The organism is Rhizobium sp. 0TCS1.26 (assembly GCF_050455525.1).
Taxonomy (GTDB): Bacteria; Pseudomonadota; Alphaproteobacteria; order Rhizobiales; family Rhizobiaceae; genus Neorhizobium.
On record NZ_JBCIYV010000004.1, the window covers coordinates 1 to 108,311 of the forward strand.

Genomic DNA, 108,311 nt, shown 5'->3' on the forward strand with positions numbered 1-108,311 from the left:
TCAGTGATCGGGGTTATAGATCCACACTTCCCACACGTCAACAACCACCGTCGCAAAAACTTCAGAAAATTCGTAAGGTGCTGGTGTTGCTAGCAATTTTTGGAAATCCGACATTCGGCATCCCTAAAGCGCCCTTCAGGGCGACGGGAATGCCGGGCACAAATCCTCTCTCCACAGGCTCGCACCCGATGAGGACCGGTCGCCGCGAGTTCTCCACAATCGGCGACTAGTCCCGGAGTTAAAGAAGCGTGCGTGCGGCAAGGGTCGAGAGGTCTTGCCGATACACCGTCTGATTTGACTTCGGCCCGCGTATTGGGCACATCTTCAGACAAGCCGCCACAAGACCGGCGATCAAAAACAGGGATGGCACGACAGGAATGACGACGCCTCAGGCCATGGTGTCATCGCTGGGTAACGACGCACCGATCCTGGCGGACGGGCGACGCGCGCCGGATCGCCGCGAGATCTCCCTGCGCTGGCTGTCCGGCACCTTCCTCACCGGCATCACCTCGTCGATCCTGATGGGCGTCGCCCTGTTTGCAGCACTCGACGGGCGACAGCAGCTTGCCATTCCCGCCGAAGCCTTCGCCGCCCTCCCCTCGCACAGCAGCGATGGCGTCAGCCGCGGCAAACGCATCTTGGGCGGCAAGGTCGTGGCCAAGCCGACCGGCCGCAAGGTGATGGAAGTCGCGACCTTGGTGAAGGAAGGCAACAAGGAGATCGTCCGCCGCCAGCCCTTCTCCCACGTGCTGATGACGCTTGCCGCCTATCATCAGGCGCCGAAGGACGACTACCCGGCCTTCGATCCCTTGACGATCTTCTCCACCGGCGAGCGTGATGCCGACGAGGCAGCTCCAAACCCCGGCGTCATCTACGGTTCGCAGGTGGAATCCGAGGTCAGCCTGCAGAGCCAGGCGTTTCCCACCAAATCCGTCGACCTTGCCTATGCGCCGGGCATGTCGCTTGACGAAGTGGAGGAGAATGTCCGCACCAACGGTTCGGTGCTGACCGACGGAACGACACAGGTCGCCTCGCTCTATTATGTCGATCCACAGCGCTTCGAAGGCGACGACAACGATCTGTCGGTCGGCATTCCGCTGTCGGCGCGTATCGTCGAAGAGAACATGTCGGTATCGTCCCCGGAACCGGTGACGCCAAAAACCCGCGACTATGCCGACGACGTTATTCCTGTGCGTCGGGCGCAGTCAATTGCCGAGGCGATGACGGCGGTCGGCTATCCGAGCGAGCAGGCGGGAGAGATCAGCAGCGATCTGGGTGCCGAGATTGGCAGTGAAACGCTGGAGACCGGAGACGTCCTGCGGATCGGCCTCATTCAGGAGTCCGATCTCGTCTCGATCGTTCGCGCCTCCCTCTACCGGAAAGGCCTGCATCAGGCGACCGTTGCGCTCGACGACGACCGGCATTACGTGCGGGGCGCCGAACCGGCGCATCTCGATGCGATCAACAGCGCCTTTTCCGATGACAGCCCGGTCGTGCAGCCGGGACGCGACCTGCCGAGCATCTATGACGGGATCTATCGGGCGGCTCTTTCCTATGGAATGACCACCGACATGACCGGCCTGATCGTCAAGCTCCTGGCGAGCACGGTGGATCTCCAGGCGCAGCTCAAGCCGACGGATTCCATCGAAGCCTTCTTCTCGGCTGCCGACGAGAACGGCGCCGCCGGGCCGAATTCCGAACTTCTCTACGTGAATGCCAGGTTCGGCGACACGGTGACCCGCTTCTATCGCTACCAGAACCTCGACGAAAACACGGTCGATTACTTCGACCAGGACGGCAAGAGCATCCGCCAGTTCCTGCTGCGCAACCCGGTTCCGAACGGCCGGATGACCTCCGGCTTCGGCATGCGTCGCCACCCGATCCTCGGTTACTCGCGCATGCATACCGGTACCGACTGGGCCGCCTCGCGCGGCACGCCGATCATCGCCACCGGCAACGGGGTTGTCGAGCGCTCAGGCTGGGCCTCCGGCTATGGCAACCAGACGATCGTCAAGCACCCCAACGGTTACGAGACCTCCTACAATCACCAGAGCGCCATCGCCAAGGGCGTGCGCGAAGGTGCCCGCATCACTCAGGGTCAGGTGATCGGCTATGTCGGCTCGACCGGCGCCTCCACCGGCGCCCATCTGCACTACGAATTGATCGTCAACGGCACGAAGGTCGACGCGATGAAGGTCCGCCTGCCGGGCGGCAAGTCGCTCACCGGCACCGCGCTTGCCCGTTTCGAAGAGGAGCGCAAGCGGATCGATGCCCTGCTTGCGCCTGACAACCAGTCGAACCAGGTTGCAGCGAAGTAAGCCTGCTCAGGACGACACGAAAGCGTCCGGCAATCCGCATCAAGCTGCTCCTCGTCGGTTCCGGCAAACCAGCCGTGCTCAGCCAAGGCATGCGGCGCGAACTCAACCTTCAATCCGATGTCCTGCAGCGGGCGGACCCGCCGGAAGAGGACGTCGCGATTGGGCGTACTCGCGGCGAGACGAAGCAGACCCCGTCGCTTGGCCGCAGCTTTCGATAGTTGAGCACTGGTCCAGCGCTGTTCATAGACCGGTCAGTCAGCGCGGAAACGAAAAAGGGCCACCCCGGAGGATGGCCCTTTTTGGTTGATCATGCCGCTTCGGCGACGTCCTTCTTGACGTAGAACAGCAGGCGATCCGATCCCGCCGACACCTTGACGGTCGAGCCGTCGGGCGCCTTGCCACCGAGGATCTGCTCCGCCAGCGGATCCTGCAGGAACTTCTGGATCACCCGCTTCAGCGGCCGCGCGCCGTAGACCGGATCATAACCCTTGTCCGCCAGCCATTCGCGTGCATCGTCGCTCAGTTCGAGGGCGATCTTGCGATCCGACAGCAGCGAGAGCAGCCGCTTCATCTGGATGTCGACGATTGCGCCCATCTCGTTGCGCTTCAGCCTGTGGAACAGGATGATCTCGTCGACGCGGTTGAGGAATTCCGGACGGAACGAGGCTTTCACCACGCCCATCACCTGCTCGCGCACGCTTTCCGAATCCTCGTCCTCGCGAAGCCCGGTCAGATATTCCGCCCCGAGATTCGAGGTCATGATGATCATCGTGTTCTTGAAGTCGACCGTGCGGCCCTGCCCGTCCGTCAGCCGCCCGTCGTCGAGCACCTGCAGGAGAACATTGAAGACATCCGGATGCGCCTTCTCGATTTCGTCGAACAGCACGACCTGGTAGGGCTTGCGGCGGATGGCTTCCGTCAGCGCACCGCCCTCATCATATCCGACATAGCCCGGAGGTGCACCGATCAGCCGCGCGACCGAATGCTTCTCCATGTATTCCGACATGTCGAGCCGCACCATCGAGGTCTCGTCGTCGAACAGGAAGCGGGCAAGCGACTTGGTCAGCTCCGTTTTGCCGACGCCGGTCGGGCCGAGGAAGATGAACGAGCCGATCGGCCGGTTCGGATCCTGCAGCCCGGCGCGCGAACGACGCACGGCCCGCGACACGGCCTGCACCGCATCGCCCTGGCCGACGACGGACTTCGCCAACTCGTCTTCCATCCGCAGCAGCTTGTCGCGTTCGCCTTCCAGCATCTTGTCGACTGGGATACCGGTCCAGCGGGAAACGACGTGGGCAATGGCATCGGGCGTCACGACTTCCTGCACCATGGCATTGGTCGAGCCGTCCTGCGCTTCGGCCTCCGTCAACTGCTTCTCCAGCTCCGGGATGACCCCGTAGGTCAGTTCGCCGGCACGCTGGAATTCGCCCCTGCGCTGGGCAGTCGCCAGTTCATTACGCGCCTCGTCGAGCTGGCGCTTCAGATCGGCGGCGAGGCCGAGCTTCTGCTTTTCCGCCTGCCAGCGCGCCGTCAGCGCGTCCGCCTGCTCTTCCAGCGACGTCACCTCGCCGTCGAGCCGGGCGAGACGATCGGCGGAAGCACTGTCGGTTTCCTTCTTCAAGGCTTCGCGCTCGATCTTCAGCTGCATGATGCGGCGATCGAGCTCGTCGAGTTCCTCGGGCTTGCTGTCCACCTGCATCCGCAGCCGCGAGGCGGCCTCGTCCATCAGGTCGATTGCCTTGTCGGGCAGGAAACGGTCGGTGATGTAGCGGTTCGACAGGGTCGCAGCCGAGACCAGTGCCGAATCGGAGATCCGCACCTTGTGATGCTGCTCGTATTTCTCCTTGAGGCCGCGCAGGATGGAGATCGTATCCTCGACCGTCGGCTCATCAACCATCACCGGCTGGAAACGACGGGCAAGTGCGGGATCCTTTTCCACATGCTTGCGATACTCGTCGAGCGTCGTTGCACCAACGCAGTGCAACTCGCCGCGTGCCAGTGCCGGCTTCAGGAGGTTGGAGGCGTCCATCGCCCCATCCGCCTTGCCGGCACCGACCAGCGTGTGCATCTCGTCGATGAACAAAATGATCTCGCCGTTTTCCGACTGCACTTCGTTCAAGACGCTCTTCAGGCGCTCCTCGAACTCTCCGCGATACTTCGCACCGGCAATCAGCGCGCCCATGTCGAGCGCCATCAGCTTCTTGTCCTTCAGGCTTTCCGGAACGTCGCCCTCGATGATGCGCAGCGCCAGCCCTTCGGCGATCGCCGTCTTGCCAACGCCGGGTTCGCCGATCAGCACCGGATTGTTCTTGGTACGCCGGGACAGCACCTGCATCGTGCGGCGGATCTCGTCATCGCGGCCGATGACCGGATCGAGCCTGCCGTCACGGGCTTCCGCCGTCAGATCGCGGGCAAACTTCTTCAGCGCGTCGAAGCCTTGTTCGGCATTGGCGCTGTCGGCGGTGCGTCCCTTGCGGATATCGTTGATCACCTGGTTGAGCGCCTGGGCGGTGACGCCGGCCTTCTTCAAGCTCGCCGATGTGGAAGCGGATGTCTCGATGGCAAGTGCCAGCAGCAGGCGCTCGACGGTGACGAAACTGTCGCCGGCCTTCTTCGCCGCATCCTCGGCCGTCGTGAAGACCTTGGCGAGCGGCTGCGACAGGTAGACCTGGCCACTGCCGCCGGACACCTTCGGCAGCTTGGCAAGTGCGGCATCATTGGCGATCCGCGCTTCCTTGGCATTGCCGCCGGCGCGCTCGATCAGCGACGAGGCCATGCCCTGGTCATCGTCCAGAAGCACTTTCAGCACGTGCTCGGGCGTGAATTGCTGGTGCCCTTCCGAGAGGGCGTGGGTCTGCGCGGACTGCAAGAAGCCGCGGACCCGTTCGGAGTATTTCTCGATGTTCATTCCCTGACCTCCATGGATCGACCTGCCCTTATAAGGCACAGGCCGATGATTGAGATTGAGCTCCCTCAAAGGCGAGCCCGGCTTCACCGTTCACGTGAGCGGTAAAGCACCTGCAGCGCAATATGGTGGGCGCTTTTTGCCGTTTAAAGATCGGCCAAAGAAAAACCCCGGCGGAAGGTCCACCGGGGTCTCAAATGTCGATCTGCCGTGAAGCTTACTCGGACGAGGCTTCGGCCATTGCTGGCGCATCGTCCGATGCCGCCTCGCCTTCGCCGCCTTCAGCGGTGCGGCGCGGACGGCGCGGGCGATTGCTGGCGTTGCGGCGGCGCGGCTGGCGCTCGCGGGCCGGAGCACCTTCCTCTTCCATCGCCACTTCGGCCGGCGTTCCCTCGATCACCGGCTGCGGACCGCTGCCGTCATCGGCGCTGTTGTCTGCAGCAACCGGAGCGGCAGGAGCGCGAACAGGCGCCGGCTGATGCTGCGGTGCATGGCTGACCGGCTGCGACATGCTGTTGTTGTCGTCACCGTCATTGCCGTCGAAGTCGTCACCATCGCCGTCGCGGTCGTTGTAATCCTGGCGATCGTCGCGCTGGAAGCGTTCCTGCATCTGCGCCTGGGCGGCAGCAATGATGCGGTTGTAGTGTTCGGCGTGCTGAAGGTAATTTTCTGCCATCACGCGGTCGCCGGCGCTCTGCGCATCCCGGGCAAGCGTGCTGTACTTTTCGGCAATGTGCTGGGCAGTACCGCGGATCTTTACATCGGGGCCGGAGCTATCATACGTCCGCGTCAGCGGATTTGAGCCCTTGCGGTTGAAGTTGTTACCGCCACCGCCGCCGCTGTTGCTATTATTGTTGTTATTGCCACGCCCCCGACCACGCTTATTTTGCTGTCCTGGCCTCATCGATTTCTCACCTGAATTCTCTATATTTGCTGATTAGGGGGCCACGTAGCCAGGCGGCATCACGCCGCAACGAAGCTTCACGTGCCGCGGACAGGCTCGATCCATCCGTCCTGCCGCTGGTGGAAGTCAGTTTAACTGATGCACGCATTAGGTAATGTTCAACCTAGAAGCCTTCCAAGGAAAGCTGCTGACCGGTTGAGCGTAACCCGAACGAATCTCCGTTCATTCCCAGCCGCCTAGTGCGTGACCGCAACCTATCGCGCTTCCCGCGGAAATCCAAGCCTTTTCTTTCGCGCCTGCAAAAGCCTGTCAAGACTAGGAAATCTATGGCTTTTCTCGAAAAAATACGAGCCCGCGATCGTTGCCGCCGTAGTCCGTTACTGCCGTCAGAAAATGGTATTCTTTTTCCGCGAAGATGTCCGTGACGGCTTGTTTCTGGTCGTATCCGATCTCCAGGGCGACCACGCCGTGATCGTTCAGAAAGGCTTCGGCACCGAGTGCTATGGCGCGGTAGGCATCGAGCCCGTCAGCGCCCCCGTCCAAGGCCAGCATTGGATCGAAATCCCTGACATCCGGATCAAGTCCGGGGATGACAGCACTGCGAATATAGGGGGGATTCGACACGATGATGTCAAATCGACCCTCCACCGCATCGAACCACCGGCTCTCGACGCAGGCGAAGCGATCGCCCAGACCATTCAGATCGGCATTCCTCAGAGCCGTTTCAAGTGCCCCCGGGGCGATATCCGTGCCTGTCGCCATCAGCCCTTCGACTTCGGAGAGCAGAGCAAGCGCGATGGCACCAGTGCCGGTACCGAGGTCGAGAAGGCGCGCGGCGCCATTTCTTGCGACCAACTCGCGTGCGATCGGGATCAGTGCATCGACCAGAACTTCGGTATCCGGCCGCGGCTCCAGTGTATCCGGAGACAGAGACAGCGTCAGGCCGAAGAAATCGCGGCGCCCGAGGATCCGGTGCACCGGTTCGTGACGCAGCCGCCGTTGCAGCGCCTCGCGCACCCTCTGCACCTGTTCCGGCGGCACCACGCGGTCGCCGTGCAGAACAAAATCGGCAACGCTCAGATCCAGCAGACCGGCGATCAAGACCCGCGCGTCGGTGGCGGCATCGATCGATCCGCCCTCCTCGAGAACACGCCGGGCATCCGATAGCAGAGCAGCCAGGTTCTCGCTCACCGCGGCTCGCCCAGTTGCGCCAACTGTCCTGCCTGGTAGTCCGAGATCAGCGCGTCGACCACTTCGTCGATCTCGCCGATCATCATCCGGTCGAGCTTGTAGAGCGTCAGGTTGATGCGGTGGTCCGTCACCCGGCCTTGCGGAAAATTGTAGGTACGGATGCGTTCCGACCGGTCTCCGGAACCGACCTGGCTCTTGCGGTCGGCGGAGCGTTCGCTGTCGGCCTTCTGGCGCTCCATGTCATAGAGCCGCGAACGCAGCACCTGCATGGCCTTGGCGCGGTTCTGGTGCTGCGATTTCTCCGAGCTGGTGACGACGAGGCCCGTCGGCAGGTGGGTGATGCGAACCGCGGAGTCGGTCGTGTTGACGTGCTGGCCGCCAGCTCCCGACGATCGCATCGTATCGATGCGGATATCCTCGGCGCGAACTTCGATGTCGATTTCTTCCGCCTCCGGCAGAACCGCGACGGTCGCTGCGGACGTGTGGATGCGACCCTGCGTCTCCGTATCCGGAACGCGCTGCACGCGATGCACCCCGGATTCGAACTTGAGCTTGGAGAACACGCCGCGACCGGTCACGGTTGCGATGATTTCGCGGTATCCGCCCGCCTCCCCTTCACTGGCGGAAAGCACCTCGACCTTCCAGCCCTTGGTGGATGCAAAGCGCTCGTACATGCGAAACAGGTCGCCTGCGAACAAAGCAGCCTCGTTGCCGCCGGTTCCGGCGCGAATTTCGAGGATCGCACTCTTCTCGTCGGCTGCGTCCTTCGGCAGGAGAAGGACCTGCATGTCCTTTTCCAGTGCCTCGATCCGCTCTTGCGCGCCCGGCAGCTCCGCCTCCGCCAGATCGCGCATGTCGCGGTCAGTGGAGCGATCGTCCAGCAGCGTGCGCAGATCCGTCTCCTCGGCCACCGCCTTCTCGTATTCGCGGATCTTGCCGACGACAGGCTGCAGTTCGGAATATTCGGATGCCAGCTTCACATAGGCGTCAGCCGACGGTCCTTCGGACATGCGCGCCTCGATCTCGCCGAAGCGGCGTTCCAGTTCACGCATTTTTTCGACAGGAAGCTTCGCCACCCTGCTGCACTCCAGATGTTTGTTGTTGTTCTAGACGGGAATGTGGTGCTGGTCGGCGAAGCTTACCAGAAGTTCGCGAACCGATGCCGTAGAGACGTGATCGTCGAGTACCCGGTTCAGCTCGTCCTGCAGCCTGCCAGCGTCCAGCCCGAGCAGCATCGCCTTCACCGGGCCGATCGACGTCGGCGTCATGGAAACCGAACGGAAGCCGATGCCGATCAGCGCCATGGCTGACAACGGTCTCCCTGCCATTTCACCGCACAGCGTCAGAGACGTCTTGTTGCGCTCCGCAGCCCGGACGATATCGCGCAGGATCCGCAGGAACGGCTTGCCGAGGATGTCGAACCGGTCGGAGACCCGCGCATTGCCACGATCGACGGCCATCGAGAACTGGAACAGATCGTTAGAGCCGACCGACACGAAGTCGACTTCGGCCATCAACTCATCCAGCTGCCACATCAGTGCCGGCACTTCCAGCATCGCGCCGAACTGCAGCTTGCGCGGCAGCGGGTGGCCGAACTTCGACAGGTGCTGGACTTCCTTCTGCACCAGGTCCCGAACGGCGCGGATCTCGAACACCTCCGTCACCATCGGCAGCATCATCTTCAGCTCGGCTCCAGCGGACGCTCGCAGCAGGGCTCGCAGCTGAATGCGAAGCAGTCCGGGCCGGTCGAGCGACAGGCGGATTGCCCGCCAGCCGAGCGCCGGGTTCTCCTCTTCCTGGCTGCGGAAATAGGAGACGACCTTGTCGCCGCCAATGTCGAGCGTGCGGAACGTTACCGGCCGCCCGGCCGCCTGGCGCAGGACGTTGCGATAGAAGGCCTCTTGCTCCTCGAGCTTCGGCATCGTCGAGGCGATCATGAACTGCAGCTCGGTGCGGAAAAGGCCGATGCCGTCGGCGCCCGATTCGGCAAGCTGCGGCACGTCCACCATCAGCCCGGCATTGATCATCAGGCTGATCCGCTGACCGTCCTTGGTCACCGAATCAACGTCGCGCAATGCGCGAAACTGTTCCTGGCGGCGGGCACGCAGGCGTACCTTTTCCTCATAGGCCTTGACCAGATCGGCCACCGGCCGCAGGTGCACCTGCCCGTCGTCGCCATCGATAATCGCCGTGTCGCCGTTTTCGACAAGCGCCACCACGCCGGCCGCCTGGCCGATCACCGGGATCCCCATCGCCCGCGCCACGATCACCACATGGCTAGTGACGGCACCGTCTTCGAGAACCAGACCGCGCAGGTTCTCGCGCGGATAGTCAAGCAGTTCGGCAGCCCCCATGGCACGCGCAAATATGATCGCATCGGTCGGGAAGCCATCATCGAAGGCGCGGCCGGAATAGCCGGTCAGTTGCCGCAGCAGGCGGTTCGCAAGATCATCGAAATCGTGCATCCGCTCGCGCAGGTAAGGATCGGTGAGGCGCATCATTCGCGCCTTGGTGTCGCTCTGCACCTTCTCGACCGCCGCTTCGGCCGTCAGGCCGTTGCGGATCGCCTCTTCCATGCGGCGGACCCAGCCCTGATCATGGGCAAACATTCGATAGGTCTCGAGCACTTCGCGATGCTCGCCCTCCTGCGACACCTCGCGCCGCGACAGCATGTCGTCGATAGACAGCCGCAGGCTGCCGATCGCCTCGACGAGACGCTCGATTTCCCGGTCGGTATCCTCGTTCAGCAGGTTGGTCACCACGACGCGCGGCTCGTGCAGGACCACGTGGCCCAGCCCGATCCCCTCGCTATAGCCGTCGGCATCGATGCTGATCGCGCGGGTAAGGTCCAGCTCGAGGCCCGGCTGGGTAATCTTCTTCAACTCTCCGGTCGCGATCATTTCGGCGATCACCATTGCGGTGGTTTCCAGCGCCTCTACCTCGTCTTCGCGGTAGTTTCGCTGCGCCTTGTTCTGGACGACGAGCACGCCCAAAGTGCGGCCGGCGCGCAAGATCGGCACGCCGAGGAAGGAGTGGTAGATTTCTTCGCCGGTCTCGGGGAGATACCGGAAGGCCGGGTGTGCCTGCGCATCCGAGAGATTGAGCGGCTGTGCCGATGCGGCAATCGTGCCGACGAGACCCTGCCCCATCTTCAGCTGAGCCAGGTGGACCGCGTCCTTGTTCAGGCCTTCGGTCGCATAGAGTTCGAGAACGCCGTCTGAGCGCAGGACATAGACGGAGCAGACCTCCGCCACCATGTTGCTGGCAATCTGCCGCACGATCCGGTCGAGCCGCTCCTGCGGCTCAAGCGGTTCCGCCATCAACTCCCGTAGCCGCTTGAGCAGGACGCGCGGGCCTGCCGACAGGTCTCTCATCGGCATAGGTGCTCCCGAAAACAGGTCTATCTACCCGGACCACGGCGCACCTCCAAAGGTGGAGACGCGACGCGCCGGTTCAACGTCAACTCTTATCGAGACCGTAGGCAGAATGCAAAGAGCGAACTGCAAGTTCGGAATAGGCGCCGTCGATGAGCACAGAGATCTTGATCTCGGAGGTCGTGATCGCCCGGATGTTGATGCTCTTTTCGGCAAGCGCCTTGAAAGCGAGCGCCGCGACGCCTGCGTGGCTGCGCATGCCGATGCCGACGACCGACACCTTGCAGAGGCCGAGTTCGCTCTGCGCCACGTCGAAACCGATTCGGTCCTTGTTATCGTCCAGCACCTTCAGCGCCTTGTCGACATCGCCGGACGGGACGGTGAAGGTCATGTCGGTCTTCGAGCCGTCCTCGGAGATGTTCTGGACGATCATGTCGACATTGATATGCGCCTCGGCCAGCGGGCCGAAAATGGCGGCGGAGACGCCGGGGCGATCGGATACGCGACGCAGCGAAATCTGCGCTTCATCCTTGGCATAGGCGATGCCGGTAACGACTTCCTGTTCCACGATCTCTTCCTCGTCGCAAATCAACGTACCGGGCGGATTGATGAGGTCGCCCATGCCCGGTGCATCGGGATCCTCGAAACTGGAGCGGACGAAGGTGCGCACCTTGTGCACCATGGCAAGCTCGACCGAGCGGACCTGCAGGACCTTGGCGCCGAGCGAGGCCATTTCCAGCATCTCCTCGAACGAGATCTTCTTCAGCCGCCGGGCCTTCGGCACGATGCGCGGGTCGGTGGTGTAGACGCCGTCGACATCGGTGTAGATGTCGCAGCGATCTGCCTTCACCGCAGCAGCGATCGCCACCGCCGAGGTATCCGAGCCGCCGCGTCCAAGTGTGGCGATGCGATTGTCGGGCCCAAGTCCCTGGAAGCCGGCGACCACCGCCACCTGCCCCTCGCCCATGCGGCGGATGATCTCGCTTCCGTCGATATCGAGGATGCGTGCGGCGCCATGTGCGTTGTCCGTGCGGATCGGGATCTGCCAGCCCTGCCACGAACGCGCGTTGACGCCCATCGATTGCAGCGCGATCGCAAGGAGACCGGAAGTCACCTGCTCGCCGGATGCGACGATCGCGTCATATTCACGGGCATCATAGAACGGCGAGTTGCCGCCGGCGACCTTCGGCGTATCCTGCACCCAGGCGACCAGTTCGTTGGTCTTGCCGGACATTGCCGAGACGACGACAGCCACTTCGTGACCGGCATCCACCTCCCGTTTGACGTGACGCGCAACGTTATGAATGCGTTCGAGATTGGCGACAGACGTGCCGCCGAACTTCATGACAATGCGAGCCATATCCGACCAAAACCACCTTTTCGCGCTCCCGGTTCAGGGCGCGGCTCCAACTCGGGTCGCCTTGCGACCTGAGCCCAAGGCATTGCGGCGTCCTCTTAGCGAAAAGGGGGCGGAGGCGCAATGGGCAAGGCAGTGTGGACGAGGCAGAACGCGGCGCCGGAGCGCCGCGTTCGTGATCATGTCAGTCTCGCGTGTTGCGCTGCTGTTCGCGCAGGAACAGGCAGGGCTGCGGCGGACGGCAATCATCGCCTCCCGCTTGCGGCGGCGGTGCCGGAGGTTGGGCCTGCGGTTGCGGCTGCGGTGCCGGAGGTTGCTGCTGCTGACGACGATCGGGCTCCTGCTGCCGCTGATTGCGGTCGCGGCTGTTGTCACGATTGTCATCGCGGTTGTCATCGCTCCAGCGAGGCCGCCGATCGCGACGCTCCTCGTCCCGGTAGCCGTCGTCGTTGCCGTAGCGGTCGTCATTACGATAGCGGTCGTCGTTGCGGTAACGATCCTGGTCGCGATAACGGTTGTCGTCGCGGTAGCGATCACGGTCGAAGCCCGGATCCGGACGGCGATTGTCCCAGCGCGGCGGCGGTGCATCGACGCGGCGGTAGTCCCAGCCACGCCAGCGATCCCGTTCGCGGTAGAAGTCGCGGTCGCGATAGTAGCGGCCCCAGTAGTTGTCGACGTCGAACGTAACCGTCGGGATGCCGAGCGGACGATAGTACTGCGGACCGACATAAACGCGGTTCTGGCGGTAGGTCGCCTGGATATAGTTGCCGGACACCCAGCCGCGACCGCGGGCAAAGGTGACATCGCACCAGTTGACGTTGCTCAGGCAGCCGTTGATGGAGATCGGCGCACCGGCCGGGATGACGACCACGGCGGGATAGGACGTGCTCGGACCCGAGCGCATGTTCACATTCGTTGTCGCCACGCCGTTGGTGGCAGCTGACGCAACGGTTGGCAGAGCCAGCAGGATGCCGACCGCCAGAGCCTTCATTATTTGACGTTTCACAAGTGTCCTCCTCAGGAACCCGTTGTTCTTGGTTTCAACGTCCCTTCTGCTGTCAAACGCCAGCGGGATTTTGTTCTTTTCATGTCTTGACGAATTTGAACCTTGGGAAAAGCTCTGCTTTCCCGTCAGTCAGGTTCAGAGATATAGATGAAAGCCGTCGACCCGCAAGCCGGCGCTGCAAACGCGTCGGCGCCACCGCCCCTCAGGCTTGACAAGTGCCGGCAGCAAGACGACTTCAGGCTCGACAGACGACAAGGAGTGCACCGATGAGCGATACCGCCGCGACCACCATCGATCAGAGCGAGGTGGACCGATTCTCCGCCATGGCCGCCGAATGGTGGAACCCGACGGGCAAGTTCAAGCCTCTGCACAAGTTCAACCCGGTCAGGCTCTCCTACATTCGCGATCGCGTGTGCGAGAACTTCGACCGCGATCCGAGAAGTCCCAGGCCCTTCGAGGGTCTCCGCTTCCTTGATATCGGCTGCGGTGGCGGCCTGTTGTCCGAGCCGATGGCGCGCATGGGCGCAACTGTGGTCGGCGCCGACCCCTCCGAGAAGAACGTCCGCATCGCGCAAACCCATGCGGCAGAAAGCGGCGTGACTGTCGACTACCGGGCGGTGCCGGCTGAGCAACTGGCCGCGGCCGGCGAAACCTTCGACGTCATCCTCAACATGGAGGTCGTCGAGCATGTTGCGGACGTCAACCTGTTCATGTCCACATGCGCCTCGATGGTCCGGCCGGGCGGGCTGATGTTCGTCGCCACCATCAACCGCACCCTGAAGGCCGGAGCGCTTGCCATCTTCGCCGCCGAGAATGTGTTGCGCTGGCTGCCGCGCGGGACCCACAGCTATGAGAAGCTGGTGCGGCCGCAAGAAATTGAGCGGCCGCTGGTCGCAGGGGGCCTGGACGTTATCCACCGCACTGGCGTGTTCTACAATGTGCTGCAGGATCGCTGGAACCTGTCACGCGACATGGACGTCAACTACATGATGCTGACGAAGCGGCCGGCGCTGAAGACGGCTGACGGTTCTGTGTGAAAAACGAAGCTGAGGCGATGAAGCCCGTCGTCTCAGTTGGTATCGTCCGGCAGCACCGGTAGCGGCGCAACTTCGATGCCTTCCTCGATGAGTTCCTGGACATCCACGAGGCTCGCCTGGCCGACGATGCCGCGCGCATCCGCTTCTCCGTAATGGATCTTGCGGGCTTCCTCGGGAAAGCGCTCGCCGACGTCCTCGGCATTCGCCTTGATCGCCGCGACGGCTTCCTTCAGCTTGGCGATGGCCTCCTGGCGCACCACGTCCATAACCACTTGCTGGCGGGCTTCCTTTGTGCGGGCCGTGCTGACGGACGGCGCCATCAGCGTCTTCGAGATCGCGCCTGAGCCGCAGGTCGGACAGGTCAGGAACCCGCTTTCGACCTGGCGGTCGAACTCGGCGCTCTCCGAAAACCAGCCTTCGAAGCCATGGGCATTGTCGCAGATCAGAGAGTATCGGATCAAGCTGCGACGCCTCCCGCTTTGCCGGCCGACTGCTCAAGAGTGAACTCACGCGCATTCTTGAGGTTGGGGATCTTGCCGCGTGCCGCCTTCACGGCACTGACGTCGATCTCCGCAAGCACGACAGCCTCGCCCGTTCCGGCCGCACTCGCCAGCACCTTGCCCCAGGGATCGATGATCATCGAGTGACCGAAGGTTTCGCGGCCATCCTCGTGAATGCCGGCCTGCGCTGCGGCGATGACGAAGGCACCGTTCTCGATGGCCCGCGCCCGCAGCAGCACCTCCCAGTGCGCCTCGCCGGTCTGGCGGGTGAAGGCGGCAGGAACCGTCAGCACCTCGGCTCCCGCCATGGCTTCGGCCCGGAACAGCTGCGGGAAGCGCACGTCGTAGCAGATCGCAAAGCCGAGCGTCGCAAACGGCAGTTCGACCACCCGGGCCTGCGATCCCGGCTCGTAGGCTGAGCTTTCGCGCCAGTTTTCGCCATTGTCGAGGTCGACGTCGAACATGTGGATCTTGTCGTAGGAGCTGAGGCGCTCGCCGGTCGGCGAGAACAGGAAGCCGCGGTTGGCGATCTTGCCGTCGGGACGGGCGATGGCCGTCGAACCGACATGCACATGGATGCCGAGCTCGCGGGCAAGCTCACCCGCCCGAGCAACGATCAGGTCGGCGCTCTCGTCGCGCAGGATGGCCCGCAGGCCCACCCGGTCCTTTTGCAAGGCACCCGTCATTTCCGGCGTCTGGACATAGACAGCACCCTGGGCCGCCGCATCGCGGACGAGCCGCGCCATCGTATCGGCGTTGCGCTGCGGATCGACGCCCGAACACATCTGGATGGCGGCGGCCTTGAACGTCATGTCACTCTCCGTCGGTTAAGGCGATGGATTACTGGGCAAGCATCGGATCCAGGCGGCCATCACGGTCCAGTGCATGAAGATCGTCGCAGCCGCCGATATGCGTGCCGTTGATGAAGATCTGCGGGAAGGTCGACCGGCCATTGGACTTGCCGATCATTTCCTGGCGCAGTTCCTGTGAATGACTGGCATCGTGCTCGGTAAAATCGACGCCCTTGGACTGAAGGAGCGACTTCGCGCGGGCACAGTAGCCACACATCTGGCGGGTGTAGATAACAACGTCGGCCATGAATTTTCTCCGTGGACTGGAGGGCCCGCGGGGAATTCCGGGCGCTCTGCCTATGGTCGTCATATAGGCTGGCGCAAAGCCATTGCAAAGGTCAAAACCGTCACCTCGGTGGCGCCTGCACGCTTCAGCGCACGGGCTGCAGAGGCGACCGTCGCACCTGTCGTATAGACATCGTCGACCAGCACCACACGCTTGCCGAACACCTCGTTCTCATGGCCCTTCGCCACCTTGAACGCCGCCCTGAGGTTCTCCTCTCGCGCCTTCGCGGTCAGTCCCACCTGCCGCTTCGTGCGCTTCGAACGGGATAGCGCCGAGACCACCAGCGGCCGATCCGACTGGCGCGACAGGGCACGTGCCAGTTCGGCAGCCTGGTTGAAGCGCCGCAGGACCAGGCGCGTCCAGTGAAGCGGCACCGGAATGATTGCCTCGCACTGCTCCAGGTGAGAACCGGCGGCACGCCGCATCCATGCCGCCATCATCGGCGCCAGATCGGTCCGGTCCCGGTATTTCAGGCCATGCACCAGCGCCCGTGCCGGCCCTTCGTGCAAGGCAACGGAGCGCAGGCGGTCGAACACCGGCGGCGAGGCAATCGCTTCGGCACTCAGCATCCCCTCCCCCAGATCGTAGGAAAACGGAATGCCCAGCACCTCGCAGTACGGACGCTCGATGAAGCGCATCTGCGTCCAGCAGGCAGGGCACAGTGCTGAATGATCGGAGGTGCGGACCGCGCAGGCGGCACAGCAGGGCGGATAAAGAAGATCAAGCACCGGCCGGAGCCATCGCCGAGGCTGCGCTCGTCGCCCATTCACCTGGATTTCGCGCAACTCTTCCCCCATCTCTTGACTTTAACCCTTCGCTGGCGCCCATGCGACCGGTGATTTAGACGGGTATTGACGATGGACATTCTCTTCGACCTGCCGCTGGTGGCGGCCCGCCGCGAACGCGCCCTCAGGCAGGCAACCGCTGGCGCGGATTTTCTGCTCGACGTCACGGCGCGCGAGCTTTCTGAGCGGCTGTCGGTGGTCGAGCGGCACTTCGACGAGGCCGTCGAACTGCACGGCGGCACCGGTTCGGCGGCCCGCGAAGCCATGGCGACCGGACGGATCGGCAGCATCAAGCGGGTCGAGACGAGCAGTGCCTTCGCGAGGCCCGGGGAAGATCTCGCCGTCGCCGCCCTCGAGGAGGTGCCGCTCGCCGACCAGTCGGTCAACCTCGTCCTGTCGCCGCTGTCACTCCACCTGACCAACGACACGCCGGGCATGATGGTACGCATCCGCCGGGCACTGAAACCGGACGGCCTGTTCCTGGCCGCCATCCCGGGTGCCGGGACGCTTGGCGAACTGCGCGATGTTCTGCTGTCTGCCGAGGCGGACATTTCCGGTGGCGCCAGCCCGCGGGTCATCCCGTTCGCCGACGTCCGCGATATCGGCGCCCTGCTACAGCGGGCGGGCTTTGCCCTGCCTGTCATCGATGCGGAAAGCTATACCGTGCGCTACGACACGCTGTTCGACCTGATGCGCGACCTGCGCGCCATGGGCATGACCAACCCGCTCGTCGGCCGCAGCCGCAAACCGCTGACGCGACGTTTCTTCGTCCGGGCCGCGGAGCTGTATGCCGAGCGCTATTCCGACCCGGACGGCCGCATCCGGGCGACCTTCTCGGTCGTCTATGTGTCAGGCTGGGCGCCGCACGAAAGCCAGCAGAAGCCGTTGAAGCCGGGCTCCGCCAAGGTGCGGCTGGCGGATGCGCTTCGCGTCGACAGGCATTCCGACGACGCCTGATCCGGCCTGCACCTGGTCGGTGCAACCGGTCAGTTGGTGGTGATGTGGCTGGCGATGGTGGTCAGCACCTCTTCGATGCTGCCGCTCAAGATTCCGAACCCGGCGATGATGGCAACCGCCAGCAGACCGCCGAGGATGCCGTATTCCACCGCGGTCGCACCCCGGACGTCCAAGACAAATCTCGCGAGCAATCTCATGGCAGTCCTTCGGCAGACTTGTCCGGTGCCGCTCCTCAGGCAGACTCAGCAGGAATTTGCTGCGTCGTAGCCCTGGACGATGCACACCGATCCGGGGGTTTCCTGGAGAACACTACGCCGAATTGTATAATGTTTGGTTCCCCCGTCGTCCGACTTGATCGACCCGGTGGTGATCATGTCGAATTCTTCCTGCACATGGGCAAGATGACGCTGGTCCTGACGACCGGCCAACATGGGAGTGACGATCAGCGACAGCGCGATCGCCGCCGTTCCGAAAAGAAGCGCGATATTGAGAACGCCGGTCTTGCCGGACCTGACCGTTGCTCGCTGCTGAGCGCGGACAGTCCTCCAGAATTCCTCGTCCATAGGGACCTCTTTACGCATTCACTACCTCGAACGCGCATATTGTCCCAATCTCTTAAACGATCTGTTAACGCCGATGGATGAGTTGCCGCTCCGCGGGCAAGGATGTGGACAACTCTTAAAGCTTTCTAGAGGAGATCCTGCAGGAACGGGATCAGCGGCTCGTCGGCAGGCGGCATCGGATAGTCGCGCAGAGCCGATGACCTCACCCACTTCAACGCCTGCCCCTCACGCCCTGTGGGGATGCCCTCGTAGCGGCGGCAGACGTAGAGCGGCATCAGCAGGTGAAACGTCTCGTAGGTATGGCTGGCAAAAGTCAGCGGCGCGAGGCACGGCACTTTCGTAACGATCCCGAGCTCTTCTTCCAGTTCGCGCACCAGCGTTTCTTCCGGCGTCTCACCGGCTTCCACCTTGCCGCCGGGAAACTCCCAAAGCCCAGCAAGGCTCTTGCCTTCCGGACGCTGCGCCAGAAGGATGCGCCCGTCCGTATCGATCAGCGCGCAGGCTGCGACCAGCAGGAGCTTGCGCATCTCGCTCACGCTCCGTCTGCCTGACGCCAGTAGCGGTACTGGTAGGCCTCGCGGAAACCGAAACGACGATAGAGATGCAGGGCCGGCGCGTTGTCGACGACGACCTGCAGCCAAGCCGTACGCGCTCCGCTGATGCCCGCCCAGCGAAGTGCAGCCGTCAGCATTTCCGTGCCGATACCCTGGCGACGGCGCTGCTGCGCGACGGCGAAGGACAGGATGCCGGCAAGATCGTTATCCTGGACGCAGAGCGTCACGGCCTGCGCAGGCTCGCCCGGATTTTCAGCGATGAACAGGCCGGTCGCAGGCTTGATGGCCGTCAGGATTTCCGCCAGCACCGGCTTCAATGCCGGATCTTCGTCCTCGACCAGCAGCAGGGCGTCGATGAAGCGGCCCATGTCGTGGGTCGGCAGGTGGCCGATCATGTCGGGTAGTTCGAGGCTCGAAAGATCGGCGGTCATCACCGACACCGTCTCGAACGCCTCCCAGCCATCCGCTTCCAGACGGGCGATCAGCGGCGCCGGCGCCAGCGGCGTCTCGCGCACGACCAGTTGCCGGCCGTAATGCTCGAACCGCTTGCGCGCCTTCTCGATCCGCAGGTCCGCGTCTCGGTGATCGGAGGGATCGAGCGGAACGACGCAGTTCAACCGCTTCGACGGGTGCCCGCCCGTCAGGCGGATCTGCCAGCTTCCGTCATAAACCACGGAAGCCGCCGGCCATGCCCGGAAGCCGACTGCTTCCAGCCGCCGAACCAGCGGCAGATTGCCTTCGGGTGAGATTGCCTGCATCGATCTATCAGCTCCGGTAGTCGCCATTGATCGCGACATACTCCTTGGTCAGGTCGCATGTCCAGACCGTGGCCGTACCCGAACCCAGTCCGATATCGGCGCGGATGACAATGTCCTCCTTCTGCATGACGGCAGAGGTGGCGGCTTCCGAATAGGCCGGGTCCCGCTCGCCGTTGACGGCAACGCGCACATCGCCGAACCAGATCGCCAGCCGGTCGCGATCGGCCATCTCGCCGGACTTGCCGACGGCCATGACGACGCGACCCCAGTTGGCGTCTTCGCCGGCGACCGCGGTCTTGACCAGCGGCGAGTTGGCGATCGACAGCGCGATGCGCTTGGCAGCCGTGTGGGTCTCGGCACCGGTAACGGTCACCTCGACCATCTTGCGGGCGCCTTCGCCGTCGCGCACAACCTGCAGTGCCAGATCCTTCAAGAGTTCATTGAGCGCCGTGCGGAACGAGCCGAGCCGCGGATCGTCAGCGGCTTCGACCCGCCTCTGGCCTTCCTCGGCAGCCTTGCCGGTGGCAAACAGCATCAGCGTATCGGAGGTCGAGGTATCGCTGTCGACGGTGACGGAATTGAAGCTCGGAGCGACGCCCTCGGACAACAGCGCCTGGAGAGCCGGCGCCGCGATATCGGCATCGGTCGCAACGAAGGAGAGCATGGTCGCCATGTCCGGCGCGATCATCCCCGCACCCTTGGCGATGCCGTTGATGGTCACAGTGATACCGTCGATCTCGGCGGTGCGGGTGGCGACCTTGGGATAGGTATCGGTGGTCATGATGGCCTTGGCGGCTTCCAGCCAGAAATCGCCGGTGCCATCCCGGTGCATGTCACCGAGCACGCCTGAAAACTTGCTGGCATCGAGCGGCTCGCCGATGACGCCGGTCGAGGCTAGGAACACCTCGCCCACCGAACATCCAACGGCCTTAGATGCCGAACTTGCCGTCAGCTCCGTCGCCGCCCGCCCTTTCACGCCGGTGAAGGCATTGGCGTTGCCCGAGTTGACAACCACCGCCCGCGCCCGGCCGCTGGCAAGATTGGCCCGGCAGAAATCGACCGGAGCCGAAGGACACCTGGATTTCGTGAACACGCCGGCCACCGACGCCGGCTCGTCGAACACCATGAGCAGCACGTCGGTGCGGTTCTTGTACTTGATGCCCGCAGCCGCCGTGGCCATGCGCAGGCCCCGGATGACCGGCATTTCGGGATAGGACTTCGGAGCAAGGGGGGAAACGGTTGCGGACATCTGCCTCAAAACCTGGATAAGAAAAGGCCCGCAGACGCGGGCCGATTTGTTGAAATGCGGAAAGGATTATTCGCCCTTGGTCAGGTCTTCGTAGCCCTTGCGAAGCGCTTCGTCGGTGATTTCCACCTTCTGCTCCTTCTTCGCCTCGTCGATGATCGAAGAGTACTTCTCCTGCATGACGATCTGGCGAACCTGCGGCTCGACCTGGTCAAATGCCGGCGGCTGCGCGTCGCGCTTGTCTTCCACCTTGATGACGTGGAAGCCGAACTGCGACTTCACCGGGGTCTTGGTGTAGGTGCCCTTTTCAAGCGTGAAGGCGACCTGTTCGAATTCCGGCACCATGCGGCCCTTGGCGAAGTAACCGAGGTCTCCGCCGTCAGACTTGCTGGTGTCTTCCGACTTTTCCTTGGCAAGTTCGATGAAATCCTTGCCGGCGTCGAGCTGCTTGATGATCTCCTTGGCCTCTTCCTCGGTCTTGACCAGGATGTGGCGGGCGTGGACTTCCTCTTCCTTCGGCATGGCTGCGACTTCCTTGTCGTAGCGCGCCTTGACCTCTTCCGGCTTCAGGGCGTCGAACTGGGTGCGCAGGAAGGCATTGTGCAACTCGCGCTCCTGCAGGAAGGCGATACGCTTCTTGAAGTCTTCGCTGTTCTGCAGGCCGGCATCTTCAGCCTTCTTGGCGACCAGCTTGATGTCGATGACCTGCGACAGGGCGGCGACCTTCTTCTGATCTTCCGGCAGCTGCTGGTACTGCTGGCTGAGGTTGGCCATGGCGGTATCGAGATCCGACTGATGGATTTCGATATTGCCGACCTTGGCCACCACTGCGTCCTCCTGCGCGAAGGCCGGCACCTGGAAGGAAACCGCTACGGCCAGTGCGGCAGTCGCAAGGAATTTGTGGCGAAACATAGGGAAGTACCTTTCGAATTGAACTGCGGTCTCAGCGCGGCTGAGGCCGGCCGGAACACTCTCAGAAACACCGGATTGTGGCCATTCTGTATCGGCCGGAACCGTTGACATCATTCGACCCCCCTCTTATCTGTCACGCTACTTCGCGTCCAGAAGAGTTTCCGGGCGGTCAAGGCATTTTGTCAGTGTGAAACGCGGCAGAGCGCTTCGATGAGCCGACGACCCCGGTCACGTGATGCCACGATCAGTTCAGAAAGGACCATGTCCATGGTCAGCTTTGGTGGAATAGCCCGCAAGTTATTCGGTTCGTCCAACGACCGCCGCGTACGCTCCTATCGGTCCAGGATCAGCGATATCGCGGCTCTCGAAGACAGCGTGAAGACTTTGACCGACACAGAGCTTGCCGCCAAGACCGTGGAGTTCCGGCAGCAGCTTGCCGACGGCAAGAGCCTGGATGACATTCTGGCACCGGCATTCGCCGTCGTCCGCGAAGCTTCGCGCCGGGTGCTCGGCATGCGCCCCTTCGACGTGCAGCTGACGGGCGGCATGATCCTCCACGATGGCGCGATTGCCGAAATGAAGACGGGTGAAGGCAAGACGCTTGTCGCGACCCTGCCGGTCTACCTGAACGCGCTGGCCGGCAAGGGCGTGCATGTCGTCACCGTCAACGATTACCTCGCCCAGCGCGACGCAGCGACGATGGCCAAGCTCTATGGTTTCCTCGGTCTCACCACCGGCGTCATCGTTCACGGGCTCGACGACGACCAGCGCCGCGCCGCCTATGCCTGCGACATTACCTACGCCACCAACAACGAGCTCGGCTTCGACTACCTGCGCGACAACATGAAATACGACCGCGGCCAGATGGTGCAGCGTGGCCACAATTTCGCGATCGTCGACGAAGTGGACTCGATCCTCGTCGACGAAGCGCGCACGCCGCTGATCATCTCCGGCCCGCTCGACGACCGCTCCGATCTCTACACGACCATCGATGCCTTCATCCCGATGCTGTCGGCTGAAGATTACGAGATTGACGAGAAGCAGCGCTCGGCCAACTTCTCCGAAGGCGGCACCGAAAAGCTTGAAAAGCTGCTGCGCGATGCAGGCCTGTTGAAGGGCGAATCGCTCTACGACGTCGAGAATGTCGCGATCGTCCATCACATCAACAACGCGCTGAAGGCCCACAAGCTTTTCAGCCGCGACAAGGACTACATCGTCCGTAACGGCGAGATCGTCATCATCGACGAGTTCACCGGCCGCATGATGCCGGGTCGCCGCTATTCCGAAGGTCAGCACCAGGCTCTCGAAGCCAAGGAAAAGGTGCAGATCCAGCCGGAGAACCAGACGCTCTCCTCGATCACCTTCCAGAACTACTTCCGCATGTACGACAAGCTCGCCGGCATGACCGGCACGGCATCGACGGAAGCAGAGGAGTTCGGCAACATCTACGGCCTTGAAGTCGTCGAAGTGCCGACCAACCTGCCGATCCAGCGCATTGACGAGGATGACGAAGTCTACCGGTCGGGCGAGGAGAAGTTCAAGGCCATCATCGAAGAGATCAAGGCCGCCCACGCGCGCAACCAGCCGGTTCTCGTCGGCACCACGTCGATTGAAAAGTCGGAACTCCTGGCGACCATGCTGCGTCAGGCCGGCTTCGAGGCGTTCAGTGTCCTCAACGCCCGCTACCATGAGCAGGAAGCCTATATCGTCAGCCAGGCGGGCGTGCCGGGAGCCGTGACCATTGCCACCAACATGGCCGGACGCGGTACCGACATCCAGCTGGGCGGCAATATCGAGATGCGCCTCGAACGCGAGCTGGAAGGCATGGAGCCGGGTCCCGAGCGCGATGCGCTGGAAGCCTCGATCCGGGCCGACGTCAAGGAACTGAAAGAAAAGGCGCTAGCTGCCGGAGGCCTCTTCGTCATTGCGACGGAGCGCCACGAGAGCCGTCGTATCGACAACCAGTTGCGCGGCCGTTCCGGCCGTCAGGGGGACCCGGGCCGCTCGAAGTTCTACCTGTCGCTGCAGGACGACCTGATGCGCATCTTCGGCTCCGACCGCATGGAAGGCATGCTGCAGAAGCTGGGCCTCAAGGAAGGCGAGGCGATTGTCCATCCGTGGATCAACAAGGCCCTGGAGCGCGCCCAGAAAAAGGTCGAAGCCCGCAACTTCGATATCCGCAAGAACCTCCTCAAATACGACGACGTTACCAACGACCAGCGCAAGGTGATCTTCGAGCAGCGCATCGAGCTGATGGATGCGACTGACCTCACCGAGACTGTCGAGGACATGCGCCACGAAGTCATCGAGATGCTGGTGACCAAGCACATCCCCGAGCGCGCCTATGCCGAGCAGTGGGATGCGGCAGGCCTGAAGCAGGGCGTTCAGCAGATGCTCAACCTCGACCTGCCGATCGAGGAGTGGGTGCAGGAAGAAGGCATTGCCGAAGACGACATCCGCGAACGCCTGACGACGGCGGCCGACGCCGTAGCCAAGGATCGTGCCGAGCGGTTCGGCCCCGAGGTCATGACCTATGTCGAGCGTTCGGTCCTCCTGCAGACGCTGGACGGCCTGTGGCGCGAGCACATCGTCAACCTCGACCATCTGCGGTCTGTCGTCGGTTTCCGCGGCTACGCGCAGCGTGATCCGCTGCAGGAATACAAGGCTGAAGCCTTCGAGCTCTTCCAGGCGCTGCTCGCCAACCTGCGCGAGGCCGTCACAGCCCAGCTGATGCGGGTTGAACTGGTTCGAGATGCACCCGAGACGCCCGAACCGCCGCTGATGCAGGCACACCATCTGGATGCGACGACCGGCGAGGACGAGTTCTCCCAGCCGCCACTTCTGACGGTCGCTGCCGAAGACCGTGACCCGGTCGACCAGAGCACCTGGGGCAAGGTCGGGCGCAACGAGCCCTGCCCGTGCGGATCGGGCAAGAAGTACAAGCACTGCCATGGTGCGTTCGAACAGGTTTGACTGACAGAAGGCCGCCTCCGGGCGGCCTTTCCATTTGCAGGCGCGGCCGCCTCGCCTGTGGACGAACCGCGAGGCAATCGTTTCTTAACCGCCCGGTCGGCATAGTGACGGCATCTTGTCTTGCGTTTCAGCGAGTAATGCGTGTCCCACACGGCGGTGATCGAAACAGCGGAAAAACTTCTCCCGCTCGGCCTTCGGATTCGGCTCGCGCCGTTGCTGCGGAAGCTCGCCCCCGTGCTGAACGGCACCGATGAAACCGCCAAGGCGCAACGCATGGCGCTGGTCGCCTTCGTCATCCGCGTCGTCAGCGCTGCCATCGCCTTCGTCTCGCAGATCGTTCTCGCACGCCTGATGGGCGAATTCGAATACGGCATCTTCGCCTTCGTCTGGGTGCTGGTGGTCGTGTTCGGCAATCTCTCCTGCCTCGGCTTCCACACGGCCGTCATCCGCTTCCTGCCGCTCCACCGGGCGCGCGGCGAAATCGACACTGTGCGCGGCCTGAACTGGACGGCGCGCGTGTTTGCCATGCTTTCGGCCAGCGCGCTTGCGGCGACCGGCTTTGCCTTCATGCAGGTCTTCGACCATATCGTCCCGGATTACTGGATGGTGCCGGTCTTCCTCGGGCTTTTCGCCCTGCCGATGATCGCCCTCGGCGACGTGCTTGAAGGCACGGCCCGCGCCAATGGCTGGGCTGTCACGGCCCTCAGCCCCACCTACATCCTCCGGCCGCTGCTCATCCTGACGCTGATGCTGGTGGCCATCTGGCTGGGCCAGCCGCATACTGCGCGGACCGCCATGGAAGCAGCGCTTGCGGCCACCTACCTGACGACGCTCTATCAGTTCCTGCGGGTAACGCTGCGGCTGCGCCGGATGAACGGCACGGGCGGCCTGAGCTTTCAACTTCGCACCTGGACCCGTTTTGCCTTTCCGCTGTTTCTCGTCGATGGGATCGGCTTTCTGCTGACCAATGCCGACGTGGTGGTCGTCGGGCTCTACCTGCCGCCGGACCAGGTGGCCGTGTACTTTGCCGCCGCCAAGACCATCGCGCTGGTGCAGTTCGTCTACTTCTCGGTCAAGGCCGCCGCCGCACCGCGCTTCTCCGCCATCATGGCGGACGAGGATCATGCCGCGCTGGAAGGTTTTGCCGCACAGGCGGCCCGCTGGTCCTTCTGGCCGGCACTCGCGGTCGGCGCCGGAGTTCTGGCGCTCGGCGAATTCCTGCTCGGACTGTTCGGACCCGGGTTCACGCAGGGCTATCCGCTGATGATCGTGCTGTTTTCCGGCATCCTCGCGAAAGCCTCGGTTGGACCTGGGGAGGTTCTGCTGAACATGGCCGGTTGGCAGAAGCTGTGCGTCGCTCTCTACGCCACGGTTCTCGCAGCCAATATCGGCCTGAATATCGTCCTGATCCCGCGTTTCGGTCTCGTCGGCGCCGCAGCGGCCACAGCGGGCGCCATGATGCTCGAGGCGATCCTCCTGCACATCGCCGTTCGCCGCACGCTGGACATCGTGCTGTTCGCCTTTGCCCGACCTCCCGTCGCAGCTGCTGCGCATGAAAGGTAGGATCTCCATGGCTGAGCTTCCGCCGCTTTCCCGTCCCGCAAAGGAGGCGCTGGCTGTAACGCCGGTTTCGCACCTTCGCCAGCCGCTCATTCCCGAAGCGCCGATCAGCGTCACCGTCGGACGGCCCGGCCGATCGCTGTCGATCTATCCGGCGACGATGGGCTATGAACTGCAGGACGAGCTGGATTTCCTGTCGAACCGGGTGATGGAGCCGAACATCTTCTTTGCCGGCCGGATGCTGGCACCGGCCATGCCGCGGGTGGAAGATCGTCAGGTGCAGCTGGCGCTCATCCGCGACCAGAACGACCGCTCCAGCCGCATGCGGCTGCTGATGCCCTTCTCGCTGGAAAAGCCCGGCTTCTCGATGGGCGCCTCGATCATCCGCGTCTGGGCCAACCCTTTCGGTCCGCTCGGCACGCCGCTCGTCGATGCCGAGGGCGCCGCCGAGACGCTCGACAACCTGCTCGAAGCGCTCGCCAGCCGCGAAGCGCGCCTGCCCGAGGTTCTGGTGCTGCCGGAACTGCGCCTCGGCGGCCGCTTTGCCCAGTTGATGCGCGCCGTCGCGGTCGCCCGCAACCTGCCGGTGACGGTGACCGGCACCTACCGCCGGCCGTTCCTCGACAGCCGTCTGGACGGCGACACCTATCTGAAGCAGGCGGTATCCGCCCATCACCTGCGCGAGATGCGCCGCCTGTGGCGGCGCCTCGCGACGCAAGGCAGCCTCACCTACGACGTGGCACGCCAGCCCGGCGACATCCGCCGTCGCACCGAGGAATTCCTGGCGCTGGAGGCCAAGGGCTGGAAGGGGCGCAAGCGCTCGGCACTGATCAGCGACCGCTACCGGGCAGCCTTTGCCCGCGAGGCCATCGGCAACCTCGCCGAAGTCGACGCGGTGCGCATCCACACGCTCGACTTCGACGGGCGTGCGATTGCGTCTCTGGTGGTGTTCGTCATGGCTGGCGAGGCCTACACGTGGAAGACCGCCTATGACGAGGACCTGGCGCGCTTTTCGCCTGGCAAGCTGCTGATGATGAAGCTGACGGACTGGCATCTCGACGACGCGAACATCGTCCGCTCGGACTCGTGTGCTGTACCCGATCATCCGATCATGAGCCGGTTCTGGATGGAGCGCGAGGAAATGGGGACGCTCGTCGTCGGCCTGAAGGAGACGAGCGACCGCGACGTGCGCCAGGTGGCGGCGCAGTTGCACCTCTACCGCAATACCCGCAACATCGCCCGTCTGCTGCGCGAGAAGATCATGGGACTTGCCGGACGGGATACTTGAGCGGGGCCAGAATTTTCGGCGTTAATCCTTAATTCACCATCCCGTTGCGCAAGACCCGCTTTCTGTTATCCCCCTCCTGCCCAATCATGGGTCGGGGATAACATGATGACCAACCTGCTCCTGAAGCTTTCCGCAGCGGCGATCGCGCTTTCAGCAATGACATCGGTGTCGAACGCCGAAGATCTTGTGTTCACGCTGAAGAACAACACCAAGGGCACGCTCGAGCGTTTCTACACGTCGCCTGTCGGCGTCGGCACCTGGGAAGAAGACGTGTTCGGCGCCGACGTCATCGAGCCGGGCGAGAGCATGGAAATCACCATCGGCGACGGCCGCTCGGTGTGCAAATACGACATGCGCTTCGAATTCACCGAGGATTCCAACATCGAAGACCTTGAGGACACGCAGGATCTGTGCGCGATGGGCTCCTACACCATCAACATGCACTGACGCCTGACGTCATCTTCGGCATGGCCGCCTCACAGCGAGGCGGTTATGCCGCCGTCGACGTAGAGCACGGTGCCGTTGACGAAGGATGCGGCGTCCGACGACAGGAAGATGCAGGCGCCGACCAGTTCTTCCACCCGGCCCCAGCGCCCGGCAGGCGTGCGTTTCGCCAGCCATGCAGAAAATTCGGGATCGGCGACGAGCGCGGCGTTGAGCGGCGTGTCGAAATAGCCGGGCGCTATGGCGTTGCAGTTGAGGCCATACTTCGCCCAGTCGGTCGCCATGCCCTTGGTGAGGTTGCCGACGGCGCCCTTGGTCGCAGTATAGGGTGCGATGCCAGGACGCGCGAGCGCCGTCTGCACGCTGGCGATATTGACGATCTTGCCGGCGCCGCGCTTGATCATGTGACGGGCGACGGCCTGCCCGACATGGAAGACTGTCGATATATTGGTCTTCAGGAGCTTCTCGAAGGCATCGGCCGGAAAATCTTCAAGCGGCGCCCGGTGCTGCATGCCGGCATTGTTGACCAGGATATCGATCGCCCCGACCTCCGCCTCGAACCCGTCGATCGCCGTTCGCACGGCATCATGATCCGTCGCATCGAAGGCGAGCGTTCGGGCACCGCCGAGACTGTCGGAGGCTGTCTGCAGCTTGCCCGCGTCGCGGCCGTTCAGCACGATTTCGGCGCCCGCGCCCTTGAGGCCATGCGCCAGCGCAAGGCCAATGCCCTGCGATGATCCTGTCACCAATGCCCGTTTGCCCGTCAGATCGAAAAGTTCAACGCTCATCTTCAGTCTCGAATTCATCAGCTGGAGCCGCCGCAGCGGCAGATTACAAAAGTCATCCCTTTATGCTATTCATTGTCCGGATTGGTTATTCTCGCAACCCTTGAAGACGCTCGCCGCCGGCACGAGGACGGCCGCCGATCGGGTGGCGACGACGACCGAGAGACATCGTCCGCGCCGAAAGAGACGCAGCAGACGCCAGGCCGGTCGACGAACAGAGAAATGTGCGCGTGAGCTATCGACATTCCATGGTCTGCCGGACCGAAGGCATCCAGGCACTGGTACCGGCGAAGTGGCGTGGGCTTGAGGGATCCGTCAGCGTCTTCTGGGACGCGGAAGGTCAGGCCGATGCCAAAGGCTATTACCTGTCGCCGGACCCCCGCATCGTCATCTTTTTCAACGACGTTTCCGAGCAGATCCGCATCGCCAACCAGGCGCACAAGGCCATGCAGTCCTTCCGGCCGATGAGGCGTGCGATCTATGTACCGCCGGGCATGCCGATGTGGAGCCGGTTCACGGCGCCGCATCGCTTCTCCCATCTCGACCTGCATCTGCACAAGGACCGGCTGCTCAAACTTCTGACGCCATCCATCGGCCGGTCTGCGGCGATGGCGGCGCTGCAGCAGCCGGTGGAAACCCAGGACGCGGCGCCGGTCGAGACGCTTGCGAGCCTGCTCGTCAACGAACTCTCCAACCCTTCCCGGCACCCGGCCTTCGCGGAGAGCCTGGTGTCCGGCGTGGTGACCGGGCTCATGGATCTTTCGGAGCGAGCGGAAAAGGGCAGCGGACGGCTGACCCAGGCGCAGATGAACAAGCTCGCTTCCTTTGTCACCGCGCGCGCCGACTGCCGCGCCACAGTAGCCGAGATGGCAGGCGTCGTTGGCTTATCGGAAAGCTGGTTCGCCAGCGCCTTCAAGCAGACCAACGGCGTCACGCCGCTGCAGTGGCAGTTGGGAAAACGGATCGACCTGGCGCAGAAGCTGCTGCTGACCAGCGGGCTGACGGTTGCCGATATCGCCATCCAGCTCGGATTTTCCGACCAGGCCCACCTGACAAAGGCATTCCGCCAGGTGATCGGCGAAACACCTGCCGCATGGCGACGCATGCAGCAGGTCGCTTAAGAGAGGTATTCTCCGCCCGACGGGGTCGAGCGGAGAAGCGTGTTTTACCAGGTCTGCCGCAGCGTCGCGTAGATGGCGCGGCCCGGGTTGTAGTACACGCCGCCGCTATCAAGGCTCGCAACATGCTTCTCGTCGAAGACGTTGCTGGCGTTCAGCTGGAACGTCGTGTTCTCCTGGATCTTGTAGGTGAAGGACGCGTCGAACACGACGGCGCTTTCCGACGAGATGGTGTTCTGAATGTTGGTGAAGTAGGACCCCATGTAGCGAGCCCCGACGCCGAAGGTCATGTCGCCCCGGGCGCCCTCGCCTGCCACCTTATAGGTGCCCCAGACCGACGCCAGATGCTCGGGAACGCGCATGAGACGGTTGCCATCGTTTGCGCCGCCCGGCTCCTTGATCTTGGAGTCGATGTAGGTATAGGCCGCGATGATATCGATGTTGTCCGTCACCTCCGCCTTGGCTTCCAGCTCGATGCCGCGATGGCGGACCTCTTCGACGGTTTGCGGCAGATAGGTCACGCTATCGAAGACAGTGATATTGCCCTTCGTCAGATCGTAGACAGACGCGGTGAACAGGGCCGGGAAGGCATCCGGACGGTATTTGACGCCGACTTCGTACTGCTTGCCTGTGGTCGGTTCGGTGCCGATGCCGGGGGGAGCCGCGGACTCGGCGTAGCTTGCAAAGGCGGCCAGTTCCTCGGTGATCTTGTAGCTCAGGCCGAAGCGCGTGGTGAACTCGCTATGATCGTCGGAGCGCGCGGCGCCGGTGAACAGGTTCGTTTCGCTCAGGTCCAGCCAATCGTTGCGCAGGCCGAGGCTTGCAGTCAGCCTGTCGGAGAAGGTCAGATCCTGCTGCAGGTAGATCGCCTTGGTCTTCTGGTCGTTTGACGTCCCGGAGTTCGGCGCCGTCGAGGCGGGTCTACCGGTATAGACCGGGTTCACCCAGTTGATGGATGGAGCAGCCGGATTGTAGAGACCGTAGTTGACGGAGTCGAAATCGTTATAGTCGGCGCCGACAAGCGTGCGGCTCTCGACGTTTTCGAAGCTGGTTTCGTATATCAGATTGGCGTCGATGACGAATTGTTCGGTCGACTTGTCGCTGCCGAAGAAATAGCGGTCGGCGATGTTCGAGCCATCGGTGCGCGTTCTCGACAGATAAGCGCCGCCGAAAGCGTCATCGGAATTCGTATAGCGGGCGTTGGAGCCGAAGCTCAGGCCATTGCCGAAGTCATGGTCGAACATGACGCTGTAGGTATTGCGGTTGGTCGAGCGGAAATAATAGTCCGGTTCACCGAAGAAGCGGTCCCGGTCGAAGTCCGTGCCGAGCGGCTGGCCGCCGCTGCCTGGAACGCCGTCCATGTTGAGATGGTCGAAGACGAAGGAAAGGCTCGTCGCATCCGTGGGGCGCCACGTCAGGCCGCCCATGATGAACTTCTTGTTGTCCTGCGAATAATCATATTCCGCATCCGCGCCCTGGAGCTTGCCCGTCAGGCGATAGGAAAGCGTGTCATCCTCGGTGATGTTGTCGCCGAAATCGAGGCCCGCTTCCTTATGATTGTAGGATCCGCCCGTGACATAGGCTTCACCGAAGCGTTCGCTCTTCGGCAGCTTGGTGACGTAGTTCACCGAGCCGCCGGGTTCGGCCGCTCCGAAGCCCGCAGAGCTGGCGCCCTTCAGCACCTCGATACGCTCGAAGGCATAGGGCTCTTCGCGGGTTCCGCCGAAGGTGCGGCCGATCGCCAGACCGTCGCGGTAGGTGTAGGGCGTGAAGCCACGGATGTCGAAATAGTCGTACCGGTCATCCGAGCCATAATAGTCGGTGACGACGCCGGCGGTGTACTGCACCACCTGCTCGATGCTCTCGGCGCCACGCTCCTGGATCTCCTTGGAGGTGATGACGGACACTGAGGCGGGGGCGACGAGAATGTCGGTCGGCAGCTTGCCGGTGCCCGTCGTCGTCGTCGCGACGATCGAGCGCGCATCGTCATCCTTGCCGGTTCCGGAGATGGTGACGCGTTCGAGAACGGTCGTTCCCTCTGCCGTTACAGGTTCCTGGGCCCAGGACAGGCTGGGTGCCAGAGTGCCCAAGGCCGTGCAGCCGAGAAGGACCGCATGCCGCGCCCGGATGCGCGCCGATCTCGTGTCGTCGCCGATGTGTCTGATGTGCATGTCTGAACCCGTCACCCTGAAATTGCCCCCGCCGACGACCGGCACGAGGCGTCCCCAAATCTTCGAATCCGCCTTAACTTGAGTGGATACATCCAGTATTGTAGGAAACACCGTTTTTGTAGGAAACCCCGGAAGCTTCGGCGGGGAATTCCTGCCCTGCGGCGTTGAGAGTTGACGCGACGGCGTGAACCTGAAACTGGAAGTCAACTTAATCCGAAGGAGACATGCCGATGATGCGATGGCTGTGCGCGCCCGTGCGATTGGCCGCCATCTGCCTGCTGGTAATGGTGGGAGGCAGTGCCTGGGCCGACGAGGCAACGACCTATCCGATCGCCATCAAGCACGCTTTCGGAACGACTGTCATCGAAAAGAAGCCCGTGCGCGTCGCGACCGTCGCCTGGGCGAACCACGAGGTTCCACTGGCGCTGGGCGTCGTGCCGGTCGGGTTCGCGGCCGCCAACTTCGGCGACGACAACGGCGACGGCCTGCTGCCCTGGGTGGCCGAAAAGCTCGTCCAGTTGAATGCGGAAAAGCCGGTGCTCTTCGACGAGGGCGACGGCATCGATTTCGAAGCGGTCGCCGCAACGCAGCCGGACGTCATTCTCGCGTCCTATTCCGGCCTGTCACAGGCCGACTACGATACGCTGAGCCAGATTGCCCCGGTCGTCGCCTATCCGCGCGCGCCGTGGTCGACTGACTGGCGCGAGATGATCCGGCTGAACAGCATGGGGCTCGGCATGGCGTCGGAGGGCGAAGCGCTGATCAAGACGATCGAAACCGATATCGAGAAGACGGTTGCGCAACATCCTGAGCTGCACGGCAAGTCGGCGATGTTCATCACCCACCTCGATGCGCGCGACCTCAGCACCGTTAACTTCTACACGACGAGCGACACGCGCGTCAGGTTCTTCGCCGATCTCGGATTGAAGGCGCCGAAGAGCGTTACCCAGGCCTCGACCACCGGCCTTTATTCGGGCTCCATCAGCGCCGAGAAGGTCGACGCATTCGACGACGTGGACATTGTCGTCACCTATGGCGATCAGAACCTGGTCAAGGCGCTGGAAAGCAATCCGCTGATGTCGCGCATGCCGGCGGTTGCCAATGGCTCGCTGGTGCTGCTCGGCAGGAACCCGCTGGGGACCGCTGCCAACCCGACGCCGCTGTCGATTTCCTGGGTGCTCGACGATTACGTCACCCTGCTGGCAGATGCGGTGAAGAAGAACAAATGATCGCCGGAGGCGCTCACGACCGCCATCGCCTGCCAGGCTATCGGCATCTGAACCGCACGCGAGGCCTCTGCCTGATGGCGACGGCGGCAGTGCTCGCGGTGCTCTGCGGCCTGTCGGTCGCAATCGGCACGCGCGACGTGGGCTTGAACGACATTCTGTCGGCTCTGGGCGGCCGGGTCGAGACGATCGGCGAAGCGGCGGTCGCGGTGCGGATGCCGCGCACGGTGCTGGCGGCGCTTGCCGGCGCGGCACTGGGACTTTCCGGCGCCATCATGCAAGGCATCACTCGCAACCCGCTGGCCGATCCCGGCATTCTCGGCGTCAACATGGGCGCTTCGCTGGCGGTCGTCATCGGCGTCGCCTGGTTGGACATCTCCTCAGCAAACGCCTATGTCTGGACCGCGATCGGCGGCGCCGGCTGTGCAGCAGTTTTCGTCTATGCCATCGGCTCGCTCGGCCGCGGCGGGGCCAGCCCGCTCAAGCTGTCGCTGGCCGGTGCCGCCACCTCGATCGCATTCGCCTCGCTGGTCATCGCCGTGGTTCTGCCGCGCAATGACATTGCCGGCGGCATCCGCTCGTGGCAGATCGGCGGCGTCGGCGGAGCGACGTTCGAGCGGCTATATGACGTCCTTCCCTTCCTCACCGCCGGCTTCGCCATCAGTCTCCTGTCTGCCCGCAAGCTGAATTCGCTGGCACTCGGCGACGAACTTGCCGCCGGTCTCGGCGAGCGCGTTGCCCTCGCCCGCGCCATATCCGCCTTCGGTGCAATCCTGCTGTGCGGTGCCACGACGGCCATCTGCGGTCCGATCGGCTTCGTCGGCCTCGTCGTACCGCATCTCTGCCGGCTGCTGGCCGGCGTCGATCATCGATGGCTGTTGCCGTTCTCGGCGCTGGCCGGCGCCTGCCTGCTGCTGATCGCCGATATCGTCGGCCGCGTCGTAGCCCGGCCAGGCGAGATCGACGTCGGCATCATCACCGCGCTTGTTGGCGCGCCGTTCTTCATCTGGATCGTCCGGCGCCAGAAGGTTCGCGAGCTGTGACGGTGCTGTCCCCAACCCTCCTGTCGATCGGCGAAACCCGGCGCCGCCGGGCGCGCCAGCATGTCCTGCTCGTCGGCGCACTCCTCGCCTGCCTCGTCGCCCTCTTCGTGCTGACGCTGCTGCGCGGCCAGACCTACACGCCGGCTGGCGACGTCATCCGCTTCCTTGCCGGCGAAAACGTTCCCGGCATCGCCTTCACCGTCGGACAGCTGCGCCTGCCGCGCGCCGTCCTGTCGATCCTCGCCGGCATCAGCTTCGGTCTCGGCGGCATCGCTTTCCAGACCATGCTGCGCAATCCGCTGGCGAGCCCGGACATCATCGGCATCAGTTCGGCCGCCAGTGCCGCCGCCGTCTTCGCAATCGTCGTGCTTCAGTTGAACGGCCCGATCGTGTCCGTCTTCGCCGTGGCAAGCGGTCTCGGCGTCGCGATGCTGGTCTACGGCCTTTCGTTCCGCAACGGCGCGGCCGGTGCCCGGCTGATCCTCGTCGGCATCGGCGTCTCGGCGATGTTGGAAAGCTTCATCGCCTACATCCTCTCCGGCGCCGGCGGCTGGAACCTGCAGGAGGCGATGCGCTGGCTGACCGGCAGCGTCAACGGCGCCCGGCTCGATCAGGCGCTGCCGCTACTTCTGGCGGTCATCGCCTTCGGCGCACTGTTGCTGGCGCACCGGCGTGACCTCGAGGCTTTGCGCCTCGGAGACGATACGGCCGCGGCTCTCGGCGTGCCGGTGACGCGCATCCGCATCATCGTCATCGTCGCCGCGGTCGGCATGATCGCCTTTGCCACCGCCGTCGCCGGTCCGATCGCCTTCGTCGCCTTCCTCTCCGGCCCGATTGCCGCGCGGGTGGTCCGCACCGGAGGCTCGCTGCTGATCCCGTCCGCGTTGATCGGCGCCCTGCTGGTGCTGGCCGGCGACTATTGCGGCCAGTATGTTTTTCCCAGCCGCTATCCGGTCGGTGTCGTCACCGGCGCCCTCGGGGCACCCTACCTCATCTACCTGATCATCCGCGTCAATCGGAAGGGAGGCACGCTATGACCGCCCAAGGCCTGGCTGCAACCGCGCTGTCTGCCGGTTACGGCGACCGCATCATTCTCGACGGACTGGATCTTCCAATCCCCACCGGGCGGATCACCGTGATCGTCGGCGCCAATGCCTGCGGCAAGTCGACGCTTCTGCACACCATGTCGCGTCTGCTGTTTCCACGCGCCGGCCAGGTGGTGCTGGATGGCAAGTCCATCCACAAGGTGGCGCCCCGCGACCTTGCCAAGACGCTGGGGCTGCTGCCGCAGTCGCCGATCGCCCCGGAAGGCATCACCGTTGCCGACCTCGTCAGCCGCGGCCGGCATCCACACCAGGGCATGTTTTCCCGCTGGTCGCGCAAGGACGAGGAGGCAGTCGCGGCCGCCCTCGTCGCCACCAAGACGGAGGACCTCGCGGAGCGACCGGTGGATGAATTGTCCGGCGGCCAGCGCCAGCGCGTCTGGATTGCCATGGCGCTTGCCCAGGACACCCGGGTGCTGCTGCTCGACGAGCCGACGACCTTCCTCGATATCAGCCATCAGGTCGAGGTTTTGGACCTGCTGACCGATCTCAACCATGCGCGTGGCACGACCATCGTCATGGTGCTGCACGATCTCAATCTGGCAGCCCGCTACGCCGATCATCTCGTGGCGATGGTCGACGGACGCCTGCACGCGTCCGGCACGCCGGAAGAGGTGCTGACGGTGGAAAACGTTCGCACCGTCTTCGGTCTTGAGAGCCGCGTCATCATCGACCCGACATCTGGCAAGCCGATCATGCTACCGATCGGCCGTCACCGGATGGCACCGAATACCACGCAATTCGAACCAATCGGCCCTGATCAGGGCAACCAACAGATCCACAAGGAGAACCAGCGATGAACGGCATCCAGGAATTCCGTCTGTCCGGCGTGGCGCTGCCAACCAACCCCATCAGCATGCTGGACGAGATCTGCGAGCACTTCGTCGAGCATGCCGAAGTCAAGCGAACGGATAATCTCGTCTTCATGAAGAGCGAGAGCGCCACCGTAGACATCCGCCTGCAGGACAACAGGCTGCTGATCGGGCTCGTCAGCCCGACGCAGGAGCAGCTGCAGATGAACCGGACGATGATTGCCGAGCATCTGTTCTACTTCAGCGGCGAAGACCCGATGACGCTCGACTGGTCGGAGCCTGCGCCGCTTGGCGCGCTGCCGAACATCCACGCGGTGACGGTGGTCTCCGCGGAAGACGTCACCCCCCGCATGCGCCGGGTCAAGTTCTCCTGCGCCGACGTGACGCCGTTCATCGAAGGCGGCATGCATGTGCGGCTGCTGGTACCGCCACGGGACAGGACGCCGGTCTGGCCGGGCGTCCGCGACGACGGCCGCATCGCCTGGCCGGAGGGCGAAGACGAGCTGCTGGTGCGGATCTACACCGTTCGTGCCGTGGATGCGGAGCGTGGCGAGCTGTGGGTGGATTTCCTGCAGCATCCGGCCTCGGGCGTGAAGACGCCGGGCGCCGATTTCGCCCGTGATGCCCAGCCGGGCGACAGTGCGGCCCTGCTCGGTCCAGGCGGCGGTCACGCGCCGGACGCGGCATCGATCCTGCTGATCGGCGACGAGAGCGCTCTGCCGGCAATTGCCCGCATCTGCGCAGAGGTTGCGCCGGGCACGCGCATCCACGCAATCGTCGAAGTGGCGAATGAGGCGGAAGAACAGCCGCTCGTTTCGGGCACCGCCGTCGATGTCCGGTGGCTGCACCGCAGCCACTATGCAGCGGACGCGCGCGGCACGCTGATGGCGTCGGCGAAGGCTGCCATCGAGGCCATGGAGCCTGGAACCTTCGTCTGGGTCGCCTGCGAAAAGGACGATGTCCGCTCGCTCCGCGCCTTCCTCAAGGCCCGCAACCACGACCGCCGGCAGATGTACGCCGCCTGGTATTGGGAACGTGAAGCCTGAGCGCTAGCAGCTGAACGTGTGCCTCGGCAGCCAATGCCGGGGCGCTCGGCTGCTGCTGACGATGCCGTCGCAACATCCGGATACAAGCTGATCGGTTGAAGTTTCTGGTGCCCCGTGCCGGAGCACATGAAGTCAGTATTTCCAATGGTCTACAAGATTTCTGGACCGCCGGTCAGCACACACGATGATTATGCTTTTTCGAGAAGTGTCCAGACGTCCCAAGGCGAAAACCGTTTTGGAGATTGACCATGAACATGACCTTCAGGCCGACGCGCGCCGTGACGCTGGCGCATGTCAACGCTGCAGCTAGAACCTTCGGCGAAGCTGCAGCCAGCTACATCGAACATGGCGGCGAGAGGAAGTATCTGGAAAGGATCCTGCCCCACATCGGCATCACGCCCATTCCCGACATCTTCCCCTTCGATGTTCGCCAACTGGCGACGTCGCTCTTCCCGTCCCAAACAAACGCCACCCGCAACCGCTGCGTCATCACCCCTATCCGCGCCGTCTGCTACCACGCTTATGATCGTGGCTGGGGTCCACAGGTGCGCATCCGGAACTTCAAGCAGGAGCGACCGAAGAGGAAGAAGGCAGCCTCGCAGGCATGGGTGCATGCCTTCGTGCGACAATGCGCCAGGGACGGGCTGCCGCATGTGGCAGCGATCGTACTCTTCATGAGCCAGACGGGCGCCCGCGTCTCTGAAGCCGTTGCCCTGCGTTGGCGCGACGTGGACATGGCCGGACGGACGGCGCTGCTCGTCAAGACGAAGACAGAGTTCAACTCGACCCGGTATTTGACCGACCAGCTGGTGACCCGCCTGCGCGAGATGAGCGTCGGCGCGCATCCGGATTCTCCGGTGTTCGGTTACCGGAACCGCCATTCCGTGAACGAGCGGATTGCCGCCGTCTGCCAACGAGCAGGCATTTACATACAAGCCATCGCACACCTGCGGTCGGCATGCCTTTGCCAACAACACCCTTTCCATGGGCCTCGACGTCAAGTCGATCATGGAGGCTGGTGGCTGGCGTAGCGCTGTTTTGAGGAGATATGCGCGGTCTGCTTAGGCAGGATGATATCGCCGTGGGGTGAAGCTTTCATGTTTGGGCCAAACTCAGTAGCCAGAAGAACGCGGTTTTCCGGCGGTCTTTCCGCTGCGCTACCCGCTCTGACTGCTGTTATGGGAATGGGGTTAAAGCCCGGATGGGAACGGAACTTCGGCACCTCCGGCGATGCGAAGATTGACCTGGTCGGAGTGTATAACTTCAATGATAGCGCCCGCGGATTTAAGGTCGTGATCGGACAGTGTGCCGCTATGGAAGAAGAGAAAAACTGGGAGAGAAAGCGTCAGGAGGCGCAGCTCTTTACTCGAAGCGGATCTTTCGATTATCTTGTTGAGCCAGACGCAGTGCTCTTCATTCCCGTTTGTTATCGTCAGCCGGACGGTGACTGGGTGAATTCCGATTATGTATCTTCCGTAGTAACGGTTGACCGCGTCCGGATCCTCAACATCCTGGCTCACGATGGTGCGACTGGCCTTGATGTCGCCGCGCTGTTCACAAAGGCCGGGATTAGCATAGCGGCCTGACAAGCAGTGGCTCGCGACGGATTAGTCTGTCGGCAGAATACGGTTCTAAAAAAGCATCTAGATCGACGTCCTCCCTTGGTAAGGGAGAGGCCGAGAGTTCAAATCTCTCTAGCAGCACCACCACTTCCTCTTATTCTGTGGGCTTCTTAACCTACGGGCCTGCCCAGCCCCGGTTCTTAAAGAAGCGCGAGAGCGCAGAACAAAGCACGAAACTGCTCAACCTTCCGTGCAAAATTCGTGCAGTATGTTCTGCCTTTGTCTGCGCAGCGACACGCGCAGCCAGCAGGCTGCCCGCGATGATCCGTGTCTATCCATCCACCTATGGGTTGATCTTCGGCGGGTCACCAAAACTCGGCATGCCCTGCAGTCCTTGTCCCGGCAGGCCTGATCCGGACTGAGCCGGGGCGCCGTCCATAGAGGGCGGTCCGAAGTTCGGCATCTGGTTGCCGCCGCCGTTGCCGAAGCCGGGAATCTCGATCTTGATCGAGTCGGGATCGACCGCCGGCCCCTTGTCCAGCCAGTAGGTGACTGACTCTGGCCAGAAGATCACGATAGCGACGAGGATCAGCTGCATTCCCAGCCAGGGGATGGCGCCGAGATAGATGTCCTTGGTCTTGACCGAACGCGGCGCGATCGAGCGCAGGTAGAACAGCGCAAAGCCGAACGGCGGGTGCATGAAGCTGGTCTGCATGTTGATGCAGATCAGCACGCCGAACCAGATCAGGTCGATGCCCAGTGCATTAGCGACCGGTACCAGCATCGGGATGACGATGAAGGCGATTTCGAAGAAATCGAGGAAGAAGGCAAGGAAGAAGATAAAGATATTGACGAAGATCAGGAAGCCGACTGCGCCGCCCGGCACATGTGACAGCAGATGCTCGATCCACAAGCCGCCGTTCATGCCCTGGAAGACCAGGCTGAAGCAGGTGGCGCCGACCAGAATGAAGACGACCATCGAAGTGATCTGCATGGTCGTGTGCATGCCCTGGCGCGTCAGATCCCACGTCAGCCGTCCATGCAAGGCAGCGATTGCCATGGCGCCAACGACGCCGAGCGCGCCAGCTTCCGTCGGCGTGGCAAGGCCCATGAAGATGGTGCCGAGGACGAGGAAGATCAGCACGACCGAGGGGATCATGCCCCACAGCACACGCATCACGAGGGAGAGGTTCATCTGACCACGGGCCTCCGGCGGCAGAGCCGGGACATCCTTGGGACGGAAGATCGACAGGGCGAGAATGAATAGGAGGAAGATTGTCACCTGCAGTATCGATGGCCCGATGGCACCGAGGTACATATCGCCCACCGATCGGCCAAGCTGATCCGCCAGGACGATAAGAACGAGCGATGGCGGGATGACTTGGGTGATCGTGCCGGACGCAGCGATGACGCCCGTCGCCAGCCGCGGATTGTAGCCATATTTGAGCATAATCGGCAGCGAGATCACGCCCATGGTGATCACCGAGGCGGCAACCGTACCGGTAATCGCTCCGAGGATGGCGCCAACGATGATGACGGCATAGGCAAGACCACCAGGGATCGCCCCGAAGAGCTTACCGGTGCCTTCGAGAAGGTCCTCAGCCAGACCACACCGCTCCAGGATGGCGCCCATGAACGTGAAGAATGGGATTGCCAGCAGCAGGTCGTTCGAAACGATGCCGAAGATCCGATAGGGCAGCGCCTGCAAGAACACCTGCTCGAAGTGGCCGGTGAAGACGCCGAGAATGCCGAAGAACAGGCCAACGGCGGCCAGCGAGAAGGCGACAGGGAAGCCGTAAAGCATGAAGATGACCATGCCGAGGAACATCAGCGGCGGCATCACACCGAAAGCGAACATGGGTAGTTTCCCCCGAAGACGGTGTGGCTATTGAAGCGGCTTTTCGTAGGTGGTGTCGATGGCAAGCAAGCCCTTGAGGGCAGCAATTCGCTTCACCAGCTCAGAGAGCCCCTGCAGCACAAGCAGCGCAAACCCCGCAAAGATGATGAGTTTCACTGGCCAGCGGATCAGCCCTCCGGCATTTGCCGAGGTCTCGCCCTGCGTCCAGGACAGATGGAAGAACGGCCAGCAGATCCAGGCAAGATAGAAGCAGGCGGGAATGAGAAACACAGTCAGACCGATGATGTCGATCCACAGCCGTTTCCGTTCCGACACGGCACCATAAACCAGATCGACGCGGACATGCTCATTCAGTCGCAAAGTATGTGCGGCGCCCAGAAGGACGATGAAGGCGAACATGTACCACTGGATTTCGAGCCAACCGTTCGAACTAATGTTGAATGCGTAACGCACCAGCGCATTACCGGCACTGACAAGGCAGCAGAACAGCACGAGGTACCCGGAAAACTTTCCGATGATCTCGCTGATCCTGTCGACCATGCCGCTGAAGCGGAGCAAGAAAGCCATGTATCCCCCTGGACAGGCGTTGAACCGTTACTGTCCCCCACCGCGATTTAACAAAGCGGTTGTAAAATGGAAAGCGGAGAGATCTGCTCTCCACCGGGGCGGGCTCACTATCGACGCAGCTGTTGCTGCGAAGCAGCCTGACGCTTCTGTGGACCGGTGCATCGTCGATAAGCAGCGGAGCGTCTTGGCTCGCGAGAAACGTTTTTCGATCCGCGCACTCGGCAGGCCGTCCTTAATAGGTCGTGGCTGGTTGACGCCTTCGCCTGCCAGAACATAATAGGAACATCACCGCCGCCACGTGGCGGTTATCCACAGAGTGTACACAAGTTAAGATTATGCTTAGGCATGAAGGAGAAGCCGTGTCTGCAGAGCCCAATCAAGCCGAAGTGGAACATGCTGAGAACGAAGTGGGGGCCGCCCTCGCTTATCACGGTGGCGACGCCCGCGCCGCTGTCGCAACTCTGCTCGATGACTGCCGACATCTGCGGCTACAGCTGGCGCTGGCAGAAGGTGCCACGAGCCGCGGCATGACGCGCGGCTGGCGGCCGAGCTTTGAGCGCTCCTGATGCCTGCGGGATACTATGCCGGAAGGTCTCACCCGTATCGCGACAACAAGATCCCTCGCCTGTCGAAGGCCCACGAGATTGGCCAGTTCGTGCGGGTGAACTGTCCGATCTGCAGGATCACCCGTCACTACCAGCCATCGGATATCCAGCAGCTGTGCGGCGACCTCAACGTCTTCCAGCTGCGCGGCCAATTCCGTTGCGACCGCTGCAACGATCGAGACAGTGTGTCGATCGCCTTCGTCAGCCTGCTTGCAACAGAAATGCCGGGGCTGGTCGTGCGGCACCTCGAGCGCATCGAGATGCGCCGGGTTCCCATCTGGCGAGATGTGACGCTATGATCTGTATCTTGGAGATGGAGCTTAGGGATGGAGGACCCGACATGACCAGCAATCTGCTGCTGAACGCGATGCTGTTCCTTGCCGTGTTCGTCGCGATCGCGTCGTTCGGGCTTCACGCCGCCGTCAGCTTCGGCTGGCTTTGACCGCGGAGCGTCATCGCATGTGCAACCTCTACAACGTCTCGACGAACCAGGACGCCATCAGGGCGCTGACCAAGGCGCTGGACCGCCTCGGCAACATGCCACCAACCCTCGACGTCTACCCCGACTATCCAGCGCCCATCGTCCGCAACAACGGACAGGAACGTGAGCTGGCGATGGTGCGGTGGGGCATGCCCTCGTCGAAGCGGGCACTGTTCGAGGCTGCATCCAAACGCGCTGACAAGCTGCGCGCAAAGGGAAAGCCGGTGGACTTCGATGAGCTCCTCAGGATGGAGCCGGACGGCGGAACGACGAATATCCGCAATACGGCGAGCCAGCACTGGCGGCCATGGCTTGGCGTTGGCAACCGCTGCTTGGTGCCGCTGACCCGGTTTGCCGAACCGGATCCATTGAGCAAGATTGAAGGCGGTCGCACACCTAATGCCTGGTTCGCCGGCGGACCTGACGAGCCGCTGATGTTCTTCGCCGGCCTGTGGGTGCCGCAGTGGCAGGGCGTCCGGAAGATGAAGGAAGGCTGGATCAACACGGACCTTTTTGCCTTCCTGACTACCGAGCCCAACGGCATCGTCGGCCCGATCCATCCCAAGGCGATGCCGGTCATCCTGCGAACGGAAGACGAGATCGAGATGTGGATGCGCGCACCATGGGACGAAGCTAAGGCTTTGCAGCGTCCGCTGCCTGACGAGCAGTTGATGCTGCTTCCGACGCTGTCGGTAGAGACGGGTGGGACTGCAAGAGATCAGGGGATGTTAATTTAGACGTCAGGAACAAACGCCTCTAACTCATGTTGAGACCGCATCTGGGTAGAGAGGACATCATGACGGATATCCCTGCAAATGATCGCGTGCGCGCACAGATGATAGAACTCATTCCGGCGCTGAGATCGTTCGCGCGTCGGTTTGAGCACAGTCCGACCAATGCCGAGGATCTCGTACAGGAGACGCTTCTGCGCGCCTTGGCAAATCTCGACAAGTTCAAAGAGGGCACCAGCCTGAAGTCGTGGATGTTCACGATCCTGCGCAACACCTTCTGCACCAAGTTCGGGCGAGCGAAACGCGAAGTGGTCGGGCTTGACGAATGCGTCTCCGCCAGATCAGCAATAAGCGCGCCGCAGGAGTGGGGTATAGCCGCACAGGAGTTTCACAAGGCGATGCTCGGCCTACCAAAGCACTATCGGGAGGCCTTCGACCTGATCCTTCTCCAGGGCCAGTCCTATCAGGACGTTGCTCAACGAATTGGATGCCCGGTTGGCACCGTGAAAAGCAGGGTCAACCGTGCGCGCTCTCAACTCTCCGAGCAACTCAACTGACCGGCGGACGTCGGTCTCCGCACTTCTAAGCCTTTAGCCGCTCCAAAAGAACATCTCGATCGCGGATGTGTACGATAGCAGACTGAGAGAGAACTTTCTGTCGATGTCACTGTTCGAGAAGCAGACGCCCCCTCCCCGGAGACGTCTACTCCTACATCTCCTTAGGTACATCTCCTTAGGCTCGCTTCGGCGAGCCTTTTTTCTTCCGTCCTTCCGGCGACGTTTCAACCTCTTGCCGATCCATCGCCTGTGATACACGTATAGGCTTATTCCTTAGCAGGAGCGGCCGATGGATGAGCGCATGAATGCCGACGATTTCAATAGCTTTGTTGAGAAGGTCGCGGCCGCGGCAATAGTCAATCAAGCGATACTGAAGTGTTCCTTGCGCGGGGTACCTCTTAGCGTTGATGCTGTCATACCCTTCGTGGGCGACTTCTTGCAGCCGGATAATCCGCGCTTCCACCACCTCGCCATTCTTGTTCAGCGGACCTTGGAGGAGATGCTGGATCAACCTTCACCTTCTCAACCGGCGAACTAAATCCTGTTCCCCCGCTATAGCTGAAGAATTAGGCTATCCTCATCAAAGACAGAATCGGGCGACGATTGCAGTCCACGACAGGAGGATAGGTATGAAGAAGGACGAACCTGCTGATTTGCCAGCAAGGATAAAGAACGCGCAAGACACCTCGAGGGGTGCGCTGTGGCCCACCGTCTTGAGCAACGTCGTGGTTGATCTGAAAGCAAAGCAGGAGGTCGTCACGAACACCGAGGTTGCCGCGGAGTTGCGCCGGATCGCGGAGGATGAAGGCGCTGATCGCCTGATGCGCGACGGTGCCGCCGAAGCTTTGCAACAGCTGTCGGGAAAACTGGAACCTGTCAAATCGCCCTGATTGACGACAAGCAAAGCGCTCGCACGGAGGCACGAGGCGATAGGCAGTCCCACGGAACTGGTGGATCCATCTGCTGCTGCTCGGCGTGAGCATTGCGCTCCTGAGTGCCGTCTGGCAGACGGCGCGACCTTGGGCTGGTTCTAGCCAAACAACACGAGGAAATAGATGATACGCTTTGCCGTCATGGCATCAGCCGCCATGTTGGTCGCTGGGCATGCTCTAGCAATCGAAGAGTGCCAAGGCGGCAACCGTGCCGCACGTAAGCTGACATGCGTCGTTGACGGTGACACGATCTGGCAGAATGGCGTGAAGATGCGAATGCTGGATATCGACACTCCCGAGACGTTCGGCGCCGCATGCGGGAACGAACGCGAGATCGGCGAGGCGGCGAAGAAGCGCCTGATCGTGCTGATGAGCCAAGGCTACCGGATAGACAATTCGGGGGAGAAGGACCGGACGAGCGATCGACGCGACCTGGTGCGCGTGATCCTCAAGGATGGCCGGGACGCCGGTCGCGTCCTGATAAGCGAAGGGCTCGCCCAGAAATGGCCCAACAAGGGAAATCGGTGGTGCGAATGAGCGAGCCGTAGCCACGGAGGCTACGGCTGGGAAAGCCGCTGTCGCTCAAGGCGGTCGAGCCTTTCGCGGGTATCAAGGATGACGTCTCTCGCCCCGTAGACACTGCCAGCCTGCTGCTTTTGCTCGTCGACCTGACGCTGTAGATCCTGGAACCGCTGATCATAGTTCGACCATACCCGGTCAAGTTCTTCGCGCGGCACCTGAGCGTCGCGAACTTCCTTGATCCCGCCTTCCATACGCGAACGGTCTTCAGCACCACGCGCAGTGCGCCATTCCATTTCCTTCTGCGTCACCATCTTGTCGACGAGCCCGGTGATGCTCGTGTCGGTGCGATCCTGTCGCGTGGAGAGCGTTCCGTAGACGAACGCACCGAGAGCCGCGAGGACGGTGAACGAGACGCCAGCGGCCGTCCAGATCACCGGCCACTGCGTTTTGCTGTTGCTACGCAGCTCGTTCGACAAGGTTGTCAGGCTCGCGTTGACGCTCTGGAACCCGGTGTTCATGTTCGACCGGAGGTCGACGATGTCCTTGCCCTGGTTTTCTACCCGCTCGGACAAGCGGGCATACTGCGCCATAGGGTCGAAGGTGTTGCCGTTGGGCATGTCAGTGTTCCCGTTCGCCATCAGCTCCGAGCCCTTTCATTTCATTCGTTAGATTAGCGGAGAAGGTTCACTGGCCAATGGGCCGCTTCGCCTTCCACCGTCCATAGAGCGTAAGCAGGCCGCCCGCAGCAGTGCCAAGCGCGATGCCCAGCGCGACGAACTGATCCGCGTCGATGATGTCGGACTGCACACCGAGTGCGCCAAGAATCGGCAGGACGATCGATGCGATCGCGCCCCAGGTGACGCGACTGCGATACCAGGGCTCGGAGTTGGTGGCGTTCTCGACGATCGGCGTCACTTCCCGGGTGACCGCCTCGACGAGCGCCGGCACAGCCTGGGCGTTCGCATCCACATCCGGCCGGGCAACCGTGGAGGAGATGGCCGTTGCGACGGCGGTGGCGAGCAAGATCGATTTCGAAGACATGGCTTCGTCCTTTCGAGTTGGAGATTGAGAAGGGAGGGGACCGGGCCGTTAATCCCAGTAGGGCAGGCCCAGCAGCCGGCCGGTCTTCGGCCCGACCTTGCCATCAGGCGTTAGGCCGGCAATGCGCTGGAACTTGAGGACGGCCGCTTCCGTGCCGTAGCCGAAGAGATCGTCGAGGGCGCCGTGGTAGTGGCCGAGGTCGGCCAGCTTGCGGATCAAAGCTGCGACGGCCGGGCCGCGCTCGCGGCGCACCAGCATCCGGTCGGCAAGAGCCGCGTCGGTTTCCAGCTTGGCGATCACTGCCGGCTTGGCGCGCATCGGCCCATATTCGTAGTCACCAAACTGGATCAGCTCCGCCTCGTCAGCACGGCGCTTCACCAGACCGGCGAGCTTCTTTCCGCCGGCCGTGGTGCCCGTTGTCTTCAGCAGGGTGGCCGCCTTGGCGTAATCGCCGCCCTTGGCCGCCTTTGCCCAGTTCCAGTTCAGCGAGCCAGGTCCGAGGTTGAACACGGGCGAAGCCATGCCGTCGAAGACGTGCTGCGGGACGGACTTGCCGAGGAAGGCGTTCACCGCCTTACCGTATTCCTCGCGGAAGAGGAGCAGCAGGACGGCCTCGGCTTCCGCCCGCGTCATGCGAGCCGACTTGTCGAACGGTTGCCCCGGCCGGTTCGCGTTCCACCAGGTGCGAAACGCGTTCGACTTCCACGTGAAGCCAATCCCGATCGTCAGCACCGGAGGCGTCGCCGCATCGAGATAGGCATGGTCGACGAAACCTTCATGCAGACGCGTGAAGGCCGCCCCCTTTGCAGAGAGTTCCATGATCGATTTCCTTTGAGTTGGGAGAGAGGCGAGCCGCCGATCGACGGCTCTAGTTTTCGTCAGTGCGCCCGTAGCGGCGGTTATAACTGTCGAAAGTCTGGTTGTTGGTCGCAGCGCCCGGCTTGGCGGATCCTGAGGAGGAGGATGCACCTTCACCTGAGGACGAAGACGAGGCTCCGGATTTCCCTTCGCCTTGCTTGCGCTTGTCCTTGCCGGCATCCCCACCTGGTTGCTTCAGGTCCAGCGAGGTCGTCGAGCCGCCGCCCCGGTCTGCCTGGTGAGTGACACCGGCAATCCGATAGGAGCCGTCTATGCCCGGCCGTGCGCCCGTCAGGATGAACGTGCCTTCGGCCTGCGCCGTCACATCGAGATCAAGCGTGACCGAACCTTCGCCGCCCTCGCGTTCGCTGGTAGCCTTGCGACCTTCGGTCACCGCCTTGGCTTGATCCTCGTCAGCGACGGTCGTGCGGGCCTCGTCGGTCGCATCCGCTTCAATGCCGGTCTCGATTTCGATCTCTTTGAAGTTCGCCGCCGACCGATCGAAGTACCGGGCCTTTGTCTTGGAGAACTTGGCCCGACCGGTGAACGGCGAAATGCTCCAGTTGATGACGTTACCGTCTTCGCTCTCAGGCGCACCCACCTTGCCCGTCACGGTCGGCATAGCCTGACCTGCCGGGCTCATTCCTTCGCCGCGCTTGGCAAGCACCGCCTGATCGCCGCGGATCTTGAACGTTCCGCCCATCTCGCGTGCCAGCTTCTGGCCGAGGTGCAGGAAGCTTTCCGAGTTCGCCGACCAGTAGTCCCGCTTGATGTTCGCAAACGACGGGTCGATCGTGATGCCCTTCAGCCCGGCCTTCTCCGCAGCCTTGTCCATGAACTGCTGCAGCGTGGCATCATCCATGTGGTGCGACTGAGGCTCTTTGGCCTTACCCTTGGTATCGAACCCCTTGGCAGTCACCGAGAGCGTCCGGCCGCCGCCACGTGAACCGTTAGAGCGAACGCTGTCGACCTGACCGGTAAAAGCGAGCGAACCCTGCAGGAACACCTGCACGCTCGCCTTGTCGGGCGGCAGCTTCAACTGCCCGCCGCTGTCGTCGAAGTCGAGGCTGCAGGTATCGCTAGCGGATCCATCCTTGTCGGAGATCGAGATCTTCGTGAGGAAGGGGCGCATAGCCGAAGTCAGATCAACGCCGTCGACGATGACCTTCCAATCTACTGTCCAGGGCATGTTCAATTTCCGAAGAGAGAGACGACGGGCTTGAAGACGGCCGCAGCAGCGGCCGGCTTATCAGGGATGGTCAGCACTGTTCCGAGCGGCAGGAACGAGCCCACGCCGGAAATGCCGGGGTTCTTGGCAAGCGTCTCCTCGAGGAGTGCCCGGCCATCGACGCCATAGGTCTGGTGAAGCAGCAGCTCGACGGTCATTCCCTCGCGCCGGATCCGGATCGTTTGCGGCATTGGCTACCCCAGTTTTCCGAAGAGGGAGAGGATCGTTCCGACGATGTTCGACGAGGCGCCGGCCGGGCTGACCTTCGTCAGTGATATCGAGTGCTTGACGAAGAACCCGACGCCGTCCTGCATCAGATCTCTGTGGCTTTCCGTGATGCTGTCGATCACGAACCAGCCGAGGCGCACCCCGTCACCACGCAGCACCGGAAGCTTTTGACCGGATCTGCGAAAGGCGTGCGCCATCTCCAGTTCAGTCAGGCCGCCCGTCTTGAACGGCAGGATCTGACCGGAGAGGGTAATCTTGTCATCACCCTCGCCCATGAATTCACGGGCGACCATGGCGCCCATGACAGACTTTTCCGCAAAGTCGGCCGAGGCCGTCCTCTGCACCTCGTCGATGCCAAAAGGACGGGTATCAAGCGACAGTGCTCCGATTGTGTAAAGCATCAGGCAGCTCCATGACCCGTGTCAGCATAGATGCCAGCCACCTCGTCGCGCAGGCGCTGCCCAAGGATAGGCGCCACCTTGTCGGCGATCGCGTGAGGGTCGGTTACCCCGTGGATCTGGACGCCACCGAGGCTGATGGTGATGATCGGCCTAGCGGGCGGGTTCGTGACATTCACGTCTTGCGTCCCGCGCGGCTGCGTCATGGCATCGATACTCGCCGCGTCGATGGTCGTCGGCCGATCAGGCATGCGTCCGCCATCTGGCACAGCGTCAACCGAGCCCAGCGGCTTGAGATCTGGCAAACGAAGCTGGTCACTCAATGCCTTGATGCTGACCGCGTCGATGATCAGTGGCCGAGGCTCGCCATATCCGACATCGTCCTTTGTCTTGCCAGGCAGATTGTCTGTAGTTCCGCCGAAACCCGCAGCTCTTGCGTTAACCGCGTCTTGGATAGCAACCGATCCATTGGTAGGAACAGCTGCAGGCGCTGAGTAATTCGACCACCATGATTTCGGGCTGCCAACGTTCTTTTCCAACCAGGCATTCCAGCCCTCCGATCGCTGACGGTTACCGTCGACGAACTCTTGGAGCCCCTTCGCATCACTAGGAAGTTGCCACATGAGGGCAGCGGAGTTGAGTGCGTTCGCCAAGATCCCGAAGCTATTGCCGCGACCGCTGGCTTCCCCCGGCTTACTGGTTGCGCTGTTTCCGCCTTGCCCGGCCGCCGCTCCGCCACCACGACCCTTACCAGCAGGAGCGCCCTTGCCATTGACTACATCCGCGATTCCTTTAACCGCATTGAGCGCAGCTAGAACAGTCGATGCGCCACTTAGCAGCATCAGTGCGCCGGCCAGCTTACGAACCGTCCCTGCGAGGAAGGCTATGCCAAGCCCCCACACCATAAGCTGCAGGCCATAAGGCGCGAGATCAGCGAAGAACTGCGCAATCGGGTTGGCTGCAATCGCGTCGTTCAGCTCGCGGATAGAGGCGCCCCATTCCCGCGCCTGGAGAAAGATCCGGCCCATCTCGTCGGCCGCGTTCTTGTCACTGGCGCCAGCCAGGAGATTGCCCAGCCCTTCGACCATCTCGCGGATGCCACTGTAGCCCAGCCCTTGGCTAAAACCCTTGATGCTGGTTTCCAGCCTGTCGAAGATGGTGACGCGAGTATCGAGGGTATCGAGGACAAAGCCGATCCCACTCGCAGCTTCCTTGATCGACGGAAGCATGCGATCGCCCATGCCCCAAAAGACATTCGAGACCTTGTTGCCCAGCAGCGTCAGCACATTGGCGGCGGTCTTCGACCTCTCCACATATTCGCGGAATGCCGACCCGGAATATTTGGTCTTATCGCCGACGCTGTCTAGCGCCTGCTCCAGCAGGCCCATATTGCCGATCAACGGCGCAAAAGCCTTCGCTTCGTCGCCGAAGAAGTCCGACAGGAGGGCGATATGCCGATCCTTCGGCGCCTTGCCGATCGCCGTCAGCACCTTCCGCAGGGCCTTCGGCGCATCCTTCTGCATATCCTTGGCGATCTGCGGCAGATTAAGACCGAGGGCTTCCGCCACCTCGCGCTGGCTTTTCTTTGCGGAATCGCCCTTCGTCAGCGCCTTGACCACGTTCTGCATGGCCGTGCCGGCGGTCTCGGCTTCGGCGCCGGCCGCAATCATCGCGCTACCAATGCCGGCGATCTGCTCTTTCGTGAAGCCGCCCATCTCAGCAAGGGCGCCGACCCGCAGCATGTAGTTGGTGATGTCCTTGGCCTTGGACGCCATGTTGTTCGACAGGTGATTGATCGCGTCGGCCATGTCGCCGGTTTCACCGACAGTCAGTCCGAGCTGCGTCTTGAGCTTGGCAAGACTTTCGCCAGCTTCACCGGCCGACATATCGAACGCGATACCGACCCGAGCAGCCATTTCCGAGAAGGACTTGAGGTCGCCGGTGGCGACACCCGATTCCCCGGCCGCAGCAAACAGCGCCGCGATGTCATTGGCGGCGATCGGCAGCTCGGTCGACATCTGACGGATTGTCCGTCGCATATTGTCGAACTGCTCTTCGTTCGCATCGACGACCTTGCGGACATCCGCGAACGCGCTTTCGAACGCGATCGCAGAGCCGGCCGTCGCCTTCAGCCCCTCGCTGACGCCGAGATAAGCGCCACCAAATGCAAGTGCCTGACCGACCATCGAGCGCATCGGCGCGCCGAACGATGACGCCTGCTTCTCGATGCCACCCAAAGCCGCACCAATGCCGCGCGCCTTCCGGGTGACATCCTCAAGCAGAGTGATCTTGAGGCGACTTTCATGGGTAGTGCTAGCCACGAGGGTTTCCCTTCGGCGGTTCGAACATCTTTTTTGCGCGAAGATAGGTGCTGAGTAGGCGGTCAGGCTTCCACCGCCAGATCAGATCGAGCGGCGTGCTGGTCCAGTGGGCGACGTAGATCGAGAGCCCGAGCCAGTCGCTTACTTCGGCTCCTTGGCTTCGTTTCCCATCAACGGGCCGCAGCGTTCCATGATTGTCTTGAAGTCTCTCGACTTGACCTTGCGAAACACCTCGTAGGAGGTGCCGCACATCGAGGCCAGCACGCGCGAGACGCGCTCCATCTCAGTGGATGCATCGGAGGCATCGATCAGCTGCCCGACATCAGCTTCCTGGAACGTCAATTCGGGGATCTGGCTGTCGCCGTTAGTAAGTGGGCGAGCGAGCGGAACGGTGATCGAGGTAACTTCCTGCGTCATTGTATTTTCCCTTATGACGTGTGAATTTGCGACCGGCAGCGATGACTGGCCGGCAGTGAGGCATGCATGTCTGAAAGCGAATTTGTTCTGTTGTTCTCTGTCCTCGCCTGCATTGGCGGGGGATGGGGTGCGCGACGCAGCGGTCAGCCGTTCTGGAAAGGCTTCCTGATTATCGTCCTCGCAGCAGCAGCAAGCGAGCTGCTGCTGCTGCTGATTGCATCGGAAAGCGCAATTCTCAGCATTCTCATCGCGCTTGTAACAGCTGGCGTAGCGGGCGGAGCGATGAAGATGACAGGCCGACAGATCAGCCTGGTCATCCTGGGTTCGATCGTCATACTCATTCCAGCGCTCGTGATCGCCGAGATGGTAGACCGCTGATTACCCGCCCAAAGCCCGGCGGTGTTGGGCGAAGCGATCGACACCGTTAACGCGCAGGATGCGTTCCCAGAAATCGATATAGAACAGCTCGACCCCGTCGAGGACGAACTCGTAGTGCGTCACTTCCGCGAAGTTGTGCGTGCACCCCTGGAATTCTGCAGGGTCGCTTTCGTCAGGCTCCCACGCGTTGATCACCCCTTCGATGATCGCACGACCAGGCACAGCGGCGCCGCCACCGGGCCCGCGCTTGAGGTAGCTGCCGGCAAACACCCAGCGATCGACCTCTCCCATGCCGTTGAAGATGTCGGTGTCGATACCCTTGGCCGTGAACGCCGGTTCAGGCGCCTCGATGCGCGGCAGCGAGAAGTTGACAGCCATCACGCCCCCGCCGGGGTTGTGTTCGCCGGTCGCGAATGTGATGCCGGGAATGGTGAGGCCGGCGATCGTGATGCCGCGCATGGTGTCGGGTTGCGACACCCGACGAAGATCCACAGCAGTCAGCAGGTAGAGAGGCATCTGTGCCATGTTCGATGATCCTTCCGATCTCGCTTAGTTGACGGTGCTCAGGCGAGCGATGATGTCGTTGACCAGGCCTTCGACGGCCGGCCGGTAGCGACGGACCTCGTGGCGCGCCACCTTGAAGGCAGGCGCCGGCTCGATGCCCAGGTTGACCGTGAGGTGGCCGAGGCGGATCTCTTCCGGGCTGTTCTTGTCGGCCCGGAATTTCACATCGTAGCCGAGGATGTCCTCGTCGGCCTTGTGGTCGCGCAGCATGAACTTGAGGCTGTTGAGCCAGGCTTCTGCCCGTGTCGCGGTGACCTTCCGGCCGAGGGACTGCCGGGTGATCTCCATCATCTTGACGGTCAGGTAGTCAGCGCCTCGCACCTGGTGGATCTGCTTCCAGAGTTCGCCGGTCGTGGTGTTGTCCGTGCCGATGAACACGAAGCCGCCATCGGCGATCGCGCCGTCGACGCCGCTTTCGCCGGACGCGACGATGGAGACTTCGCTTTCCAGCATCTGTTGGCCTTCGGTCGAGCCGTCGAGGAGCGAGAACGGGATCTGCCGCGACAGGCCGGCAATGCCATAGATGGCACGGTTGGCGATGGGCTCGAAGGGCTTGCCGCCGTTCTCGGAATCGACACGCTGGAAGAGACCGATGACACGCGGGCCCATCGGCCGCGTCACCAAGTTCTCGCCGCTGTAGACGCGGGCGGCGACACCGACCGGCATGATGCGCTCGGAGTTCATCGTCTCGCGCGCATCGATCGCCTTCGCGGCCGAGGTGTCGTCGACATCGATGACGGCTACGGCGAGCAGCCGTTCGCATGCCGCGTGAAGCGCAGCCGAGACGGGACCGGCGGTGTCCATGTCGACCCGGTAGGCACCGCGACCGGCCCAGACCAAGCGTGGCGTGGCGTTCACGGCCGAGGGGATGGCGGCGATGTTCGTCGGCGCGAGAGCAGCGGCGATGTTGGCGGCGGTCGCGGCTGCATTGACGCCTTCGGCGATGCGCAGGATCGTCACGTCGGCGCCAGCATTGAGGCCGTTCAGCTGGGCGTTGATGCCGTCGATTGCATCGCGCAGCGGACCGGTGCCAAGCTTGGCGACCATGCCGGCATCAGCCGACGAGATCCGGACGGGCTCGCCCATCGGATAGGCCGCAGCGTCGGCGTCGGTCGACGCTTCGACCAGCAGCCCCTTCGAGAAGTCCGCGCCAAGCGCCGGCACGGGCTCGTCGTCAGGGCGCGAAAAAGTCATGCCGAAAATGGGATCGGACATCTGTCACTCCTAGTGAACGTGGAAGCCTTGCCGAAGGGCTGATCAAGGCGAACGAGGTCGCCCAGTTGCTGAGATCGCGAAACTGGGAGACAGTGCCCCACTCAACCGGAGGGGGAACTTATGAGAATTTCAGGAATGGTAATCGCGGCGCTTCTGGCGCTTGGCATCACGGGCGCCGAGGCGGCCAATCAACCTTGTTCCGGAAAGAAGGGCGGCGTTGCCTCCTGCACGAAGAACGGCAAGTTCATGTGCAGGGATGGCAGCTTGAGCGCATCCAAGAGGATTTGCTCGCGCAACTGACGGCCGCTATAGGCCGGCCGCCCAGGTCCACAATGCGTCGATCTGCTCGACCGGCAGGTCGAAGGTTTGCCCGAGCGCGCCCACCAAAGGGTGGGTGCGATCATATGTGCCTGCATGACGCCATTCGATCATTGCGAACGAAGCATCAGGCAGATCAGCGATCGCCTGCTCGACGGCTTGCTCGTCGATACCGATCGACCAGAGACCAAGACGCAGTTGCCGTGGCGTCAGTGGTGCAAAGACAGCTCCGCTGGGCGGCGCGACAGGCTGGGAAATGACATTGCCCTCCGCCACCCACTCTTCAACAAGTGGCCAGAATACGGAGCCCTCAGTGATGCCCGCCCACTGCTGGCCATCGATGGGCCCCGCCGTCACCGAGCCGTCAGGATTGAAAAACGCGTAATCCATGTCAAAGCTCCGCGTTGAGGTCCATCCGACCCCCGTTGCCAAAGCGGGTCATGACAGGGCGACCTGCAGTCGGAAACGCTCCCCCTGCAGCGAGACTAGGGAGAAAGGAGAGCGTCCAAGGGTTTGTGCCGTTGACAGAAGCCACCCCGGTGATTGCGCCTTCACCACCCGCCCCGTCATAGATATGGACCGGGTTAGGGAACGACAGCGCCGGTGCGGCCCTCATGGGCGGGTCGATCTGGTAGGAGACGACTGGCCCGTAGCCTGTGAGCACCACCCCATGAAGCGCCGGCTCGCTGATGCGGCGGAAGTAGTGATGGCAGGCCCTCGTCAACTCGTAGGTCGACATGGTCGTGAACTCGGTAACGAAGTCCCTTTCCAGCTGCGGCTTGGACATGGTTCCCGCCGTCCATTCGACGATGTGGTTACTGGCCTGCGTGAGCACCGCGCCGACTGTTCCGGATGCTCCGTAAGCGCCGGCGTTGATCCGGCCTTGCGCGGTTCCATCCCATGAAAGCATGTAAGCCCCTTCACGTCCCACCAGTTCGGAGGCTGGGATCACCTGCTGCAACGAGCCTGCAGTAATCGTGAAGACAATGACGCCTCCGCCAGCGGCATAAGTGTAGGTGCATCCTGCGGCACCCGCCTTCATCCGGTCATGACCAAAAGCGCCGGCCGCCAACGTCACAGCACCGACCACCCCTCTCTGGTTCTGAAGCCCGGCTGGGTTGATGATCAGGTTCCGAAATCCTGCGAGCAGGCCCGCACCGATATTCGCAACGGCCTGCGCCTTCTCGGTTTTAGTGAACCCGGCTGCAGCATCTACCGGCACCCGCTTGGCCAGCGCAGCCGCTTGCGGAGTGCTGACCGGCTTGTCGGCGTCCATCGTGTTGTCGACATTGCCGAGACCGACATCCGCCTTCTCCAGCAGCACATCGGCCGACAGTTCCTTGCCGGCTACCTTGCGCGTCTTCGCAACCTTCGCCGCCAGGCCATCCGCCAACGCCTGCGCTGTAGCATAATAGCCGGGCAGCTGACCGCCGAGCTTTGCCGAGTTCGGCGAGATCCCGTCGATAACGATCTTGTCGATCTGATCTTGAGCAAGGTCAATCGACACCTGCAGGGTGGCGATCTGGGGTGCGACCGTCGCCTGAATATAATCAAGCGAGGCCTGCACACCCTGTGCCTGCAACATTTCGAAAGATGCCTCAAGACCCTCGCGGGCTTCTAGCCGTTCGGCGATGTCGCCGAACACCTCGTTCCAGAGGTCGCGATCGAACTGCGTCTTGGGCCACGACGGCAGTTGGTAGCGATCAGAGCGGTCTGGCATATTGGATCGCATCCTCTCCGTGCTCTTCGAAGAGGGCCGACAGAATCTCTCCGGCCATCTCGATTTCGTTGAGCGGCTTGTGGGTAAAGCCGCCCGATTTGACCGCCCGCGTGAGCTTCACGGCGTAGCGTTTTTCCCGGTCGATGATCATGGCTAGCCTCACTGAGCTGAGATGAACACGTCCTGCACGAACGGCACGGACACGACATTGTTGGTGTTGGCGGCGACCTTGATCCGGGCGCCAGTCGTCGCCGCCCCAAGCACGTAAGTCGACAGGTAGGTGCGCCTGGTGGGCTTCAGCGGGTCGATGGTGACTTCCGTCGTGCTGGGAGCGATCGTCGCACCGCCGACCATGATGGCCGGCGTGAAGGTGTGCCGCGCGGGATCGAAGGCATCGACGGTAATCTGCGTGACGATGGAAGTCGTCGACAGGCCAAAAGCGAAGTTCTTGCTGACACCCACCATGGTCGCCCGGTTGCGCGACACGCGTGAGATCGCTTTGTCGTCCAGCTGGATCATCGGTTGCAGATCGGCCGTACCGATCATCACCATCCGCAGCTCGACCGACGCGGGCTGGCCGAAAAGCGGATTGGTCGCCGGATCGCCATCGTCGAGTTCCGTCCAGACATCCGAGCCGGAAGGGCGGATTTCCCAGGCGAGTTGGCAGCCACCCGGCACCCAGCCGGCATAGAGCATGTCGATCTGCGTCATGCCGTCCGCAAGGTTGAGGGCTTGCATCGGAATGACCGTGCGCGGGCTTCGGTAGCGGGCGGCATTGATCCGGAAGCAGAAGTCTGTTTCCGTCGACCCTTGCGCGAAGGCACCGTCCGTCGTCAGGAACTGCGTGCCGCCGGTGTACTTGTTGGCGGCCGACACATAGAGCGCGTGCGCGCCGGTCGTGACGGTGACGATCGCATAGCGCTTGCCGCTTTCCAGCAGCGTGATCGGCATCTCGCACTTGTTCCAGCCAACAGCCAGCGAGCCGTGCAATAGGACACCCTGCGCCAGCACCGCGTCGAACTTCGGCGTGCCGGCATTTGTCGTCTCGACGATGAACACATGCACGTCACCGTCAGCCCCGACGCGGGCGAAAGGCAGGTCGATGCTGGTCATCTGCATCGGCTGCGCTACCAGGAACGTCTGCCCGTAGATCGAGCCGTTCACGCCAATGTCTTCGGTGACATATTCCCAGTAGGGAGCATCGTAGATTTCGTAGCGGATCTGTCGGACACCATAGGTCTGGTGACCAGGACCATAGTTGACGTCCGGATAGACCACTTCGAACGTCTCACCGCCGACATTGAGCATCTGGCCAACGCGTGCATCGCCGCCGAGACCCGCCCAGCCCGCCTGGTTCTCACAGGCCCACTGCGTCGGGCCGTAGGTCATGCGGATGCGCGGGACTTCCTTGCGAACGAGCGTCGTTTCGGTGTGAACGAGCTGCGAGATGTTGAGCGTGCCGTCGAGCGAGGTGTTGGCGATGCGCGTCACCTCGTCGAAGGCCGGCACCATCCGCCGGCCACGGAAACGGACCTTCGGATCGTCTTCCGCCTGCACCTCAAGACGAGCCTGCGAAGTGGCCGCAAAACCGAACCGCACGCCCTCCTCGATCCGGGCAAGCCAGTCGATGTGCGTGTTGTCCCACTGGTCCATGACAAGGCCCTGGTCGAACACATAGGCCCGTGCTTCATCAGGCAGATCGATCTTCAGCCGGCTCGCGCCGATATCGCGCTGCATCTGGCGGATGATGGCCGGCCGAGGGATCTCCGTCAGCTTGCCCCAGATGTTGACGACCTGCGTTTCGATTGTTTCCGTCCGGAGGAACAAGCCGCTGAGATCGACTTCCAGCGCCGTCACACGACCCTCGACCTCGTAAAGCGTCTTGACGCGGCTATCATTGCCCGGCTCGATCACGTCGATACCCGACGAGTTCAGCAGCACGTATGCGATGCAGGCGTCGGTCGGTGCGACGACAGGCTTGACCGCAACCGGGTTTGCTTCGCCGGCCTGGACGATCAGCGACACGACGCGCTTGATCGTCTTCGGCGTCGTGCGCTGGACGATGACACTCGTCTCCGGATCTTCGGACGTTTCGAACGGCCGGTTCTCACTGACAACGGTTTCCTCGCCGCGCAGCAGGATGGCTACCCAGCGCTGGTCGGAAGCGGCAGCCGGAATGCGCAGCTGCAGGTTCACGTCGGTCGGAGCGGCCTGTTCATAAACGATCTCGCCGGCCACATAGCGCCCGGCGGAGACCGTGATTTCCTGCGCCGACTTGCGGGCGACCGTGAAGGCTGCCCAGTGCGCCGGATAGCCGATGGCATCGAGCCAGATCTTGTCGGCCGCTTCCTGAGCGTAGAGGCCGATATTCTCAAAGTCGCCGTGATCGGCAATTTCGGCATCAGCAAAAGCCACGCGGTTCATGATCGCTCCTTAGTCGAGGGATGTGCGGTCCATCCAGCCACCGACGACATGACTGCCGTCGATCAGGATGCCGTCTTGAATGGTGAGAGGTCGCCGCCATGCGAAGGTGACCGAGTAGTGGGTTTCCGGCACCTTCGCGATCGCCAGCGCCCGCTTGGCGCGCCGCAGCGGCTCAAGATCGACGCTGCGCAGTGCTGCACGCCCGAAGTTCGCGCGGCCGATCTGGAAACGGCCAGCTGGCGCCTCCAGCGTTACCCGCACCAGATAGTGCGCGGTGAACGGCAGGTGGTGGATCGGCGTGCGGCCGAGGATCGCCCGGCCGAAGGCGAAGCGGGCAGGATGCGAGACGACATCGACGATCTCGGCATCGACGAAATCGAGATAGCGCTGTGCGCCCGCCCGCATGCCTTTCAGTTCGCCGATCGGCGAGGCCGGAAACTGGATGGACCGGCCGGCCGCCTGCGCGATCATCTCGCGCTTGCGGTCGTCGGACCAGTCGTCGAACCACAGGTCGACAGAGTAGTGCGCAGCGAGCCACGGCAGAAACCGTGCTTCGGTCTCATAAGGATCGAGAAGCTGCTCGTAAGGCACCGGCAGGCTGTCGGACATGCCGGCCGCGAGCGCCTGCTCGAAGATCCCGGCGCTATCGTTTGGCAGGAGCTGTCCGACGACACTCATTGGCGCACCTCAGTCGTGATCACGAGGGCTGCCATGACGGGCACCCGATAGGGATGCGGGGCGATGGCGACCGGCGACAGATCCCGAACCCTGATCACACCAGGACCGTAGGCTGCGCCGGAAAGGAAGCCTTCCGGGATCTCGCCGCCGATGATCGTTCGCCCGATCGCAGCTGCACGGACGCGGGCTTCCGCCTCGGCACGGATCGTCTCGGCAGAGGGTCCGACACCCGGAACCTCAAGAACGAGCGAAACGGCATATTCCACCCGCGTCGCCGCCATGACGGAAATCGCAACGGCTTCCGGCGCCCGGTTCGGGTTGGTGACGCGCGATCGCACCGCCGCTAGTTCGCCATCGGTGGGAGCGCGGCCGAAACGACCGATGACCACAACGTCGGTATCACCCCGCCGGCCGTGGATGGCGTGCCCGTTGATCCGGGCATCCCAGAGGCCAAGCGTTTGATCTTCAGACTGCGGCCACGCGGTCCATGCATCGAATAGGTAGCGGCCCGCAGATCCGGCAGACGGCACGTCGAACGACAGCAGGTAGCGGCGAAGCAGGTTTGCATCGCTTTCGACCACAGCCGGTTGATCGTTCGTCGCCGGGACGATTGTCAGCCGCTCGATGTTGCGGCCGGCGGCGATCGCCTCAAGATTGGTGCCGGTCGATAGCGGCGACAGGAGAGCCCGCAGGCCATCATTGACGCGCTGTCGATCGAGGATGCGCAGATATGTCCAGGCGCGGCCGACGACGATTGCCGGGTTCGTCTGCAGAGACTGCTCGTCGAAGACGGGCAGCGTCGGGTCGGCGATCCGCTGCTCTTCCCAGAACGCAAGGAAGCGATCTGTGAAGCCCTGAAGCATCGTCGAGGTCGACAGGATCTCGATCGCGTCGGGCGCCGGCAGTCGTGACAGGTCGATCGCCGTTGGCGCATAGGTCGTCGTCATGCCGCTACCGCCGTTATTGTGCTGCCGCCGAAGCCGAGGGTGAAGCCGACGACACGTTCAACCGTGAAGTCGCCGAGGTGACCACGAGGCCGAAAGTCGGCCTCGATCAGTAGTCCCGCGATGCCCATCCGGATCTGCTCGACAGATCCGGTCGGCACCACGCGGCGGATGGCAAAGCGCGGCTCCCACAGCTCGATCGCCGTGGCGATCAGCTGCTGCCAGACCGCAAAGAGCGTCGGTGTCATGCGACGCCCCAGCAGCTCGATCACGCCGCCACCAAATTCCCGAAGCAGAACGACCGTCGACAGGCGGGTCGACAGGATGAAGACGGTCGCCTGCAGGGTCGACGACAGGTCGTCGATGATTGCGCCAGTGCGCCGATCAATCCCCGCCATCGGCAGCACCGCCGGCACGAGGCTTCTTATCGGACGCCGCCCAGTGGTCGGGCACTGCCTTGTCGGCGGGAGCGACCCGATCAAGCGATAGGTCGTAAGCCGCCTCCGCATCGTTGAGGAAGACGGTCTTTGCCGTGCCGGCTCGCTTGCCGTTGATCCATGCCACACCCGGCTTCAGGTGATATTCCGAGCGGCCATCCTCGCGTGGACCAGCCGCGTTCGCCGCCTGGTCGACCTTCGTCGACAGCGTCTGTTTCGTCGTCATGATGTTCTCCTGTTAGTTTGCGGGAGGCGCGGTCCGCTGCCCACCTTGAAGAACCCCGCCATGCACATGGCTGGAGCCGATGTTCTTCCCGTCATGCTCAACACGCCCGCCATTGACGGACATGCCGTCCGGGCCGATGGTCACCGTCACGCCTGCAGCCTCTATGACGAGGGCACCACCGGCGACGGAAACCTTCACCCCGGCATCCCGAAAGACGTTCGCTTCGGCGTTGTCGTTCGGCGACGGGTTGCCGTCCGAATAGCCGCCCCGGATCATGAACCCTTGGCGGGGGTCGCCGGATGGATTGACGACCCCGACCACCTGCCCCTTCTTGAGCGGGATCGAGGTCTTGCCGGTCTCAGGATGCGGATACCAGGGTGAGAGGTGAGGATCCTCGTCAGTGCCGCCGAGCCGAAGACGATAGCCCTTTGTGGCGTCGACCAGTTCGACTGGTCCCATCTTCAGCGAGTTGCCAAAGGCAGTTTTCAGCATCTCGACATCGAGACGCATGGCGACGATATCCCCGATCATGGCGCCCTCACCGTCACGCTGTTGAGGCCTTCGACATCGAGGGTTCCGCTTTCCATCGGAGGCGTCGACCGATCCTCGTCGGCGGCAAGCGGGCCATGCCCAAGCGCCAGCAGTTCGGCGGCCGTCATGCCGTTGCGCCGCTGCAGCGCTTCCCAGTCTGCAGCCGTGCCCGTGATCAGCGCGCGCATCACCGCCGCCTGCTCGCGATAGGAACGGTCGTCAGACGCTTCCAGCGCTTTCAGGAACCGCATGAAGGCGGAACGTGGATCAAGCGCGACACCCGTTTGCGGTTCGTCACCGAGATCCACCGTCAGCCGCATCTGGTGGCCTGCCAGGCGCTGGCCGTCGTCGGTGTTGCGGGCGCCAGCATATTCGATTTTCATGATCCGGTGATGCAGGCCGCGATAGATGTCGGCCCAAGCATTGTCGGGATCCGTCAGCGCCGTGGCAATCTGGCGCTGGACGATGTCGAGGAAGAATTCCCGGTTCCGATCGGAGCCCGGAATGTTGATCCCGACCAGCACCGTCGCTTCGGTCTCTTCATCGATATCGAGCATTGCCGTCGATATGCCCATCTCGAAGATGATGTCGCAAAGGCCATTCTCGGTCAGCGATCGACCGGCGATGTTCTCAGCCCTGCCTTGATCGGTATAGACCGAGACGAACGGCTTATCCTCGTCCGTGCGCAGGCTGCCATCGGCTTGAATGTCGAGCGCGCCATTCGGAGTATCGAGGACATTGTTGCCGACAAGAGTTTTTCCCTTCAGGGCTTCGACGGCTGCAATGCGCAGCGCGATCCGCATCATGCTCATTGCTCGCCAAGCTCCAGAATAAGACGTGTCTCGCCGCGATCGTCGACGCGCAGCACCTCAAAGCGAGGCTGTCCCTTGCGGGCGATCGCACGCACGCGGTCGCCGTTCCTGAATGCCGGCCCCTCGTAGCGGGCCGCATCGATGTGAAGTTCAGCCTTGCCGGCTGCAAGTTTCGAGCGCCACGCTCGCCCGGAGCCGGGCGAAATGTTGCTTTCCTTGCCGCCGCCCACCCTCAGGATTGCGTCTAACTCGACGGTCAGCCGGGCTGGATCGACCGAGCCATCCTTCATGAAGATCAACTTCACCGGCTCTGCAAACTTCCAGTCGACGTCCGCAACGACCCGATCGCGCATTTCGTGATGGCGGGCGGCAACAGGCATCAGTTCGATCCGGCTTCGATAGCGGCGAGGATTTCGGCCTTGGTCTTCGAAGGGTCGATCTCGACGCTCCGCAACTTCGCTTCCTCGATCAGCTTTTCCTTCGTCATCGAGGCAAGGTCGATCTTGCGCGGCACATCCTTGCCGCCGTCGGAAATGCCCTCGTCGTCGTAGCTCATGCCGGCCTTCAGGTACTTGCCGGTATAGAAGCCGGGTTCGGTTACAAGCTGGGATGTCATGACACTCTCCATGAGGTTTTCGGCCGCCCGTCGCGGGCGACCGAGCATCGCCGGAGCGTTACTTCGCCTTGGCGCGAAGCAGCATTTCCGGGCGGGTGCAGATGAACAGCGGATAGCTGTAAAGCTCGACGCGATCCCATTCGTCGCGGCCGGACGGGTCGCTCAGAAGCAAGCCGTAGAATTCCTGACCACGCTTGTTGAGGTACGGCTTGAACTCGCTTGCGGGTGCCCAGCCGACCTGGAATGCACCGCGCGCACCGATCGGGAAGAACCGCGCCTTTTCGGTCCCGATGGCGATCGTGGCGTCATCGTCGGTGCCCTGGTAGTTGATGAAGACGATGCCTTCGATCTCGATCGAGGAGTAACCCTCGATGTTCTCCAGGGTGGCAGCACGATCCGTACCGATCTTCGTCTCGGTGATCGAGCGATGGCTGACCAGCATGTCGAAGAACGTATCGCCGACAAGCGCACCGACCTTGGTGCTTGGCGTCCAGACACCCTTTGCCTTCTTCTGCATCGACCGTTTCAGGTCGCGGCACTTCTTGCGGACGTCGGTCAGTGGATCGTCGAGTTCGAAATCGATCTCGGCAGGCTCGGCGATGCCCCAGAACTTGTACCAGTCGATGAGGACGGTCGCGCCGTCAGCATCCAGAACCTTGCCCTGCACGGCGCCAAAGCGCATGTGCTCCCAGGTCAGCTCCATGTCTTCCTTGATGGCGCTGGTGCGGTCCGTGACTTCGTCTGCAGCCTCGACCGTCTGCTCTTCGAAAGGCAGGGCCGCGACGCCGGCCAGTTCGGCGCTGTAGATCGTCGAGCCCTTGGCGAGACGCACAGCCTGCTCGGTGCGGACCTTAGCGCCGGCGGGGATCAGCTCCTCCAGCGGCGCACCGTTTGCCGACGTCGGGATAAGGGTACGCTTGCCCTCGCGATCGACAATGCCGATCGTGCGGGAGCGCGAGTAGATCGGTGCGAACAGGCCGAGGGTGCCGAGGAGCTGCGGCTTGAAGTCGACCTTCTCGACGATCTCCTCCTGCACCTCGATGACGCCCCAGGCATTCTGATTGAAGATGTCTGCTACAAGAGCCATGTGATCTGCCCCTCCTTAGCGGGCGGCAATGCCGAGCGCCGCCAGAGCGGTAAGCGCGGTGGTTTTCTGGGGATCGGTGACGCCGGCGGCCCAGACAAGGACGTCGGCGTGGATTTCGGTATCGCGGGCGGTGACGGTGCGCCGGACAGCGTCCGCAGTGGCGTCGCAGCCTTCGTAGAGAACGGCTGCAGCAGTCTGCGTGCCGTCATTGGCGGCCGGCGCATACGGCTTGTACTGGCCGATCGTCGCGCCAGCGGCGGTGATCTTGCCGAGGACCGCACCGGCGTCCAGCTTGCCGCTTCCGGCCGCGATGACGATCTGCTCACGCGAGCGGTAGCCGTTGGCTTCGCAGACGATGTAGTGGGCGGTCGGGCGAAGGCCCTGAACGAGCGTAACCATTTCAGCTGTCTCCTGTTAGCGGCGCTTGTTGGTGCGTTCGACCGAGGCCGACAGCACCGAGCGGTCGCCCTTCGCGGCGCCGCCGTTGTCCGGCTTGTTGAGGCCGGAGGCGTTCATCCGACGCGGACGGAATTCCTCCGTATTTTCCGCGTCGGCCTTGGGCGACACGGCGAGGGTCGCCTTGGCCTGGTCGACGGTGTTGCCGAGGGTGAAGAGGTGCTGTGCCAGCCCCTCGCGGCCCTTGGCCTCATCGAGACCCATGATCGCATCGCGGCGCTCACGGTCCGACTTCAGTGCCGCCTCGATGCCGCCACCAGCTTTCTCGAGATCGGCTTTCAGCTTGGCGTTTTCGGCGGCAAGCTGTTCCGCACGTTCCTTATCCGTCATGGAGGGCTCCTCAGTTGGACGGGGTTGCGCGGCCGGCGCCGCCATGGTCGCCGGGAGCGACCAATTCTGTTTCTTCGCCATGGTCGTCAGATGCTTTGGAGCATGAGCGAACAGGCGATAATCAAAGGCCGCCACCGGCTTGGCCCTCGTTTCGGTGGTGTCGTCGGCAAAGCCTTCCGCCACTGCCTCTTCAGGCGTGAGCCAGCGCTCTGCCTTCATGATCTCGCGGCACTCTTGCGCGGTCTTTCCGGATTTCGCGGCGTAGACACGGGAGTAGGCAGTCGCGAGCGCTTCGAGCGCCTCGATCGTCTTGCTGTGATCGGATGAGTTGCCGAACGTGAAGCCGGCCGGGTCGTGGATCATCATCACAGCGCCGGCCGACATCGTGACGGTCTGGCCGGCCATGGCGATGAGCGATGCAGCCGAGGCTGCGATCCCTTCCACCACGATGTTCGTCTCGCCACCGCGAGCAACCAGCAGCGCATGAATGGCCGCACCTTCGGACGCGATTCCGCCGCCCGAATTGAGATGCACATCGAGTGGGCTTGCGTCTTCGATGCTCGCCAGGGCAAGCACCACGTCCTGAGAGGTGAAGCCGTCCTCGAAGTAATAGTCGCCGACATAGCCGGTCAGCCGGAGCTTCCCGTCTTCAACAATTGCAGCCATTTGTTTGAACCTCAGTAGGGGCGCATTCGCCCGACCATTGCGTAGCGGGTCCGCTTCGGCGTTTCGCCGCGCGAGATCTGGCACTTGCGAATTGCTTCATCGAGTGCCGTCTTGACGTCGGCGAGGCTCGCATTCGCGTAACGCGACATGTCCTCGCCGAACCGTGCTTCGGTGACCATCTCACCCATGAGAAGGGCTTCCTCGACCCGGCGCAGCTTTACGGCTCGCGCACACCAGTCGATTGCGAGCGGATCGATCTCATCAGCCATCAGGCAGCCTCCTTTGCGGGCTCTCGGTTGCCTTCCATGGCGGCGCCCTGAGGCCCGCCGCCACCTTGCGATCTGCCGAATGGATGCGGCACGCCGGCTTCCTCGAACTGCTTCTTTTCCCGGCCGAGCTGGACGATCTGTTCCTGCCCATTCTTGCCGCGCTTGGCGCAGATGTCGGAGAACGACGAAACACCAAGCTCCAGCTCGATCTTGTCTGCCATCGCCGCCTTGTAGTTGTCGGCCGATGGCGCGCCGGGACCGTGCCACTCCGCCTGGAATATGGCTTCGCGGTTACGGCGGAAGGCTTCGCGGCCGCCCTTCAGCTGGATCCGGCCGGTCTCGATCATCTCTTCCAGCCAGCGTTCGTAGATCGCCTGCAGGAACGGGATCACGATGCGGGTGCGGCGACGCATGACGATCGGCCAGATCGTCGCCACTGACATCAGGACCGAGGAATAGGTCGCGTTCGAATGATCCATCGACAGCGATTCGAAGGTGACGCCGAGGCAGCGGGCAATCTCGCGCAGCAGGTTCTGGAAGAACGCCACATAGTCGCTGCTAGGCGTCGAAGTCGTGTGCAGCTGGAACTCTTCACCAGGCCCCAGATGATTGATCCGGGCCGGATCGGACATCGAGATGCCCTTATCTTTCAAGGCACCGAGACGCATGTCCCAGACTTCGAGGAGATCCTGCTGCAGGCCGCCGATGAAGGTGTCCCATGAGCCGCCGGTTTCGTCGAAGCCTTCAGGCTTTTCGATGTCACTCAGCGTCTGCAGCGCCTGAAACGCTTCCCCGCTTTGTTCCGGGCTCTTGATGGTGGCGGCAAAAACCGTCTGAAGCAGGGTCTTCGCAAGCGTCGCATCGGCCAGCTGATCGGACTGCGCAAGAACCTTGAGGGACGGCGCGACTTCCGAGATCCCGCGCGGGCTGTTGAGATTGGCGCCGCGATCCATGACGTGGATGACGTCGGCGGCATCGATGTCGCGATCGCGCTCGATACCGCTTTCGCGGACGCGGAACTTGTAGGCGACCGCCCTCCCCGTCGCCGCGTCGTGATAGATGCCCTGCTCAAGCCCCTCGACTTCGCGCGTTACACGCGGGCAGCGATGGGATGCGATGAGCGACACCTTGGTGCCCGTCTCGACGCCGTACCGGCGCCGCTCGGCAGGCTCCATGAAGTCGAGAATGCCGAACGCTTCACCCGACGCCAGGTAGCTGCGCAGCGCCGCGTCAGCCATCTCTGCGATGGTCGACTTGCCGGCGAGATCGCACTCCTTCGGGTTCCACGCGTAGCGCCGCCACTCTTCCTCAACGAGCCGGCACCATTCGGCTGCCTCATCATCGGTGTAGCCGAGCTTTTTAAGCTTGGCGCGGCAGTTGAGTTTCAGTTCCTCGCCGATGGTGTCGCAGAGGATCTGCATGACGGCGCCAGCGATCCAGCCGCTGTTGTGCATGAAGTCGACGGCGAGCGCCGCAGCGCGTTCCGCCGCTTCGCGAACGTCATGCCGAGCATCGCGGGTCACGGCCTTTCGCATGCCCAGCACACCCGACCGATCACCGCGCAGATAGCGGGCGACATGACGGCGAGCGGGCGCGGTCTGCGGCGGAGCAGCCGAAACCTTTTCCGACTTGGCTTTGACGCGAATGCGCGGCTTTGCTTCGATCACGAGTATGACTTCCACTTTGAGCGCGGCGGCCGGGATCTGCCCGACGTCGATGACGCTGGCGCCGGTTCCTGCTTCGGTTTGACGAACGGGTTCTGTTCGGCGGCCTCGAAGAGATCCTTGGGCTCTTCGTGATCGCCGTGCAGTTCGCGAACGAGATCAGCCCATCGATCGAGGGTCAGGCGCCGCTTGTTCTGCAGGTGCCACCCGAGGGCAAAAGCGTAGACCGTGGCGTCGAACCAGTCGTTCATCCGCCCGACGACTTTCTTCCACTGCCGTCCAGCCTTGGGCTTGATCAGCCGCCGGGCGCGGCGGCTCACACTTGCGCGGGCTTCCTCCTCGGCATCGACCAAGCGCTCCGCCGTCAATTCCTTGGCGAAGTCGGCGTCGCAAAGGTCCGACGCGAAGTGGATCGTGTTGCGAGGCCAGTGGCCGGTTTCGGAGCGGCCCTGCACCAGGTTGGCCATGGCGGCGGTGACCGCCGTTTTGACGTCGTAGAGGCCGACCGGGTAGAGCAGCACCTTGGCAACCACGCGCTTGCGCTGGTCCTTGATGTCCTTTTTGACCGGTGTGCCGAGCCACGGAAGTCCGATCGGCTCGCGGCCGTCGAGCGCGTAAACGTTCGGCCGGCCGGCACAGAAGCGATAGACCCGATCGGTTGCCCAGCCGGAGTCGACGCCATTCAAATCGATGCCCTTCTCGCGCCCGCCATTCGCGGTCGGATAGGTGCGGGCCTGCGCGTCGGAAAGCTTGATCCAAGGCTCGTCGGACTGGTCCGGCGCACCTTCGAAGATCTCGCGGTCGATCAGCTGCATCTGGTCGCGAGCGCCGAGCGCGTAGGTGACCCACTTGATGCCATAGCCCTGGACGTCGGCCGCAGAAACGACAATGGCCGCCCAGGCTGGGATGACGCGAGACGGCAAGAGTTCTGCCTTGCAGGCCTCGACGATCTTCTCCCATTCGACGGTAATGCCGCCCGGATCGTAAGGCTCGGCCAGATCCTGCTGGCAGAACGTCCGCATCTTCGTCGTATCGCCCTCGGCATCCAGCCAGCGGTTCCAGATTTCCGACCACTTTTCGCGCGGCGCATACGCGGCCCACAGATGGTAGCTCGGCTGCCAATCGCGGCACCTGCCTTCGCAGGGCGGGCATGCCCACGCGTCGATATCGGCGGCGGGAATTTCCATCGGAACCGGATCATCATGATCCGCAACCCGGCGAGCAATCCACCGGCCATGCTCCATCATCTCGCGCTTGTGCCCGTCGAGGATGACCTCGTCGCACTTGCGGCAGCGCATGTGCACCGGCAAATCGCGATGGGCGTCCGGGCCGCGCATCATGTCGAAAGCCAGTGCCTGGAACGTCTCGCAGTGCGGACACGGCAGGTAGAAATAGCGCTGATCGCCCGCTTCGAAGTCGTCGCTGATGGTGCATTCGCCAGCGACGCCCGGCGTCGATCCCTGCCATTCTTTGGCTAGGTCGCCATACATTTTCTGGCGGGCACGCGCCTGGTCACGAGGGCTGCCGCGACCATCAACGTCCTTCGGGTAGCCGGTCGTTTCGTCCATCGCCAGATACTTGATCGAGACCATCTGCAGGCCCTTCGAGGAACCTGCGTTGACGATCTGGCAGAAGCCGCCCGCGTACCGCTTGAAGGACGTCGTGCTTCCCTGCTCGTCGCGGCTGCTGACCGGCAGCACCTTGTGAGCGATGCGCTTCGACGCCTCGATCGTCGGCTGTAGCTTGACCCGGTTGAACTTGGTCGCCTCCTCGATCGAGGGCAGCACGATCATCATCGAGCCGGGAGCCTGGTCGACGATGAAGCAAAACCAGTTCTCGATCGCCGTCGACTTGCCCAGCTGTGCCGCCCAGCGCGCCGTGACCCGACGTGCAGGATGGTCCGGATGCAGGCAGTCCTGCGGCTCGCGCAGATAAGGCACGCGGTCCGTGCGGAACTTGCCGGGCCACGGCGAACCTGATTCCGGCGAGACCTCGCGGTAGCGATCGGCATGCTCGCTGATCGTCAGATCCTCGGTCGGCCGGCTGGCGGCCGCCATGCCGCGATACATCGCGACGGCGCCGTTGGGCAGCTCCGGGAACCGGGCCCGGATGTCGTGGACCGTCATTGCAGCGACTGGCTCTGTTCCGGGAACGGCATGTCGTCAGCACCTGCATCTTCGCGGCGCCGCATGGCGTCGAGTTTTTCGAGGACTTGGCGGTTGAAGACCGTGAGGCCGGCCTTGGAAAAGTTCTTCAGGGCGAGCCGAACAACGCGTTCTTCCCATCCGTATTTCAGGGACAGCGTGCTGGCCTCGGCGTCGATGGCGCGCTCGAAGGCGCTTTGCATCATGGCGACGGCATCGCGACCGGCCTGGTCGACCTCCGCATATGGCGTCAGTTCCTTGCGACGCTCGGCGAGGTCCATCTCGCGCAGCTCCGCGTCGGCCTGCGCCTTGCGGGCAGCACCATCCGACTGGGTGCGCGTCGGCAGGGTGCCGGCAGATGGTCCAACGGATCGCGCCGGACCGCGCGGCGCGGCTATCGGCAGTGGCCGGATGCGGATGTTCTCGCTGCGATGTGCGGCGAGCGCTCCGAACTCGACGAGGCTCGACCGGCCGTCAGGCTTGAGAGGCAAAGCCTCGGAATGTTGTTTCAGATACCGGGAGAGCGATGACCGGTCGATGCGGTCGCCCGCTTCAGTCAGTCGCGTCGCCGCATCCGTGATCGAAATCCATTCCTCGTCCATCGTGCATCGTCCCGTGCAACACGTGTGCTTGCACGTGTATTCGTGTACCGCTTGCGATGAGGCGCACTGGCGAAATCCCGCGGTAGCGCGCTCCCGTATGGCGGATTTGGCCCGAAACGGTCCCTAAATGGGGGGGTGCGGGTGCGGGGTGTTGCGAATTCGACACAGGGCGTTAAGGCGGTCAGGGAACCAGCTTGGCCAGCGCGGCATCCACCCTTTGCCGAAGCAAAGGACCGGAGATCTTGTTGAATGCGCCGAGTGTTGCACCCCTGGTCATCTCGACCGGGATAAACACGCCTGACCGGGCGAAGGTGTAGTGACGACTGCCGCCCTTCACGCCGGGTGTTCTGCCGACCCTCACCATCACGTGCCCGCCGAACTTCTCGACATCCACACGGTCCGGCCACCATCCACCGCGTATGAAGGCGCCCGGATAGAGCGTCGCCTTGCCGAATGGCTTAGCCACCACACCCGCCTCGGTCTCCTTCGGGTTCAGGTACTTGAGACGGATGTTCCCACCTCGCGTCTTGATCTCGTAAGAGAGGCGGCCAAAGCTCGCCTTCATCGGGTCGCCGACAGCGGCGACGATAGTCTTACGCGGCAGGCCGGTTTGAACAGTCAGGCCGCGCACGACCTGCGTCTTGGCTCTGTCCCCCACCTGGTTGACGATCCGTGGCAAAACCAGCGGAAACTTCTGGTGGAGAAGAACGATGCGCTTGCCGTAGTTGTGGAGCACCCGATCAGCCCATGCGACGTTCACGATGCGCAGGATAGCCAAGGAACCCTCCATCTGGATACGCAGAAGGCGACCGCAATGGTCGCCTTCTGAGGTCCGCCTTAATGTCATAGCTTGCGCACTGACCTTGAATCGACCTCGGTGCGAGGCGTCAAGGTGGGGGCTGACCGGTGTCGACCTCGGGATTTCTCCCCGCTGTTTAGGCGTTCTCAGAGGCTCACTAGCAGGATCATCAGCTCATCCAGTGCCAAATGACTCTCACAGCTTGTCGCAGATTGCAAGTGGCACCGTCACAGGCACCTTGCCGCCCAACATGTCCAGCGTCACCACCACGTCGCCTCTTCCGTCAGAGCGACATGAGACCACTTCGCCGCTGAAGCCGACGAACGGTCCGTCCCATATCTTCACCTGATCGCCACGGCTGAACCGCTTGCCGGTCTGCTTGTCCCAATCGAATGCGCCGTCCTCCGCCAAGGCCTTGAACCGTCTTACCTCTTCAGGCGTTATGGGCATCGGGCAATCATAGCCGCCAACCACCGAAAGGAAGTATTCAACGCCGGTGAGACCAGCCAGAAGGACCCCTGAGATCGGCATATTCACCAGTACGTAGCCGTGGATGACAGGCATCAGGACGCCCTCGACTACTCGGCCTCGTTGCCGCCTATCGGGCCCCTTTCGCATCGGAACGATGGCTTCCACACCCAGACCTGCCAGCTGGTTTTCCACAGCCTTCTCGCGGCCGGTCATCACCCGAGCAGCGAACCACCGCATGGGCAAACCCGATTCGCAGCATTGACGCAGCCGCGTGAGTCGTTCGGCGCGGTCCTGGTCGCCGTCCTTCGCCACACCGATCAGTTGCCCGGTGAAGGTCCTATGCTGCATCATCATGTCCCTTGCCCTCGTTGAGCCGTGCCTCGAATTCCGCCATCGCATCCTCCGGTTCGCCCGAAGGGAAGTAGAGCCATTCGTGTCCCGTCTGCGGCAGCCAGGGCCACCCTCGCCGGGCGTGCAGCGCCTTCCAGCGCGCAGCCAGTTCGCTGTCGCGGTGCACCTTCTCGAAGCTTTCGGAGATCACCATCAGGGTCGGCAGCACGGTCGCGCCCTTGCCGTTGCTGGCCATGTCGTGCAGCGAGTTCACCTTCGGCCAGCCGTATTTCTCACGCCGCTCCATCTCCACCGCCTTGGCAGCTTCGGCGTCCTGTCCGGCCTTCATCCGCTGGAATGCGGTCATCACCGGCCAGGCGGTGGCCATCGGCTTCAGCAGCTCGTTAAGCCGCAGTGCCATCCATGCCCGGCTGAAGGCGTTGTGCATCGAGGGCGGCGCCACGTCGGAGCGCGGATCTTCCAGCCGCTCCCAAGCCCGTTCCTTGAGGTAGACCGCCGGGTAGGTGAAGCTGCCGCCCTTGCGCTCCCTCACCGCAGCGATGAAGGCCGGCGTGCGATCGATGCACGCCTGCCGCTGCTCCGGCGAAAGCTCGAACCATGCTCGCCGGGCTGCATCCTCGCTGCCGTTCGGGTACGTTGCCCAGGACGGCCACCACCGACGAAATGCCTTCTCGACCTTTTCCCGATCCTTCCGAGAACCATCGAAAGTCGCGCTCGCGCCCTCTCTCTCTGGTTCCCTTACAGGTTCTATTACAGGTTTAGCGGACTCCAGTGTCCGGTTCAAAACGTCGATTTTGTCCGGTTCAAACTGCTCATTTTGTCCGGTTGAAGAGCCGATATTTGAACCGGACAAATTGTCCGCCTCAACTTCAGGAGGTGCCGCGATGAATCCCGCCTCGAAGCCGAGCGAATAGCGGTTGTTCTTCCGGTACTTGCCCTCGCGCTGCTCAGCCCAGTTCACCAGCCCCTTGGCCTTCAGCGAAAGCAGGTGGCGGCGCACAGACCGCTCGTCGATCTCGCAGGCCTCCGCAAGATATTCCTGCGAGGGAAAGCAACCTTCCACCGGGTTATGGCAGTCCGACAGGTGCCACAGCACCCGAGCTTCAGCGCAGGATATGCCGCGCACCGTCACGGCCCACATGGTCGCCTTGTGGCTCATTCGGCCGCCTCCAGCCGCACCGCGAGATGCTGGCAATTTGCCGCAACAATGGCCGCGTACGGATAGGGCGACACGGAATTGCCGACGCAGCTGACCTGGACCGACTTCGGAAACGGAACCCAAACGGCCTCTCCACCGCCCGCAGGCTCAGCCCAGCCGCCGTCGATCACATAGTCCGGCGGGAAGCCTTGCGCGTTGTAGAGTTCCCGGGGCGTCAGCATGCGCATGCCGATATCGACGATCACATAAGTCTCGCCGCCGATCGTCAGCGTTACGAATTCACGTTCGTCCCAGAACCCATGGATGCGAAGGAAGTCTGCAACTTCCCGCGCACGTTCCATTTGGTCGGCCGTGAAGGGCGGTGCACGCAGCGAGGCCTCGACGTGGCCGTGGCGGTCTTTCGTGGTGATCGTGCGCGTCGGCTGGTCTTCCTCACCGCCGTCGCCGGTGCCGTAATAGGCCTGCAGGTAAGGAGCGACCAACGCCGACTTGTTGACGCCCGCCGTAACCGTCGCGGACGGCTCTTCAGCACCATGACCGATAGACGCACCGAACTGCCGCGAGATGAAGGCGGCCGCGACGCAGACGTCTGCTTTCGCGGTCATCGTAGCCAATGGTTCATCGCCACTTCGAGGCCGGCTTTGGCCGGCGCGGCCGCCGCATCCAACGAGCGTTGGAATGACTGCGGCGTGCTTGACGCCTCCTGCGACAACGGTTCCCAGCGGTTTGAGTGGATCGAGCGCGCGAGGCTCCTGCCCGGGCCGCTCGCCGTAACCTGTCTGGACAAGCAGCGGCGCAACTACTGACAGGCCAGCACCGCCAGCGGTTATCGTATGCGTCGGTTCATCAGCGCCGTTGAACGGCTTGCCCGAGTTGCGCATGGTCATCAGATGGGGAGCAACGACACCGAGCGGAGCAGCGCCGCCAGGGCGCTTGATGAAGCTGTTTGCGGTGATAGTCGACAGGGGGTCGCGAAGATCCTGTCCCGTCGCACCCGTGTTGAAGCGGATCACCGACGGCGCGAGCAACGCGTGCCGGTTCTCGGTCGGGATCGTGGCGACGGGCTTGTCAAGCTCATGGGTCCGTTCGGAGCGCTCTGCGCCATGGCCATAGTAGCTGGTGAGATACGGTTGCACGACCGCCTTCTCGCCACGGTGCGCCGCCGTGATCGTGTTGAGCGGCTCGTCAGTAGCCTCGGTCCGCGCACCGTGGGTGAGGTTCACAATGAACGGCTTTTCCGCGTCGAGAACGTACCGTTTCATCCCCCGCGCCACACGCGCCATGGTGTTGTCGGCCAAGGGGCGCACGGCACGCAGGCCGTGCCTTGCCATGATCTGCTCACCCGTGTCGAAAATTGACGGGCAAGGCAGCGACCAGTCGATAATTTCGGCGGCGGTGCGCCACGGTAGCTTGCGTCCTGCAACGACGTCGGGATCTGTTGGCGCGCCGTGAGTTGGCTCTGGCCAGATGATCTTCTGCCCATCGAACCGGACAATCATGAACAGCCGCTTGCGGATAGTCGGCGCTCCGTAATCGCATGCCCTCAACTCGCGATAGGCAATTTTTCCGCCGAGTCTCCGCAGCGCCTTGCACCATTTCTGGAAGGTTTCTCCCTTGCGCTCCGGGTCAGGCATCAGCCCCCGCGGCGTCTCCACCAGAGGTCCGAAGTCTTTGAACTCCTCGACGTTCTCCATCGTGATGACGTCTATCTTGCCGCCGCTTTTCTGGATGCGTTCGACCCAGCCCGGGATAATCCATGCGAGGTCGCGAATGTTGCGCTCGACGGGCTTGCCGCCCTTGGCCTTGCTGAAGTGCTTGCAGTCTGGAGAAAAGTGCATCAGCCCGATGTGACGACCTGCAAGGTAATCGAGAGGATCTACCTTCCAGACGTTTTCCGAGAGGTGAAGCGTCTCCGGGTGGTTAGCTGCATGCAGCGCAAGTGCTGCCGGATTGTGATTGATGGCGATATCGGGTGACCGGCCGATAGCCATCTCGATCCCCGTCGATGCGCCCCCGCCCCCGGCGAAACTGTCCACGATCATCGGCGGCAATTGTCCGTAGGAGCGGATCAGATCTGCCGTCGATGCGGCTCCGAACAGCGTGTGCGCGTTCATACGTCCCCCTTCCCGGCCAGCACCTGGTGCCGTCCCTCGTCATCGGCGGGACTCAAGAATCCGTCCGCCACAAGTTGAATGATGATCTCGTCGACAGTGGAGGGCCTTAAGCCCACCTCGCGTCGCAGCTCGCCCGCCGTCACGCCACCGCCACGTGCTGTCAGGTGCGTCCGCACCGCGTCCCGCCAGTCGGCCACCCGCTGCTCAAGGCTTTTGCGAGGCGTCTCGCGGGCAAACTCGTCGTCGGCTGCACGGAAGGAGAGCCCTGCAGGAGCGACGTTGCCGCCCGCACCGGGCAGCAGGGCTGGTGCTGCCTCGAAGTTCTTCCAGTCGACGCGGATCAGCTGCGGATGGCCTTGACCGTAGCTTCCGTCTTCGTTGCGCTCCCAGACGAACCACGCGGTGTTCATCTGGCTGGAGGCCTCTTCGCCGTCCCAACCGTCCTGGTGCATCATCGGCAGGCGACGCGTGAAGACATAGATCCGCGACGGCGGATTCTCTTGCATGGCATAGAGCCGATCAGGATCGGTACACCCGCACATGAAGTTCAGATTCAGAAGCAGAGCCATCTTGCGCGGCTTGTGCTCGCGCAGCGCATGCGCGACGAACCGGTTGAGAATGTGCTTGCCATAGGGCGGGTTCGTCACGATGTCGTCGCCAACAGTGTCGCCAGCAACGGACAGCAGAAAGTCGCCCACCTGCTGCAGCTCGCCATCCTTTGTGGTGGTGCTGTAGTCGACCAGGTCCGCAATCAGCGCATCATAGCCAGCCGCCTCGAACGGCTGCGAAATTGCACCCTTCCCGCATGCCGGTTCCTTGACGCGCGCGCTGAAACTTTCCAGAGCAAGAATGGTGCGCACTCCCTCGATCGGGCTGAAGTATGCGTTTTGGCCGCGCTCTTCCTTCGAACGGGATTGGGTGCCGATCGCATGGCTCAAATTGCCGCGCGTGGCCGAAAGCCCTGCCTCCACCCGCGCCTCGATCGCCCGCTGTACGATCCCCGGTTCGTCGCGTTCTGCTTTCGCCAGCTTGCGCGCCTCGTGCAGGCGTCGCTTGTCCAACCCCACATCGTCGAGTGTGAAACGGTCCGAAGCTTGGACCGTTTCCGGCCGTCCGCCGCGTGAGATCGAGCCCTTGGCCTGCGCGTCGTCGACGATCTCCGAAAGCGCAATCGTCGCATAACTTTCCACGGACAGCGCATCGGCCTGCAGGCGACGGAACTTGTCGATCAACTGGCGCGATGCCTTGACCTTGCTCGCATATCCGCCCGCCGCCTTGGCCTGCTCGTAGGCGCCGCCGGACAGCAGCAATGCCGCCTGCACGTCGCCATCGTCGAGCAGCGCACGGGCGCGCTCCACCGTGGCGACGATATCAGAGGGATCGGCCGTCTGGATGGTTACCAGCGCGTTCATCGCTCACCCCCTGCCAGCGAAGCGGCGCGGCCATCGGCCTCCTCCAGGAGGTGGCACACCTCGCGCTCGTCCATCTTCAGTTCGGCCGCGATGCAGAAGGTGCTGTGGCTGCCCTCGCCGTTGCGCCAAAGCTCCAGCACGCGGGTAAACAGCGCTTCCTTGCGCAGCAGGTCGGTTCTCGGTGCGGCGGTGCCGGCCATGCTATTCGCCTCCTGCTGACTGCTGGTTCCAGTGGCGCGCCACCTGCTGGCTGCGAACCGGGCACGGGAAGATGACTGCGAAAGCGCCGGCGTTCAGGCTGATGTGCAGGCCGCACTCAAAGTGCGCGTGCCCCAGCTCCTCCAGCGCCGGCATGCGCGGCGCTTTGCAGGCGGGGCAGTTCGTCCGGCTTTCGAGAAAGGTCTTGCGGCGGCTCATGAGGTCCACCGTTCGAAGCGTGCGACAGTGCCGCGGCCTCCCGTCAACGCCTTGAGGCTGCGCCAGTCGTCGGCACTCTCGACCATCTGTATAACCGGGCGATCTTCCGGCCGGTGGTCGTCGACGTAGTATTCCTCGAACGCAGACATGCCGCCCTGTCGAGCGGCAAGCTGGTCGATGTGAGGTGCGGTGGTGACGCGGATCCCCATCAGTCCTCGCCCCCGGCAACGACGCGGAACGCCGGTGCATCCGCCTTGCCGCTGGCCAGAACCTGCGCATAAAGCCGACCAAGGTCGGCGGCCTTCTCCATCATGGCGGAGAGATCCGCGATCGCCTTACGTGCTTCCACTGGGCTGACCTTCAAATCCGAAAAGGCAATAGCCGCATTGCGCTGGTATTCGTTTGCGCGCGTTGCGAGCTCCAGGCTCTCGCGCATCAGGCACGCTCCATCGGAGGCCGTTGCCTGTGGGTCCGTCAACTTGCACCCGTGCAGGCCGGCCATAACCCGCGTCACCACAGGCTCGCCGCACTCAGCTTCCAGCCGCATTTGCGCCGGAACCGGTAGCAGTTCGGTGTCGCTGTCGGAGTGGCAGCGGCCGATCTGGCTTTTCGACAGCGAGGTGATATCCGCCGAGGCTTCGATCCCGCCGTTCTTCTTGATCAGCTGGCGCGTCGCCGCCTTCAACTGGTGGAACCAGGCATTGGTAAGCGTCTCTTGCATGACCATTCTCCGGACAAACGAAAGCTTTCCCGCGCCGGGAAATCGGCGGAGGTTTTCCCATGGTGGGAAAGGCGTGGAACTGCGAGGAATTGGGCCTCAGGAAATCAAGGAGGCCCGCATGCACGCGGCAGCACGAGCAACGAAGAAGGACAAAGCGCCCGCCAGCGGAGAGGAAGCCACCGGCGGGCGCGCCTCACGGCCGCCGAAAGGCAGTCCGCTGGCCGTGATAGGGAAAAAGCACTCCGGCGGCACGGGAGGAGGAGGATACCGCCGGAGCTTGCGCGGGAGACCGGGAGGAAGCGCCGCACGCGCATGGAAAGGGAAAGGCCAGCCGGCGCCAGGTCATGAGGCACCGGCTGGCAGGTGGCGCGGTCAGCCAGGCAAGACCGCGCGGGGAACTGGTACCGAAGGCGCGTCATTCGGCGGCCTCGCAGACTGCAGCAGGACGACGCGCCACACAGTTGGCTGCATACAAGTCCGCCGGACCGACCGCGGAAAGAGCCATGATGCTTGGCCAATACCGATCAGGAATGCCCGTCTTCTGCCACTTGTAAATAGCATCGCGGGTGAGCGACTGACCTTGGCGCACGAGTTCGGCCTGAATTGCCGCAGGGCCACCGGCCGACTTGATGATGTCGGAGACTGTCAGAGCGTTTTCCATGTCGCATGCGTAATAGATTTTAAATCTACATGCAAGCGCTGCGAAATCTACTCCCGAAATAAATTCCAAAAGTAGAATGCGGCGATGACGACTTGGTGGAAAAGACTGGACGAACGGATTGCTGAACTCGGCTGGAACGACAAGGAATTGGCGCGCCAGAGTGGCATCCCATACGCGAACATCAACAAATATCTGAACGGGAAGATTGAGCAGCCGCGCGGCGACGTCCTCGACAGACTGGCTAGGTCTGTGAAGAAACATCCTCTCTGGTTGCGCGAAGGCATCGACCCTCAGGACCTTGAAGCAGTGCCTTCTACGTCTGGCTTCACCCCAGTGACGGTAGTTGGAACGGTTGAAGCAGGCACTTTTCGGGAGGTCGACGACTTCGACCAGTCGGAACCCGAAGTCATGTCACTTCCTCCGGATGACCGCTTTCCGCACGCTCGCTTGATGGCGTTCAACGTGTCAGGCGATTCCATGAACGACCTCAGGCCGCGCCCTATACTCCCTGGCGATCGAGTAGTGTGCGTGGCCTATGAGGACGTCGCTCGTGAGGCGATACTTAGGGACGGAATGGTCGTCGTAGTGGAGCGGTCTCGCGACGGAGGCCTCACTCGGGAATGGTCTGTTAAGCAGATCGAAATCTACGAAGACAGAACGGAGTTTCATCCGCGATCCCACAATCCGCGCCACAAGCCTATCGTTATTGAACGCGACATGGAGGCTGATAATGGCATCTCCGTGCAGATCCTTGGCTTGGTGCGAAGGGTGGTAAACGACCTTCCCTATTGAAGCACGGGAGCCGACCGACGGTTGACCGCGAACAACTGGGCGGAGACACCCCCGCACCTATCGCAAGAGTAGCTCAGTCTCGATAGATACTTGCTGCGAACAAACTCCTCCGGCGTCCTCGGTGACGTCGGCGTTTGATCCACCTCCACACATAGCACGATACCCCGCAGGCAGTCGCGACAACGGGCATGCAATTCAAAAATTCGCTGACGTTCCGCTTGCTCGACCTGCATTATGTTCTCCTTTAGTTCTCATTAATCCAGAGAAGAACGAGTGAGTCGAGTCGGTTTCGGGTTGTAGATTTTTTATCTACCAAGGGATTGACCAAAAGCTATTGTAGATTTAATTTCCATCTTGCCGGCGTCACCCCTCGCCGGAAATGCCGGACCCGATCACGCCGTTCAACGGCGTCGGGTCCGGCTCCCTCAACGGATGGAGAGCTACATGCAGACCGAAACCTACAATCCCGTACGCGCCCGTTGCATCCCCGCCGCAATGGCCGAGTTCGCTCGCGAACGCGGTTGCGGCATGACCCGCGCCGATCTGCTCGGCGCTGGCTATACGGCCGAAGAGATCGACAAGCACTCCGCAGACGCCGGCCGCCTCCTGTCCCAGGCGGACCGCATCGCCGCGTGACCCTTCCGCTTGCCTGTCCGGCGCCCGCCAGCGCCGGACCAGCAAACGGAAGAGAGGTTGCCACCATGGCCCACATCCAGACGCATCACCGCACCGCCCTCGACCCGCGCATCTGCGAGATCATCATCTGTCGCGTGGCCCTCATGAACCGCGCGCTGGCTTACGGTCTCTCCGCTGCTAGCGTCTTCGGTCTCGGCTTCTACGCCGCGTTCCAGATCTGAGGTCCGCACGATGCGCGAGATCCTGATCGTCAAGAACAAGGCTCCGGCCGTGGTCGACCCCGGCCCAGCACCCATGCTGCAGTGGCTGCGGATCGACCGCCTGGTCATCGACGACAGCTACCAGCGCAGCCTGAAGGGCGAGAACTGGAAGGCAATCAATCGCATCGCGTCTCGCTTCAAGTGGTCTCGGTTCTCGCCAGTATTCTGCGCGCCGATCGAAGGCGGGCGTTTCGCAATTATCGACGGCCAGCACCGTGTTCATGCCGCCGCTCTGTGCGGCTTTGAAGAAGTGCCATGTCAGATCGTCCAGATGTCGACGACAGAGCAGGCAGAAAGCTTCGCGGCCGTCAACGGCGCCGTCACAAAGGTGACGTCGGTGCAGCTGTTCAAGGCGGCGCTGAAGGCAGGCGATCCGTGGGCTGTCGAGGCGGACAAGGTCGCGCTGGATGCGGGCTGCCGCCTGATGACCTCGAACGCCTCCGATCGTGTGAAGCAACCGGGACAGATCTTTAGCCCGCACGCCTTCCGCAAGGTGATCGACCAGCACGGAGCCGAGCGCATCACAGCAGCCCTGAAGCTGATCAAGTCCGCCGAAGGCTACAGCGATAACCGCGACCTGTGGGATGCAGGCCCTCTGACCGCACTGCTTACGGCTCTTGCCGGAGACCCAGGCTTTCTGGACCGCACCGACGCACGCCAGATCCTGGAAGACTTCGACATCTGGGCAGCGATCGAAGACGCCGAAAAGGAATACGGCCGCCGCCGACGCCTCGATCTCCCACGCATCAACAAGCACGACCTTTTGGCGAAGGCAGTAGCCGAAGGCATTGCGAAAGGCGGTGACGAATGACTAGCAGCGAAGCCCTCACGATCCTCGCCATGGTCTCCGGTTGGTTCGCCTTCGCATGCGCCTGCGCCGGCTGGTTTTTCTGCGAGGTTCGGCACGATCGATCCGAGCCGGTCATGACGCTGAAGCTCAAGCTTGCCGCCGCGTACCGCGAGATCCGCGACCTGAAGCGCGGCCGGGACGGCGACTGATGCCGAATGGAGCAGATCCCGCCCGTAAAGATCGCGCTGAGCAACCAGGCCCGCGCTCGGCTCAATCGCATCGCGTCCGACATGGGGCGCACGCCGGACGACCTGGCGAGCGCCATCGTCGACCAGTGGACGGCGGTGATCGCTCGCAACCTGATCAACCGGCACCACCGCCCTGCGGGGCCAGACAGACCGGACTTTACTCACATGGGGATCATCGCCCCGCCAGAAGAGGACGTGCCATGAGCGAGACTGCCCAGATCTTCCACTTTCCGGCGCGCGTGGCGATTGGCGCGGTCCGGCGCCAGCATCAGCAGCGCGGCGGCCATTTTGCCCGCGAGATCGGCGCGGCCATGGGCTACACGGTCACCGCCGGCGCGCAGCTGATCAGCGCCGCTCAAAGTGACGGCGGTTGCGATGCCTTCCTTGCCGCTGCTCAGCAGGACGCCGAGGCACTTCTCTTCCACCTGATCACGCTGCGCGGCTGCAAGAACGAGGATCGCCCGATGCGGCAACTGCTCCTCGATCGCGAAAACGGGAGGGCGTGAGCGATGGCCCGCCACATCACCGTCAGCTACGTGCAGGACCGCATTCTGGCCGGCGCACGCCTCAATGAGATCGGCGCCGAGTTCGGCATGAAGCCGGACGCGATGACCGCCTTCTGCGCCAAGCACAATCTCAGCGCCTTCTCCGACGGCAGCAGCCTGCCGCCGCGCGATCTCTCGCGGCCCGATCGCGTGTCGATCTATCGCTCGAAGATGGATCCGGTCTCCGGCGCGCGCCGCATCACCCGCATCAGCCTGCCGCGGATCTCGATGTACGTCAGCCAGCTGGAGGCGCAGCGGTGACGCACATCTTGCCCGAGACGCTCAGCAATGCCGACCAGCAGACCTGCGTTCAGCTGACCCATGCCATCAACCAGATGGTGGCCGGCTTCAGCACGCATGTCGCGGTCATCGCCTTGGCTGCAGCGGCGGGCATGCTGATCTCGAACAATACCTCCGACGACCACCAGGCGACCGAACTGACGAACGAGCTCGTCATGATCCTCCTCGACCAGGTGACAGTCCGGGATGACGAACAAGCCGAGGCTGCGCAATGAGCCCCGAGCCGGGCGACAGCTGCCGGTGGGTGGCTTTGTGTAACGATTTCAGATCATGGCCTAAGGAGCGATGAGCATGGCAGACCAGAGCAGCACGAACGATCTGAGCGCCGACGAGAAGATCCAGCTCGCCGACGAGGCATGGCGCGATGAGGCGCTTGCCAAGCGCAGGCCGATCGCGGCGTTCTTTGCCGGCTACCGCGCGGCTGCAGCGGCGGCAACACTGCCGCTGACAGGCGACGACACATCCATCGCAACCTGCGAAGCCTGCGGCAAGCATGTCCAGGAAGGTGAGCCCTATCTCTGGGGTCCTGACACTAGCCTTTGCGGCAAATGCGCGCCCACCTACCAAGCCCTGCTGGACGAGCCGGAAGGCTTCGTAAATTACGATGGTGACCCACTAACCATCGAGCAGTGCCGCGCTTGGTACGACCAGCACATTGCCACCGGTGGCAAGCCGACCGACAGCATGGCGACGGTTGATCGCTTGTCTTCCGCACCAGCGCCCGAGATGCATACGGACGGAACGTCCGAGATCTTCGAAGCGATGTGGAAGAACCACCGCGACGAACTCCTGGCACGTGTCGCTCAGCTTGAGGGGGAACTTGCGAGCCGGACGCCCTCACCCGAGAAGATGCAGTTTGAGCCGATCGTCTATGCGCTTCACTACGGAGGCCGGTGCAGAGACTGCGCTGACGCCAATGGAGTATGCCCGACTAGCGGCATGCCCTGCGACACCAAGGAAGCCGCGAAGGCTGCGCAGCACTGCCTGAAGGCCTGGCAGTACGGCATCCAGCACGGGTTCATCGATAACCCGTTCGCACCCGCACCCCAGCCGAAGACGTTAGCCGCTTCGGCGCGACCGGATTGCTCGGCTCTCGCTGACGATCGCCCGGAGGCGCTGTCGCTCAGTCCTGACCTCGCTCACCATAGCGCGTGTGCGCATGGTTTGCTCCCTCAGCTCAGCTCGCAGTCGCCGGGCGTCCTCAATAGCATCGGCAAGTTGATCGCGAAGGCGTGCCAGTTCGGCGTCCATGAGCACCATCTAGTTTCGGTGGATGACGAACAGACCGAAAGCAGGAAAGTTGCACCGCAGCAAGCACGGACGCCTGACCCCGCACCGCAGACGAGTACGCACGTAGCTGGCGAACGGAAGTTTTGCGACTTTCCGAAGTGCGATTGCAGCATGGGAGCGGCAGAACGTTGCGGCCACCCACCTGTCCCATCGCCCCAAACGAATGTGGGTGGGTCATTTCAGGAGCGCGTCCAGCCTTGGATGATGGCTTGCTTCGGCGCGGAGATCTCCGCAGACCGGCTGGAGCGCAACGACAGGTTCATTGAGGAAGCCTTGGAGCTTGTTCAAGCCAGCGACTACCCGAAGGAAAGGGCGCTGGCGCTGGTGGACTACGTCTACGGCAGGGATCAGGGCGAGATCAATCAGGAGGTCGGCGGCGTCATGGTGACGCTAGCAGCTCACTGCCTCGCCCATGGCGTCGATATGCACGAGGCGGCGGAAACCGAACTTGCCCGCATCTGGACGAAGGTCGAGAAGATCCGCGCCAAGCAGGCGGCAAAGCCCACCGGCTCCGCGTTGCCGATCGCCAGCTCGGAGGGCTCGGACAATGGTTGATGGTCGTTCGATTGAAGGTGACGAAGTCCACGCCAAGCTTGTTGAGGCGATCGAGAAGCCGGAACGCGCCCATCTTTGGGTTCCGGCCGACGCCATCGAGTTTACGCCCCGCGTCCTGCCACTTATCTACGGAGACGGTCGCGCACTCTTTACGTTGGCGACGATCAACCAGAGGCCTGCATATTGGGTGATCCGTGGGTGCAGCACATGGGGCTGCTGCATGGACCGCAACAGCGCTGATGGCCCGAACTTCGGCGACTTCACCGATAACATTCTTACGGACCTAGAAGAGGCTTTCGGAAACGGACGGTGCGGCTACAGCGGGGAGAGCTTGTTCTACCCGAAGGAAGAGCGCCACTGCGACTGCGAAGAATGCCAGGATGACTATGTCGCGGCATGGCCCGAAGTGGACGGCTACGGCGGCTGCTCGTGGTCAAGATGCGACTGGCCGGAAGGCTTCAACGTCGAGATCCACCCCTTGAGCGGTGCGCGTGACCTTCTGGCGCTCCCCCCATCATCCCAACTGACAGATACTGCGCTAGGTGGGATCCTTTCTCCCCGCCAATGCCCGATTACTCTCGGCCACAAGACTGCGAAGACGTTCGCGTTCCTGGCGGATTTCCTCCATCATTGCTCTCGTCCTAGCCGTCTGGTCCTTCAGCTCAGCCCGCAGTTCGCGAGCTTCTCGAATAGATTTCGCCAAGCGATCGCGCAGATCTTCCAGTTTGTCGTCCATAGGCACCGTCTCGGATTGGTGAACGAACACGGAGCAGGCGCGATAGTTGCGGTGCGGCAGGGTGAGAAAGAGATCCCCGCGCCCTCAACGACGGAGGCGGTAGTTGATCAATGATGCTCAAGAGGTTTTTCGAGGCGACTTCCCTTTCTTCGCAAGCATCACCTCCATGTCGTCAATCCAGCGGCGAACTGATTCTTCGGACAACCGATGCGTCATCGTTGTCATCCCTGCAGATTTCGCTGACAGGACAAATTTTTCCTGAAGTCCAAGTGGCGATATCGCGGACTCCGAACGGGCTGGCTGCACATGCGAGTGCACCAACAGATGACCTGCTTTTGGGTCGAATTCTGACTTTGAACGCTCTCGGAGAGCATCAGCCATGATGTGTACTATCTCGCTATCGATGCCGGGCGGAATTTGCAGTGAAAAGCGATCGCCATCCTCGCCTACCAGTAAGAGGTACATTGCATCTTCAACGACGTGCAACTGCGCGAGATCCTTTACTTTCAGTTTAGTAGTTTTTTCCGAGGCCACCGAAATCGTCTCCATGTGGTTGCGACCTATGGGGATGAAAGGTGCTGGATCGTGGTCAAAGGCGATCCAGCACCTCCACTGTGAACTGTCACAACTAGAGCAATACTGCGACCAAGGCCAAAGCTTTCGCTGCGCTCTTGTTGCCAGGGGCCGCGCTTCATCACCCGAGCCGAAAGAGGCGCAGCCATGAGAGCACAGAGGGCGGAGGTTCTCCCTGTATCGCTTCCCCCGCGCGGACTGGCTCGTGAGCAGGCGGCTGCGTATATCGGCGTCTCCGCCAGTCTGTTTGACGAAATGGTGGGCGATGGCAGAATGCCGAAGCCAAAGAAGGCGAACGCCCGCACGATCTGGGACCGCATGGCACTCGACCGGGCCTTCACGCGTCTTCCCGGTGGAGATCCTGACGACGCAGATGATTGGTCGGTAGAGGTGTAATGCCGAAGAAGTTCGCGAAGAAATACGTGATTGAAGACCGCACGGATGGCGTCCTGCGGTTCTACTTTCGCAGGCGCGGCCAGAAGAAGGTCAGGCTGCCGGGCGTTCCAGGAAGCGACGAGTTTAACGAAGCCTACTATGGCGCGCTGAATGGCGTTGCCGAGGAGCGTAAGGGACCAAAGCTGTCCGAGAAGAACTCTTTGCGATGGCTGTGTGAGCAGTACTTTCAGGCGGCCGAGTTCAAGCGCCTCGACAAGCGAACGCAGCACGTTCGCAGACTCATTATCGAGCACATGTGGGCCGAGCCCCTGAAACCTGACAGCAAGAGGCTGTTTGAAGACATGCCTATCAATGCCATTACCGGAAAAGCCGTGAGGGTGCTGAGAGATCGTAAGGTCGAAACACCTGAAGCTGCCAACAGCCGCGTGAAAGCTTTGAGGTCGATCTTCTCGTGGGCGTGCAAGAGCGACGTAGAGTTGATGATCTCGAACCCAGCGCGGGATGTGGCATTCTTCCCCTCCGAAGGCGACGGCTATCATTCTTGGACGGACGCGGAAATCAGCACGTTCGAGCAGACGCACCCGATCGGCACCAAAGCGCGGCTTGCACTCGCGCTGCTCCTTTATACAGGTCAGCGCCGCAGCGACATCGTTCTCTTCGGGCGCCAGCACGTCACCGACGAGAGCCTGCGCTTCACCCAGTTCAAAGGCCGGAAGAAAAAGCCAGTGACGTTGGAAATCCCGGTTCACCCAACCCTCAGGAAGGTGATCGACGCGTCTCCATGCGGCGACATGACCTTCCTGGTGACGGAGTTCGGTAAGGGCTTCACCTCGAATGGATTTGGCAACTGGTTTCGGCGGCAGTGCAATGCCGCCGGGCTTCCTCACTGCAGCGCTCACGGGCTGCGGAAGGCAGCATCCTCACGCTTAGCCGAGCGAGGCGCCACCGAGAAACAGATCATGTCCATCACAGGACATTCGACCTCAAAAGAGGTGACCAGGTACACCAAGGCCGCCAATCAGAAGCGGCTCGCTCAGAGTGCTATGGGCCTGCTCGGAGAGGAAGCAGCGGACTGAAAAGAGAACATTTGTGTCCAGCAATTTCGCCTAGTGTAAGCTTTCTGGACGTTTGGACCGAAATTATCTAGCAAAAACAATGCTAAAAAATCGTGTTGGTGCCCCGTGCCGGAATCGAACCAGCACTCCTCTCGGAACCTGATTTTGAGTCAGGCGCGTCTACCAATTCCGCCAACGGGGCATCGAAAGTGGTGACAGCGCGTCTAGCACAGCGGCACGGGGGCGCGCAAGCCACGCCTGCGCAGCGCCAACAGCCTGTCGCGGTTCACGGAAATTTGGCGGGGGCCCAAGCTCCGGCAGACTGCGCGCGCATTTACAGGCGGGTGGCCGGTGTCTACAGCAGAAACCACCAGACTTCCGATAGTCGCCGAGGAGAAGGCCATGTCCGTCGCCGTTGAAACCCGCCGTTCCCTGATGCTCTATGCGGCCGCGACTGGCGTGGCGATGGCGGCGACCATCGGCTCGGCGCTCGGCTTCCAGCATCTCGGCGGCTACATCCCCTGCGCGCTCTGCCTGCTGCAGCGCGAGCCCTACTACTGGGGCATCCCCGTGGCGATTGTCGCCCTGCTGACGGCCGCCTTCCGGCTGCCGCCGGCGCTGACCCGCGGACTGCTGGGGCTGGTCGGTATCATGATGCTGATCGCAGCCGGCATGGGCGTCTACCACGCAGGCGTCGAATGGGGGTTCTGGGACGGCCCGACGACGTGCTCGACCACCGCCAACGGCATGACCACCAATGCCGGCAGTCTTCTCTCCGACCTCAACACCGTGCACGGCCCGTCCTGCACGGTGGCGGCGCTGCGCATTCTCGGCCTGTCGCTGGCCGGCTGGAACGTCATCGCCGCGCTGCTGATTGCCGCTGTCGCCTTCCGCGGCGCTCTCGTCAGACGCCGCTGATCGTCAGGGCTGCAGTTCGGTATCCCAGTAGAGATAATCCATCCAGCTTTCGTGCAGGTAGTTCGGCGGAAACAGCCGGCCATTGTTGTGCAGATCCTGCACCGTCGGCTGGTATGGCTTCTGGTGCGGCAGCATGCCCGCCTGCTTCGGCAGCTTGCTGCCCTTTCGCAGGTTGCAGGGCGAACAGGCGGCCACGACGTTCTGCCAGGTCGTTTCGCCGCCATGCGCCCGCGGGATCACATGGTCGAACGTCAAATCGTCATGGGCACCGCAATATTGGCACTCGAACCTGTCGCGCAGGAAGACGTTGAACCGGGTGAAGGCGGGATTGCGCGTCGGCTGGACATAGGTCTTGAGGCTGACGACGCTCGGCAGGCGCATGGAAAAGGTGGGCGAGGAAACCGAGTGATCGTATTCGGCGATGATGTTCACACGGTCGAGGAAGACCGCCTTGATCGCGTCCTGCCAGGACCACAGCGACAAGGGGTAATAACTCAGCGGCCGGTAGTCAGCGTTCAACACGAGCGCCGGCAGGGCCTGCGGGGAGACTGCAATCGTCAACGGACGCTCCTCACCGATTCGGCTTATGTGACTTCTATATTAGGTCCGTTGTTACAGGATTGTGAAGCCAAATTAATAGCACAACCGGACGGCGCAGCGATCATCCGATCGGAAGCGCGTCGGCCGGGCCGCGACGGGCATAGAAGGCCCAGAACAGGCAGGCGGCAACCGACCGCCAGGGGCTCCATCGGCGGGCGATTTCCGAAACCTCCATCGCCGACGGACGTGTGCCGAGCAGCAGCCCCTCGCCGACAGCCACCCGCAGCGCCACGTCGCCGGCTGGAAAGATATCCGATCGGCCGAGGCAGAACATAAGATAAACCTCGGCCGTCCACGGTCCGATGCCTTTCAGCGCCACCAGCCGCGCCATCGCCTCGTCGTCCGCAAGCGCCACCAGCGCGTCGAGATCGAGGCTGCCGTCGAGGATCGCCCGGGCGAGACGATCGAGCGTCGCGGCTTTCGCCCGCGACAGGCCGAAGCCTGCGACTATCTGCGGCTCATGAGCGAGGTAGCGGTGCGCCGTGACCGGTCCGAAGGCGCTGATCCGTCTCCAGATGGCGGCGGCACTTGCTTTCGATACCATCTGCGAGACGACGATATTGGCAAGCCCGGCAAAGCCGGGCTCGGCCAGCCGCAACGGGACAGGACCAGTCCGCTCGATGATCGGCAGCAACAGCGGGTCGATCCGGCCGAGTTTCCGAAGCCCCTCCTCCAGGTCCGCTCGCTCGCGTATCAGAACCATCGTCACGCCCCTCGATTCATGGCAGAACAAAGCATGCTCCCCTCCGCGCGTCAAAAGCCCGTATTCCGTTTCGCTCCCAGTCCCAACGGTTTCTTGCATCTGGGCCACGCGCTCTCGGCGCTGATCAACCAGGCGATGGCAAGCGATTATGGCGGACGGCTGCTGCTGCGCATCGAGGATATCGACGCGTCACGCTGCCGCCCGGAATTCGAGGAGGCTATCTATCGCGACCTTTCGTGGCTGAGCATTTCCTGGCAAGAGCCGGTGCGGCGGCAGTCCGCGCATCTGGAGGAGTACCAGGCGGCGCTCGATCGGCTGCGAGGCATGGGCCTCGTCTACCCGGCCTTCCTGACGCGCGGCGAAGTCAAAGCCATGGTCTCGGCCGCCGAGGCGCGGGGCGTCCCCTGGCCGCGGGATCCGGACGGCGCGCCCCTCTATCCGCCCGACGACCGGAAGCGGAGCGCCGACGAACAACGGCAGCTCCTTGCAAGCGGCATCCGCCACGCCTGGCGCCTCGACATGGAAAAGGCGCTGGCGACGCTGTCGGAGCCGCTCACCTGGCAGGAAGACGGCGACGGCGAAACGGGCCGGCTGGTCGCCGATCCGGCGCAGTGGGGAGATGTCGTCCTGTCCCGATCGGACGCGCCCTCCAGCTATCATCTGTCCGTCGTGATCGACGATGCCGTCCAGGAGGTGACCCATGTGGTGCGCGGATTGGATCTCTTCCACGCCACATCGGTGCACCGCCTGCTGCAGCAGCTGCTCGGTCTGCCGGTGCCGCTCTACCATCATCACCGGCTGGTTCTCGGACCGGATGGACGCAAGCTGTCGAAGAGCGACGGATCGACGGGGCTATCGGTCCTGCGCGAGCAAGGCCTGTCAGCTGCGGATATCCGTCGCAGGCTGGGTTTCTGAGACAACCTCCTTGGGCAAAGCCTTTCCCGGCGTTCCGTGCCGATGGCGGAACCGCCCGAGCCGGCGCGAATGGGCAACTGCCGACAGCACGCGGTACTTCATCAGCGCCGCGTTGACCTCTGCGCCGAGCATGAAGATGACGCCCACCATGTACAGGAAGACCAGTACGATCATGACGGAGGCCAGCCCGGCATAGGTCGCTGCGTAGTTGGCAAAGCTGGACAGGTACGAGGCGAAGGCGAGGCCGAAACCGGTCCAGCAGACAAGGGTCAGAACGATCCCCGGCAGGATGTCGATGACGCGCCGGTTGCCGGCCGGCAGCCCCTTGTGGCAGACGATCAGCCCGAGGAACAGGATGATCGCCGTTCCGAGCAGGCCGAAATTGGCAATGTTGTCGAGCTGGTCGTAAAGCCAGGGAAGGTGCGAGCCGGTAAATCTCACCGCGATCGGCACGGCGACCAGCACGATGCTGATGGCGGCAAAGATCACCACCGCGACGATGACATAGCCGAGGCTTGCAAGCCGCGTCGCATACCAGGCGCGATCCTCCGTCACCCTGTAGGCGCGGTTGAGCGAGATGCGCAGCGCTTCCACGCCATTGGAGGCGAAATAGGCGGCCGCCAGCACGGAGATGGTCAGCAGGCCGCCGCGCGGAATTTCCAGCACGCGCCGGATTTCGGCGGCCAGCGGCTCTGCGATGTCTGTCGGCCAGGTATCGAACAACAGGTGGACGGCGGTATCGGCAAAGCTCTGGGCGCCGAGAAAGCCGGCGAGTGAAGTGCCGAAGATGAGGAACGGAAACAGCGCCAGCAGGCCAGACAGGGAGACGTGACTCGCCATCGCCCAGCCGTCGTCATCGTTGAAATGCGTGTAGGCGTCGTAGAATACCTTGAACGCCAGCCGAAAGGCCCGCCATTTCGGTTTGGTCTCGGCCACGTTCAACTCCGTTGTCACTACAGCTGAAATATGGGAAATGCTGGCTGATTGTACAGGAGGGGGAATGCCTGAGAATCGGATCATCATCGTAACGGGCTGTTCTTCCGGCATCGGCGCCCATTCGGCGCGCGCCTTGAAAGCTGCCGGCTGGCGGGTCTTCGCCACTGTTCGCAAGTCTGAGGATGTCAGCGCCCTCGAAGAGGACGGCATCGAAACGCTGCTGATGGACTACACCCGCCGCGAGACCATCGACTCGCTGGTCGAAGAGGTCACGCAGCGCACGGGCGGACGCATCGATGCGCTGTTCAACAACGGCGCCTATGGCCAACCCGGAGCCGTCGAGGACCTTTCCTCCGACGTCCTTCGCCTGCAGTTCGAGACCAACGTCTTCGGCTGGCACGAACTTACCCGGCAGGTGATCCCGATCATGCGTCGGCAGGGGCAGGGCCGGATTGTCCAGTGCTCCTCCATCCTCGGCCTCATTCCCTATCGCTACCGCGGCGCCTACAACGCCTCGAAACACGCGATCGAGGCGCTCAGCATCACTCTGCGCATGGAGCTTGAGGGCAGCGGCATCTTCGTCAGCCTCATCGAACCTGGACCGATCGCCAGCCGCTTTACGGCAAACGCGCTCGCGGCCGCCAAGGCCCATATCGATCTGGAGAATTCGGTGCATGCCGAGGAATACCGGCGGCAGCTTGCACGGCTTGATGGATCCGGACCGGTCAACCGGCACAAGCTGGGGCCGGAAGCCGTTCATCAGGTTCTTCTGCACGCCTTGAACGCCCGGCGACCCCGACCACATTACCTGGTGACAAGGCTGGCCAAGCAGGGCGTCCTGCTCAAACGCCTCCTCCCCGCCGATCTGTTCTACCGCCTCATCCGTAAGTTCGACTGAACACCCTCACCAAAGGCATCCCAATGTCCAGCTTCACCACCATTCTGACGCTCATCGTCATGGGTCTCGTGGTTATCGTGCTGATCCGCGGCCTCTTCAACATGCTGAAGGGCACGGACGGCAACAAGTCGAACAAGCTCATGCAACTCCGCCTGTTTTTGCAGGCGATCGCCATCGGACTCATCATGCTGACGCTGTGGCTAACCGGCGGAGGCCGCTGACGGTGGTCAAGCTCAACAAGATCTATACCCGCACCGGCGACGACGGCACCACCGGCCTGGTCAGCGGGCCGCGTCGCGCCAAGCACGACCTGCGTGTCGAAGCCTACGGAACGATCGACGAAACCAATTCGGTGATCGGCGTCGCCCGGCTTCACACCGGGCTGATGGGCGAACTCGACGGCATGCTGTTCCGCATCCAGAACGACCTGTTCGATTTGGGGGCGGATCTTGCGACGCCTGATGATGGCCGCCCGCTCGAGTGGGAAGCCTTGCGCATTGTCCAGTCGCAGGTCGATCGCCTTGAGCGAGAAATCGACACGCTGAACGTCAAGCTCGACCCCCTGACATCGTTCATCCTGCCCGGCGGCTCGCCCGCCGCAGCCACGCTTCACATGGCCCGCTCCGTATCGAGACGCGCCGAGCGGCTGATGGTGGAGCTTTCGCGAACGCCGGGCGAAGTGGTGGGCGCAGCGGCACTTCAATACGTCAATCGGCTGTCGGATTTCCTGTTCGTCGCGGCCCGTTACGCCAATGGCGGCGGCAAGGCGGATATTCTCTGGGTGCCGGGCAAGAACCGCTAGCAGCCGTGGTTGAAGCGTCTCGTCGCCGACGGGGCCGCAGGGGCGCTGCCAGGCATCCAGGCGTTTACCCACGGAATGGGGGCATGACGAAAACGCACCGGCTGGCTCGCTGAAATCACTTTGTCTTCGGCTTAAAAATGCGTATCCATGTCGCCCATTGACGGTCGGCGGCCGGGCTGAGGCCGCATTTTCCCAATTGGTTGAGCTGAGGAAGGAAGTCATGAAGATCCTGGTGCCTGTTAAGCGGGTGGTCGACTACAACGTGAAGATCCGCGTCAAGGCGGATGGCAGCGGCGTGGAGCTGGCCAACGTGAAGATGTCGATGAACCCGTTCGACGAAATTTCGGTGGAAGAGGCTCTGCGGCTGAAGGAAGCCGGCAAGGCGGAGGAGATCGTCATCGTGTCGATCGGCCCGGCCAAGGCCGAGGAAACGATCCGCACCGCACTCGCTATGGGCGCCGATCGTGGCATCCTCATCGAAACCGACGAAGCCGTGGAGCCGCTGGCCGTCGCCAAGCTGCTGAAGGGCGTCGTCGAGGCGGAGGCTCCCGGTCTCGTGATCCTTGGCAAGCAGGCGATCGACGACGACAGCAATCAGACCGGACAGATGCTCGCGGCCCTGCTCGGCTGGGGCCAGGCCACCTTCGCCTCGAAGATCGAGCTCGGCGATGGTTCGGCCAAGGTGACCCGCGAAGTCGACGGCGGCCTGCAGACGATCGACGTCAAGCTTCCTGCCATCGTCACCACCGATCTTCGCCTCAACGAGCCGCGCTACGCTTCGCTGCCGAACATCATGAAGGCAAAGAAGAAGCCGCTCGACAAGAAGAGCCCGGCCGATTTCGGCGTCGACACGGCGCCACGCCTCAAGGTTCTGAAGACCGAGGAGCCGGGTGGCCGCAAGGCCGGCGTCAAGGTGGCCTCGGTCGCCGAACTCGTCGAGAAGCTCAAAGTCGAAGCCGGCGTGCTTTGATCAGACGATAGGGAGAAACAAACATGGCAATTCTTCTTCTCGCCGAGCATGACGGCGCAGGCGTATCGGACCAGACCGCCAAGGCCGTCACCGCAGCCAAGAGCATCGGCGGCGATATCCATGTGCTGGTTGCCGGCTCCGGTGCGCAGGGCGCGGCCGAGGCCGCCGCCAAGCTTTCCGGCGTATCCAAGGTGCTGCTCGCCGAAAGCCCGGCGCTGGCAAACCAGCTGGCCGAGCCGCTCGGCGACCTGATCGTGTCAATGGCCGGCGCCTACGACGTCATCCTCGCGCCAGCGACCGCCTCGGCCAAGAACGTCATGCCGCGGGTTGCCGCACTGCTCGACGTAATGCAGATCTCGGAAATCACCGAGGTCGTGTCGCCCGATACTTTCAAGCGGCCGATCTACGCCGGCAACGCCATTCAGACGGTTCAGTCGGGCGATGCCAAGAAGGTCATCACCGTGCGGACCGCCGCCTTTGCCGGCGTCGATGCCGGTGGTTCGGCCAGCATCGAACCGGTCTCGGCAGCTGCCGATCCGGGCCTGTCGAGCTTCGTCGGTGATGCGCTGTCGTCTTCGGATCGTCCGGAACTGACGTCTGCAAAGATCATCGTGTCCGGTGGACGCGCGCTCGGCTCGGCGGAAAAGTTCAACGAGGTGATCCTGCCGCTCGCCGACAAGCTGGGGGCAGCGGTCGGTGCATCGCGTGCCGCCGTCGATGCCGGCTACGCACCGAACGACTGGCAGGTCGGCCAGACCGGCAAGGTCGTCGCCCCGGATCTCTACATTGCCTGCGGCATTTCCGGTGCCATTCAGCACCTCGCCGGCATGAAGGACTCGAAGGTCATCGTCGCCATCAACAAGGACGAGGAAGCTCCGATCTTCCAGGTGGCCGACTACGGTCTGGTCGGTGACCTGTTCCAGATCCTGCCGGAACTTGAAAAGGCTCTCTGACGCCTTCCCGTTCACCATTCTTCGATCGGCCGCACTGCATGCAGCGCGGCCGATTGCATTTCGAGGGCTCATGCCGTCCTGCCTTTCGTTGCCGTCGTAAGGTGCGCGACATTAAAGACTGGCAAAATGGTGGCGTGGGCCTTATCAATTCAGGAGAAGCGAAAGGCTTGCCGCCCGCGGCTCTCCGACCGGTCGGCGGAGCGGATATCGCCGCGGCTGGTCCCTTTCGATAGGAAATGAGGCGCTATGATCACGAACGTCGGAATTGTCGGTGCAGGCCAGATGGGCTGCGGTATAGCGCATGTCTCGGCGCTCGCAGGCTACAACGTCATGGTCTACGACCTCTCCAGCCAGCGCATCGAAGCCGGACTTGCGACGATCAACGGCAATCTGGCGCGGCAGGTCAGCAACGGCAAGCTGACGGACGAGGAACGCAAGGCGACGCTCGCCCGCATCAGCGGTACCGTCGATCACAACGATCTGGCTCCCATGGACCTGGTGATCGAGGCGGCGACCGAAGACGAAAGCGTCAAGCGCAAGATCTTCGGGCAGATCTGCCCCGTCCTGAAGCCGGAGGCACTGCTCGCAACGAACACCTCGTCGCTGTCGATCACCCGCCTTGCGGCATCGACCGACCGCCCGGAACAGTTCATGGGCATACATTTCATGAATCCGGTGCCGGTGATGAAGCTGGTCGAACTGGTGCGCGGCATCGCCACCGGCGAGGCGACCTTCTCGGCCGCCCGGCAGTTCGCCGCATCGCTCGACAAGACGGTCACGGTGGCCGAGGATTTTCCCGCCTTCATCGTCAACCGCATCCTTCTGCCGATGATCAACGAGGCGATCTACACGCTCTATGAAGGCGTCGGTTCGGTGGAAGCCATCGATACGGCGATGAAGCTCGGCGCCAACCATCCGATGGGACCGCTGCAGCTTGCCGACTTCATCGGCCTCGACACATGCCTGTCGATCATGCAGGTGCTGCACGACGGGCTGGCCGACAGCAAGTACCGTCCCTGCCCGCTCTTGGTGAAGTATGTGGAAGCCGGCTGGCTGGGCCGCAAGTCCGGCCGCGGCTTCTACGACTATCGCGGCGAAGTTCCGGTTCCGACGCGCTGATCAAGCGCCCGGGCCGCAGGGCCTGGGAGATGTCGTGACGGCATCAGAGCGACGAGACGCGGTCCACGAGGCTCTTTGCCTCCTCGCCATCCCATTTCGCCGGGCCGTTCATCGAGCCGATCAGGCACCCATTGCCATTGACGACAAGGGTGACCGGCAGGCCGAACGCCAGGCCTTCCTTCTTCAGCGCGTTGAAGACGCCCATCGAGCTGTCGCGGTAGTAGGACAGCGCATGCACGCCGGTTTCTTCCAGGAAGGTCTTCGGCTTCTCGTCGCTGCCGGTATCGATGTTGACGGCGACCACCTGGAACCTGTCGCTGCCCTTGGCCGTCTGCAATCCGTTCAGCGCCGGCATTTCCTCGCGGCAGGGCACGCACCACGTCGCCCAGAGGTTCACCAGCACCGTCTTGCCGGCGAAATCGGCAAGCGTCAGTTCCTGGCCTTCCGGACCTTTGAAGCGGAGCGGCTGCAGCGGCCGCGGCGGCTGCGTCGCGGTCAGTGCCGCAAGCTCGCCCTTGGCCAGTTCGTCGATGCTGCGCGCCTGGTCGACCGCTCCTTCGCAACGCTGATCGGCCACCACCGCCTCACCATTGCCAGACAGGGTGGGGTTCACGTATACCGCCACGGCGCCGGCCAGAATACCAGCGACGGCGGCAATCAAGATCAGGCGGACGGACGGCAGACCCAGCGGTCTCTTGTTCGGCATCGGGAACTCCAGGACGGGTAATCATGGCTGACGGCACGAAGGATGCAGGTTCCTCCAACCAGATGTGGGGCGGGCGCTTCGACTCGGGTCCGGATGCCATCATGGAGGAGATAAACGCCTCCATCGGCTTCGACAAGAAGCTCTATGCCCAGGATATCCGCGGTTCCATCGCCCACGCCACCATGCTGGCGCAACAAGGCATCATTTCCGCCGAAGATAAAGACAAGATCGTCGACGGACTGAACACGATCCTGTCAGAGATCAAAAGCGGCCAGTTCGAGTTCTCCCGCAAGCTCGAAGACATTCACATGAACATCGAGGCACGGCTGGCAGCGCTGATCGGCCCGGCCGCCGGCCGCCTGCACACGGCGCGCTCACGCAACGACCAGGTGGCGCTCGACTTCCGCCTCTGGGTCAAGGAGGAGATGGCCAAGACCGAAGCGATGCTGACGGACCTCATCACAGCCCTTCTCGACAAGGCGGACGAGCATGCCGACACGGTGATGCCTGGCTTCACCCATCTGCAGACCGCCCAGCCGGTGACCTTCGGTCATCACTGCATGGCCTATGTCGAAATGTTCGGCCGCGACCGCGCCCGAGTTCGCCACGCGATCGACCATCTGGACGAAAGCCCAATCGGCGCCGCAGCGCTTGCCGGCACCGGATTTGCCATCGACCGCCACATGACGGCCTCGGCACTCGGCTTCCGCGAACCGACGCGCAACTCGATCGATACGGTTTCGGACCGCGATTTCGCCCTGGAATTCCTGTCGGTTGCGGCCATCTGCGCCGTCCACCTGTCGCGCTTTGCCGAAGAGATCGTCATCTGGTCGACGCCGCAGTTCAGCTTCATCCGGCTGTCGGACGCATTTTCGACCGGCTCGTCGATCATGCCGCAGAAGAAGAACCCGGATGCCGCCGAACTGGTGCGCGCCAAGACCGGCCGCATCAACGGATCGCTGGTCGCCCTGCTGACGATCATGAAAGGCCTGCCGCTCGCCTATTCGAAGGACATGCAGGAAGACAAGGAACAGGTCTTCGACGCTGCCGAAAACCTTGAGCTGGCAATTGCTGCCATGGCCGGCATGGTGCGCGACATGACGGTGCGGACCGACCGCATGCGTGCCGCAGCCGGCTCCGGTTTCTCCACCGCCACCGACCTTGCCGATTGGCTCGTGCGCGAGGCGGGCCTGCCGTTCCGCGACGCCCACCATGTCACGGGCCGCGCCGTAGCGCTTGCCGAACAGCAGGGCTGCGATCTCGGCGAACTGTCTCTCGAAGACCTGCAGTCCATCCATGCATCGATCACCGACAAGGTCTTCGATGTGCTGTCGGTGGATGCCTCGGTCGCCAGCCGCACCAGTTTTGGCGGCACCGCGCCTTCGCAGGTGCGTCAGCAGATCGCCTGGTGGCGCGGTCGCAACTGATCATCACGAGAATTGACTGCACAAGCGGCCCGAACTTCGCTATGAACGGGCTCGCTCCTCTGCTGACGAAGGAATGGGAATGTCGACCTTGCGAAACCTCGCCCGCATCACGATCGTGCTTTGCATTGCCGGCGTCGCCGTCACCGGCTGCGGCCGCAAGGGAAACCTCGACAAGCCCAGCACGCCGATCGAGAAGCAGAACATCCGCAAGAGCGGCCAGCAACAGGAACCGACGGTAGACCGGCCGTTCGTTCTCGATCCGCTTCTCTAAGGCCGAGCCTGTCGTGAACCATTTCCAGTATATCGACGGCGTGCTGCACGCCGAGAACGTCGCCATTCCCGAAATCGCCAAGGCGGTCGGCACGCCCTTCTACTGCTATTCGACCGCAACGCTCGAACGGCACTACCGGGTGTTCGCCGAGGCATTTGCCGACATCGACGCGATGGTCTGCTACGCCATGAAGGCCAATTCCAACCAGGCCGTGCTGAAGACGCTCGGCCGGCTGGGAGCGGGCGTCGATGTGGTATCCGGCGGCGAACTGCGCCGAGCGCTGGCTGCCGGCATCCCCGCCAACCGCATCATGTTTTCCGGCGTCGGCAAGACTGCCTCCGAGATGGACCTTGCCCTCGAGGCCGGCATCTACTGCTTCAACGTCGAGTCCGAGCCCGAACTGGAAGTGCTGAACAGCCGCGCCCTGAAGATGGGCCGGAAGGCTCATGTCTCCTTCCGCATCAATCCGGATGTCGACGCCAAGACGCATGCCAAGATCTCGACGGGCAAGAAGGAAAACAAGTTCGGCATCTCCTATGAGAGCGCCCGGCCCGTCTATGCCCACGCGGCAACGCTGCCCGGCATCACCGTCAGCGGCATCGACATGCATATCGGCAGCCAGATTACCGATCTGCAGCCGTTCGAAGACGCGTTCCGCCTGCTGCGCGAACTGGTCGAAAACCTGCGCGCCGATGGCCACGAGATACGGCATGTCGATGTCGGCGGTGGTCTCGGCATTCCCTACAAGGACGACAACGAGCCGCCACCCGCTCCCGAGGCCTATGCCGCCGTCGTCAAGGCGCAGCTGAAGAGCCTCGGCTGCCGGATCGTCACGGAACCGGGCCGGCTGATCGTCGGCAATGCCGGCATTCTGGTGACAGAAGTTGTCTACGTGAAGGACGCCGGCGAGAAGACCTTCGTCATCGTCGACGGCGCGATGAACGATCTCATCCGTCCGACGCTCTACGACGCCTATCACGGCATCCGCGAGGTTGTCCTGCCGGCCCATGACGCAAGTCGTATCAAGGCTGACGTTGTCGGTCCTGTCTGCGAAACCGGTGACTACCTGGCGCTCGACCGCGACATCGCGAAACCCGAACCCGGCGACCTGTTCGCCATCGCTTCGGCAGGCGCCTATGGCGCGGTCCAGGCCGGCACATACAACTCGCGCCTCCTGGTGCCCGAGGTGCTGGTGAACGGCGATCGCTTCCATGTCATCCGCCCGCGTGGAACCTACGAGGACCTCATCGCCCTCGATTCGCTGCCCGATTGGCTGGCCTGACGACCTCCTGACCGTTCACAATTAAGCGAAACCGCGAGAAAAGCCGGCCGTCTGGTGCCGGCGCCCTCGTCTTCGCCACAAACGCTGATATCTTAGAAGGAACGGTTTCGCGCGTTGCGTGGCCGACGCCGGTTGACGCCGCCACCACAGGAGACGGACCGCATGAGCCTCACCCGCAAAGGCGCCTTCGGGAGCCATCCAGTCCTGGCGCGGCGCGTTGCGACCAAACGATCGCTCGCGCGGTTCGTGCTGTTCTGCGAGCGGCTGGCCCCGTTGACGCTGGCGCCGCTGAGCATCCTTGCCCTTTTCCTGGCCACCGCGTGGTTCGGCCTCTTCCGACAGATGCCGGATCTGCTGCGCTGGATCGCGCTCGGTCTCTTCGTCTTCGCCTTCCTGACCTCGATCCTACCGCTCGGCCGCCTGCGCTGGCCGGCCGGCCCGGAGGCCGATCGGCTGCTGGAGGAGCGCAACAACCTGCCCCACCAGCCGGTCGCGGTGCAGGAGGAAGAGCCTGCCTTCGATACGCCGTTTGCCCGGGCGCTCTGGAAAGAGCACCAGATCCGCATGGCCGAGCGCATTGCAGCGCTCGATGCGGGTCTGCCGAGGCCGGACATCGCGCGCCATGACCGCTTCGCGCTGCGTGCCCTGCCGGCGCTGTTGCTGGCTGCCGCCTTCGGCTATTCCTTCTCGAACGGCGGCGGAAGCACGATCGACGTGCTCCAGCCCTCCGCACCGGCGGCGCGGATCAACCCCGATCTTCGGATCGACGCCTGGCTGACGCCACCGCCCTACACGGGGCGGGCGCCGGTCTTCCTCACCGGACGGGAGGCGCAGCCGGACGACCAGGTGAAGATCCCGCAATATTCCGAACTGACGATCCGCGTCACCGGCGGCGAAGGCGGCGAGAAGGTCGATTTCTCGCCGTCCGCCGGCGGTCCCGCCTCAACGCTTGCGGCAGAAGAGGTCACCGCAGCCCAGGCGGCTCAGCCGGCCCCGCAGGTCGCGGCGGAACCGACAACTGGTGAGCAACCACTGCCGCCGCGCACCTACAAGATGAAGGTGACGGAAAGCGGCGACCTGAGCGTCGAGGGACAGCAGTGGCTGTTCGACGTGATTGCCGATCGCGCGCCGGAAATCGCCTTCGACAAGCAGCCGCGCCGCAGCGTCAACGGTGCGCTTGAGATCGGCTTCACCGGCCGTGACGATTACGGCATTCAGAAAGCCTTCGCGCTCATCGAACCGGCCGAGCCGCAGACGGAGGATGCCAGGCCGCTTTATCCGCTGCCCGAGTACAAGCTGGATCTGCCGCGGCAGAATTCCCGCGAGGTCAAGGGACTGACGAGCCGGAACCTCAGCGAACATCCGCTGTCGGGGAAGCGCGTGCGCATCACCCTTGTAGCAACCGATGGTGCCGGACAGGAAGGTCGCAGTCCGGCGGTCGAGATGATCATGCCGGCGCGCAGGTTCGCCGAGCCCTTGGCTGCGGCAGTCGCCGAAGAGCGGCAGGTTTTCGCGCTCGACACGCGGGAGATGCCGAAAGCCATCGCGCTCAACGAGGCCCTGGCGCTGCGCCCGGACGAGACGATCCCCAATCTCAGCCACTTCCTGCTGATCCGCTCGGCGCTGGAGCGCATGAAGCTGGCCCGTGACGAAGAGCAGCTGAAAGACACGGCCGACTACCTCTGGCAGATCGCACTCGGCATGGAAGACGGCGATCTTTCCGCCGCCGAACGCCGGCTGCGAGACGCCCAGCAGGCGCTTTCGGAGGCGCTCGAAAAGGGCGCAACCGACGAGGAAGTCGCCCAGTTGATGAAGGAACTGCGCGAAGCGATGCAGAACTTCATGTCCGAACTTGCGCAGCGGATGCAGAACATGCCGCAGGCACAGCAGGACATGCAGTCGCAGAACGTGCTGCGGCAGCGCGATCTGCAGAACATGATGGACCAGATCGAAAACCTGGCGCGCTCCGGCAATCGCGACGCCGCCCAGCAGATGCTCTCCGAACTGCAGCGGATGATGAACAACCTGCAGGCCGGGCGCATGCAGCGCCCGCAACAGGGCCAGCAGCAGCCGAGCCAGATGCGTCAGCAGATCGACAAGCTCGGCGAGATCATGCAGGAGCAGCAGCGCCTGATGGATCAGACCTTCCAGCTCAACCAGGCGCTGCGCGACCGGATGCAGCGCGGCGATCCCGACCAGCCCAACGAGCAGAGCCAGCAGGAGCCAGGCCAACCACAACAGGGCCAACAGCAACCGGGTCAGCAAGGCGAGCAGCAGCAGGGTCAGCAGGGGCAACAGGGGCAGTCGCCGACAGAGCAGATGACGGCCGAGCAGCTTCGCGAAGCGCTGAAGCAGTTGCGGGCCCAGCAGGAAGGTCTCGGCAAGAAGCTTCAGGAGCTGCAGAAGGGCCTGAAAGAACTGGGCATGAACCCCGGCGAAGGCTTCGGCGAGGCCGAGCGAGAAATGGGCAATGCCGGCAAGGCACTCGGCCAGGGCCAGGGCGACAACGCCGTCGAGGGTCAGGGCAACGCGCTCAACGCGCTTCGCCAAGGGGCCCAGGGCATGATGCAGCAGATGATGCAGGCGATGCAGCAGGGACAGGGCCAGGGCCAGGAAGGCGAAGGTCCCGGTCAGGGCATGGCCAATCAGGGCGGGCAGAACGGACGTGATCCGCTTGGCCGTCCGCGGGCAACCTCAGGACCGGAATTCGGCGACCAGGTGAAGGTGCCGGACGAGATCGACGTTCAGCGCGCGCGCGAGATCCTGGACGCCATCCGCGAGAAGCTCGGCAACACACTGTCGGGCGAGGACGAGCGTCACTATCTGGAACGCCTGCTCGACCTGCGGTGATCGATTTCGGAGAACGTCAGGCGGCGCGCGGCGCCGTCGACAGGGCCTGCGCCACGGCGCGGCGGATCTCGGGCAGGGCAAACGGCTTGTCGACCACGTCGACGACCTTCGCCATCAGATCGTCGGCCCGTTCGCGCTGTTCGGCATAGCCCGTCATCAGCAGGATCTTCATGGCTGGAAACTGCGCCGCAGCGCGGTGAGCAAGCTCGATGCCATCCATGACCGGCATGCGGATGTCCGACAGCAGCAGATCGAAGGACGCCTCCTCCAGCAGTTGCAGGCCCTCGGCGCCGTCGGCGGCCTCGTGCGTTTCATGGCCGTCCAACCGTAAGGCCCGTGCGACGAACGAACGCAGCGAATCTTCGTCCTCGGTGATCAGGATCTTCGCCATGGTCGTCGGTACTCCGTGCATCAAATCGGGGTCCAGATGACCCCGATATCCTTTGCGAGGAGTAAACGTTTGGCAAGACCGGGGCGGGATGGTTAACGCCCCGTGACCAACCCGATCAGCTTTTGGACACGGCGTCACCCGTCACGACGCCGACGAATGGCAGTTCGCGGAAGGCGTATGCGACGTCCATGCCATAGCCGACAACGAAATAGTCGGGGCATTCGAAGCCGACATAATCCGCCTCCAGCTGCTCCTGCCGCTTGACCCGCTTGTCGAGCAGGACGGCGAGCGTCACATGGCGGGCGCCGCGCTCGTAGAGCAGTTCCTTTGCGAACTTCAGCGTCCGCCCGGATTCGAGAATGTCGTCGATCAGCAGGACGTCGCGGTCCTTCACATCGGAATCGATGTCCTTGACGATCCGGACCCCCTGCGAGACCGTGCCGGCGCCATAGCTCGACAGGGTGATGAACTCGACTTCCGGCGCAAGACCCGTGTCGTGCAGCGCGCGCAACAGATCGGCCGCAAAGATGAACGACCCCTTCAGGACCGCGATGACCAACAGGTCGCTGGTCGGACCGGAGGCGATCTGTCTCGCCAGTTCGCGATTGCGTTCAGCGATCTGTTCAGCGGTGAAAAGCGGCTCGATGGTCTTGCCGCGGACGATGGGCATGGGCTTCTCCAGGGTGTCCTCAACCCCGGCGATAGCACAATCGGTCCCCAGTGGCATCCATTTAGCTGAAGGAAAGGCGCAACTGCGGGGTTTTTCCACCAGGGTGCGGGACGCGGGCCGAGAAACCATGGCTGTTGTCGCGATCGATCGTGGCGATCGGCGGCGCGATCATGCTGGTTGCGACCGGCTTGCCATCCACCAGGAATTCAACGCGGATCGAAGGCACCGCCATGCTCCTGGAGGTGCGGTTCTCGACGATACCGTTGATCAGCAGCACCTGCATTCCCCCCGCATCCTGGGACGTCAGCGTGATGTGGGTGATGTCTAGACCGCCGGCGCGAGCCGACGATCCGGTATCTCCCGACAGCAGGGAAAAGCCGCCGGCCAGGGTGAAGACGAGGACGAAGACGAAGGCCACGAGCGCGGAAAAGAAATCGGCCGACATACGCAGCAGCATGCCTTCGACCCGCTCGATCAGCCGCTCGACCAGCGACGCAGGCTCGGCGTTGACGACCTGCATCCGCGGACGGTGGGGGCGCTTCTGGTTATCGTTCTGGAAGCGATGCGCTGTTGACGGTCGTCCATCATTGGCGAGCGTGACGAAATGCGCATCCTCGACCGGCTGCGGCGTGATCGGCTGGCGCGGACGCGGCTGGCTGATTGCCTCCGGTGGCAGAATGTCATAGGCCACGGGTGCTTTGTCGCGACGCGGGCGGAATGCGTTCATGGCCCTCTCCCGCCTGTTTCCGACAGGGCGGAAACTGAGGCATTGAAACGAATCCCTCCCAGTCGTAAATTTAAATGGTTAATGCTTCGCAAAAGCGGCCCCGAAACCGCCGCCTTCCGGGGGATGATTCAGCATCCGTCAACCCTTGCCGTTTACCAACGGCCTCACAAGACCACCCATTGGACTGGATGACCTGTTGATCCATTTCGAAAATGTCGGTTTGCGATACGGAATGGGCCCGGAGATTCTCCGGGATTTGACCTTCGATATCCCAAAGCGCTCCTTTCAGTTCCTGACCGGCCCCTCCGGCGCCGGCAAGACGACGTTGCTGCGCCTGCTGTTCATGTCGCTGCAGCCGACCCGCGGCCTGATCCGCATGTTCGAGCGTGACCTGTCGCAGATCCCGCGTAGCGAGCTGCCAATGCTTCGCCGCCGGGTCGGCATCGTCTTCCAGGATTTTCGCCTGCTGGAACACCTGACGACCTACGAAAACGTCGCGCTGCCGCTGCGGGTGCGCGGCAAGGACGAGGCGAGCTACCGCAACGACGTCATCGAGCTGTTGAAGTGGGTGGGTCTCGGCGAGCGGATCAATGTGCTGCCGCCGGTGCTGTCAGGCGGCGAGAAACAGCGCGCCGCGATTGCCCGCGCACTGATGGACCGGCCGGAAATCCTGCTTGCCGACGAGCCGACGGGCAACGTCGATCCGCCCATGGCCCGCCGTCTGCTCAACCTGTTCCTGGAGCTGAACCGGCTCGGCACGGCGGTGGTCATCGCGACCCACGACCTGGCCCTGATGGACCAGATCGACGCGCGCCGCATGATCCTCACAGACGGGCGGCTCGACATCTATGAATGAGATCACCCGCCCTCGCCGCGAGGGTCCCGCCGTTCCGGAGAGCCCGACAGCGCCCCCGCAGCAGCGGCGCGCGGAAATGCGCGTCCGCCCGACGGCCCCGATCCTGCCGCCCTCCAACATCCAGGGCAATGCGCTGCTGGTCGTCATTTCGATCATGGCCTTTCTCGCATGCCTGACGCTTGGCGCCGTCAGCATGGTGCGCGCCACAGCGTCCAGCTGGGAAAGCCAGATCTCCCGCGAGATCACCATCCAGATCAAGCCTGATGATGGCCTCGACATGGATGCGACACTCGTCAAGGCCCGCGATCTGGCGCTCACCTTCGTCGGCACGCGGCAGGGCACGATCATGGACGATGCAGCGACCGCCCGGCTGCTGGAACCATGGCTCGGCGCCGGCCTCGACCTGAAGGAGCTGCCCGTCCCGCGGCTGGTGATCATCACCATAGACGAGAACAATCCACCGGATTTTGCCGCGATGCGCGACCTGTTGCGCACGGAAGTCCCGCAGGCGTTCCTCGACGATCACCGGACCTGGGTGGACCGGCTGGTATCGATGGCCCGCACCACCGTGCTGATCGGCACCGGCATCCTGATCCTGGTATTTACCGCGATGATCCTGACGGTGATCTTCGCCACCCGCGGCGCGCTCTCCGGCAACCGTCACATCGTCGAGGTGCTGCACTTCGTCGGCGCCGAGAGCAGCTTCGTCGCCACCGAGTTCCAGAAGCACTTCCTGAAGATCAGCCTCAAGGGCTCTGCCGCCGGAGGCATACTTGCGGCGCTGCTGTTTGCCACCGCCAGCCTCTGGCAAAGTAATTCGCTGGCCACCCCCGAGAGTGACCAGGCGACGGCGCTTTTCGGCACTTTCACCATCGGCTTCTCCGGCTACCTCGGCATTTTGGCGACGATGATCGTCATTGCTCTCCTGACGACGCTCACCGCCCGTTTCACCGTCATGCGGACCATCGACGAGATCGACCTCATTCGGTCTGACCCGGCCCGCTCCGACGGCCTCCCGTCTTCCTGACCTTCGATGTTAGATCAACCCCCAACCCGCATTCGACGCAAGCCTTTCGGATGGAGCCAGAAGGCTCTAAGGAAATGGTCATGACCTCTGGCCCGACGACCCAGAACGAAGACGCATCGCACACGCCCCGCCGGGACCGTCTGTTCCGTCGTCGCGGGCCGTTGCGGCGCGCCCTGCGGTACGTCGGCATCCTCGTGTTTCTTTGCGTCGCGATTCTGTTCGGCGGTTTTCTCTGGTTTGCGGATACAGTCACCTCGCTTCGGGCGCCGGAAGGCGTCAAGGCCGATGCGATCGTCGTTCTGACAGGCGGCTATCAGCGAATCGATCAGGCGCTGGGCCTGCTGCGCGACGGCGCCGGCCGCCGGCTGCTGATCTCCGGCGCGCACCCTTCCGCCTCGCCAGCGCAGATCCGTCGCACGACACAAGGTTCCCCCGACCTTTTCCAGTGCTGCGTCGATGTCGGCTACGCGGCGATAGATACCATCGGCAACGCCCACGAGATCACCCGCTGGATCGGCGATCACGGGTATCGCTCGGTCCTGGTCGTCACCAACAACTACCACATGCCGCGCAGTCTTCTGGAACTGCGCCGGGTCGATCGCCAGACCGACTTCATCCCCTATCCGGTTATCAATTCCGATCTGACCCGTAAGGCTTGGTTTGCGGAGCCCGACGTGCTGCGCACGATGCTGGCCGAATATGCCAAGATGGCGGCTGCGACAGGTCGCTGGATGGCCGGCATGCCGCAGGGAACGGGCCTGCGAAGCGATAACGAGATCCGGCGCGAAGGCGTAAAGCCGCAGCAACGCTGAGCCGGCGCTGCTTCCGTCTTCCGTCCGCATGGTGTAGGCACAGCCAGCCAGTCCACTCCGGAACCGCTTTCATGCTGATGTTGCGTTCGACCCTCTTCAATGTTGCTTTCTATGCCAATCTGATCCTGCGCATGATCGTGCTGACGCCGGTCTATTTTCTCCTGCCGCGTAAGAAGGCCTTCCGGATCCCCAAGGACTGGGCACGCGCCAACCATTGGCTGATGGAGAAGATCGTCGGCACCACCTTCGAGATCGAGGGACTGGAGAACATCCCGAAGACCGGCTGCATCTTTGCACCGAAGCACCAGTCTTTCTGGGATACCTACGCGCTGCTGCCGTGGATGGACGACCCGGTCTACATCCTGAAGCGAGAGCTGACCTGGATCCCGCTGTTCGGCTGGTACGTCATGAAACAGCGAATGATCCCGGTCGACCGCGGCGCGCGCGGCAAGGTGATGCTGGAGGTGATGCGGCGGACCAAGATCGAGATGAAGAATGGTCGGCAGTTGATCATCTATCCGGAGGGTACGCGGCGCAATCCGGGTGATGATCCGCAGTACCGCTATGGCATCGCCCGCATCTACCGCGACATGGACGTTCCGGTGGTCCCGATCGCCATGCATCCAGGCCTCTTCTGGCCGCGCCGCAGCACGATGCGCTATCCGGGTCATTTCAAGGTTCGCATCCTGCCGGCGATCCAGCCGGGCATGGATCCCGATGCATTCTTCGCGCATCTGGTCGAGACGCTGGAAAAGGCGAGCGACGATCTGCTGCTCGAAGATGTCGCGGCCAACCCGGATCTGCCGTTGCCGCCAAGCGCCGCCAGGCGGGTTGCTGAACTCAAGGCTCGGGCGGAGGTCTGAGTGCCTAACCCGGAACCGAGGCTGGACAGAGACGCCTGCTCAGCCTCCGAACGTCAGGCGACCGGTTCATTCCTCAGGACGCGGAGATGTTCGGCAACGCTTTCCAGCCACGCATCGCGCAAGCCCATCTGATCAAGATGCTCCAGCGTGTTCAGCACGTAGGCGTCGTTGGGCCCTGACTTGCCGGTGGATGCATGCACGATGCGCGCCGCATCCTCGGCATCCAGCGCGCCGGCGTATTGCGCATGAGCTCGATCGACCACATAGCCAAGCGCTCTGACCTGCCGCCCGTCCGAAAGCGCGACCGGCAGATGCCGCTCTCGGTAGACATGGGTCACCAATTCGCGCTCGCGCAGGTATTCAAGCACATCGTCGCGATCCTCCAGCCGGACCCGGAAAGCAACACCCCGGCAGGAGCCGCCGCGGTCGAGACCAAGGACCAGCCCGGGTCGTTCCGGCGTGCCGCGATGGACGAAGGAGCGGACACACAGCGAGCGCCGGTAGCCGAAAGCCCGCGCCTGCATGCGCTGATCGAAGGCAAAGCCCGGATTCCACATCAGCGAGCCGTAGCCAAACACCCAAAATTCGTCCATATCCCACGCCACACCGCATGCACTCGAACGAGCACCATTGGAGATGATCATGGCAGCGTCAAGCCGAAGCGGCGTCAGCAGAAAAATTTGGGCGCTCGCTGCAGCGATCATCCTGGCCATCGCCGTCTATACGGCCGGCTGGTTTTACGCAGCGTCCATGCTGAAGGAAAAGACACTGGCACTGCTTGGCCAGCAGCAACGTAGCGGCGTGACCGCCGAATGCAGCGATGCCGACTACCGCGGCTACCCCTTCCGCATAGGTCTCTTCTGCTCAAGGGTGGCCATCGACGATCGTGACAACGGTCTCGCCGTCACACTCGGCGCATTGCGGTCGGCAGCCCAGGTCTACGATCCCAACCACATCGTCTGGGAACTGGATGGGCCGGCAGAAGTACGCACCGGTCAAGGCCTTGCGACGTCGTCGCAGTGGCAGGCGCTGCAGTCGAGCCTGCAGACCACCGGTCGTGGCGTCGAACGCAGCTCCACCACGATCGACGGGTTGAAGACGACCATCGTCTCCACGCAGACCCAGCAGAACTTCGACGTCTCCGTCGGCCGCACCGAAGCCCATATGCGCCAGAACGGTGCCGATCTCGATGCTGCGGTGACCATGGAGAACATGGATATCCTCACTCACGGGATGCCGCAGGTCCTGCCGCGCTTCACCGCGACGGCCGATGTCACGCTGGCCGGCAAGGCAGCCATGCTCGAAGGCCGGGATATCGGCACGGGCCTGCGCAACGCCCAGGGTGAGATGCGCCGGCTGGCGGTCGACCTCGGCAACGGCCAGGTGCTGAGCCTCGCCGGTCCCTTCTCGGTAGACGATCAGGGCCGTATTTCGGGAAAACTGAAACTGCAGGTCGAGAAGATCGGCGCCTGGCGGGAGCAGTTGAAGGCGGCCATGCCGCAGGCTGCATCCACCATCGACACCGCATCGAAGATGCTGTCGGCGCTGACGGGCGGCGGAGATAGCGCAAGCCTCGATCTGACGCTGAACCGCGGCCGGGTTCTGGTCGGCGGCTTCATCGCCATCGGCGAGATCCCGCCGCTGTGACGAGAACTTCCCGCCGGAGAGCTTGAGGACTCAGCGGCCTCAGCTCTTCGGATCGAGCGCGTGGCGACCGAAATCCGGCGCATCAACATCCTGACCGGCTTCGATGATCGAACGGCGGACGTTTCTCGTGCGGGAAAACAGTTCGAACAGCTTGTCGCCTTCGCCCCAGCGGATTGCCCGCTGCAGGTAGGCGAGGTCCTCGGAAAAGCGCGCCAGCATTTCGAGGA

General features: G+C 62.8%; 124 protein-coding genes and 1 tRNA gene (1 of these 125 running past the window's edge). 53 read left to right on the top strand and 72 right to left on the bottom strand.

All coding sequences use genetic code 11. The annotated features are described in order from the left end of the window. Positions 1-230 (top strand): hypothetical protein (locus tag AAIH46_RS17645; RefSeq protein WP_430307360.1); only part of this gene is annotated, 230 nt, incomplete at its 5' end. 147 nt (positions 231-377) lie between these two features. Continuing rightward, entirely contained in the window at positions 378-2,318 is a 1,941-nt protein-coding gene (locus AAIH46_RS17650) for a M23 family metallopeptidase (protein WP_430307361.1), read from the top strand. A gap of 307 nt (positions 2,319-2,625) precedes the next feature. Here the strand turns inward: AAIH46_RS17650 and clpB are convergent, their stop codons facing one another. The 7 genes from clpB to AAIH46_RS17685 all read right to left on the bottom strand — a co-directional run bounded on the left by clpB (position 2,626) and on the right by AAIH46_RS17685 (position 13,055). Next, a complete protein-coding gene (gene clpB / locus AAIH46_RS17655; protein WP_430307362.1) occupies positions 2,626-5,226 on the bottom strand; it encodes an ATP-dependent chaperone ClpB in 2,601 nt (866 codons plus the stop codon). Between the two features lie 214 nt (positions 5,227-5,440). Beyond that, positions 5,441-6,127, bottom strand: a complete 687-nt coding sequence (locus AAIH46_RS17660; RefSeq protein WP_430307363.1) for a DUF4167 domain-containing protein — start codon at positions 6,125-6,127, stop codon at positions 5,441-5,443. A 324-nt stretch (positions 6,128-6,451) separates the two neighbouring features. After that, positions 6,452-7,318 (bottom strand): peptide chain release factor N(5)-glutamine methyltransferase, encoded by an 867-nt coding sequence (prmC, locus tag AAIH46_RS17665; RefSeq protein WP_430307364.1) that lies wholly within the window; start codon positions 7,316-7,318, stop codon positions 6,452-6,454. Then, complete coding sequence (gene prfA, locus AAIH46_RS17670) at positions 7,315-8,394, bottom strand: peptide chain release factor 1 (RefSeq protein ID WP_430307365.1); 1,080 nt, start codon at positions 8,392-8,394, stop codon at positions 7,315-7,317. The genes prmC and prfA overlap by 4 nt, the downstream gene beginning before the upstream one ends. A 30-nt stretch (positions 8,395-8,424) precedes the next feature. Next, positions 8,425-10,692: a phosphoenolpyruvate--protein phosphotransferase gene (gene ptsP, locus AAIH46_RS17675; protein WP_430307748.1), complete on the bottom strand. Its 2,268-nt coding sequence runs from the start codon at positions 10,690-10,692 to the stop codon at positions 8,425-8,427. An 85-nt stretch (positions 10,693-10,777) separates the two neighbouring features. Continuing rightward, positions 10,778-12,052: an aspartate kinase gene (locus AAIH46_RS17680; protein WP_430307367.1), complete on the bottom strand. Its 1,275-nt coding sequence runs from the start codon at positions 12,050-12,052 to the stop codon at positions 10,778-10,780. Between the two features lie 181 nt (positions 12,053-12,233). Beyond that, complete coding sequence (locus AAIH46_RS17685) at positions 12,234-13,055, bottom strand: SH3 domain-containing protein (protein ID WP_430307368.1); 822 nt, start codon at positions 13,053-13,055, stop codon at positions 12,234-12,236. Positions 13,056-13,321: 266 nt separating this feature from the next. Here AAIH46_RS17685 and ubiG point away from each other — a divergent pair, with 266 nt between their 5' ends. Then, positions 13,322-14,092: a bifunctional 2-polyprenyl-6-hydroxyphenol methylase/3-demethylubiquinol 3-O-methyltransferase UbiG gene (gene ubiG, locus AAIH46_RS17690; RefSeq protein WP_430307369.1), complete on the top strand. Its 771-nt coding sequence runs from the start codon at positions 13,322-13,324 to the stop codon at positions 14,090-14,092. Between the two features lie 32 nt (positions 14,093-14,124). On the opposite strand, the gene AAIH46_RS17695 is transcribed toward ubiG, so the two are convergent. Genes AAIH46_RS17695 through AAIH46_RS17710 form a run of 4 tightly spaced genes read right to left on the bottom strand, consistent with a single transcriptional unit; the run spans position 14,125 to position 16,526 of the window. Continuing rightward, entirely contained in the window at positions 14,125-14,553 is a 429-nt protein-coding gene (locus AAIH46_RS17695; protein ID WP_430307370.1) for a DUF1178 family protein, read from the bottom strand. Beyond that, complete coding sequence (locus AAIH46_RS17700) at positions 14,550-15,404, bottom strand: carbon-nitrogen hydrolase family protein (protein ID WP_430307371.1); 855 nt, start codon at positions 15,402-15,404, stop codon at positions 14,550-14,552. Before AAIH46_RS17700 ends, AAIH46_RS17695 begins: the two co-directional genes overlap by 4 nt. A 28-nt stretch (positions 15,405-15,432) precedes the next feature. Continuing rightward, complete coding sequence (gene grxC, locus AAIH46_RS17705; RefSeq protein ID WP_430307372.1) at positions 15,433-15,690, bottom strand: glutaredoxin 3; 258 nt, start codon at positions 15,688-15,690, stop codon at positions 15,433-15,435. 59 nt (positions 15,691-15,749) lie between these two features. Beyond that, positions 15,750-16,526: a ComF family protein gene (locus AAIH46_RS17710; RefSeq protein ID WP_430307373.1), complete on the bottom strand. Its 777-nt coding sequence runs from the start codon at positions 16,524-16,526 to the stop codon at positions 15,750-15,752. Between the two features lie 60 nt (positions 16,527-16,586). On the opposite strand from AAIH46_RS17710, the gene AAIH46_RS17715 reads away from it, so the two are divergent. Beyond that, positions 16,587-17,471, top strand: a complete 885-nt coding sequence (locus AAIH46_RS17715) for a methyltransferase domain-containing protein (protein WP_430307374.1) — start codon at positions 16,587-16,589, stop codon at positions 17,469-17,471. A gap of 29 nt (positions 17,472-17,500) precedes the next feature. Here AAIH46_RS17715 and AAIH46_RS17720 read toward each other — a convergent pair whose 3' ends face one another. The 6 genes from AAIH46_RS17720 to AAIH46_RS17745 form a co-directional block, all read right to left on the bottom strand. Beyond that, positions 17,501-17,644 (bottom strand): Flp family type IVb pilin, encoded by a 144-nt coding sequence (locus tag AAIH46_RS17720; protein WP_430307375.1) that lies wholly within the window; start codon positions 17,642-17,644, stop codon positions 17,501-17,503. Positions 17,645-17,713: 69 nt separating this feature from the next. Further along, complete coding sequence (locus AAIH46_RS17725) at positions 17,714-18,034, bottom strand: hypothetical protein (RefSeq protein ID WP_430307376.1); 321 nt, start codon at positions 18,032-18,034, stop codon at positions 17,714-17,716. 125 nt (positions 18,035-18,159) lie between these two features. Next, complete coding sequence (gene mutT, locus AAIH46_RS17730; RefSeq protein ID WP_430307377.1) at positions 18,160-18,570, bottom strand: 8-oxo-dGTP diphosphatase MutT; 411 nt, start codon at positions 18,568-18,570, stop codon at positions 18,160-18,162. Next, the gene (locus AAIH46_RS17735; RefSeq protein ID WP_430307378.1) at positions 18,567-19,373 is read right to left on the bottom strand and encodes a GNAT family N-acetyltransferase; all 807 of its coding nucleotides are present in this window, start codon (positions 19,371-19,373) and stop codon (positions 18,567-18,569) included. The genes mutT and AAIH46_RS17735 overlap by 4 nt, the downstream gene beginning before the upstream one ends. Next, positions 19,354-20,595, bottom strand: coding sequence for a bifunctional glutamate N-acetyltransferase/amino-acid acetyltransferase ArgJ (argJ, locus tag AAIH46_RS17740; protein WP_430307379.1), 1,242 nt, complete (start codon positions 20,593-20,595; stop codon positions 19,354-19,356). The genes AAIH46_RS17735 and argJ overlap by 20 nt, the downstream gene beginning before the upstream one ends. Positions 20,596-20,661: 66 nt before the next feature. Continuing rightward, positions 20,662-21,504: a peptidylprolyl isomerase gene (locus AAIH46_RS17745; protein WP_430307380.1), complete on the bottom strand. Its 843-nt coding sequence runs from the start codon at positions 21,502-21,504 to the stop codon at positions 20,662-20,664. A 267-nt stretch (positions 21,505-21,771) separates the two neighbouring features. Here AAIH46_RS17745 and secA point away from each other — a divergent pair, with 267 nt between their 5' ends. The 4 genes from secA (at position 21,772) to AAIH46_RS17765 (ending at position 27,772) form a co-directional block, all read left to right on the top strand. Then, on the top strand, positions 21,772-24,477 hold the full coding sequence (gene secA / locus AAIH46_RS17750) for a preprotein translocase subunit SecA (protein ID WP_430307749.1): 2,706 nt from the start codon (positions 21,772-21,774) through the stop codon (positions 24,475-24,477). A 234-nt stretch (positions 24,478-24,711) separates the two neighbouring features. Then, positions 24,712-26,040, top strand: a complete 1,329-nt coding sequence (locus tag AAIH46_RS17755; RefSeq protein ID WP_430307381.1) for a lipopolysaccharide biosynthesis protein — start codon at positions 24,712-24,714, stop codon at positions 26,038-26,040. Positions 26,041-26,047: 7 nt separating this feature from the next. Beyond that, a complete protein-coding gene (locus AAIH46_RS17760) occupies positions 26,048-27,325 on the top strand; it encodes a GNAT family N-acetyltransferase (RefSeq protein ID WP_430307382.1) in 1,278 nt (425 codons plus the stop codon). A 105-nt stretch (positions 27,326-27,430) separates the two neighbouring features. After that, positions 27,431-27,772: a hypothetical protein gene (locus AAIH46_RS17765; protein WP_430307383.1), complete on the top strand. Its 342-nt coding sequence runs from the start codon at positions 27,431-27,433 to the stop codon at positions 27,770-27,772. 29 nt (positions 27,773-27,801) lie between these two features. On the opposite strand, the gene AAIH46_RS17770 is transcribed toward AAIH46_RS17765, so the two are convergent. Beyond that, a complete protein-coding gene (locus AAIH46_RS17770) occupies positions 27,802-28,557 on the bottom strand; it encodes an SDR family oxidoreductase (protein ID WP_430307384.1) in 756 nt (251 codons plus the stop codon). A 227-nt stretch (positions 28,558-28,784) separates the two neighbouring features. On the opposite strand from AAIH46_RS17770, the gene AAIH46_RS17775 reads away from it, so the two are divergent. Further along, the gene (locus tag AAIH46_RS17775) at positions 28,785-29,675 is read left to right on the top strand and encodes a helix-turn-helix transcriptional regulator (RefSeq protein WP_430307385.1); all 891 of its coding nucleotides are present in this window, start codon (positions 28,785-28,787) and stop codon (positions 29,673-29,675) included. Between the two features lie 44 nt (positions 29,676-29,719). On the opposite strand, the gene AAIH46_RS17780 is transcribed toward AAIH46_RS17775, so the two are convergent. After that, a complete protein-coding gene (locus tag AAIH46_RS17780; RefSeq protein WP_430307386.1) occupies positions 29,720-31,843 on the bottom strand; it encodes a TonB-dependent siderophore receptor in 2,124 nt (707 codons plus the stop codon). Positions 31,844-32,127: 284 nt separating this feature from the next. Between AAIH46_RS17780 and AAIH46_RS17785 the strand changes: the two genes are divergently transcribed. The 7 genes from AAIH46_RS17785 to AAIH46_RS17815 all read left to right on the top strand — a co-directional run bounded on the left by AAIH46_RS17785 (position 32,128) and on the right by AAIH46_RS17815 (position 38,659). Continuing rightward, the gene (locus AAIH46_RS17785) at positions 32,128-33,072 is read left to right on the top strand and encodes an iron-siderophore ABC transporter substrate-binding protein (protein ID WP_430307750.1); all 945 of its coding nucleotides are present in this window, start codon (positions 32,128-32,130) and stop codon (positions 33,070-33,072) included. Then, complete coding sequence (locus tag AAIH46_RS17790; protein WP_430307387.1) at positions 33,069-34,112, top strand: FecCD family ABC transporter permease; 1,044 nt, start codon at positions 33,069-33,071, stop codon at positions 34,110-34,112. Before AAIH46_RS17785 ends, AAIH46_RS17790 begins: the two co-directional genes overlap by 4 nt. 20 nt (positions 34,113-34,132) lie before the next feature. Continuing rightward, positions 34,133-35,149, top strand: a complete 1,017-nt coding sequence (locus tag AAIH46_RS17795) for a FecCD family ABC transporter permease (protein WP_430307751.1) — start codon at positions 34,133-34,135, stop codon at positions 35,147-35,149. Further along, a complete protein-coding gene (locus tag AAIH46_RS17800) occupies positions 35,146-36,015 on the top strand; it encodes an ABC transporter ATP-binding protein (protein WP_430307388.1) in 870 nt (289 codons plus the stop codon). Before AAIH46_RS17795 ends, AAIH46_RS17800 begins: the two co-directional genes overlap by 4 nt. Further along, positions 36,012-37,073, top strand: a complete 1,062-nt coding sequence (locus tag AAIH46_RS17805) for a DUF2218 domain-containing protein (protein WP_430307389.1) — start codon at positions 36,012-36,014, stop codon at positions 37,071-37,073. The genes AAIH46_RS17800 and AAIH46_RS17805 overlap by 4 nt, the downstream gene beginning before the upstream one ends. Before the next feature lie 248 nt (positions 37,074-37,321). Next, positions 37,322-38,104: a tyrosine-type recombinase/integrase gene (locus tag AAIH46_RS17810; RefSeq protein WP_430307390.1), complete on the top strand. Its 783-nt coding sequence runs from the start codon at positions 37,322-37,324 to the stop codon at positions 38,102-38,104. A gap of 66 nt (positions 38,105-38,170) precedes the next feature. Continuing rightward, complete coding sequence (locus AAIH46_RS17815) at positions 38,171-38,659, top strand: hypothetical protein (protein WP_430307391.1); 489 nt, start codon at positions 38,171-38,173, stop codon at positions 38,657-38,659. Between the two features lie 319 nt (positions 38,660-38,978). On the opposite strand, the gene AAIH46_RS17820 is transcribed toward AAIH46_RS17815, so the two are convergent. After that, on the bottom strand, positions 38,979-40,493 hold the full coding sequence (locus tag AAIH46_RS17820; RefSeq protein WP_430307392.1) for a TRAP transporter large permease: 1,515 nt from the start codon (positions 40,491-40,493) through the stop codon (positions 38,979-38,981). A gap of 27 nt (positions 40,494-40,520) precedes the next feature. After that, positions 40,521-41,060 carry a TRAP transporter small permease subunit gene (locus AAIH46_RS17825; protein WP_430307393.1) on the bottom strand — a complete coding sequence of 180 codons (540 nt, stop codon included), beginning with the start codon at positions 41,058-41,060 and terminating at the stop codon, positions 40,521-40,523. A gap of 335 nt (positions 41,061-41,395) precedes the next feature. Between AAIH46_RS17825 and AAIH46_RS17830 the strand changes: the two genes are divergently transcribed. The 4 genes from AAIH46_RS17830 to AAIH46_RS17845 all read left to right on the top strand — a co-directional run bounded on the left by AAIH46_RS17830 (position 41,396) and on the right by AAIH46_RS17845 (position 43,434). After that, positions 41,396-41,626 carry a hypothetical protein gene (locus tag AAIH46_RS17830; protein ID WP_430307394.1) on the top strand — a complete coding sequence of 77 codons (231 nt, stop codon included), beginning with the start codon at positions 41,396-41,398 and terminating at the stop codon, positions 41,624-41,626. Continuing rightward, on the top strand, positions 41,626-41,964 hold the full coding sequence (locus tag AAIH46_RS17835) for a hypothetical protein (RefSeq protein ID WP_430307395.1): 339 nt from the start codon (positions 41,626-41,628) through the stop codon (positions 41,962-41,964). Before AAIH46_RS17830 ends, AAIH46_RS17835 begins: the two co-directional genes overlap by 1 nt. A 160-nt stretch (positions 41,965-42,124) precedes the next feature. Continuing rightward, a complete protein-coding gene (locus AAIH46_RS17840; RefSeq protein WP_430307396.1) occupies positions 42,125-42,883 on the top strand; it encodes an SOS response-associated peptidase in 759 nt (252 codons plus the stop codon). Between the two features lie 59 nt (positions 42,884-42,942). Beyond that, entirely contained in the window at positions 42,943-43,434 is a 492-nt protein-coding gene (locus tag AAIH46_RS17845; protein ID WP_430307397.1) for a sigma-70 family RNA polymerase sigma factor, read from the top strand. Between the two features lie 175 nt (positions 43,435-43,609). Here AAIH46_RS17845 and AAIH46_RS17850 read toward each other — a convergent pair whose 3' ends face one another. After that, positions 43,610-43,945 carry a hypothetical protein gene (locus AAIH46_RS17850; protein WP_430307398.1) on the bottom strand — a complete coding sequence of 112 codons (336 nt, stop codon included), beginning with the start codon at positions 43,943-43,945 and terminating at the stop codon, positions 43,610-43,612. A 118-nt stretch (positions 43,946-44,063) separates the two neighbouring features. Here AAIH46_RS17850 and AAIH46_RS17855 point away from each other — a divergent pair, with 118 nt between their 5' ends. Continuing rightward, on the top strand, positions 44,064-44,324 hold the full coding sequence (locus AAIH46_RS17855) for a hypothetical protein (protein WP_430307399.1): 261 nt from the start codon (positions 44,064-44,066) through the stop codon (positions 44,322-44,324). A 165-nt stretch (positions 44,325-44,489) separates the two neighbouring features. Further along, positions 44,490-44,903, top strand: coding sequence for a thermonuclease family protein (locus AAIH46_RS17860; protein WP_430307400.1), 414 nt, complete (start codon positions 44,490-44,492; stop codon positions 44,901-44,903). Between the two features lie 20 nt (positions 44,904-44,923). Here the strand turns inward: AAIH46_RS17860 and AAIH46_RS17865 are convergent, their stop codons facing one another. The 8 genes from AAIH46_RS17865 to AAIH46_RS17900 form a co-directional block, all read right to left on the bottom strand. Then, positions 44,924-45,505, bottom strand: a complete 582-nt coding sequence (locus AAIH46_RS17865) for a hypothetical protein (protein WP_430307401.1) — start codon at positions 45,503-45,505, stop codon at positions 44,924-44,926. Positions 45,506-45,572: 67 nt separating this feature from the next. Then, positions 45,573-45,929, bottom strand: coding sequence for a hypothetical protein (locus AAIH46_RS17870; RefSeq protein WP_430307402.1), 357 nt, complete (start codon positions 45,927-45,929; stop codon positions 45,573-45,575). Positions 45,930-45,977: 48 nt separating this feature from the next. Next, positions 45,978-46,748 carry a glycoside hydrolase family protein gene (locus tag AAIH46_RS17875; protein WP_430307403.1) on the bottom strand — a complete coding sequence of 257 codons (771 nt, stop codon included), beginning with the start codon at positions 46,746-46,748 and terminating at the stop codon, positions 45,978-45,980. Between the two features lie 49 nt (positions 46,749-46,797). Then, positions 46,798-47,976: a phage late control D family protein gene (locus AAIH46_RS17880; RefSeq protein WP_430307404.1), complete on the bottom strand. Its 1,179-nt coding sequence runs from the start codon at positions 47,974-47,976 to the stop codon at positions 46,798-46,800. A gap of 2 nt (positions 47,977-47,978) precedes the next feature. Then, on the bottom strand, positions 47,979-48,206 hold the full coding sequence (locus AAIH46_RS17885) for a tail protein X (RefSeq protein WP_430307405.1): 228 nt from the start codon (positions 48,204-48,206) through the stop codon (positions 47,979-47,981). A 3-nt stretch (positions 48,207-48,209) separates the two neighbouring features. Beyond that, entirely contained in the window at positions 48,210-48,644 is a 435-nt protein-coding gene (locus AAIH46_RS17890) for a phage tail protein (RefSeq protein WP_430307406.1), read from the bottom strand. Continuing rightward, positions 48,644-50,962 (bottom strand): phage tail tape measure protein, encoded by a 2,319-nt coding sequence (locus AAIH46_RS17895; RefSeq protein ID WP_430307407.1) that lies wholly within the window; start codon positions 50,960-50,962, stop codon positions 48,644-48,646. Before AAIH46_RS17895 ends, AAIH46_RS17890 begins: the two co-directional genes overlap by 1 nt. Before the next feature lie 141 nt (positions 50,963-51,103). Further along, positions 51,104-51,379: a phage tail assembly protein gene (locus AAIH46_RS17900; protein WP_430307408.1), complete on the bottom strand. Its 276-nt coding sequence runs from the start codon at positions 51,377-51,379 to the stop codon at positions 51,104-51,106. 66 nt (positions 51,380-51,445) lie between these two features. Between AAIH46_RS17900 and AAIH46_RS17905 the strand changes: the two genes are divergently transcribed. After that, the gene (locus AAIH46_RS17905; protein WP_430307409.1) at positions 51,446-51,757 is read left to right on the top strand and encodes a hypothetical protein; all 312 of its coding nucleotides are present in this window, start codon (positions 51,446-51,448) and stop codon (positions 51,755-51,757) included. Here the strand turns inward: AAIH46_RS17905 and AAIH46_RS17910 are convergent, their stop codons facing one another. The 31 genes from AAIH46_RS17910 to AAIH46_RS18060 all read right to left on the bottom strand — a co-directional run bounded on the left by AAIH46_RS17910 (position 51,758) and on the right by AAIH46_RS18060 (position 77,565). Then, positions 51,758-52,282, bottom strand: coding sequence for a phage major tail tube protein (locus AAIH46_RS17910; protein WP_430307410.1), 525 nt, complete (start codon positions 52,280-52,282; stop codon positions 51,758-51,760). A gap of 24 nt (positions 52,283-52,306) precedes the next feature. After that, positions 52,307-53,536 carry a phage tail protein gene (locus tag AAIH46_RS17915; RefSeq protein WP_430307411.1) on the bottom strand — a complete coding sequence of 410 codons (1,230 nt, stop codon included), beginning with the start codon at positions 53,534-53,536 and terminating at the stop codon, positions 52,307-52,309. 306 nt (positions 53,537-53,842) lie between these two features. Then, positions 53,843-54,244 (bottom strand): hypothetical protein, encoded by a 402-nt coding sequence (locus AAIH46_RS17920; RefSeq protein WP_430307412.1) that lies wholly within the window; start codon positions 54,242-54,244, stop codon positions 53,843-53,845. A gap of 1 nt (position 54,245) precedes the next feature. Beyond that, positions 54,246-55,574 carry a hypothetical protein gene (locus AAIH46_RS17925; protein WP_430307413.1) on the bottom strand — a complete coding sequence of 443 codons (1,329 nt, stop codon included), beginning with the start codon at positions 55,572-55,574 and terminating at the stop codon, positions 54,246-54,248. Further along, complete coding sequence (locus AAIH46_RS17930) at positions 55,558-55,725, bottom strand: hypothetical protein (protein WP_430307414.1); 168 nt, start codon at positions 55,723-55,725, stop codon at positions 55,558-55,560. The genes AAIH46_RS17925 and AAIH46_RS17930 overlap by 17 nt, the downstream gene beginning before the upstream one ends. 8 nt (positions 55,726-55,733) lie before the next feature. Beyond that, positions 55,734-57,998, bottom strand: coding sequence for a hypothetical protein (locus AAIH46_RS17935; RefSeq protein ID WP_430307415.1), 2,265 nt, complete (start codon positions 57,996-57,998; stop codon positions 55,734-55,736). Positions 57,999-58,007: 9 nt separating this feature from the next. Then, a complete protein-coding gene (locus AAIH46_RS17940) occupies positions 58,008-58,676 on the bottom strand; it encodes a phage tail protein I (protein ID WP_430307416.1) in 669 nt (222 codons plus the stop codon). Then, positions 58,673-59,623 (bottom strand): baseplate J/gp47 family protein, encoded by a 951-nt coding sequence (locus AAIH46_RS17945; RefSeq protein ID WP_430307417.1) that lies wholly within the window; start codon positions 59,621-59,623, stop codon positions 58,673-58,675. The genes AAIH46_RS17940 and AAIH46_RS17945 overlap by 4 nt, the downstream gene beginning before the upstream one ends. Beyond that, a complete protein-coding gene (locus AAIH46_RS17950) occupies positions 59,620-60,018 on the bottom strand; it encodes a GPW/gp25 family protein (protein ID WP_430307418.1) in 399 nt (132 codons plus the stop codon). Before AAIH46_RS17950 ends, AAIH46_RS17945 begins: the two co-directional genes overlap by 4 nt. Next, positions 60,005-60,283 (bottom strand): hypothetical protein, encoded by a 279-nt coding sequence (locus AAIH46_RS17955; RefSeq protein ID WP_430307419.1) that lies wholly within the window; start codon positions 60,281-60,283, stop codon positions 60,005-60,007. Before AAIH46_RS17955 ends, AAIH46_RS17950 begins: the two co-directional genes overlap by 14 nt. A gap of 12 nt (positions 60,284-60,295) precedes the next feature. Further along, on the bottom strand, positions 60,296-60,814 hold the full coding sequence (locus AAIH46_RS17960) for a baseplate assembly protein (protein WP_430307420.1): 519 nt from the start codon (positions 60,812-60,814) through the stop codon (positions 60,296-60,298). Then, positions 60,811-61,626 carry a hypothetical protein gene (locus tag AAIH46_RS17965; protein ID WP_430307421.1) on the bottom strand — a complete coding sequence of 272 codons (816 nt, stop codon included), beginning with the start codon at positions 61,624-61,626 and terminating at the stop codon, positions 60,811-60,813. The genes AAIH46_RS17960 and AAIH46_RS17965 overlap by 4 nt, the downstream gene beginning before the upstream one ends. Beyond that, positions 61,623-62,006: a hypothetical protein gene (locus AAIH46_RS17970; RefSeq protein ID WP_430307422.1), complete on the bottom strand. Its 384-nt coding sequence runs from the start codon at positions 62,004-62,006 to the stop codon at positions 61,623-61,625. The genes AAIH46_RS17965 and AAIH46_RS17970 overlap by 4 nt, the downstream gene beginning before the upstream one ends. After that, a complete protein-coding gene (locus AAIH46_RS17975) occupies positions 62,006-62,242 on the bottom strand; it encodes a hypothetical protein (RefSeq protein WP_430307423.1) in 237 nt (78 codons plus the stop codon). Before AAIH46_RS17975 ends, AAIH46_RS17970 begins: the two co-directional genes overlap by 1 nt. Before the next feature lie 58 nt (positions 62,243-62,300). Next, complete coding sequence (locus tag AAIH46_RS17980) at positions 62,301-63,329, bottom strand: major capsid protein (protein ID WP_430307424.1); 1,029 nt, start codon at positions 63,327-63,329, stop codon at positions 62,301-62,303. Between the two features lie 15 nt (positions 63,330-63,344). Continuing rightward, positions 63,345-63,728 (bottom strand): head decoration protein, encoded by a 384-nt coding sequence (locus AAIH46_RS17985; RefSeq protein WP_430307425.1) that lies wholly within the window; start codon positions 63,726-63,728, stop codon positions 63,345-63,347. 15 nt (positions 63,729-63,743) lie between these two features. Then, positions 63,744-64,865: a head maturation protease, ClpP-related gene (locus AAIH46_RS17990; RefSeq protein ID WP_430307426.1), complete on the bottom strand. Its 1,122-nt coding sequence runs from the start codon at positions 64,863-64,865 to the stop codon at positions 63,744-63,746. Next, on the bottom strand, positions 64,793-65,050 hold the full coding sequence (locus tag AAIH46_RS17995) for a hypothetical protein (RefSeq protein WP_430307427.1): 258 nt from the start codon (positions 65,048-65,050) through the stop codon (positions 64,793-64,795). The genes AAIH46_RS17990 and AAIH46_RS17995 overlap by 73 nt, the downstream gene beginning before the upstream one ends. Further along, positions 65,050-66,717 (bottom strand): phage portal protein, encoded by a 1,668-nt coding sequence (locus AAIH46_RS18000; protein WP_430307428.1) that lies wholly within the window; start codon positions 66,715-66,717, stop codon positions 65,050-65,052. The genes AAIH46_RS17995 and AAIH46_RS18000 overlap by 1 nt, the downstream gene beginning before the upstream one ends. Next, positions 66,714-68,840: a terminase gpA endonuclease subunit gene (locus AAIH46_RS18005; protein WP_430307429.1), complete on the bottom strand. Its 2,127-nt coding sequence runs from the start codon at positions 68,838-68,840 to the stop codon at positions 66,714-66,716. Before AAIH46_RS18005 ends, AAIH46_RS18000 begins: the two co-directional genes overlap by 4 nt. Further along, the gene (locus AAIH46_RS18010; protein WP_430307430.1) at positions 68,837-69,460 is read right to left on the bottom strand and encodes a hypothetical protein; all 624 of its coding nucleotides are present in this window, start codon (positions 69,458-69,460) and stop codon (positions 68,837-68,839) included. The genes AAIH46_RS18005 and AAIH46_RS18010 overlap by 4 nt, the downstream gene beginning before the upstream one ends. 181 nt (positions 69,461-69,641) lie before the next feature. Next, positions 69,642-70,238, bottom strand: a complete 597-nt coding sequence (locus tag AAIH46_RS18015) for a hypothetical protein (RefSeq protein WP_430307431.1) — start codon at positions 70,236-70,238, stop codon at positions 69,642-69,644. A 216-nt stretch (positions 70,239-70,454) separates the two neighbouring features. Beyond that, the gene (gene nusG / locus AAIH46_RS18020) at positions 70,455-71,084 is read right to left on the bottom strand and encodes a transcription termination/antitermination protein NusG (RefSeq protein ID WP_430307432.1); all 630 of its coding nucleotides are present in this window, start codon (positions 71,082-71,084) and stop codon (positions 70,455-70,457) included. Beyond that, the gene (locus AAIH46_RS18025) at positions 71,068-72,240 is read right to left on the bottom strand and encodes a helix-turn-helix domain-containing protein (RefSeq protein ID WP_430307433.1); all 1,173 of its coding nucleotides are present in this window, start codon (positions 72,238-72,240) and stop codon (positions 71,068-71,070) included. The genes nusG and AAIH46_RS18025 overlap by 17 nt, the downstream gene beginning before the upstream one ends. Then, the gene (locus AAIH46_RS18030; protein WP_430307434.1) at positions 72,237-74,354 is read right to left on the bottom strand and encodes a DNA cytosine methyltransferase; all 2,118 of its coding nucleotides are present in this window, start codon (positions 74,352-74,354) and stop codon (positions 72,237-72,239) included. Before AAIH46_RS18030 ends, AAIH46_RS18025 begins: the two co-directional genes overlap by 4 nt. Beyond that, a complete protein-coding gene (locus AAIH46_RS18035; protein ID WP_430307435.1) occupies positions 74,351-75,766 on the bottom strand; it encodes a hypothetical protein in 1,416 nt (471 codons plus the stop codon). The genes AAIH46_RS18030 and AAIH46_RS18035 overlap by 4 nt, the downstream gene beginning before the upstream one ends. Continuing rightward, positions 75,763-75,966, bottom strand: coding sequence for a hypothetical protein (locus tag AAIH46_RS18040; protein WP_430307436.1), 204 nt, complete (start codon positions 75,964-75,966; stop codon positions 75,763-75,765). Before AAIH46_RS18040 ends, AAIH46_RS18035 begins: the two co-directional genes overlap by 4 nt. 1 nt (position 75,967) lies before the next feature. Further along, positions 75,968-76,183 (bottom strand): hypothetical protein, encoded by a 216-nt coding sequence (locus AAIH46_RS18045; RefSeq protein WP_430307437.1) that lies wholly within the window; start codon positions 76,181-76,183, stop codon positions 75,968-75,970. After that, positions 76,180-76,392 carry a hypothetical protein gene (locus AAIH46_RS18050; RefSeq protein WP_430307438.1) on the bottom strand — a complete coding sequence of 71 codons (213 nt, stop codon included), beginning with the start codon at positions 76,390-76,392 and terminating at the stop codon, positions 76,180-76,182. Before AAIH46_RS18050 ends, AAIH46_RS18045 begins: the two co-directional genes overlap by 4 nt. Then, positions 76,392-76,904: a hypothetical protein gene (locus tag AAIH46_RS18055; protein ID WP_430307439.1), complete on the bottom strand. Its 513-nt coding sequence runs from the start codon at positions 76,902-76,904 to the stop codon at positions 76,392-76,394. Before AAIH46_RS18055 ends, AAIH46_RS18050 begins: the two co-directional genes overlap by 1 nt. Positions 76,905-77,319: 415 nt before the next feature. After that, on the bottom strand, positions 77,320-77,565 hold the full coding sequence (locus AAIH46_RS18060; protein WP_430307440.1) for a hypothetical protein: 246 nt from the start codon (positions 77,563-77,565) through the stop codon (positions 77,320-77,322). Between the two features lie 84 nt (positions 77,566-77,649). Here AAIH46_RS18060 and AAIH46_RS18065 point away from each other — a divergent pair, with 84 nt between their 5' ends. The 11 genes from AAIH46_RS18065 to AAIH46_RS18115 all read left to right on the top strand — a co-directional run bounded on the left by AAIH46_RS18065 (position 77,650) and on the right by AAIH46_RS18115 (position 83,831). Next, a complete protein-coding gene (locus AAIH46_RS18065; RefSeq protein ID WP_430307441.1) occupies positions 77,650-78,357 on the top strand; it encodes a LexA family protein in 708 nt (235 codons plus the stop codon). A gap of 444 nt (positions 78,358-78,801) precedes the next feature. Continuing rightward, the gene (locus tag AAIH46_RS18070; protein WP_430307442.1) at positions 78,802-78,993 is read left to right on the top strand and encodes a hypothetical protein; all 192 of its coding nucleotides are present in this window, start codon (positions 78,802-78,804) and stop codon (positions 78,991-78,993) included. A 65-nt stretch (positions 78,994-79,058) separates the two neighbouring features. Next, positions 79,059-79,214, top strand: coding sequence for a hypothetical protein (locus tag AAIH46_RS18075; protein WP_430307443.1), 156 nt, complete (start codon positions 79,059-79,061; stop codon positions 79,212-79,214). A gap of 10 nt (positions 79,215-79,224) precedes the next feature. Next, positions 79,225-80,064, top strand: coding sequence for a ParB N-terminal domain-containing protein (locus tag AAIH46_RS18080; protein ID WP_430307444.1), 840 nt, complete (start codon positions 79,225-79,227; stop codon positions 80,062-80,064). Next, the gene (locus AAIH46_RS18085) at positions 80,061-80,252 is read left to right on the top strand and encodes a hypothetical protein (RefSeq protein WP_430307445.1); all 192 of its coding nucleotides are present in this window, start codon (positions 80,061-80,063) and stop codon (positions 80,250-80,252) included. The genes AAIH46_RS18080 and AAIH46_RS18085 overlap by 4 nt, the downstream gene beginning before the upstream one ends. Positions 80,253-80,258: 6 nt before the next feature. Then, entirely contained in the window at positions 80,259-80,495 is a 237-nt protein-coding gene (locus tag AAIH46_RS18090) for a hypothetical protein (protein ID WP_430307446.1), read from the top strand. Further along, positions 80,492-80,797: a hypothetical protein gene (locus AAIH46_RS18095; RefSeq protein WP_430307447.1), complete on the top strand. Its 306-nt coding sequence runs from the start codon at positions 80,492-80,494 to the stop codon at positions 80,795-80,797. The genes AAIH46_RS18090 and AAIH46_RS18095 overlap by 4 nt, the downstream gene beginning before the upstream one ends. Before the next feature lie 3 nt (positions 80,798-80,800). Beyond that, on the top strand, positions 80,801-81,097 hold the full coding sequence (locus AAIH46_RS18100; protein ID WP_430307448.1) for a hypothetical protein: 297 nt from the start codon (positions 80,801-80,803) through the stop codon (positions 81,095-81,097). Beyond that, complete coding sequence (locus AAIH46_RS18105) at positions 81,094-81,351, top strand: hypothetical protein (protein WP_430307449.1); 258 nt, start codon at positions 81,094-81,096, stop codon at positions 81,349-81,351. Before AAIH46_RS18100 ends, AAIH46_RS18105 begins: the two co-directional genes overlap by 4 nt. A 76-nt stretch (positions 81,352-81,427) precedes the next feature. Next, positions 81,428-82,981 (top strand): hypothetical protein, encoded by a 1,554-nt coding sequence (locus AAIH46_RS18110; RefSeq protein ID WP_430307450.1) that lies wholly within the window; start codon positions 81,428-81,430, stop codon positions 82,979-82,981. After that, a complete protein-coding gene (locus AAIH46_RS18115; RefSeq protein ID WP_430307451.1) occupies positions 82,974-83,831 on the top strand; it encodes a hypothetical protein in 858 nt (285 codons plus the stop codon). Before AAIH46_RS18110 ends, AAIH46_RS18115 begins: the two co-directional genes overlap by 8 nt. Positions 83,832-83,834: 3 nt before the next feature. On the opposite strand, the gene AAIH46_RS18120 is transcribed toward AAIH46_RS18115, so the two are convergent. After that, positions 83,835-84,266: a hypothetical protein gene (locus AAIH46_RS18120; protein ID WP_430307452.1), complete on the bottom strand. Its 432-nt coding sequence runs from the start codon at positions 84,264-84,266 to the stop codon at positions 83,835-83,837. Positions 84,267-84,437: 171 nt separating this feature from the next. On the opposite strand from AAIH46_RS18120, the gene AAIH46_RS18125 reads away from it, so the two are divergent. Together AAIH46_RS18125 and AAIH46_RS18130 are read left to right on the top strand one after the other, a co-directional pair. Beyond that, positions 84,438-84,686, top strand: coding sequence for a hypothetical protein (locus tag AAIH46_RS18125; protein ID WP_430307453.1), 249 nt, complete (start codon positions 84,438-84,440; stop codon positions 84,684-84,686). Continuing rightward, positions 84,686-85,762, top strand: coding sequence for a tyrosine-type recombinase/integrase (locus AAIH46_RS18130; protein WP_430307454.1), 1,077 nt, complete (start codon positions 84,686-84,688; stop codon positions 85,760-85,762). Before AAIH46_RS18125 ends, AAIH46_RS18130 begins: the two co-directional genes overlap by 1 nt. 96 nt (positions 85,763-85,858) lie before the next feature. Here AAIH46_RS18130 and AAIH46_RS18135 read toward each other — a convergent pair. Continuing rightward, positions 85,859-85,943: transfer RNA gene (locus AAIH46_RS18135), tRNA-Leu, on the bottom strand. 200 nt (positions 85,944-86,143) lie between these two features. Here AAIH46_RS18135 and AAIH46_RS18140 point away from each other — a divergent pair. Continuing rightward, positions 86,144-86,659 carry a disulfide bond formation protein B gene (locus AAIH46_RS18140; RefSeq protein ID WP_430307455.1) on the top strand — a complete coding sequence of 172 codons (516 nt, stop codon included), beginning with the start codon at positions 86,144-86,146 and terminating at the stop codon, positions 86,657-86,659. A 3-nt stretch (positions 86,660-86,662) separates the two neighbouring features. Here the strand turns inward: AAIH46_RS18140 and AAIH46_RS18145 are convergent, their stop codons facing one another. Both AAIH46_RS18145 and AAIH46_RS18150 read right to left on the bottom strand, forming a co-directional pair. Beyond that, entirely contained in the window at positions 86,663-87,220 is a 558-nt protein-coding gene (locus tag AAIH46_RS18145) for an HNH endonuclease (protein WP_430307456.1), read from the bottom strand. A 100-nt stretch (positions 87,221-87,320) separates the two neighbouring features. Further along, entirely contained in the window at positions 87,321-87,962 is a 642-nt protein-coding gene (locus AAIH46_RS18150) for a DNA-3-methyladenine glycosylase family protein (protein ID WP_430307457.1), read from the bottom strand. Positions 87,963-87,995: 33 nt separating this feature from the next. Here AAIH46_RS18150 and gluQRS point away from each other — a divergent pair, with 33 nt between their 5' ends. Beyond that, positions 87,996-88,877 (top strand): tRNA glutamyl-Q(34) synthetase GluQRS, encoded by an 882-nt coding sequence (gluQRS, locus tag AAIH46_RS18155; RefSeq protein WP_430307458.1) that lies wholly within the window; start codon positions 87,996-87,998, stop codon positions 88,875-88,877. Here gluQRS and AAIH46_RS18160 read toward each other — a convergent pair. Then, entirely contained in the window at positions 88,842-89,900 is a 1,059-nt protein-coding gene (locus AAIH46_RS18160) for a YihY/virulence factor BrkB family protein (protein ID WP_430307459.1), read from the bottom strand. The genes gluQRS and AAIH46_RS18160 overlap by 36 nt on opposite strands. Here AAIH46_RS18160 and AAIH46_RS18165 point away from each other — a divergent pair. The 6 genes from AAIH46_RS18165 to AAIH46_RS18190 all read left to right on the top strand — a co-directional run bounded on the left by AAIH46_RS18165 (position 89,878) and on the right by AAIH46_RS18190 (position 94,555). Next, on the top strand, positions 89,878-90,711 hold the full coding sequence (locus AAIH46_RS18165; RefSeq protein ID WP_430307460.1) for an SDR family oxidoreductase: 834 nt from the start codon (positions 89,878-89,880) through the stop codon (positions 90,709-90,711). The genes AAIH46_RS18160 and AAIH46_RS18165 overlap by 23 nt on opposite strands. Positions 90,712-90,734: 23 nt before the next feature. Next, complete coding sequence (locus tag AAIH46_RS18170; RefSeq protein ID WP_430307461.1) at positions 90,735-90,932, top strand: twin transmembrane helix small protein; 198 nt, start codon at positions 90,735-90,737, stop codon at positions 90,930-90,932. Positions 90,933-90,934: 2 nt separating this feature from the next. Further along, positions 90,935-91,513 carry a cob(I)yrinic acid a,c-diamide adenosyltransferase gene (locus AAIH46_RS18175; protein WP_430307462.1) on the top strand — a complete coding sequence of 193 codons (579 nt, stop codon included), beginning with the start codon at positions 90,935-90,937 and terminating at the stop codon, positions 91,511-91,513. Between the two features lie 220 nt (positions 91,514-91,733). Then, positions 91,734-92,483, top strand: a complete 750-nt coding sequence (locus tag AAIH46_RS18180) for an electron transfer flavoprotein subunit beta/FixA family protein (protein WP_430307463.1) — start codon at positions 91,734-91,736, stop codon at positions 92,481-92,483. Positions 92,484-92,506: 23 nt separating this feature from the next. Further along, complete coding sequence (locus AAIH46_RS18185) at positions 92,507-93,436, top strand: electron transfer flavoprotein subunit alpha/FixB family protein (protein ID WP_430307464.1); 930 nt, start codon at positions 92,507-92,509, stop codon at positions 93,434-93,436. Positions 93,437-93,682: 246 nt separating this feature from the next. Then, the gene (locus AAIH46_RS18190) at positions 93,683-94,555 is read left to right on the top strand and encodes a 3-hydroxybutyryl-CoA dehydrogenase (RefSeq protein WP_430307465.1); all 873 of its coding nucleotides are present in this window, start codon (positions 93,683-93,685) and stop codon (positions 94,553-94,555) included. A 43-nt stretch (positions 94,556-94,598) separates the two neighbouring features. Here AAIH46_RS18190 and tlpA read toward each other — a convergent pair whose 3' ends face one another. Next, complete coding sequence (tlpA, locus tag AAIH46_RS18195) at positions 94,599-95,261, bottom strand: thiol:disulfide interchange protein TlpA (protein WP_430307466.1); 663 nt, start codon at positions 95,259-95,261, stop codon at positions 94,599-94,601. Positions 95,262-95,284: 23 nt separating this feature from the next. Here tlpA and argH point away from each other — a divergent pair, with 23 nt between their 5' ends. The 4 genes from argH (at position 95,285) to AAIH46_RS18215 (ending at position 101,091) form a co-directional block, all read left to right on the top strand. After that, positions 95,285-96,688, top strand: a complete 1,404-nt coding sequence (argH, locus tag AAIH46_RS18200) for an argininosuccinate lyase (RefSeq protein ID WP_430307467.1) — start codon at positions 95,285-95,287, stop codon at positions 96,686-96,688. 79 nt (positions 96,689-96,767) lie between these two features. Next, positions 96,768-96,959 (top strand): LPS translocon maturation chaperone LptM, encoded by a 192-nt coding sequence (gene lptM, locus AAIH46_RS18205; RefSeq protein WP_430307468.1) that lies wholly within the window; start codon positions 96,768-96,770, stop codon positions 96,957-96,959. A 13-nt stretch (positions 96,960-96,972) separates the two neighbouring features. Further along, entirely contained in the window at positions 96,973-98,241 is a 1,269-nt protein-coding gene (gene lysA, locus AAIH46_RS18210) for a diaminopimelate decarboxylase (RefSeq protein ID WP_430307469.1), read from the top strand. 162 nt (positions 98,242-98,403) lie between these two features. After that, a complete protein-coding gene (locus AAIH46_RS18215; RefSeq protein WP_430307470.1) occupies positions 98,404-101,091 on the top strand; it encodes a TIGR02302 family protein in 2,688 nt (895 codons plus the stop codon). A gap of 16 nt (positions 101,092-101,107) precedes the next feature. On the opposite strand, the gene AAIH46_RS18220 is transcribed toward AAIH46_RS18215, so the two are convergent. The 3 genes from AAIH46_RS18220 to AAIH46_RS18230 all read right to left on the bottom strand — a co-directional run bounded on the left by AAIH46_RS18220 (position 101,108) and on the right by AAIH46_RS18230 (position 102,879). Continuing rightward, positions 101,108-101,482 (bottom strand): response regulator, encoded by a 375-nt coding sequence (locus AAIH46_RS18220; RefSeq protein WP_430307471.1) that lies wholly within the window; start codon positions 101,480-101,482, stop codon positions 101,108-101,110. A gap of 115 nt (positions 101,483-101,597) precedes the next feature. Further along, positions 101,598-102,152, bottom strand: coding sequence for a hypoxanthine phosphoribosyltransferase (gene hpt / locus AAIH46_RS18225; RefSeq protein ID WP_430307472.1), 555 nt, complete (start codon positions 102,150-102,152; stop codon positions 101,598-101,600). A gap of 61 nt (positions 102,153-102,213) precedes the next feature. Continuing rightward, a complete protein-coding gene (locus AAIH46_RS18230; RefSeq protein ID WP_430307473.1) occupies positions 102,214-102,879 on the bottom strand; it encodes a hypothetical protein in 666 nt (221 codons plus the stop codon). Between the two features lie 196 nt (positions 102,880-103,075). On the opposite strand from AAIH46_RS18230, the gene ftsE reads away from it, so the two are divergent. From ftsE to AAIH46_RS18250, 4 genes are all read left to right on the top strand, one after another. After that, positions 103,076-103,735, top strand: coding sequence for a cell division ATP-binding protein FtsE (ftsE, locus tag AAIH46_RS18235; RefSeq protein ID WP_430307474.1), 660 nt, complete (start codon positions 103,076-103,078; stop codon positions 103,733-103,735). Further along, positions 103,728-104,762: a cell division protein FtsX gene (locus tag AAIH46_RS18240; protein ID WP_430307475.1), complete on the top strand. Its 1,035-nt coding sequence runs from the start codon at positions 103,728-103,730 to the stop codon at positions 104,760-104,762. The genes ftsE and AAIH46_RS18240 overlap by 8 nt, the downstream gene beginning before the upstream one ends. Positions 104,763-104,842: 80 nt before the next feature. Next, a complete protein-coding gene (locus tag AAIH46_RS18245) occupies positions 104,843-105,574 on the top strand; it encodes a YdcF family protein (RefSeq protein WP_430307476.1) in 732 nt (243 codons plus the stop codon). Between the two features lie 71 nt (positions 105,575-105,645). Beyond that, entirely contained in the window at positions 105,646-106,437 is a 792-nt protein-coding gene (locus AAIH46_RS18250; RefSeq protein WP_430307477.1) for a lysophospholipid acyltransferase family protein, read from the top strand. Positions 106,438-106,490: 53 nt separating this feature from the next. Here the strand turns inward: AAIH46_RS18250 and AAIH46_RS18255 are convergent, their stop codons facing one another. Then, positions 106,491-107,042, bottom strand: a complete 552-nt coding sequence (locus AAIH46_RS18255; RefSeq protein ID WP_430307752.1) for a gamma-glutamylcyclotransferase — start codon at positions 107,040-107,042, stop codon at positions 106,491-106,493. 37 nt (positions 107,043-107,079) lie between these two features. On the opposite strand from AAIH46_RS18255, the gene AAIH46_RS18260 reads away from it, so the two are divergent. Then, positions 107,080-108,084: a DUF2125 domain-containing protein gene (locus AAIH46_RS18260; protein WP_430307478.1), complete on the top strand. Its 1,005-nt coding sequence runs from the start codon at positions 107,080-107,082 to the stop codon at positions 108,082-108,084. A 39-nt stretch (positions 108,085-108,123) separates the two neighbouring features. On the opposite strand, the gene AAIH46_RS18265 is transcribed toward AAIH46_RS18260, so the two are convergent. Continuing rightward, positions 108,124-108,311 carry the final stretch of a prephenate/arogenate dehydrogenase family protein gene (locus AAIH46_RS18265; protein ID WP_430307479.1) on the bottom strand. 742 nt of this gene lie beyond the right edge of the window, so only the last 188 of its 930 coding nucleotides appear in the window; its start codon lies beyond the right edge, outside the window — the gene reads right to left on this strand; the stop codon is at positions 108,124-108,126.

What these genes read in the sequence shown, in the direction of transcription:
- AAIH46_RS17650 (WP_430307361.1), top strand. Translation starts at nt 378, where the DNA reads ATGACGACGCCTCAGGCCATGGTGTCATCGCTGGGTAACGACGCACCG.
- clpB (WP_430307362.1), bottom strand. Translation starts at nt 5,226, where the DNA reads ATGAACATCGAGAAATACTCCGAACGGGTCCGCGGCTTCTTGCAGTCC.
- AAIH46_RS17660 (WP_430307363.1), bottom strand. Translation starts at nt 6,127, where the DNA reads ATGAGGCCAGGACAGCAAAATAAGCGTGGTCGGGGGCGTGGCAATAAC.
- ptsP (WP_430307748.1), bottom strand. Translation starts at nt 10,692, where the DNA reads ATGAGAGACCTGTCGGCAGGCCCGCGCGTCCTGCTCAAGCGGCTACGG.
- AAIH46_RS17680 (WP_430307367.1), bottom strand. Translation starts at nt 12,052, where the DNA reads ATGGCTCGCATTGTCATGAAGTTCGGCGGCACGTCTGTCGCCAATCTC.
- ubiG (WP_430307369.1), top strand. Translation starts at nt 13,322, where the DNA reads ATGAGCGATACCGCCGCGACCACCATCGATCAGAGCGAGGTGGACCGA.
- AAIH46_RS17700 (WP_430307371.1), bottom strand. Translation starts at nt 15,404, where the DNA reads ATGACGTTCAAGGCCGCCGCCATCCAGATGTGTTCGGGCGTCGATCCG.
- grxC (WP_430307372.1), bottom strand. Translation starts at nt 15,690, where the DNA reads ATGGCCGACGTTGTTATCTACACCCGCCAGATGTGTGGCTACTGTGCC.
- AAIH46_RS17710 (WP_430307373.1), bottom strand. Translation starts at nt 16,526, where the DNA reads ATGGGGGAAGAGTTGCGCGAAATCCAGGTGAATGGGCGACGAGCGCAG.
- AAIH46_RS17715 (WP_430307374.1), top strand. Translation starts at nt 16,587, where the DNA reads ATGGACATTCTCTTCGACCTGCCGCTGGTGGCGGCCCGCCGCGAACGC.
- AAIH46_RS17725 (WP_430307376.1), bottom strand. Translation starts at nt 18,034, where the DNA reads ATGGACGAGGAATTCTGGAGGACTGTCCGCGCTCAGCAGCGAGCAACG.
- AAIH46_RS17735 (WP_430307378.1), bottom strand. Translation starts at nt 19,373, where the DNA reads ATGGCGACTACCGGAGCTGATAGATCGATGCAGGCAATCTCACCCGAA.
- argJ (WP_430307379.1), bottom strand. Translation starts at nt 20,595, where the DNA reads ATGTCCGCAACCGTTTCCCCCCTTGCTCCGAAGTCCTATCCCGAAATG.
- AAIH46_RS17745 (WP_430307380.1), bottom strand. Translation starts at nt 21,504, where the DNA reads ATGTTTCGCCACAAATTCCTTGCGACTGCCGCACTGGCCGTAGCGGTT.
- secA (WP_430307749.1), top strand. Translation starts at nt 21,772, where the DNA reads ATGGTCAGCTTTGGTGGAATAGCCCGCAAGTTATTCGGTTCGTCCAAC.
- AAIH46_RS17760 (WP_430307382.1), top strand. Translation starts at nt 26,048, where the DNA reads ATGGCTGAGCTTCCGCCGCTTTCCCGTCCCGCAAAGGAGGCGCTGGCT.
- AAIH46_RS17765 (WP_430307383.1), top strand. Translation starts at nt 27,431, where the DNA reads ATGACCAACCTGCTCCTGAAGCTTTCCGCAGCGGCGATCGCGCTTTCA.
- AAIH46_RS17770 (WP_430307384.1), bottom strand. Translation starts at nt 28,557, where the DNA reads ATGAGCGTTGAACTTTTCGATCTGACGGGCAAACGGGCATTGGTGACA.
- AAIH46_RS17780 (WP_430307386.1), bottom strand. Translation starts at nt 31,843, where the DNA reads ATGCACATCAGACACATCGGCGACGACACGAGATCGGCGCGCATCCGG.
- AAIH46_RS17785 (WP_430307750.1), top strand. Translation starts at nt 32,128, where the DNA reads ATGGTGGGAGGCAGTGCCTGGGCCGACGAGGCAACGACCTATCCGATC.
- AAIH46_RS17790 (WP_430307387.1), top strand. Translation starts at nt 33,069, where the DNA reads ATGATCGCCGGAGGCGCTCACGACCGCCATCGCCTGCCAGGCTATCGG.
- AAIH46_RS17800 (WP_430307388.1), top strand. Translation starts at nt 35,146, where the DNA reads ATGACCGCCCAAGGCCTGGCTGCAACCGCGCTGTCTGCCGGTTACGGC.
- AAIH46_RS17805 (WP_430307389.1), top strand. Translation starts at nt 36,012, where the DNA reads ATGAACGGCATCCAGGAATTCCGTCTGTCCGGCGTGGCGCTGCCAACC.
- AAIH46_RS17810 (WP_430307390.1), top strand. Translation starts at nt 37,322, where the DNA reads ATGAACATGACCTTCAGGCCGACGCGCGCCGTGACGCTGGCGCATGTC.
- AAIH46_RS17815 (WP_430307391.1), top strand. Translation starts at nt 38,171, where the DNA reads ATGTTTGGGCCAAACTCAGTAGCCAGAAGAACGCGGTTTTCCGGCGGT.
- AAIH46_RS17820 (WP_430307392.1), bottom strand. Translation starts at nt 40,493, where the DNA reads ATGTTCGCTTTCGGTGTGATGCCGCCGCTGATGTTCCTCGGCATGGTC.
- AAIH46_RS17825 (WP_430307393.1), bottom strand. Translation starts at nt 41,060, where the DNA reads ATGGCTTTCTTGCTCCGCTTCAGCGGCATGGTCGACAGGATCAGCGAG.
- AAIH46_RS17830 (WP_430307394.1), top strand. Translation starts at nt 41,396, where the DNA reads ATGCTTAGGCATGAAGGAGAAGCCGTGTCTGCAGAGCCCAATCAAGCC.
- AAIH46_RS17835 (WP_430307395.1), top strand. Translation starts at nt 41,626, where the DNA reads ATGCCTGCGGGATACTATGCCGGAAGGTCTCACCCGTATCGCGACAAC.
- AAIH46_RS17840 (WP_430307396.1), top strand. Translation starts at nt 42,125, where the DNA reads ATGTGCAACCTCTACAACGTCTCGACGAACCAGGACGCCATCAGGGCG.
- AAIH46_RS17845 (WP_430307397.1), top strand. Translation starts at nt 42,943, where the DNA reads ATGACGGATATCCCTGCAAATGATCGCGTGCGCGCACAGATGATAGAA.
- AAIH46_RS17855 (WP_430307399.1), top strand. Translation starts at nt 44,064, where the DNA reads ATGAAGAAGGACGAACCTGCTGATTTGCCAGCAAGGATAAAGAACGCG.
- AAIH46_RS17860 (WP_430307400.1), top strand. Translation starts at nt 44,490, where the DNA reads ATGATACGCTTTGCCGTCATGGCATCAGCCGCCATGTTGGTCGCTGGG.
- AAIH46_RS17865 (WP_430307401.1), bottom strand. Translation starts at nt 45,505, where the DNA reads ATGCCCAACGGCAACACCTTCGACCCTATGGCGCAGTATGCCCGCTTG.
- AAIH46_RS17870 (WP_430307402.1), bottom strand. Translation starts at nt 45,929, where the DNA reads ATGTCTTCGAAATCGATCTTGCTCGCCACCGCCGTCGCAACGGCCATC.
- AAIH46_RS17875 (WP_430307403.1), bottom strand. Translation starts at nt 46,748, where the DNA reads ATGGAACTCTCTGCAAAGGGGGCGGCCTTCACGCGTCTGCATGAAGGT.
- AAIH46_RS17880 (WP_430307404.1), bottom strand. Translation starts at nt 47,976, where the DNA reads ATGCCCTGGACAGTAGATTGGAAGGTCATCGTCGACGGCGTTGATCTG.
- AAIH46_RS17885 (WP_430307405.1), bottom strand. Translation starts at nt 48,206, where the DNA reads ATGCCGCAAACGATCCGGATCCGGCGCGAGGGAATGACCGTCGAGCTG.
- AAIH46_RS17890 (WP_430307406.1), bottom strand. Translation starts at nt 48,644, where the DNA reads ATGCTTTACACAATCGGAGCACTGTCGCTTGATACCCGTCCTTTTGGC.
- AAIH46_RS17900 (WP_430307408.1), bottom strand. Translation starts at nt 51,379, where the DNA reads ATGACGCAGGAAGTTACCTCGATCACCGTTCCGCTCGCTCGCCCACTT.
- AAIH46_RS17905 (WP_430307409.1), top strand. Translation starts at nt 51,446, where the DNA reads ATGTCTGAAAGCGAATTTGTTCTGTTGTTCTCTGTCCTCGCCTGCATT.
- AAIH46_RS17910 (WP_430307410.1), bottom strand. Translation starts at nt 52,282, where the DNA reads ATGGCACAGATGCCTCTCTACCTGCTGACTGCTGTGGATCTTCGTCGG.
- AAIH46_RS17915 (WP_430307411.1), bottom strand. Translation starts at nt 53,536, where the DNA reads ATGTCCGATCCCATTTTCGGCATGACTTTTTCGCGCCCTGACGACGAG.
- AAIH46_RS17920 (WP_430307412.1), bottom strand. Translation starts at nt 54,244, where the DNA reads ATGGATTACGCGTTTTTCAATCCTGACGGCTCGGTGACGGCGGGGCCC.
- AAIH46_RS17925 (WP_430307413.1), bottom strand. Translation starts at nt 55,574, where the DNA reads ATGCCAGACCGCTCTGATCGCTACCAACTGCCGTCGTGGCCCAAGACG.
- AAIH46_RS17930 (WP_430307414.1), bottom strand. Translation starts at nt 55,725, where the DNA reads ATGATCATCGACCGGGAAAAACGCTACGCCGTGAAGCTCACGCGGGCG.
- AAIH46_RS17935 (WP_430307415.1), bottom strand. Translation starts at nt 57,998, where the DNA reads ATGAACCGCGTGGCTTTTGCTGATGCCGAAATTGCCGATCACGGCGAC.
- AAIH46_RS17940 (WP_430307416.1), bottom strand. Translation starts at nt 58,676, where the DNA reads ATGAGTGTCGTCGGACAGCTCCTGCCAAACGATAGCGCCGGGATCTTC.
- AAIH46_RS17945 (WP_430307417.1), bottom strand. Translation starts at nt 59,623, where the DNA reads ATGACGACGACCTATGCGCCAACGGCGATCGACCTGTCACGACTGCCG.
- AAIH46_RS17950 (WP_430307418.1), bottom strand. Translation starts at nt 60,018, where the DNA reads ATGGCGGGGATTGATCGGCGCACTGGCGCAATCATCGACGACCTGTCG.
- AAIH46_RS17955 (WP_430307419.1), bottom strand. Translation starts at nt 60,283, where the DNA reads ATGACGACGAAACAGACGCTGTCGACGAAGGTCGACCAGGCGGCGAAC.
- AAIH46_RS17960 (WP_430307420.1), bottom strand. Translation starts at nt 60,814, where the DNA reads ATGATCGGGGATATCGTCGCCATGCGTCTCGATGTCGAGATGCTGAAA.
- AAIH46_RS17965 (WP_430307421.1), bottom strand. Translation starts at nt 61,626, where the DNA reads ATGAGCATGATGCGGATCGCGCTGCGCATTGCAGCCGTCGAAGCCCTG.
- AAIH46_RS17970 (WP_430307422.1), bottom strand. Translation starts at nt 62,006, where the DNA reads ATGCCTGTTGCCGCCCGCCATCACGAAATGCGCGATCGGGTCGTTGCG.
- AAIH46_RS17975 (WP_430307423.1), bottom strand. Translation starts at nt 62,242, where the DNA reads ATGACATCCCAGCTTGTAACCGAACCCGGCTTCTATACCGGCAAGTAC.
- AAIH46_RS17980 (WP_430307424.1), bottom strand. Translation starts at nt 63,329, where the DNA reads ATGGCTCTTGTAGCAGACATCTTCAATCAGAATGCCTGGGGCGTCATC.
- AAIH46_RS17985 (WP_430307425.1), bottom strand. Translation starts at nt 63,728, where the DNA reads ATGGTTACGCTCGTTCAGGGCCTTCGCCCGACCGCCCACTACATCGTC.
- AAIH46_RS17995 (WP_430307427.1), bottom strand. Translation starts at nt 65,050, where the DNA reads ATGGCTGATGAGATCGATCCGCTCGCAATCGACTGGTGTGCGCGAGCC.
- AAIH46_RS18005 (WP_430307429.1), bottom strand. Translation starts at nt 68,840, where the DNA reads ATGACGGTCCACGACATCCGGGCCCGGTTCCCGGAGCTGCCCAACGGC.
- AAIH46_RS18010 (WP_430307430.1), bottom strand. Translation starts at nt 69,460, where the DNA reads ATGGACGAGGAATGGATTTCGATCACGGATGCGGCGACGCGACTGACT.
- nusG (WP_430307432.1), bottom strand. Translation starts at nt 71,084, where the DNA reads ATGATGATGCAGCATAGGACCTTCACCGGGCAACTGATCGGTGTGGCG.
- AAIH46_RS18025 (WP_430307433.1), bottom strand. Translation starts at nt 72,240, where the DNA reads ATGAGCCACAAGGCGACCATGTGGGCCGTGACGGTGCGCGGCATATCC.
- AAIH46_RS18030 (WP_430307434.1), bottom strand. Translation starts at nt 74,354, where the DNA reads ATGAACGCGCACACGCTGTTCGGAGCCGCATCGACGGCAGATCTGATC.
- AAIH46_RS18035 (WP_430307435.1), bottom strand. Translation starts at nt 75,766, where the DNA reads ATGAACGCGCTGGTAACCATCCAGACGGCCGATCCCTCTGATATCGTC.
- AAIH46_RS18040 (WP_430307436.1), bottom strand. Translation starts at nt 75,966, where the DNA reads ATGGCCGGCACCGCCGCACCGAGAACCGACCTGCTGCGCAAGGAAGCG.
- AAIH46_RS18045 (WP_430307437.1), bottom strand. Translation starts at nt 76,183, where the DNA reads ATGAGCCGCCGCAAGACCTTTCTCGAAAGCCGGACGAACTGCCCCGCC.
- AAIH46_RS18050 (WP_430307438.1), bottom strand. Translation starts at nt 76,392, where the DNA reads ATGGGGATCCGCGTCACCACCGCACCTCACATCGACCAGCTTGCCGCT.
- AAIH46_RS18055 (WP_430307439.1), bottom strand. Translation starts at nt 76,904, where the DNA reads ATGCAAGAGACGCTTACCAATGCCTGGTTCCACCAGTTGAAGGCGGCG.
- AAIH46_RS18060 (WP_430307440.1), bottom strand. Translation starts at nt 77,565, where the DNA reads ATGGAAAACGCTCTGACAGTCTCCGACATCATCAAGTCGGCCGGTGGC.
- AAIH46_RS18065 (WP_430307441.1), top strand. Translation starts at nt 77,650, where the DNA reads ATGACGACTTGGTGGAAAAGACTGGACGAACGGATTGCTGAACTCGGC.
- AAIH46_RS18070 (WP_430307442.1), top strand. Translation starts at nt 78,802, where the DNA reads ATGCAGACCGAAACCTACAATCCCGTACGCGCCCGTTGCATCCCCGCC.
- AAIH46_RS18075 (WP_430307443.1), top strand. Translation starts at nt 79,059, where the DNA reads ATGGCCCACATCCAGACGCATCACCGCACCGCCCTCGACCCGCGCATC.
- AAIH46_RS18080 (WP_430307444.1), top strand. Translation starts at nt 79,225, where the DNA reads ATGCGCGAGATCCTGATCGTCAAGAACAAGGCTCCGGCCGTGGTCGAC.
- AAIH46_RS18085 (WP_430307445.1), top strand. Translation starts at nt 80,061, where the DNA reads ATGACTAGCAGCGAAGCCCTCACGATCCTCGCCATGGTCTCCGGTTGG.
- AAIH46_RS18090 (WP_430307446.1), top strand. Translation starts at nt 80,259, where the DNA reads ATGGAGCAGATCCCGCCCGTAAAGATCGCGCTGAGCAACCAGGCCCGC.
- AAIH46_RS18095 (WP_430307447.1), top strand. Translation starts at nt 80,492, where the DNA reads ATGAGCGAGACTGCCCAGATCTTCCACTTTCCGGCGCGCGTGGCGATT.
- AAIH46_RS18100 (WP_430307448.1), top strand. Translation starts at nt 80,801, where the DNA reads ATGGCCCGCCACATCACCGTCAGCTACGTGCAGGACCGCATTCTGGCC.
- AAIH46_RS18110 (WP_430307450.1), top strand. Translation starts at nt 81,428, where the DNA reads ATGGCAGACCAGAGCAGCACGAACGATCTGAGCGCCGACGAGAAGATC.
- AAIH46_RS18115 (WP_430307451.1), top strand. Translation starts at nt 82,974, where the DNA reads ATGGTTGATGGTCGTTCGATTGAAGGTGACGAAGTCCACGCCAAGCTT.
- AAIH46_RS18120 (WP_430307452.1), bottom strand. Translation starts at nt 84,266, where the DNA reads ATGGAGACGATTTCGGTGGCCTCGGAAAAAACTACTAAACTGAAAGTA.
- AAIH46_RS18125 (WP_430307453.1), top strand. Translation starts at nt 84,438, where the DNA reads ATGAGAGCACAGAGGGCGGAGGTTCTCCCTGTATCGCTTCCCCCGCGC.
- AAIH46_RS18130 (WP_430307454.1), top strand. Translation starts at nt 84,686, where the DNA reads ATGCCGAAGAAGTTCGCGAAGAAATACGTGATTGAAGACCGCACGGAT.
- AAIH46_RS18140 (WP_430307455.1), top strand. Translation starts at nt 86,144, where the DNA reads ATGTCCGTCGCCGTTGAAACCCGCCGTTCCCTGATGCTCTATGCGGCC.
- AAIH46_RS18150 (WP_430307457.1), bottom strand. Translation starts at nt 87,962, where the DNA reads ATGGTTCTGATACGCGAGCGAGCGGACCTGGAGGAGGGGCTTCGGAAA.
- gluQRS (WP_430307458.1), top strand. Translation starts at nt 87,996, where the DNA reads ATGCTCCCCTCCGCGCGTCAAAAGCCCGTATTCCGTTTCGCTCCCAGT.
- AAIH46_RS18165 (WP_430307460.1), top strand. Translation starts at nt 89,878, where the DNA reads ATGCCTGAGAATCGGATCATCATCGTAACGGGCTGTTCTTCCGGCATC.
- AAIH46_RS18160 (WP_430307459.1), bottom strand. Translation starts at nt 89,900, where the DNA reads ATGATGATCCGATTCTCAGGCATTCCCCCTCCTGTACAATCAGCCAGC.
- AAIH46_RS18170 (WP_430307461.1), top strand. Translation starts at nt 90,735, where the DNA reads ATGTCCAGCTTCACCACCATTCTGACGCTCATCGTCATGGGTCTCGTG.
- AAIH46_RS18180 (WP_430307463.1), top strand. Translation starts at nt 91,734, where the DNA reads ATGAAGATCCTGGTGCCTGTTAAGCGGGTGGTCGACTACAACGTGAAG.
- AAIH46_RS18185 (WP_430307464.1), top strand. Translation starts at nt 92,507, where the DNA reads ATGGCAATTCTTCTTCTCGCCGAGCATGACGGCGCAGGCGTATCGGAC.
- AAIH46_RS18190 (WP_430307465.1), top strand. Translation starts at nt 93,683, where the DNA reads ATGATCACGAACGTCGGAATTGTCGGTGCAGGCCAGATGGGCTGCGGT.
- tlpA (WP_430307466.1), bottom strand. Translation starts at nt 95,261, where the DNA reads ATGCCGAACAAGAGACCGCTGGGTCTGCCGTCCGTCCGCCTGATCTTG.
- argH (WP_430307467.1), top strand. Translation starts at nt 95,285, where the DNA reads ATGGCTGACGGCACGAAGGATGCAGGTTCCTCCAACCAGATGTGGGGC.
- lptM (WP_430307468.1), top strand. Translation starts at nt 96,768, where the DNA reads ATGTCGACCTTGCGAAACCTCGCCCGCATCACGATCGTGCTTTGCATT.
- AAIH46_RS18215 (WP_430307470.1), top strand. Translation starts at nt 98,404, where the DNA reads ATGAGCCTCACCCGCAAAGGCGCCTTCGGGAGCCATCCAGTCCTGGCG.
- AAIH46_RS18220 (WP_430307471.1), bottom strand. Translation starts at nt 101,482, where the DNA reads ATGGCGAAGATCCTGATCACCGAGGACGAAGATTCGCTGCGTTCGTTC.
- hpt (WP_430307472.1), bottom strand. Translation starts at nt 102,152, where the DNA reads ATGCCCATCGTCCGCGGCAAGACCATCGAGCCGCTTTTCACCGCTGAA.
- AAIH46_RS18230 (WP_430307473.1), bottom strand. Translation starts at nt 102,879, where the DNA reads ATGAACGCATTCCGCCCGCGTCGCGACAAAGCACCCGTGGCCTATGAC.
- AAIH46_RS18240 (WP_430307475.1), top strand. Translation starts at nt 103,728, where the DNA reads ATGAATGAGATCACCCGCCCTCGCCGCGAGGGTCCCGCCGTTCCGGAG.
- AAIH46_RS18245 (WP_430307476.1), top strand. Translation starts at nt 104,843, where the DNA reads ATGACCTCTGGCCCGACGACCCAGAACGAAGACGCATCGCACACGCCC.
- AAIH46_RS18250 (WP_430307477.1), top strand. Translation starts at nt 105,646, where the DNA reads ATGCTGATGTTGCGTTCGACCCTCTTCAATGTTGCTTTCTATGCCAAT.
- AAIH46_RS18260 (WP_430307478.1), top strand. Translation starts at nt 107,080, where the DNA reads ATGGCAGCGTCAAGCCGAAGCGGCGTCAGCAGAAAAATTTGGGCGCTC.